This window comes from Streptomyces yongxingensis, assembly GCF_055597465.1.
This window is the reverse complement of the sequence record NZ_CM145717.1, coordinates 2,444,211-2,551,943: the sequence shown is the minus strand read 5'-3', so window position 1 is coordinate 2,551,943 and position 107,733 is coordinate 2,444,211. Positions and strand designations below refer to the sequence as shown.

The 107,733-nt window shown below is 70.7% G+C and carries 138 protein-coding genes and 1 riboswitch (2 of these 139 running past the window's edge); of the genes, 117 read left to right on the top strand and 21 right to left on the bottom strand.

Going from position 1 to position 107,733, the window contains the following annotated elements:
* The 9 genes from mltG to nusB form a co-directional block, all read left to right on the top strand.
* Positions 1-518, top strand: partial view of an endolytic transglycosylase MltG gene (gene mltG / locus ACZ6TD_RS10595; RefSeq protein ID WP_471352901.1) — the 3' portion only. The gene continues 1,243 nt to the left of window position 1, outside the view; only the last 518 of its 1,761 coding nucleotides appear in the window; its start codon lies off the left edge, out of view; it ends in the stop codon at positions 516-518.
* A gap of 6 nt (positions 519-524) precedes the next feature.
* Positions 525-1,352: a shikimate dehydrogenase gene (locus tag ACZ6TD_RS10590; RefSeq protein ID WP_471352899.1), complete on the top strand. Its 828-nt coding sequence runs from the start codon at positions 525-527 to the stop codon at positions 1,350-1,352.
* Between the two features lie 193 nt (positions 1,353-1,545).
* Positions 1,546-2,730 carry a chorismate synthase gene (gene aroC, locus ACZ6TD_RS10585; protein ID WP_471352897.1) on the top strand — a complete coding sequence of 395 codons (1,185 nt, stop codon included), beginning with the start codon at positions 1,546-1,548 and terminating at the stop codon, positions 2,728-2,730.
* 44 nt (positions 2,731-2,774) lie between these two features.
* Entirely contained in the window at positions 2,775-3,257 is a 483-nt protein-coding gene (locus ACZ6TD_RS10580) for a shikimate kinase (RefSeq protein WP_471357612.1), read from the top strand.
* Positions 3,254-4,357, top strand: coding sequence for a 3-dehydroquinate synthase (gene aroB / locus ACZ6TD_RS10575; protein ID WP_471352895.1), 1,104 nt, complete (start codon positions 3,254-3,256; stop codon positions 4,355-4,357). The genes ACZ6TD_RS10580 and aroB overlap by 4 nt, the downstream gene beginning before the upstream one ends.
* Positions 4,358-4,638: 281 nt before the next feature.
* On the top strand, positions 4,639-5,520 hold the full coding sequence (locus ACZ6TD_RS10570) for a Pro-rich N-terminal domain-containing protein (protein WP_471352893.1): 882 nt from the start codon (positions 4,639-4,641) through the stop codon (positions 5,518-5,520).
* Between the two features lie 247 nt (positions 5,521-5,767).
* Positions 5,768-6,880, top strand: coding sequence for an aminopeptidase P family protein (locus ACZ6TD_RS10565; protein WP_471352891.1), 1,113 nt, complete (start codon positions 5,768-5,770; stop codon positions 6,878-6,880).
* Between the two features lie 64 nt (positions 6,881-6,944).
* On the top strand, positions 6,945-7,511 hold the full coding sequence (gene efp / locus ACZ6TD_RS10560; protein WP_037951647.1) for an elongation factor P: 567 nt from the start codon (positions 6,945-6,947) through the stop codon (positions 7,509-7,511).
* A gap of 2 nt (positions 7,512-7,513) precedes the next feature.
* Complete coding sequence (gene nusB, locus ACZ6TD_RS10555) at positions 7,514-7,966, top strand: transcription antitermination factor NusB (protein WP_471352889.1); 453 nt, start codon at positions 7,514-7,516, stop codon at positions 7,964-7,966.
* A 113-nt stretch (positions 7,967-8,079) separates the two neighbouring features.
* On the opposite strand, the gene bldD is transcribed toward nusB, so the two are convergent.
* The gene (gene bldD / locus ACZ6TD_RS10550) at positions 8,080-8,580 is read right to left on the bottom strand and encodes a transcriptional regulator BldD (protein ID WP_014056259.1); all 501 of its coding nucleotides are present in this window, start codon (positions 8,578-8,580) and stop codon (positions 8,080-8,082) included.
* 222 nt (positions 8,581-8,802) lie between these two features.
* Between bldD and pyrR the strand changes: the two genes are divergently transcribed.
* From pyrR to ACZ6TD_RS10480, 14 genes are all read left to right on the top strand, one after another.
* A complete protein-coding gene (gene pyrR, locus ACZ6TD_RS10545; RefSeq protein ID WP_137980357.1) occupies positions 8,803-9,384 on the top strand; it encodes a bifunctional pyr operon transcriptional regulator/uracil phosphoribosyltransferase PyrR in 582 nt (193 codons plus the stop codon).
* A 138-nt stretch (positions 9,385-9,522) separates the two neighbouring features.
* Positions 9,523-10,503 carry an aspartate carbamoyltransferase catalytic subunit gene (locus tag ACZ6TD_RS10540; RefSeq protein WP_385204510.1) on the top strand — a complete coding sequence of 327 codons (981 nt, stop codon included), beginning with the start codon at positions 9,523-9,525 and terminating at the stop codon, positions 10,501-10,503.
* Positions 10,504-10,505: 2 nt separating this feature from the next.
* Positions 10,506-11,801: a dihydroorotase gene (locus ACZ6TD_RS10535; protein WP_471352886.1), complete on the top strand. Its 1,296-nt coding sequence runs from the start codon at positions 10,506-10,508 to the stop codon at positions 11,799-11,801.
* Positions 11,798-12,418, top strand: a complete 621-nt coding sequence (locus tag ACZ6TD_RS10530; RefSeq protein ID WP_471352884.1) for a PH-like domain-containing protein — start codon at positions 11,798-11,800, stop codon at positions 12,416-12,418. Before ACZ6TD_RS10535 ends, ACZ6TD_RS10530 begins: the two co-directional genes overlap by 4 nt.
* Complete coding sequence (gene carA, locus ACZ6TD_RS10525; protein ID WP_471352882.1) at positions 12,415-13,554, top strand: glutamine-hydrolyzing carbamoyl-phosphate synthase small subunit; 1,140 nt, start codon at positions 12,415-12,417, stop codon at positions 13,552-13,554. The genes ACZ6TD_RS10530 and carA overlap by 4 nt, the downstream gene beginning before the upstream one ends.
* Positions 13,547-16,858, top strand: coding sequence for a carbamoyl-phosphate synthase large subunit (carB, locus tag ACZ6TD_RS10520; RefSeq protein WP_471352880.1), 3,312 nt, complete (start codon positions 13,547-13,549; stop codon positions 16,856-16,858). Before carA ends, carB begins: the two co-directional genes overlap by 8 nt.
* Before the next feature lie 86 nt (positions 16,859-16,944).
* Positions 16,945-18,054 carry a quinone-dependent dihydroorotate dehydrogenase gene (locus ACZ6TD_RS10515; RefSeq protein ID WP_471352878.1) on the top strand — a complete coding sequence of 370 codons (1,110 nt, stop codon included), beginning with the start codon at positions 16,945-16,947 and terminating at the stop codon, positions 18,052-18,054.
* Complete coding sequence (pyrF, locus tag ACZ6TD_RS10510; RefSeq protein ID WP_471352876.1) at positions 18,051-18,902, top strand: orotidine-5'-phosphate decarboxylase; 852 nt, start codon at positions 18,051-18,053, stop codon at positions 18,900-18,902. Before ACZ6TD_RS10515 ends, pyrF begins: the two co-directional genes overlap by 4 nt.
* Before the next feature lie 203 nt (positions 18,903-19,105).
* A complete protein-coding gene (locus ACZ6TD_RS10505; RefSeq protein ID WP_009713618.1) occupies positions 19,106-19,429 on the top strand; it encodes an integration host factor in 324 nt (107 codons plus the stop codon).
* Positions 19,430-19,477: 48 nt separating this feature from the next.
* Positions 19,478-20,044 carry a guanylate kinase gene (gene gmk, locus ACZ6TD_RS10500; protein WP_471352874.1) on the top strand — a complete coding sequence of 189 codons (567 nt, stop codon included), beginning with the start codon at positions 19,478-19,480 and terminating at the stop codon, positions 20,042-20,044.
* A 58-nt stretch (positions 20,045-20,102) separates the two neighbouring features.
* Complete coding sequence (gene rpoZ / locus ACZ6TD_RS10495; protein ID WP_020867048.1) at positions 20,103-20,363, top strand: DNA-directed RNA polymerase subunit omega; 261 nt, start codon at positions 20,103-20,105, stop codon at positions 20,361-20,363.
* 138 nt (positions 20,364-20,501) lie between these two features.
* Positions 20,502-21,710, top strand: coding sequence for a bifunctional phosphopantothenoylcysteine decarboxylase/phosphopantothenate--cysteine ligase CoaBC (coaBC, locus tag ACZ6TD_RS10490; protein WP_471352872.1), 1,209 nt, complete (start codon positions 20,502-20,504; stop codon positions 21,708-21,710).
* 277 nt (positions 21,711-21,987) lie between these two features.
* On the top strand, positions 21,988-23,196 hold the full coding sequence (gene metK / locus ACZ6TD_RS10485; protein ID WP_470007609.1) for a methionine adenosyltransferase: 1,209 nt from the start codon (positions 21,988-21,990) through the stop codon (positions 23,194-23,196).
* Between the two features lie 103 nt (positions 23,197-23,299).
* Complete coding sequence (locus ACZ6TD_RS10480; RefSeq protein ID WP_471352870.1) at positions 23,300-25,465, top strand: primosomal protein N'; 2,166 nt, start codon at positions 23,300-23,302, stop codon at positions 25,463-25,465.
* Positions 25,466-25,512: 47 nt separating this feature from the next.
* On the opposite strand, the gene ACZ6TD_RS10475 is transcribed toward ACZ6TD_RS10480, so the two are convergent.
* Complete coding sequence (locus ACZ6TD_RS10475; protein WP_471352868.1) at positions 25,513-26,028, bottom strand: hypothetical protein; 516 nt, start codon at positions 26,026-26,028, stop codon at positions 25,513-25,515.
* 304 nt (positions 26,029-26,332) lie between these two features.
* On the opposite strand from ACZ6TD_RS10475, the gene fmt reads away from it, so the two are divergent.
* From fmt to ACZ6TD_RS10460, 3 genes are all read left to right on the top strand, one after another.
* Positions 26,333-27,265: a methionyl-tRNA formyltransferase gene (fmt, locus tag ACZ6TD_RS10470; RefSeq protein ID WP_471352866.1), complete on the top strand. Its 933-nt coding sequence runs from the start codon at positions 26,333-26,335 to the stop codon at positions 27,263-27,265.
* A gap of 104 nt (positions 27,266-27,369) precedes the next feature.
* The gene (locus tag ACZ6TD_RS10465; RefSeq protein ID WP_471352864.1) at positions 27,370-29,415 is read left to right on the top strand and encodes an ABC transporter ATP-binding protein; all 2,046 of its coding nucleotides are present in this window, start codon (positions 27,370-27,372) and stop codon (positions 29,413-29,415) included.
* 43 nt (positions 29,416-29,458) lie between these two features.
* Positions 29,459-30,931, top strand: a complete 1,473-nt coding sequence (locus ACZ6TD_RS10460) for an RsmB/NOP family class I SAM-dependent RNA methyltransferase (RefSeq protein WP_471352862.1) — start codon at positions 29,459-29,461, stop codon at positions 30,929-30,931.
* Positions 30,932-30,975: 44 nt separating this feature from the next.
* Here ACZ6TD_RS10460 and ACZ6TD_RS10455 read toward each other — a convergent pair whose 3' ends face one another.
* Entirely contained in the window at positions 30,976-31,908 is a 933-nt protein-coding gene (locus ACZ6TD_RS10455; protein ID WP_471352860.1) for a serine hydrolase, read from the bottom strand.
* A 220-nt stretch (positions 31,909-32,128) separates the two neighbouring features.
* Between ACZ6TD_RS10455 and rpe the strand changes: the two genes are divergently transcribed.
* The 3 genes from rpe to ACZ6TD_RS10440 all read left to right on the top strand — a co-directional run bounded on the left by rpe (position 32,129) and on the right by ACZ6TD_RS10440 (position 35,536).
* Complete coding sequence (gene rpe / locus ACZ6TD_RS10450; RefSeq protein ID WP_471352859.1) at positions 32,129-32,803, top strand: ribulose-phosphate 3-epimerase; 675 nt, start codon at positions 32,129-32,131, stop codon at positions 32,801-32,803.
* Positions 32,804-32,938: 135 nt separating this feature from the next.
* The gene (locus ACZ6TD_RS10445) at positions 32,939-33,928 is read left to right on the top strand and encodes a sugar-binding transcriptional regulator (RefSeq protein WP_191066348.1); all 990 of its coding nucleotides are present in this window, start codon (positions 32,939-32,941) and stop codon (positions 33,926-33,928) included.
* Positions 33,929-34,096: 168 nt separating this feature from the next.
* Positions 34,097-35,536, top strand: coding sequence for a GuaB1 family IMP dehydrogenase-related protein (locus tag ACZ6TD_RS10440; RefSeq protein ID WP_471352857.1), 1,440 nt, complete (start codon positions 34,097-34,099; stop codon positions 35,534-35,536).
* A 96-nt stretch (positions 35,537-35,632) separates the two neighbouring features.
* On the opposite strand, the gene ACZ6TD_RS10435 is transcribed toward ACZ6TD_RS10440, so the two are convergent.
* Positions 35,633-36,400, bottom strand: a complete 768-nt coding sequence (locus tag ACZ6TD_RS10435; protein WP_471352855.1) for a DUF2637 domain-containing protein — start codon at positions 36,398-36,400, stop codon at positions 35,633-35,635.
* Positions 36,397-36,603 (bottom strand): hypothetical protein, encoded by a 207-nt coding sequence (locus ACZ6TD_RS10430; protein WP_471352853.1) that lies wholly within the window; start codon positions 36,601-36,603, stop codon positions 36,397-36,399. Before ACZ6TD_RS10430 ends, ACZ6TD_RS10435 begins: the two co-directional genes overlap by 4 nt.
* 300 nt (positions 36,604-36,903) lie before the next feature.
* On the opposite strand from ACZ6TD_RS10430, the gene ACZ6TD_RS10425 reads away from it, so the two are divergent.
* The 4 genes from ACZ6TD_RS10425 to ACZ6TD_RS10410 all read left to right on the top strand — a co-directional run bounded on the left by ACZ6TD_RS10425 (position 36,904) and on the right by ACZ6TD_RS10410 (position 41,654).
* A complete protein-coding gene (locus ACZ6TD_RS10425; RefSeq protein WP_471352851.1) occupies positions 36,904-38,376 on the top strand; it encodes an amino acid permease in 1,473 nt (490 codons plus the stop codon).
* A gap of 10 nt (positions 38,377-38,386) precedes the next feature.
* Positions 38,387-38,842 carry an Lrp/AsnC family transcriptional regulator gene (locus ACZ6TD_RS10420; protein WP_086882116.1) on the top strand — a complete coding sequence of 152 codons (456 nt, stop codon included), beginning with the start codon at positions 38,387-38,389 and terminating at the stop codon, positions 38,840-38,842.
* Between the two features lie 238 nt (positions 38,843-39,080).
* A complete protein-coding gene (locus tag ACZ6TD_RS10415) occupies positions 39,081-39,878 on the top strand; it encodes a carbon-nitrogen hydrolase family protein (protein WP_471352849.1) in 798 nt (265 codons plus the stop codon).
* 66 nt (positions 39,879-39,944) lie between these two features.
* Positions 39,945-41,654 (top strand): flavin monoamine oxidase family protein, encoded by a 1,710-nt coding sequence (locus tag ACZ6TD_RS10410; RefSeq protein ID WP_471352847.1) that lies wholly within the window; start codon positions 39,945-39,947, stop codon positions 41,652-41,654.
* 40 nt (positions 41,655-41,694) lie between these two features.
* Here ACZ6TD_RS10410 and ACZ6TD_RS10405 read toward each other — a convergent pair whose 3' ends face one another.
* Both ACZ6TD_RS10405 and ACZ6TD_RS10400 read right to left on the bottom strand, forming a co-directional pair.
* Positions 41,695-42,396: a DUF5995 family protein gene (locus ACZ6TD_RS10405; protein WP_471357610.1), complete on the bottom strand. Its 702-nt coding sequence runs from the start codon at positions 42,394-42,396 to the stop codon at positions 41,695-41,697.
* A 94-nt stretch (positions 42,397-42,490) separates the two neighbouring features.
* Positions 42,491-43,375: an NAD-dependent epimerase/dehydratase family protein gene (locus ACZ6TD_RS10400; RefSeq protein ID WP_471352845.1), complete on the bottom strand. Its 885-nt coding sequence runs from the start codon at positions 43,373-43,375 to the stop codon at positions 42,491-42,493.
* 128 nt (positions 43,376-43,503) lie between these two features.
* On the opposite strand from ACZ6TD_RS10400, the gene ACZ6TD_RS10395 reads away from it, so the two are divergent.
* On the top strand, positions 43,504-44,364 hold the full coding sequence (locus ACZ6TD_RS10395; RefSeq protein WP_471352843.1) for a helix-turn-helix transcriptional regulator: 861 nt from the start codon (positions 43,504-43,506) through the stop codon (positions 44,362-44,364).
* Between the two features lie 13 nt (positions 44,365-44,377).
* Here the strand turns inward: ACZ6TD_RS10395 and ACZ6TD_RS10390 are convergent, their stop codons facing one another.
* The 3 genes from ACZ6TD_RS10390 to ACZ6TD_RS10380 all read right to left on the bottom strand — a co-directional run bounded on the left by ACZ6TD_RS10390 (position 44,378) and on the right by ACZ6TD_RS10380 (position 48,042).
* On the bottom strand, positions 44,378-45,766 hold the full coding sequence (locus tag ACZ6TD_RS10390; protein ID WP_471352841.1) for a uracil-xanthine permease family protein: 1,389 nt from the start codon (positions 45,764-45,766) through the stop codon (positions 44,378-44,380).
* Between the two features lie 69 nt (positions 45,767-45,835).
* Complete coding sequence (locus ACZ6TD_RS10385; RefSeq protein ID WP_471352839.1) at positions 45,836-46,699, bottom strand: isocitrate lyase/PEP mutase family protein; 864 nt, start codon at positions 46,697-46,699, stop codon at positions 45,836-45,838.
* Between the two features lie 110 nt (positions 46,700-46,809).
* Positions 46,810-48,042 (bottom strand): MFS transporter, encoded by a 1,233-nt coding sequence (locus ACZ6TD_RS10380; protein WP_471352837.1) that lies wholly within the window; start codon positions 48,040-48,042, stop codon positions 46,810-46,812.
* A 183-nt stretch (positions 48,043-48,225) separates the two neighbouring features.
* Between ACZ6TD_RS10380 and ACZ6TD_RS10375 the strand changes: the two genes are divergently transcribed.
* The 11 genes from ACZ6TD_RS10375 to ACZ6TD_RS10325 all read left to right on the top strand — a co-directional run bounded on the left by ACZ6TD_RS10375 (position 48,226) and on the right by ACZ6TD_RS10325 (position 60,196).
* Positions 48,226-49,452: an ROK family transcriptional regulator gene (locus tag ACZ6TD_RS10375; RefSeq protein ID WP_471352835.1), complete on the top strand. Its 1,227-nt coding sequence runs from the start codon at positions 48,226-48,228 to the stop codon at positions 49,450-49,452.
* A 129-nt stretch (positions 49,453-49,581) separates the two neighbouring features.
* Positions 49,582-50,886 (top strand): alginate lyase family protein, encoded by a 1,305-nt coding sequence (locus ACZ6TD_RS10370; RefSeq protein ID WP_471352833.1) that lies wholly within the window; start codon positions 49,582-49,584, stop codon positions 50,884-50,886.
* Positions 50,887-51,678: 792 nt separating this feature from the next.
* Positions 51,679-51,809, top strand: a riboswitch (FMN riboswitch).
* Positions 51,810-51,964: 155 nt separating this feature from the next.
* Positions 51,965-53,110: a bifunctional diaminohydroxyphosphoribosylaminopyrimidine deaminase/5-amino-6-(5-phosphoribosylamino)uracil reductase RibD gene (gene ribD, locus ACZ6TD_RS10365; protein WP_471352831.1), complete on the top strand. Its 1,146-nt coding sequence runs from the start codon at positions 51,965-51,967 to the stop codon at positions 53,108-53,110.
* Position 53,111: 1 nt separating this feature from the next.
* Entirely contained in the window at positions 53,112-53,744 is a 633-nt protein-coding gene (locus tag ACZ6TD_RS10360) for a riboflavin synthase (protein ID WP_471352829.1), read from the top strand.
* Between the two features lie 14 nt (positions 53,745-53,758).
* Positions 53,759-55,072 (top strand): bifunctional 3,4-dihydroxy-2-butanone-4-phosphate synthase/GTP cyclohydrolase II, encoded by a 1,314-nt coding sequence (locus ACZ6TD_RS10355; protein WP_471357608.1) that lies wholly within the window; start codon positions 53,759-53,761, stop codon positions 55,070-55,072.
* An 83-nt stretch (positions 55,073-55,155) separates the two neighbouring features.
* Positions 55,156-55,641, top strand: coding sequence for a 6,7-dimethyl-8-ribityllumazine synthase (ribH, locus tag ACZ6TD_RS10350; protein WP_471352827.1), 486 nt, complete (start codon positions 55,156-55,158; stop codon positions 55,639-55,641).
* A gap of 36 nt (positions 55,642-55,677) precedes the next feature.
* Complete coding sequence (locus tag ACZ6TD_RS10345; protein WP_044568481.1) at positions 55,678-55,950, top strand: phosphoribosyl-ATP diphosphatase; 273 nt, start codon at positions 55,678-55,680, stop codon at positions 55,948-55,950.
* Between the two features lie 73 nt (positions 55,951-56,023).
* The gene (gene hisG / locus ACZ6TD_RS10340) at positions 56,024-56,872 is read left to right on the top strand and encodes an ATP phosphoribosyltransferase (RefSeq protein WP_137980388.1); all 849 of its coding nucleotides are present in this window, start codon (positions 56,024-56,026) and stop codon (positions 56,870-56,872) included.
* Between the two features lie 50 nt (positions 56,873-56,922).
* Entirely contained in the window at positions 56,923-57,378 is a 456-nt protein-coding gene (locus tag ACZ6TD_RS10335) for a PH domain-containing protein (RefSeq protein ID WP_470007639.1), read from the top strand.
* Between the two features lie 341 nt (positions 57,379-57,719).
* Entirely contained in the window at positions 57,720-59,090 is a 1,371-nt protein-coding gene (locus ACZ6TD_RS10330; protein ID WP_471357604.1) for a hemolysin family protein, read from the top strand.
* Positions 59,087-60,196, top strand: a complete 1,110-nt coding sequence (locus ACZ6TD_RS10325; protein WP_471352825.1) for a hemolysin family protein — start codon at positions 59,087-59,089, stop codon at positions 60,194-60,196. Before ACZ6TD_RS10330 ends, ACZ6TD_RS10325 begins: the two co-directional genes overlap by 4 nt.
* A 237-nt stretch (positions 60,197-60,433) precedes the next feature.
* On the opposite strand, the gene ACZ6TD_RS10320 is transcribed toward ACZ6TD_RS10325, so the two are convergent.
* Both ACZ6TD_RS10320 and ACZ6TD_RS10315 read right to left on the bottom strand, forming a co-directional pair.
* Entirely contained in the window at positions 60,434-62,323 is a 1,890-nt protein-coding gene (locus ACZ6TD_RS10320; RefSeq protein WP_137980391.1) for an AAA family ATPase, read from the bottom strand.
* A gap of 399 nt (positions 62,324-62,722) precedes the next feature.
* Complete coding sequence (locus ACZ6TD_RS10315) at positions 62,723-63,352, bottom strand: uridine kinase family protein (protein WP_471352822.1); 630 nt, start codon at positions 63,350-63,352, stop codon at positions 62,723-62,725.
* 172 nt (positions 63,353-63,524) lie between these two features.
* Here ACZ6TD_RS10315 and ACZ6TD_RS10310 point away from each other — a divergent pair, with 172 nt between their 5' ends.
* Positions 63,525-64,940, top strand: coding sequence for a peptidase C39 family protein (locus ACZ6TD_RS10310; protein ID WP_471352820.1), 1,416 nt, complete (start codon positions 63,525-63,527; stop codon positions 64,938-64,940).
* 86 nt (positions 64,941-65,026) lie between these two features.
* Here the strand turns inward: ACZ6TD_RS10310 and ACZ6TD_RS10305 are convergent, their stop codons facing one another.
* A complete protein-coding gene (locus ACZ6TD_RS10305) occupies positions 65,027-66,307 on the bottom strand; it encodes a tyrosine-type recombinase/integrase (RefSeq protein ID WP_471352818.1) in 1,281 nt (426 codons plus the stop codon).
* A gap of 360 nt (positions 66,308-66,667) precedes the next feature.
* Positions 66,668-67,141, bottom strand: coding sequence for a hypothetical protein (locus ACZ6TD_RS10300; protein ID WP_471352816.1), 474 nt, complete (start codon positions 67,139-67,141; stop codon positions 66,668-66,670).
* Between the two features lie 509 nt (positions 67,142-67,650).
* Between ACZ6TD_RS10300 and ACZ6TD_RS10295 the strand changes: the two genes are divergently transcribed.
* The 28 genes from ACZ6TD_RS10295 (at position 67,651) to ACZ6TD_RS10160 (ending at position 81,283) form a co-directional block, all read left to right on the top strand.
* Complete coding sequence (locus tag ACZ6TD_RS10295) at positions 67,651-67,917, top strand: helix-turn-helix transcriptional regulator (RefSeq protein WP_471352814.1); 267 nt, start codon at positions 67,651-67,653, stop codon at positions 67,915-67,917.
* A gap of 84 nt (positions 67,918-68,001) precedes the next feature.
* The gene (locus ACZ6TD_RS10290; RefSeq protein ID WP_471352812.1) at positions 68,002-68,196 is read left to right on the top strand and encodes a hypothetical protein; all 195 of its coding nucleotides are present in this window, start codon (positions 68,002-68,004) and stop codon (positions 68,194-68,196) included.
* Positions 68,193-68,957, top strand: coding sequence for a hypothetical protein (locus ACZ6TD_RS10285; RefSeq protein ID WP_471352810.1), 765 nt, complete (start codon positions 68,193-68,195; stop codon positions 68,955-68,957). Before ACZ6TD_RS10290 ends, ACZ6TD_RS10285 begins: the two co-directional genes overlap by 4 nt.
* Complete coding sequence (locus ACZ6TD_RS10280) at positions 68,957-69,175, top strand: hypothetical protein (protein ID WP_471352808.1); 219 nt, start codon at positions 68,957-68,959, stop codon at positions 69,173-69,175. The genes ACZ6TD_RS10285 and ACZ6TD_RS10280 overlap by 1 nt, the downstream gene beginning before the upstream one ends.
* A complete protein-coding gene (locus tag ACZ6TD_RS10275; protein ID WP_471352806.1) occupies positions 69,172-69,756 on the top strand; it encodes a hypothetical protein in 585 nt (194 codons plus the stop codon). The genes ACZ6TD_RS10280 and ACZ6TD_RS10275 overlap by 4 nt, the downstream gene beginning before the upstream one ends.
* A complete protein-coding gene (locus tag ACZ6TD_RS10270) occupies positions 69,753-70,133 on the top strand; it encodes a hypothetical protein (protein ID WP_471352804.1) in 381 nt (126 codons plus the stop codon). The genes ACZ6TD_RS10275 and ACZ6TD_RS10270 overlap by 4 nt, the downstream gene beginning before the upstream one ends.
* The gene (locus ACZ6TD_RS10265; RefSeq protein ID WP_471352802.1) at positions 70,130-70,522 is read left to right on the top strand and encodes a DUF6197 family protein; all 393 of its coding nucleotides are present in this window, start codon (positions 70,130-70,132) and stop codon (positions 70,520-70,522) included. The genes ACZ6TD_RS10270 and ACZ6TD_RS10265 overlap by 4 nt, the downstream gene beginning before the upstream one ends.
* Positions 70,519-70,881, top strand: coding sequence for a hypothetical protein (locus ACZ6TD_RS10260; RefSeq protein ID WP_471352799.1), 363 nt, complete (start codon positions 70,519-70,521; stop codon positions 70,879-70,881). The genes ACZ6TD_RS10265 and ACZ6TD_RS10260 overlap by 4 nt, the downstream gene beginning before the upstream one ends.
* Positions 70,878-71,177: a hypothetical protein gene (locus ACZ6TD_RS10255; RefSeq protein WP_471352798.1), complete on the top strand. Its 300-nt coding sequence runs from the start codon at positions 70,878-70,880 to the stop codon at positions 71,175-71,177. The genes ACZ6TD_RS10260 and ACZ6TD_RS10255 overlap by 4 nt, the downstream gene beginning before the upstream one ends.
* A complete protein-coding gene (locus ACZ6TD_RS10250) occupies positions 71,174-71,344 on the top strand; it encodes a hypothetical protein (RefSeq protein ID WP_471352796.1) in 171 nt (56 codons plus the stop codon). Before ACZ6TD_RS10255 ends, ACZ6TD_RS10250 begins: the two co-directional genes overlap by 4 nt.
* Entirely contained in the window at positions 71,341-71,511 is a 171-nt protein-coding gene (locus ACZ6TD_RS10245) for a hypothetical protein (RefSeq protein WP_471352794.1), read from the top strand. Before ACZ6TD_RS10250 ends, ACZ6TD_RS10245 begins: the two co-directional genes overlap by 4 nt.
* Before the next feature lie 103 nt (positions 71,512-71,614).
* Positions 71,615-72,088: a hypothetical protein gene (locus tag ACZ6TD_RS10240; protein WP_471352792.1), complete on the top strand. Its 474-nt coding sequence runs from the start codon at positions 71,615-71,617 to the stop codon at positions 72,086-72,088.
* Positions 72,088-72,435: a hypothetical protein gene (locus ACZ6TD_RS10235; protein ID WP_471352790.1), complete on the top strand. Its 348-nt coding sequence runs from the start codon at positions 72,088-72,090 to the stop codon at positions 72,433-72,435. The genes ACZ6TD_RS10240 and ACZ6TD_RS10235 overlap by 1 nt, the downstream gene beginning before the upstream one ends.
* Positions 72,435-73,043, top strand: a complete 609-nt coding sequence (locus tag ACZ6TD_RS10230) for a hypothetical protein (protein WP_471352788.1) — start codon at positions 72,435-72,437, stop codon at positions 73,041-73,043. The genes ACZ6TD_RS10235 and ACZ6TD_RS10230 overlap by 1 nt, the downstream gene beginning before the upstream one ends.
* Positions 73,040-73,393 carry a hypothetical protein gene (locus ACZ6TD_RS10225; RefSeq protein ID WP_471352786.1) on the top strand — a complete coding sequence of 118 codons (354 nt, stop codon included), beginning with the start codon at positions 73,040-73,042 and terminating at the stop codon, positions 73,391-73,393. The genes ACZ6TD_RS10230 and ACZ6TD_RS10225 overlap by 4 nt, the downstream gene beginning before the upstream one ends.
* Positions 73,394-73,464: 71 nt before the next feature.
* Complete coding sequence (locus ACZ6TD_RS10220) at positions 73,465-73,635, top strand: hypothetical protein (RefSeq protein ID WP_471352784.1); 171 nt, start codon at positions 73,465-73,467, stop codon at positions 73,633-73,635.
* On the top strand, positions 73,632-74,750 hold the full coding sequence (dnaN, locus tag ACZ6TD_RS10215; RefSeq protein WP_471352782.1) for a DNA polymerase III subunit beta: 1,119 nt from the start codon (positions 73,632-73,634) through the stop codon (positions 74,748-74,750). The genes ACZ6TD_RS10220 and dnaN overlap by 4 nt, the downstream gene beginning before the upstream one ends.
* Before the next feature lie 61 nt (positions 74,751-74,811).
* A complete protein-coding gene (locus ACZ6TD_RS10210) occupies positions 74,812-75,045 on the top strand; it encodes a hypothetical protein (RefSeq protein WP_471352780.1) in 234 nt (77 codons plus the stop codon).
* A gap of 106 nt (positions 75,046-75,151) precedes the next feature.
* Positions 75,152-75,988, top strand: a complete 837-nt coding sequence (locus ACZ6TD_RS10205; RefSeq protein WP_471352778.1) for a PD-(D/E)XK nuclease family protein — start codon at positions 75,152-75,154, stop codon at positions 75,986-75,988.
* Positions 75,989-75,998: 10 nt separating this feature from the next.
* Positions 75,999-76,967, top strand: a complete 969-nt coding sequence (locus ACZ6TD_RS10200) for an ATP-binding protein (RefSeq protein WP_471352776.1) — start codon at positions 75,999-76,001, stop codon at positions 76,965-76,967.
* A 76-nt stretch (positions 76,968-77,043) separates the two neighbouring features.
* A complete protein-coding gene (locus ACZ6TD_RS10195; protein ID WP_471352774.1) occupies positions 77,044-77,328 on the top strand; it encodes a hypothetical protein in 285 nt (94 codons plus the stop codon).
* Positions 77,329-77,537: 209 nt separating this feature from the next.
* A complete protein-coding gene (locus tag ACZ6TD_RS10190; protein WP_471352772.1) occupies positions 77,538-77,885 on the top strand; it encodes a hypothetical protein in 348 nt (115 codons plus the stop codon).
* A complete protein-coding gene (locus tag ACZ6TD_RS10185) occupies positions 77,882-78,364 on the top strand; it encodes a hypothetical protein (RefSeq protein ID WP_471352770.1) in 483 nt (160 codons plus the stop codon). Before ACZ6TD_RS10190 ends, ACZ6TD_RS10185 begins: the two co-directional genes overlap by 4 nt.
* Positions 78,361-78,603, top strand: coding sequence for a hypothetical protein (locus tag ACZ6TD_RS10180; RefSeq protein ID WP_471352769.1), 243 nt, complete (start codon positions 78,361-78,363; stop codon positions 78,601-78,603). Before ACZ6TD_RS10185 ends, ACZ6TD_RS10180 begins: the two co-directional genes overlap by 4 nt.
* Positions 78,600-78,812: a hypothetical protein gene (locus ACZ6TD_RS10175; protein ID WP_471352767.1), complete on the top strand. Its 213-nt coding sequence runs from the start codon at positions 78,600-78,602 to the stop codon at positions 78,810-78,812. Before ACZ6TD_RS10180 ends, ACZ6TD_RS10175 begins: the two co-directional genes overlap by 4 nt.
* Positions 78,809-79,660, top strand: a complete 852-nt coding sequence (locus ACZ6TD_RS10170) for a hypothetical protein (RefSeq protein WP_471352765.1) — start codon at positions 78,809-78,811, stop codon at positions 79,658-79,660. Before ACZ6TD_RS10175 ends, ACZ6TD_RS10170 begins: the two co-directional genes overlap by 4 nt.
* A 34-nt stretch (positions 79,661-79,694) precedes the next feature.
* Positions 79,695-80,438, top strand: a complete 744-nt coding sequence (locus tag ACZ6TD_RS10165) for a hypothetical protein (RefSeq protein ID WP_471352764.1) — start codon at positions 79,695-79,697, stop codon at positions 80,436-80,438.
* On the top strand, positions 80,438-81,283 hold the full coding sequence (locus ACZ6TD_RS10160) for a hypothetical protein (protein ID WP_445520508.1): 846 nt from the start codon (positions 80,438-80,440) through the stop codon (positions 81,281-81,283). Before ACZ6TD_RS10165 ends, ACZ6TD_RS10160 begins: the two co-directional genes overlap by 1 nt.
* A 94-nt stretch (positions 81,284-81,377) precedes the next feature.
* On the opposite strand, the gene ACZ6TD_RS10155 is transcribed toward ACZ6TD_RS10160, so the two are convergent.
* On the bottom strand, positions 81,378-81,554 hold the full coding sequence (locus ACZ6TD_RS10155) for a hypothetical protein (protein ID WP_257632711.1): 177 nt from the start codon (positions 81,552-81,554) through the stop codon (positions 81,378-81,380).
* Between the two features lie 202 nt (positions 81,555-81,756).
* Between ACZ6TD_RS10155 and ACZ6TD_RS10150 the strand changes: the two genes are divergently transcribed.
* From ACZ6TD_RS10150 to ACZ6TD_RS10085, 14 genes are all read left to right on the top strand, one after another.
* A complete protein-coding gene (locus ACZ6TD_RS10150; RefSeq protein ID WP_471352761.1) occupies positions 81,757-82,725 on the top strand; it encodes a helix-turn-helix domain-containing protein in 969 nt (322 codons plus the stop codon).
* 8 nt (positions 82,726-82,733) lie between these two features.
* A complete protein-coding gene (locus ACZ6TD_RS10145) occupies positions 82,734-83,447 on the top strand; it encodes an ATP-binding protein (protein ID WP_211832803.1) in 714 nt (237 codons plus the stop codon).
* Between the two features lie 20 nt (positions 83,448-83,467).
* Complete coding sequence (gene dnaB / locus ACZ6TD_RS10140; RefSeq protein ID WP_471357601.1) at positions 83,468-84,862, top strand: replicative DNA helicase; 1,395 nt, start codon at positions 83,468-83,470, stop codon at positions 84,860-84,862.
* Positions 84,859-85,041: a hypothetical protein gene (locus ACZ6TD_RS10135; protein WP_471352759.1), complete on the top strand. Its 183-nt coding sequence runs from the start codon at positions 84,859-84,861 to the stop codon at positions 85,039-85,041. The genes dnaB and ACZ6TD_RS10135 overlap by 4 nt, the downstream gene beginning before the upstream one ends.
* The gene (locus tag ACZ6TD_RS10130) at positions 85,041-85,787 is read left to right on the top strand and encodes a DNA cytosine methyltransferase (RefSeq protein WP_471352757.1); all 747 of its coding nucleotides are present in this window, start codon (positions 85,041-85,043) and stop codon (positions 85,785-85,787) included. The genes ACZ6TD_RS10135 and ACZ6TD_RS10130 overlap by 1 nt, the downstream gene beginning before the upstream one ends.
* Positions 85,788-85,878: 91 nt before the next feature.
* Positions 85,879-86,259 (top strand): hypothetical protein, encoded by a 381-nt coding sequence (locus ACZ6TD_RS10125; RefSeq protein ID WP_471352755.1) that lies wholly within the window; start codon positions 85,879-85,881, stop codon positions 86,257-86,259.
* The gene (locus ACZ6TD_RS10120) at positions 86,256-86,618 is read left to right on the top strand and encodes a hypothetical protein (protein ID WP_471352753.1); all 363 of its coding nucleotides are present in this window, start codon (positions 86,256-86,258) and stop codon (positions 86,616-86,618) included. Before ACZ6TD_RS10125 ends, ACZ6TD_RS10120 begins: the two co-directional genes overlap by 4 nt.
* Positions 86,615-86,989 (top strand): response regulator transcription factor, encoded by a 375-nt coding sequence (locus tag ACZ6TD_RS10115; RefSeq protein ID WP_471352751.1) that lies wholly within the window; start codon positions 86,615-86,617, stop codon positions 86,987-86,989. The genes ACZ6TD_RS10120 and ACZ6TD_RS10115 overlap by 4 nt, the downstream gene beginning before the upstream one ends.
* 167 nt (positions 86,990-87,156) lie before the next feature.
* Complete coding sequence (locus ACZ6TD_RS10110; RefSeq protein ID WP_471352749.1) at positions 87,157-87,489, top strand: hypothetical protein; 333 nt, start codon at positions 87,157-87,159, stop codon at positions 87,487-87,489.
* A 34-nt stretch (positions 87,490-87,523) separates the two neighbouring features.
* Positions 87,524-87,658 carry a hypothetical protein gene (locus ACZ6TD_RS10105; RefSeq protein WP_471352747.1) on the top strand — a complete coding sequence of 45 codons (135 nt, stop codon included), beginning with the start codon at positions 87,524-87,526 and terminating at the stop codon, positions 87,656-87,658.
* Positions 87,658-88,038, top strand: coding sequence for a hypothetical protein (locus tag ACZ6TD_RS10100; RefSeq protein ID WP_471352746.1), 381 nt, complete (start codon positions 87,658-87,660; stop codon positions 88,036-88,038). Before ACZ6TD_RS10105 ends, ACZ6TD_RS10100 begins: the two co-directional genes overlap by 1 nt.
* 59 nt (positions 88,039-88,097) lie before the next feature.
* On the top strand, positions 88,098-88,496 hold the full coding sequence (locus ACZ6TD_RS10095) for a hypothetical protein (protein ID WP_471352744.1): 399 nt from the start codon (positions 88,098-88,100) through the stop codon (positions 88,494-88,496).
* Positions 88,496-88,783, top strand: coding sequence for a hypothetical protein (locus ACZ6TD_RS10090; RefSeq protein WP_471352742.1), 288 nt, complete (start codon positions 88,496-88,498; stop codon positions 88,781-88,783). Before ACZ6TD_RS10095 ends, ACZ6TD_RS10090 begins: the two co-directional genes overlap by 1 nt.
* Positions 88,780-89,268: a hypothetical protein gene (locus ACZ6TD_RS10085; RefSeq protein WP_471352740.1), complete on the top strand. Its 489-nt coding sequence runs from the start codon at positions 88,780-88,782 to the stop codon at positions 89,266-89,268. Before ACZ6TD_RS10090 ends, ACZ6TD_RS10085 begins: the two co-directional genes overlap by 4 nt.
* A 52-nt stretch (positions 89,269-89,320) precedes the next feature.
* On the opposite strand, the gene ACZ6TD_RS10080 is transcribed toward ACZ6TD_RS10085, so the two are convergent.
* Positions 89,321-89,629, bottom strand: a complete 309-nt coding sequence (locus ACZ6TD_RS10080) for a hypothetical protein (protein WP_471352738.1) — start codon at positions 89,627-89,629, stop codon at positions 89,321-89,323.
* 157 nt (positions 89,630-89,786) lie between these two features.
* Here ACZ6TD_RS10080 and ACZ6TD_RS10075 point away from each other — a divergent pair, with 157 nt between their 5' ends.
* The 10 genes from ACZ6TD_RS10075 to ACZ6TD_RS10030 all read left to right on the top strand — a co-directional run bounded on the left by ACZ6TD_RS10075 (position 89,787) and on the right by ACZ6TD_RS10030 (position 94,119).
* Positions 89,787-90,053, top strand: coding sequence for a hypothetical protein (locus tag ACZ6TD_RS10075; protein WP_471352736.1), 267 nt, complete (start codon positions 89,787-89,789; stop codon positions 90,051-90,053).
* A gap of 74 nt (positions 90,054-90,127) precedes the next feature.
* Positions 90,128-90,469, top strand: coding sequence for a hypothetical protein (locus ACZ6TD_RS10070; RefSeq protein WP_471352734.1), 342 nt, complete (start codon positions 90,128-90,130; stop codon positions 90,467-90,469).
* A gap of 40 nt (positions 90,470-90,509) precedes the next feature.
* Positions 90,510-90,740 carry a hypothetical protein gene (locus ACZ6TD_RS10065; RefSeq protein ID WP_471352732.1) on the top strand — a complete coding sequence of 77 codons (231 nt, stop codon included), beginning with the start codon at positions 90,510-90,512 and terminating at the stop codon, positions 90,738-90,740.
* A gap of 32 nt (positions 90,741-90,772) precedes the next feature.
* A complete protein-coding gene (locus tag ACZ6TD_RS10060) occupies positions 90,773-91,024 on the top strand; it encodes a hypothetical protein (RefSeq protein ID WP_471352730.1) in 252 nt (83 codons plus the stop codon).
* Between the two features lie 253 nt (positions 91,025-91,277).
* Entirely contained in the window at positions 91,278-91,487 is a 210-nt protein-coding gene (locus ACZ6TD_RS10055) for a hypothetical protein (protein ID WP_471352728.1), read from the top strand.
* 171 nt (positions 91,488-91,658) lie between these two features.
* Positions 91,659-91,952, top strand: coding sequence for a hypothetical protein (locus ACZ6TD_RS10050; protein WP_471352726.1), 294 nt, complete (start codon positions 91,659-91,661; stop codon positions 91,950-91,952).
* A complete protein-coding gene (locus ACZ6TD_RS10045; protein ID WP_471352724.1) occupies positions 91,949-92,191 on the top strand; it encodes a hypothetical protein in 243 nt (80 codons plus the stop codon). The genes ACZ6TD_RS10050 and ACZ6TD_RS10045 overlap by 4 nt, the downstream gene beginning before the upstream one ends.
* Positions 92,192-92,421: 230 nt before the next feature.
* Positions 92,422-92,907: a DUF6083 domain-containing protein gene (locus tag ACZ6TD_RS10040; RefSeq protein ID WP_471352722.1), complete on the top strand. Its 486-nt coding sequence runs from the start codon at positions 92,422-92,424 to the stop codon at positions 92,905-92,907.
* 70 nt (positions 92,908-92,977) lie between these two features.
* Positions 92,978-93,553: a hypothetical protein gene (locus ACZ6TD_RS10035; RefSeq protein ID WP_471352720.1), complete on the top strand. Its 576-nt coding sequence runs from the start codon at positions 92,978-92,980 to the stop codon at positions 93,551-93,553.
* A 98-nt stretch (positions 93,554-93,651) separates the two neighbouring features.
* On the top strand, positions 93,652-94,119 hold the full coding sequence (locus ACZ6TD_RS10030; protein WP_471352718.1) for a hypothetical protein: 468 nt from the start codon (positions 93,652-93,654) through the stop codon (positions 94,117-94,119).
* A gap of 46 nt (positions 94,120-94,165) precedes the next feature.
* Here ACZ6TD_RS10030 and ACZ6TD_RS10025 read toward each other — a convergent pair whose 3' ends face one another.
* From ACZ6TD_RS10025 to ACZ6TD_RS10005, 5 genes are all read right to left on the bottom strand, one after another.
* Entirely contained in the window at positions 94,166-94,933 is a 768-nt protein-coding gene (locus ACZ6TD_RS10025) for a hypothetical protein (RefSeq protein WP_471352716.1), read from the bottom strand.
* A gap of 185 nt (positions 94,934-95,118) precedes the next feature.
* Positions 95,119-95,445, bottom strand: a complete 327-nt coding sequence (locus ACZ6TD_RS10020; RefSeq protein ID WP_471352714.1) for a DUF6907 domain-containing protein — start codon at positions 95,443-95,445, stop codon at positions 95,119-95,121.
* 247 nt (positions 95,446-95,692) lie between these two features.
* Positions 95,693-95,836 carry a hypothetical protein gene (locus ACZ6TD_RS10015; RefSeq protein ID WP_471352712.1) on the bottom strand — a complete coding sequence of 48 codons (144 nt, stop codon included), beginning with the start codon at positions 95,834-95,836 and terminating at the stop codon, positions 95,693-95,695.
* 146 nt (positions 95,837-95,982) lie between these two features.
* Positions 95,983-96,432 carry an NUDIX hydrolase gene (locus ACZ6TD_RS10010; protein WP_471352710.1) on the bottom strand — a complete coding sequence of 150 codons (450 nt, stop codon included), beginning with the start codon at positions 96,430-96,432 and terminating at the stop codon, positions 95,983-95,985.
* The gene (locus ACZ6TD_RS10005) at positions 96,429-97,067 is read right to left on the bottom strand and encodes an NUDIX domain-containing protein (protein ID WP_471352708.1); all 639 of its coding nucleotides are present in this window, start codon (positions 97,065-97,067) and stop codon (positions 96,429-96,431) included. Before ACZ6TD_RS10005 ends, ACZ6TD_RS10010 begins: the two co-directional genes overlap by 4 nt.
* A 543-nt stretch (positions 97,068-97,610) precedes the next feature.
* On the opposite strand from ACZ6TD_RS10005, the gene ACZ6TD_RS10000 reads away from it, so the two are divergent.
* From ACZ6TD_RS10000 to ACZ6TD_RS09910, 19 genes are all read left to right on the top strand, one after another.
* Positions 97,611-97,946, top strand: coding sequence for a hypothetical protein (locus ACZ6TD_RS10000; RefSeq protein ID WP_471352706.1), 336 nt, complete (start codon positions 97,611-97,613; stop codon positions 97,944-97,946).
* Between the two features lie 11 nt (positions 97,947-97,957).
* A complete protein-coding gene (locus tag ACZ6TD_RS09995; RefSeq protein WP_471352704.1) occupies positions 97,958-98,539 on the top strand; it encodes a hypothetical protein in 582 nt (193 codons plus the stop codon).
* On the top strand, positions 98,539-98,706 hold the full coding sequence (locus ACZ6TD_RS09990; protein ID WP_471352702.1) for a hypothetical protein: 168 nt from the start codon (positions 98,539-98,541) through the stop codon (positions 98,704-98,706). The genes ACZ6TD_RS09995 and ACZ6TD_RS09990 overlap by 1 nt, the downstream gene beginning before the upstream one ends.
* Positions 98,707-98,717: 11 nt before the next feature.
* Positions 98,718-98,852, top strand: a complete 135-nt coding sequence (locus tag ACZ6TD_RS09985; RefSeq protein WP_471352700.1) for a hypothetical protein — start codon at positions 98,718-98,720, stop codon at positions 98,850-98,852.
* Between the two features lie 334 nt (positions 98,853-99,186).
* Positions 99,187-99,453 (top strand): hypothetical protein, encoded by a 267-nt coding sequence (locus ACZ6TD_RS09980; protein ID WP_471352698.1) that lies wholly within the window; start codon positions 99,187-99,189, stop codon positions 99,451-99,453.
* Positions 99,454-99,548: 95 nt separating this feature from the next.
* Entirely contained in the window at positions 99,549-99,740 is a 192-nt protein-coding gene (locus ACZ6TD_RS09975) for a hypothetical protein (protein ID WP_471352696.1), read from the top strand.
* 46 nt (positions 99,741-99,786) lie between these two features.
* The gene (locus tag ACZ6TD_RS09970; protein ID WP_471352694.1) at positions 99,787-99,993 is read left to right on the top strand and encodes a hypothetical protein; all 207 of its coding nucleotides are present in this window, start codon (positions 99,787-99,789) and stop codon (positions 99,991-99,993) included.
* A 115-nt stretch (positions 99,994-100,108) separates the two neighbouring features.
* Positions 100,109-100,408 (top strand): hypothetical protein, encoded by a 300-nt coding sequence (locus tag ACZ6TD_RS09965; protein ID WP_471352692.1) that lies wholly within the window; start codon positions 100,109-100,111, stop codon positions 100,406-100,408.
* A 21-nt stretch (positions 100,409-100,429) separates the two neighbouring features.
* Positions 100,430-101,752, top strand: a complete 1,323-nt coding sequence (locus tag ACZ6TD_RS09960) for a hypothetical protein (protein ID WP_471352691.1) — start codon at positions 100,430-100,432, stop codon at positions 101,750-101,752.
* On the top strand, positions 101,749-103,848 hold the full coding sequence (locus ACZ6TD_RS09955) for a hypothetical protein (RefSeq protein WP_471352689.1): 2,100 nt from the start codon (positions 101,749-101,751) through the stop codon (positions 103,846-103,848). Before ACZ6TD_RS09960 ends, ACZ6TD_RS09955 begins: the two co-directional genes overlap by 4 nt.
* A 139-nt stretch (positions 103,849-103,987) precedes the next feature.
* Positions 103,988-104,599: a hypothetical protein gene (locus ACZ6TD_RS09950; RefSeq protein WP_471352687.1), complete on the top strand. Its 612-nt coding sequence runs from the start codon at positions 103,988-103,990 to the stop codon at positions 104,597-104,599.
* A gap of 27 nt (positions 104,600-104,626) precedes the next feature.
* Complete coding sequence (locus ACZ6TD_RS09945; protein WP_471352685.1) at positions 104,627-105,031, top strand: hypothetical protein; 405 nt, start codon at positions 104,627-104,629, stop codon at positions 105,029-105,031.
* Positions 105,022-105,192, top strand: coding sequence for a hypothetical protein (locus ACZ6TD_RS09940; RefSeq protein ID WP_471352683.1), 171 nt, complete (start codon positions 105,022-105,024; stop codon positions 105,190-105,192). The genes ACZ6TD_RS09945 and ACZ6TD_RS09940 overlap by 10 nt, the downstream gene beginning before the upstream one ends.
* A 17-nt stretch (positions 105,193-105,209) precedes the next feature.
* On the top strand, positions 105,210-105,401 hold the full coding sequence (locus ACZ6TD_RS09935) for a hypothetical protein (protein ID WP_471352681.1): 192 nt from the start codon (positions 105,210-105,212) through the stop codon (positions 105,399-105,401).
* Positions 105,402-105,487: 86 nt separating this feature from the next.
* Positions 105,488-106,102 (top strand): DUF6197 family protein, encoded by a 615-nt coding sequence (locus ACZ6TD_RS09930; protein ID WP_471352679.1) that lies wholly within the window; start codon positions 105,488-105,490, stop codon positions 106,100-106,102.
* A complete protein-coding gene (locus ACZ6TD_RS09925; RefSeq protein WP_471352678.1) occupies positions 106,099-106,647 on the top strand; it encodes a hypothetical protein in 549 nt (182 codons plus the stop codon). Before ACZ6TD_RS09930 ends, ACZ6TD_RS09925 begins: the two co-directional genes overlap by 4 nt.
* Positions 106,648-106,649: 2 nt before the next feature.
* The gene (locus tag ACZ6TD_RS09920) at positions 106,650-106,967 is read left to right on the top strand and encodes a DUF7739 domain-containing protein (RefSeq protein ID WP_471352676.1); all 318 of its coding nucleotides are present in this window, start codon (positions 106,650-106,652) and stop codon (positions 106,965-106,967) included.
* Entirely contained in the window at positions 106,967-107,206 is a 240-nt protein-coding gene (locus tag ACZ6TD_RS09915; protein WP_471352674.1) for a hypothetical protein, read from the top strand. The genes ACZ6TD_RS09920 and ACZ6TD_RS09915 overlap by 1 nt, the downstream gene beginning before the upstream one ends.
* A protein-coding gene (locus ACZ6TD_RS09910) for a DUF6919 domain-containing protein (protein WP_471352672.1) crosses the window boundary here: on the top strand, positions 107,206-107,733 show its 5' portion. It continues 36 nt past the right edge of the window; the window shows 528 of its 564 coding nt (coding positions 1-528); the start codon lies at positions 107,206-107,208; its stop codon lies beyond the right edge, outside the window. The genes ACZ6TD_RS09915 and ACZ6TD_RS09910 overlap by 1 nt, the downstream gene beginning before the upstream one ends.

Below are 107,733 nucleotides of genomic sequence, written 5' to 3'. Positions count from 1 at the left end.
AGCCCGCGGACGTGCTGCGGAAGATGGTCGCCGAGGCCAATCGGAACTACTCCGGTCTGGACCTGGAGGGCAAGGCCAAGGAATTGGGCCTGAAGTCCCCGCTCCAGCTCATCAGCGTGGCCAGCCTGGTCCAGGCGGAGGGCGTCACCCACGACGACTTCCGGAAGATGGCCGAGGTCGTCTACAACCGGCTCAAGCCCGCGAACCCCGAGACCTACGGCAAGGTGGAATTCGACTCCACCTACAACTACATCAAGAACCAGAGCAAGATCGATATTCCGATCAGCGAGATCAAGCAGTACGACAACCCGTACAACACGTACTTCTACAAGGGACTTCCGCCCGGCCCGATCGGGAATCCGGGACATGACGCGCTGAAAGCGGCGATGAACCCGACCAGCGACGGCTGGTATTACTTCATCTCGCTCGACGGCAAGACCAGCGAGTTCTCCAAGACCTACGCGGATCACCAGAAGTGGGTCAACAAGTTCAATAAGCAGCGCAAGAGCAACGGCTGAGGAAAGATGTTGGAAAACCGCAGGGCAGCGGTGCTCGGTTCGCCGATCGCCCACTCCCTGTCACCGGTGCTGCACCGCGCCGCCTACCGCGAGCTGGGCCTGACCGGCTGGACGTACGACCGGTTCGAGGTGGACGAGACCGGGCTGCCGGACTTCTTCAAGCGGCTCGGCGAGGACGCGGGACCGGCCTGGGCCGGGCTGTCCCTGACCATGCCGCTCAAGCGCGCCGTCATCCCGCTGCTGGACGAGGTCAGCGACACCGCGGCCTCGGTGGAGGCCGTCAACACGGTCGTCTTCGGTGACGACGGCCGCAGGCGCGGCGACAACACCGACATCCCCGGCATGCTGGCGGCGCTGCGGGAGCGCGGCGTCGGGCGCGTGCCGCGCGCGGCCGTACTGGGCGCCGGCGCCACGGCCTCCTCCGCGCTGGCCGCGCTCTCCCGGATCTGCGACGGCGAGGTCACCGCGTACGTCCGCAGCGAGGCCCGCGCCGCCGAGATGCGGCAGTGGGGCGAGCGGCTGGGCGTCGCGGTCCGCACGGCGGACTGGGGCGACGCGGCCGAGGCGCTCGGCGCGCCGCTGGTGATCGCCACCACCCCCGCGGGCACCACCGACGCGCTCGCCACGTCCGTACCGGACCGCCCCGGCGCGCTCTTCGACGTCCTCTACGAGCCCTGGCCCACCCCGCTGGCCGCCGCCTGGACGGCGCGCGGCGGCTCGGTGGTCGGCGGCCTGGACCTCCTGGTGCACCAGGCGGTGCTCCAGGTCGAGCAGATGACGGGCCGCGCCCCGGCGCCGCTGGCCGCGATGCGTGAGGCGCTCGCGGCCCGCTGAGCCGCCCCTCGGGCCCCTCGTCGGCCCCGCCCGGCCCGTCCCCGGCCTCTCCCCGGGGCGCCGTGAGCGTCCACCCCATGGACCACGAACCGAGCGGACGCCCCGGTCGTGGGAGGATCGAAAGGTGCGGGCCGGAGTCGCGCGGACCGGGCCGCGCCGCACGACGTCGAGGCACGCGCATGAGGGAGCACCGTTGAGCAGGTTGCGCTGGCTGACCGCGGGGGAGTCGCACGGCCCCGCACTCGTGGCGACGCTGGAGGGGCTGCCCGCCGGGGTGCCGATCACCACCGACATGGTGGCGGACGCCCTGGCCCGACGGCGGCTCGGCTACGGCCGCGGTGCCCGGATGAAGTTCGAGCGCGACGAGGTCACCTTCATCGGCGGCGTACGCCACGGGCTGACCCTCGGCTCCCCGGTCGCGATCATGGTCGGCAACACGGAGTGGCCCAAGTGGGAGCAGGTCATGGCCGCCGACCCGGTGGACCCCGAGATCCTCGAGGGAGTCGCCCGTAACGCCCCGCTCACCCGCCCCCGCCCCGGCCACGCCGACCTGGCCGGGATGCAGAAGTACGGCTTCGACGAGGCCCGGCCGATCCTGGAGCGCGCCAGCGCCCGCGAGACCGCCGCCCGGGTGGCGCTGGGCACCGTGGCCCGCTCCTACCTCAAGGAGACGGCCGGGATCGAGATCGTCTCGCATGTCGTGGAGCTGGCCGCGGCGAAGGCGCCGTACGGCGTCCACCCCAAGCCCTCCGACGTCGAGAAGCTGGACGCCGACCCGGTGCGCTGCCTGGACGCCGACGCGAGCAAGGCGATGGTGGCCGAGATCGACCAGGCCCACAAGGACGGCGACACGCTCGGCGGCGTCGTCGAGGTGCTCGCGTACGGCGTGCCGGTGGGCCTCGGTTCCCATGTGCACTGGGACCGCCGGCTCGACGCGCGGCTGGCCGCCGCGCTGATGGGCATCCAGGCCATCAAGGGCGTCGAGGTCGGCGACGGCTTCGACCTCGCGCGGGTGCCCGGCTCCAAGGCCCATGACGAGATCGTCTCCACGGACGAGGGCATCCGGCGCTCCTCGGGCCGCTCGGGCGGCACCGAGGGCGGGCTGAGCACCGGCGAGCTGCTGCGCGTCCGGGCCGCGATGAAGCCGATCGCGACCGTGCCGCGGGCGCTGGCCACGGTCGATGTGACCACCGGCGAGGCCACCAAGGCCCACCACCAGCGCTCCGACGTCTGCGCCGTCCCGGCGGCCGGGATCGTCGCCGAGGCGATGGTCGCGCTGGTCCTGGCGGACGCGGTCGCGGAGAAGTTCGCCGGCGACTCGGTCACCGAGACCCGCCGCAATGTGCGGGGCTTCCTCGAGAACCTGGCCATCCGGTGAGCGGGCAGGTCAGCGAGGGTCCGGCCGTCGTGCTGGTCGGGCCCATGGGGGTCGGTAAGACCACCGTCGGGCAGGTGCTCGCGGAGCGGCTCGGCACCACCTTCCGCGACACCGACACCGACATCGTCGCGACGGCGGGCAAGGAGATCTCGGAGATCTTCATCGACGAGGGCGAACCGCACTTCCGCGAGCTGGAGCGGCAGGCGGTGCGGACCGCCGTCGCCGAGCACCGGGGCGTGCTCGCGCTGGGCGGCGGCGCCGTCCTCGACGAGGGCACCCGGGCGCTGCTCGCCGGCCTCCCCGTCGTGTTCCTGGAGATGGGCGTCGCCGAGGCCGTCAAGCGCACCGGTCTGGACGCCCCGCGCCCGCTGCTCGCGGTCAATCCGCGCCAGCGCTGGCGTGAGCTGATGGAGCAGCGCCGTCCGCTGTACACCGAGGTCGCCCGCGCCGTGGTGTCGACCGAGGACCGCCCCCCCGAGGCCGTCGCCGAGGCCGTATTGGACGTACTGGAGCTGAAGAACGCATGACACCCCCTGTGGCCGATACCCCTACGCGCATCCAGGTCGGAGGCACCGCGGGCACCGCACCGTACGAGGTGCTGATCGGCCGGCAGCTGCTCGGCGAGCTTGCCGGGCTGATCGGCACGTTCGCCAAGCGCGTCGCCGTCCTGCACCCCGAGGCGCTGGCCGAGACCGGTGAGGCCATCCGCCAGGACCTCGCCGAGCAGGGGTACGACGCCATCGCGATCCAGTTGCCCAACGCGGAGGAGGCCAAGACCGCCGAGGTCGCCGCGTACTGCTGGAAAGCGCTCGGCCAGACCGGCTTCACCCGCACCGATGTGATCGTCGGCGTCGGCGGCGGCGCGACCACCGACCTCGCCGGATTCGTCGCCGCGACCTGGCTGCGGGGTGTGCGCTGGATCGCCGTCCCCACCACCGTGCTCGGCATGGTCGACGCCGCCGTCGGCGGCAAGACCGGGATCAACACCGCCGAGGGCAAGAACCTCGTCGGCGCCTTCCACCCCCCGGCCGGGGTGCTGTGCGATCTGGCCGCGCTGGACTCGCTGCCGGTCAACGACTACGTCAGCGGGCTCGCCGAGGTCATCAAGGCGGGCTTCATCGCCGACCCGGAGATCCTGGAGCTGATCGAGCGGGACCCGGTCGCCGCCCGTACGCCCGCCGGTCCGCACACCGCCGAACTCATCGAGCGCTCCGTCCGGGTCAAGGCCGAGGTCGTCTCCAGCGACCTCAAGGAGTCCGGGCTGCGGGAGATCCTCAACTACGGGCACACGCTCGCCCACGCCATCGAGAAGAACGAGCGCTACAACTGGCGCCATGGCGCGGCCGTCTCCGTGGGCATGGTCTTCGCCGCCGAGCTGGGCCGGCTGGCGGGCCGTCTGGACGACGCCACGGCCGACCGGCACCGCACCGTCCTGGAGGCCGTGGGCCTGCCGCTCACCTACCGCGGCGACCAGTGGCCCAAGCTGCTGGAGACCATGAAGGTCGACAAGAAGTCCCGCGGTGACCTGCTGCGCTTCATCGTCCTGGACGGTCTCGCCAAGCCCACCGTGCTGGAGGGTCCGGACCCGGCGGTGCTGCTCGCGGCGTACGCCGAGATCTCCGGCTGACCCGGGCCGTAACCGCCTTCCCGCGTCACAGCTCTGTCATCGCCTTCGAAAGCCCGCGGCCTCGCCGCGGGCTTTCGAACAGCCCCCGAGCCCTCGCAGTTGCGGCCTTTGAAGGACGAAATGCCTGGCTGACGAGGGGCGGCGGGGACACAGCGGGTTCGCGGTCCGTTCACACAGCGGAGCTTTGGGCAGGTACCGTTCGGTAGGAGCGGCCTCACCGCCGTATCAGCACCTGACAGTTGTCGGACGAGAACTGCCTGTACGAGACGGAGTGCCACCGGATGCAGCATGCAGTGGGAGCTCCGCTGCCACCGCCCCATCAGCCGGGGCCGGTTCCCGGGCCGCAGGGCGCGGGCTGGGCCCAGGGCGCGAGTGCGAGCCATCACCCGGGACCTCACCCCAATCCCCCCGCCCCGCACGCGCCTCCCGTGCCCGGACACGTGGCACCGCCCGCGCCGCATCCGGTGTCCCCTCCGCCGGCCCCGCCCGCGCCCCCCGGGGCGCCGCTGGAGACGGTGAACACCACCGGCCACGTCCAGTTGCCGCCCGGCGGCCCGGTGCCGCTGCCGAACCCCCCGGCGGACCCGTCGCTCGCCGATGTCTCGCAGGCGACGGTGGCGGTGCTGCTGATCGGACCGGCCGGGGCGGGCAAGACGACGGTCGCGCGCTACTGGGCCGACCGCCGCCGGGTGCCGACCGCGCACATCAGCCTGGACGATGTGCGGGAGTGGGTCCGGTCCGGCTTCGCCAACCCCCAGTCCGGGTGGAACGAGAACTCCGAGGCGCAGTATCGTCTCGCCCGCCGCACCTGCGGCTTCGCCGCCCGCAACTTCCTGGCCAACGGGATCTCCTGCATCCTCGACGACGCCGTCTTCCCCGACCGCCCGGTCGTCGGCCTCGGCGGCTGGAAGCGCCATGTGGGCCCCGGGCTGCTGCCGGTGGTGGTCCTTCCGGGCCTGGAGATCGTCCTGGAGCGGAACGCGGCCCGCACCGGGAACCGCCGCCTCAGCGACGAGGAGGTGGCGCGGATCCACGGCCGGATGGCGGGGTGGTACGGCTCCGGCCTGCCGATCATCGACAACTCCACGTACGACGTGGAGACCACGGCCCGCATGCTCGACGAGGTCGTCACCCGCTCCATCGCAAGCCCACCGAGCTGGTAGGACCCCCCGTCCCCCTTTTTCAAGGCTCGGTTCGCCTCCGGGGCGCAAAAGTCTCCCCCAGCTACCGCTGGGAGGTGCCCCCTGTCGACGGTCGACGTGCTCGGTCGCTCGTTCCTCGCTCCCTGCGCGCGACTCCCTTTCGACAGCGACGCGCCCCTTCGGCTCGCCCCCAGCTACCGCTGGGAGGTACCCCCGACCGGAGCCACTGGAGAAGCCGTATCCGCCAGGCGTGCGTACGCTCGGGGACATGTCCGAGGTGTATGCGGCCCGACGTGCCCGTCTGCACGATCAGTGCACCGCGGCCGGGAGCGCGGCGGCGCTGGTGTCCCGGCCCGCGAATGTGCGCTATCTGTGCGGCGCCGCGCCGCCCGGGGCCGTGCTGCTGCTCGGCCCCGTCCAGGACGTTCTGGTGGCCACCGAAGTCCCGTCCGCGCCCCCGCTCTCCTCGGGCCCGCCGCGTTCCGACGAGCCGCGGCTGCTGGTCATGCCCGGCGCGGACGGCGATCCGGCCGTGGCCGCCGCCGATCTGGCCGCGGCGGACGGCGCCGAGTCGCTGGCCGTCGAGGAGCACGATCTGACCGTCGCCCGCCATCGGGCGCTCGGCGCCGCCGCCCCCCGCGTCCGCCTCGCCGATCTGGGGCGCGCCGTCGAGCAGTTGCGGCTCATCAAGGACGACGAGGAGATCTCCTGTATGCGGATCGCCGGGGAGCTCGCCGACCAGGCGCTCGGCGAGCTGCTGGAGTCGATCCTGGTGGGCCGCACCGAGCGGCATCTGGCGCTGGAGCTGGAGCGCCGGCTGGTGGACCACGGCGCGGACGGCCCGGCCTTCCCCACCGTGGTCGCGGCGGGGCCCAACGCGGGGCGCCCCGGCCATCCGCCCACCGACCGGAGGGTCGAGGAGGGCGATTTCCTCACCATCTGTCTCGGCGCCGACTACCGCGGCTACCGCTGCCAGGTGGGCCGTACCTTCGTCATCGGGCCCTCGCCCGCGGACTGGCAGGTCGAGCTGTACGATGCCGTCTTCGCCGCTCAGCGGGCCGGGCGGGAGGCGCTGTTGCCGGGCCGGGCGTACCGGGACGTGGACCGGGTGACCCGTCAGGTGCTGGCCGCCGCGGGCTTCGGAGACGCGCTGGAACCGTGCACCGGACACGGTGTGGGCCTGGAAATCGACGAGGACCCTCGGCTCACACCGTCCGCCATGGGTAAACTGGACGCTTGTGTGCCGGTCACCGTCGAGCCGGGGGTCCACCTCCCGGGCCGGGGCGGTGTCCGGATCGATGACACGCTCGTCGTCCGCCCCGAGGCGGACGGCGGACCCGAGCTACTCACCATCACGACCAAAGAGCTGCTCGCGCTCTAGCGGAACCGGGCGCGCCGGCGGCTCTCTGGTCTCCGCCAGCTGCAGTCCAGGAGATCCCGCAACCGTGGCATCCACGAACGACCTCAAGAACGGCATGGTGCTCAAGCTCGACGGCGGCCAGCTGTGGTCCGTCGTCGAGTTCCAGCACGTCAAGCCCGGCAAGGGCCCTGCTTTCGTGCGCACCAAGCTCAAGAACGTGCTGTCCGGCAAGGTGGTCGACAAGACCTTCAACGCCGGTGTGAAGGTCGAGACGGCCAATGTCGACAAGCGCGGCATGCAGTTCTCGTACAAGGACGGCGAGAGCTTTGTGTTCATGGACATGGACACCTTCGACCAGATCTACATCACCCCCGAGGTCGTCGGCGACAACGCCCGCTACCTGCTCGAGGGCTTCGAGGCCGTCGTGGCGATGTACGAGGGCAACCCGCTGTACGTCGAGCTTCCCGCCGCCGTCGAGCTGGTGATCGAGTACACCGAGCCCGGCGTCCAGGGCGACCGCTCCACCGGTGGCACCAAGCCCGCCAAGCTGGAGACCGGCTACGAGATCGGCGTGCCGCTGTTCATCACCACCGGTGAGAAGATCAAGGTCGACACCCGCTCCGGTGAATACCTCGGTCGGGTGAACAACTAACCGTGGCTGCCCGCAACAAGGCCCGTAAGCGTGCCTTCCAGATCCTCTTCGAGGCCGATCAGCGCGGCAGCGCCGTGCAGACCGTGCTCGCGGACTGGATCCGGCTCGCCCGGACCGACGACCGGCAGCCCCCGGTCAGCGAATACACGATGCAGCTCGTCGAGGGATATGCCCAGCACATCGAGCGGATCGACGAGCTGATCGCCACCTACGCGGTGGGCTGGACGCTGGACCGGATGCCGGTCGTCGACCGGAACATCCTGCGGCTGGGCGCGTATGAGCTGGTGTGGGAGGACGCGACCCCGGACGCGGTGGTGATCGACGAGGCGGTGCAGCTCGCCAAGGAGTTCTCCACCGATGACTCGCCGGCCTTCGTCAACGGCCTGCTGGGCCGTATCAAGGAGCTGAAGCCGAGTCTGCGTCGCGAGCAGGAGCCCCGGGAACACCAGGCATAGCCGCGTTCATCACATGACGAAGCCGCCGGGGGCGGTGGAGGACCCAGAAGGGCTCCACCGCCCCCGGCGGCACGTTTCTGCAGGTGAACTGCTGTGAACAGGGAAAGAGGGACTCAGACGTCTTCGTGCTGGACCGCGCGGCGGGCGTCGGCGCCCAGCACGCCCCAGCTGATCAGCTGTTCGGTCAGCACGGACGGCGACTGGTCGTAGATGACGGCGAGGGTGCGCAGATCGTCCTGGCGGATCGAGAGCACCTTGCCGTTGTAGTCGCCACGCTGGCTCTGGATCGTCGCGGCGTACCGCTGCAGCGGGCCCGCCTTCTCGACCGGCACATGGGCCAGTCGCTCCAGGTCCAGTACCAGCTTCGGCGGCGGTTCGGCGGCTCCGGCCGGGCTCGTGCCCGGAAGCAGCTCCTGCACCGGGACGCCGTAGAAGTCGGCCAGCTCGGCGAGACGCTGCACGGTCACGGCGCGGTCGCCGCGCTCGTACGATCCCACCACCACGGCCTTCCAGCGGCCCTGGGACTTCTCCTCGACACCGTGGAGGGAGAGGCCCTGCTGGGTGCGGATGGCGCGGAGCTTGGCCCCGAGCTGTTTGGCGTATTCGCTGGACATAAAGCTCCCCGGACGCTGTATCGACGTGCGGCTGTGCCGCGCGGCTGGTCACTCACTGTGAGGTTACGCAGCGTAATTTCCATTCGTCAAGCCGAATGGGGCGGAGGGGCTCCGGCCAGGGGCGTTGACGGGGGCACTCGATACTCCTGCTAGTGTGAATGGCGCAAATCCGACCGTCCTTTAAGGTCCGTCCCGTGAGGCGGAGAAGGAGGTCCGTTTCGTATGGACGCCCACACCTCGGACGCCGCGCGTTCCGTGCTGGAAGCACCGGATATCGCGCGCGTTCTCACCCGCATCGCCCACGAGATCGTCGAGCGCGCCAAAGGCGCCGATGACGTGGTGCTGCTCGGCATTCCCACCCGTGGTGTCTTTCTCGCCCGGCGGCTGGCCGCCCGGCTCGAAGAGATCACCGGCAAGCCCGGCCGGATCCCGGTCGGCTCGCTCGACATCACGATGTACCGCGACGACCTGAGGCTGCGCCCGGCCCGCGCGCTCGCCCGCACCGAGATCCCCGACGACGGCATCGACGGCCGCCTCGTGGTCCTGGTCGACGATGTGCTCTTCTCCGGCCGCACCATCCGCGCCGCCCTCGACGCCCTCGGTGACATCGGGCGGCCGCGCGCGGTCCAGCTCGCGGTCCTCGTCGACCGCGGCCACCGGGAACTGCCGATCCGCGCCGACTACGTCGGCAAGAACCTCCCCACGTCGCTGCGGGAGACGGTCAAGGTCCAGCTCACCGAGGAGGACGGCCGCGACAGCGTGCTCCTCGGGCTGCGCGGGACCACCCCCGCGGACGGGAAGTAGCGCCCCTCACCGACGGCGGGTGCCGCCCCGGCGACCGAAGAGAACCCGCCCGACGGACCACCGGTGCCACCAGGTCACCGGTCCCCGCGCCTGCCCGCCCGCACGCCCGCACACCTCCTTCACCCACGGAGCAACCGGATGAAGCGCCACCTCATCTCGGCCGCCGATCTCTCTCGCGACGACGCCGTCCTGATCCTCGACACCGCCGAGGAACTGGCCCGGCTCGCCGACCGGCCGATCAAGAAACTGCCGACCCTGCGCGGCCGTACCGTCGTCAACCTCTTCTTCGAGGACTCCACCCGCACCCGCATCTCGTTCGAGGCGGCCGCCAAGCGGCTGTCCGCCGACGTGATCAACTTCTCCGCCAAGGGGTCCTCGGTCTCCAAGGGCGAGTCCCTGAAGGACACCGCGCTCACCCTGGAGGCGATGGGCGCCGACGCCGTGGTGATCCGCCACCACGCCTCCGGCGCCCCGCACCGGCTGGCCACCTCCGGCTGGATCAACGGCGCCGTGGTGAACGCGGGCGACGGCACCCATGAGCACCCCACCCAGGCGCTGCTCGACGCGTTCACCATGCGCCGCCGGCTGGCCTCCGGGGCGTCCGGCGTGGGCCAGGACCTGGCCGGGCGCCGGATCACCATCGTCGGCGACGTCCTGCACAGCCGGGTGGCCCGCTCCAACGTCCATCTGCTGTCCACCCTGGGCGCCGAGGTCACCCTGGTCGCCCCGCCGACGCTGGTCCCCTTCGGCGTGGAGAGCTGGCCCTGCGAGGTCTCCTACGACCTCGACGCGGTGGTCGGCAAGACCGACGCCGTGATGATGCTGCGCGTCCAGCGCGAGCGCATGAACGCCGCGTTCTTCCCCACCGAGCGGGAGTACGCCCGCCGCTACGGCCTGGACGGCGACCGTATGGCGCGGATGCCGGAGCACGCCATCGTGATGCACCCCGGCCCCATGAACCGCGGCATGGAGATCACCGCGGAGGTCGCGGACTCCGACCGCTGCACCGCCGTCGAACAGGTCGCCAACGGCGTCTCGATCCGCATGGCCGTCCTGTATCTGCTGCTCGGCGGGAACGAGTCCGCCGTCGCCGCCGCCCGCACCGAGGAGAGCAAGTGACCATGAGCGACACCCACAAGACGCTGCTGCGCGGGGCGAAGCCGCTCGGCGGTGAGCCGCGCGACGTGCTCATCGAGGGCGAGCGCGTCGCCGCGGTCGGCACCGGCCTCGACGCGGACGGCGCCACCGTGATCGACGCCGCCGGGCAGATCCTGCTGCCGGGCCTGGTCGACCTCCACACCCATCTGCGCGAGCCCGGCCGGGAGGACTCCGAGACGGTCCTCACCGGCACCCGGGCCGCCGCGATCGGCGGTTTCACCGCGGTCCACGCCATGGCCAACACCTTCCCGGTGGCCGACACCGCGGGCGTCGTCGAGCAGGTGTGGCGGCTGGGCAAGGAGTCCGGCTACTGCGACGTCCAGCCCATCGGGGCGGTGACCGTGGGCCTGGAGGGCAAGAAGCTCGCCGAGCTGGGCGCGATGCACGACTCCGCCGCCGGGGTACGGGTCTTCTCCGACGACGGCAAGTGCGTGGACGACGCGGTGATCATGCGCCGCGCGCTGGAGTACGTGAAGGCGTTCGACGGCGTGATCGCCCAGCACGCCCAGGAGCCCCGCCTCACCGAGGGCGCCCAGATGAACGAGGGCGTCGTCTCCGCCGAGCTGGGCCTGGGCGGCTGGCCGGCCGTCGCCGAGGAGTCGATCATCGCCCGCGATGTGCTGCTCGCCGCCCACGTCGGTTCCCGGGTGCACATCTGCCATCTGTCCACCGCGGGCTCGGTCGAGATCGTCCGCTGGGCCAAGTCCAAGGGCTGGAACGTCACCGCCGAGGTCACCCCGCACCACCTGCTGCTGACCGACGAGCTCGTGCGCTCCTACGACCCCGTCTACAAGGTGAACCCGCCGCTGCGCACCGAGGCCGATGTGATGGCGCTGCGTGAGGCGCTCGCCGACGGCACCATCGACTGCGTGGCCACCGACCACGCCCCGCATCCGCACGAGGACAAGGACTGCGAGTGGGGCGCGGCGGCCATGGGCATGGTGGGTCTGGAGACGGCCCTGTCCGTGGTCCAGCACACCATGGTGGACACCGGGCTGCTGGACTGGACGGGGGTCGCCGACCGGATGTCGGTGCGGCCCTCGGCCATCGGCCGTCTGACCGGCCACGGCCGCCCCATCGCCGCCGGGGAGCCCGCCAACCTCACCCTGCTCGACTCCGCTTACCGTGGTGTGGTGAACCCCGCGGGCTTCGCCTCCCGCAGCCGCAACACCCCCTACGAGGGCCGCGAACTGCCGGGCCGCGTGACGCACACGTTCCTGCGGGGCCGGGCGACGGTTGTGGACGGGAAGCTGGCGTGACAACTCCGAGTCATCCGGTGGCGGGCCTCGCGGGATTCGCGGGCCTCGCCGCCGAGCAGAAATCGCAGGACGTAACGGACTGGGTCGCCAGGATCGGCTGGGTCGTCGGGCTGCTGCTGGTCATCGCGCTGGTCTACTGGCTGATGCGCGAGGGCTGGAAGTGGCGCGGCACCCTCCAGGGCGACCTCCCCGAGCTGCCCCAGGCCCCGGCCGAGCCCGGCGCCCCCACCCTGACGATGAGCGGCCGCTACCACGGCTCCACCACCGCCGGGCAGTGGCTGGACCGGATCGTCGCCCAGGGCCTGGGCACCCGCAGCCGGGTCGAGCTCACCCTCACCGACCAGGGTGTGAGCGTCGTACGGCCGGGCGCGCGGGACTTCTTCATCCCCGCCGCCGAGCTGCGCGGCGCCCGGCTCGACAAGGGCATCGCGGGCAAGGTCCTCGCCGAGGGCGGGCTGCTGGTGATCACTTGGAGCCACGGGGACCGGCTGATCGACTCCGGCTTCCGCTCCGACCACGCCGCGGAGCACACCGCGTGGGTGGACGCCCTCACCGAACTCTCCGGCGGCCCCAGCGAAGCGGCCGTCCCCTCGCACGACACGGAAGGTGCACGATGACCACCTCCAACAGGGGGGCCACGAGCCCCGCAGTCCTCGTCCTGGAGGACGGCCGCACCTTCCGCGGCCGGGCCTACGGAGCCGTGGGGGAGACCTTCGGCGAGGCCGTGTTCTCCACCGGGATGACCGGCTACCAGGAGACCCTGACCGACCCCTCCTACCACCGCCAGGTCGTCGTGATGACCGCCCCGCACATCGGGAACACCGGCGTCAACGACGAGGACCCGGAGTCGAAGCGGATCTGGGTCTCCGGCTACGTGGTGCGCGACCCGGCCCGTACGCCCTCCAACTGGCGCTCCCGCCGCTCGCTCGACGAGGAGCTCAGCGCCCAGGGCGTCGTCGGCATCAGCGGGATCGACACCCGCGCCCTCACCCGCCATCTGCGCGAGCGCGGCGCCATGCGCGTGGGCATCTTCTCCGGCGCGGCGCTCGCCGACGAGGCCGCGCTGCTGGCCAAGGTGAGGGAGGCCCCCCAGATGAAGGGCGCCGACCTCAGCGGCGAGGTGGCCACCGAGGAGGCTTACGTCGTCCCGGCGATCGGCACCAAGAAGTTCACCGTCGCCGCGATCGACCTGGGCATCAAGGGCATGACCCCGCACCGGATGGCCGAGCGCGGCATCGAGGTGCACGTCCTGCCCGCGACCGCCACCGCCGAGGACGTCTACGCGGTGAACCCGGACGGGGTCTTCTTCTCCAACGGCCCCGGCGACCCGGCCACCGCCGACCACCCCGTCTCCCTGATGCGGGCCGTGCTGGAGCGCTCCACGCCGCTGTTCGGCATCTGCTTCGGCAACCAGATCCTCGGCCGCGCGCTCGGCTTCGGCACCTTCAAGCTGAAGTACGGCCACCGCGGGATCAACCAGCCGGTGCAGGACCGCACCACCGGCAAGGTGGAGGTCACCGCCCACAACCACGGCTTCGCCGTGGACGCCCCGCTCGACGCGCCGTCCGACACCCCCTACGGCCGCGCCGAGGTCTCCCACGTCTGCCTCAACGACAACGTGGTCGAGGGGCTGCGGCTGCTCGACCGCCCCGCGTTCAGCGTCCAGTACCACCCCGAAGCCGCCGCCGGTCCGCATGACGCCGCGTACCTTTTCGACCGCTTCGTGTCCCTGATGGAGGGCCAGCGTGCCTAAGCGCACCGACATCCAGTCCGTTCTGGTCATCGGCTCCGGCCCGATCGTCATCGGCCAGGCCGCCGAGTTCGACTACTCCGGCACCCAGGCGTGCCGGGTGCTGAAGGCCGAGGGCCTGCGGGTCATCCTGGTCAACTCCAACCCGGCCACGATCATGACCGACCCGGAGATCGCCGACGCCACCTATGTCGAGCCGATCACCCCGGAGTACGTCGAGAAGATCATCGCCAAGGAGCGCCCCGACGCGCTGCTGCCCACCCTCGGCGGCCAGACCGCGCTCAACACCGCCATCTCGCTGCACGAGGCGGGCACCCTCGAGGAGTACGGCGTCGAGCTGATCGGCGCCAATGTCCAGGCCATCCACAAGGGCGAGGACCGCGACCAGTTCAAGGAGGTCGTCGAGGCCGTCCGCGCCAAGATCGGCCACGGTGAGTCCGCCCGCTCGGTCATCTGTCACTCCATGGACGACGTCCTCGCGGGCGTCGAGCAGCTCGGCGGCTACCCCGTCGTGGTCCGCCCCTCCTTCACCATGGGCGGCGCGGGCTCCGGCTTCGCCCACGACGAGGACGAGCTGCGCCGTATCGCGGGTCAGGGCCTGGCCCTCTCGCCGACCACCGAGGTGCTCCTGGAGGAGTCCATCCTCGGCTGGAAGGAGTACGAGCTGGAGCTGATGCGCGACCGCAACGACAACGTCGTGGTCGTCTGCTCCATCGAGAACTTCGACCCCATGGGCGTGCACACCGGTGACTCGATCACCGTCGCCCCGGCGATGACGCTCACCGACCGCGAGTACCAGACGCTGCGGGACATCGGCATCGCCGTCATCCGCGAGGTCGGCGTCGACACCGGCGGCTGCAACATCCAGTTCGCGGTCAACCCCGAGGACGGCCGGGTCATCGTCATCGAGATGAACCCGCGCGTCTCCCGCTCCTCGGCGCTCGCCTCCAAGGCCACCGGCTTCCCCATCGCCAAGATCGCCGCGAAGCTGGCCGTCGGCTACACCCTGGACGAGATCCCCAACGACATCACCCAGGAGACCCCGGCGTCCTTCGAGCCCACGCTCGACTACGTCGTGGTCAAGGTGCCGCGCTTCGCCTTCGAGAAGTTCCCGGCCGCCGACGCCCGGCTCACCACCACCATGAAGTCGGTCGGCGAGGCCATGGCCATCGGCCGCAACTTCACCGAGGCGCTCCAGAAGGCGCTGCGCTCGCTGGAGAAGAAGGGCAGCCAGTTCGACTTCACCGGGGAGCCCGGGAGCAAGTCCGAGCTGCTCCGGGCGGCGGTCGTCCCCACCGACGGCCGGATCAACACCGTGATGCGGGCCATCCGCGCCGGCGCCACCCCCGAGGAGGTCTTCGACGCGACGAAGATCGACCCGTGGTTCGTGGACCAGCTCTTCCTCATCAAGGAGATCGCGGACGAGCTCGCCGCCGCCGACAAGCTCGGCCCCGAGCTGCTCGCCGAGGCCAAGCGGCACGGCTTCTCCGACGCCCAGATCGCCGGGATCCGCTCGCTGCGCGAGGACGTGGTCCGCGAGGTGCGGCACGCGCTGGGCATCCGGCCCGTCTACAAGACGGTCGACACCTGCGCCGCCGAGTTCGCCGCCAGGACCCCGTACTTCTACTCCTCCTACGACGAGGAGTCCGAGGTCGCCCCGCGCGAGACCCCCGCGGTGATCATCCTCGGCTCGGGCCCCAACCGCATCGGCCAGGGCATCGAGTTCGACTACTCCTGCGTCCACGCCTCCTTCGCGCTGCATGACGCGGGCTATGAGACCGTCATGGTCAACTGCAACCCGGAGACCGTCTCCACCGACTACGACACCTCCGACCGGCTCTACTTCGAGCCGCTCACCCTGGAGGACGTGCTGGAGATCGTCCACGCGGAAGCGCAGGCGGGCCCGGTCGCCGGGGTGATCGTCCAGCTCGGCGGCCAGACCCCGCTGGGCCTGGCCCAGGCGCTCAAGGACAACGGCGTGCCGATCGTCGGCACCTCGCCCGAGGCGATCAACCTCGCCGAGGAGCGCGGCGCCTTCGGCCGGGTGCTCACCGAGGCCGGGCTGCCCGCGCCCAAGTACGGCACCGCCTTCTCCTTCGAGCAGGCCAAGGGCATCGCCGCCGAGATCGGCTACCCGGTCATGGTCCGCCCCTCCTACGTGCTCGGCGGCCGCGGCATGGAGATCGTCTACGACGAGCCCTCGCTCGCCGCGTACCTGGAGCGGCACGCCGGGCTGATCTCCGAACACCCCGTGCTCATCGACCGCTTCCTCGACGACGCCATCGAAATCGACGTGGACGCGCTCTACGACGGCGAGGAGCTCTACCTCGGCGGCGTCATGGAGCACATCGAGGAGGCCGGGATCCACTCCGGCGACTCCGCCTGCGCCCTGCCCCCGATCACCCTCGGCGGCTTCGACATCAAGCGGCTGCGCGCCTCGACCGAGGCCATCGCGCGCGGGGTCGGCGTCCGCGGGCTGATCAACATCCAGTTCGCGATGGCCGGGGACATCCTCTACGTGCTGGAGGCCAACCCGCGCGCCTCCCGTACCGTCCCCTTCACCTCCAAGGCCACCGCCGTGCCACTGGCCAAGGCCGCCGCCCGGATCTCGCTGGGCGCCACCATCGCCGAGCTGCGCGCCGAGGGGCTGCTGCCCTCCAGCGGCGACGGCGGCACGCTGCCGATGGACGCTCCGATCTCGGTCAAGGAGGCCGTGATGCCGTGGAGTCGGTTCCGGGACGCCTCCGGGCGCGGGGTGGACACCGTCCTCGGCCCGGAGATGCGCTCCACCGGCGAGGTCATGGGCATCGACTCGGTCTTCGGCGCGGCCTACGCCAAGTCGCAGGCCGGGGCGTACGGCGCGCTGCCGACCAAGGGGCGCGCGTTCGTCTCCGTCGCCAACCGGGACAAGCGCTCGATGATCTTCCCGGCCCGGGAGCTGGTCGGCCTCGGCTTCGAGCTGCTGGCCACCTCGGGCACGGCGGAGGTGCTCAAGCGCAACGGGATCAACGCGACCGTGGTGCGCAAGCACAGCGAGGGCGAGGGCCCGAACGGCGAGAAGACCATCGTCCAGCTCATCCACGAGGGCGAGGTCGATCTGATCGTCAACACCCCGTACGGCACCGGCGGCCGGCTCGACGGCTATGACATCCGTACGGCGTCCGTCGCCCGCGGCGTCCCGTGCCTGACCACCGTCCAGGCGCTCGCGGCCGCCGTCCAGGGCATCGAGGCGCTGGGCCGGGGCGCGGTCGGCGTCCGATCGCTCCAGGAACACGCGGAACATCTGACCGCCGCCCGCGAGGAGTGAGGCGAGGGAGGGGGACACCGGCCGGTGTCCCCCTCTTCGCGAGCCGCCACTCTTCCCCCGCTTCCGCCGCGCGCAGAAAGCCCCTCATGTACTCGCTGCTCTTCAACCTGCTCTTCCGGCGCATGGACCCGGAAAAGGCCCACCACCTGGCCTTCGGCTGGATCCGGCTGGCCGCCCGCGTCCCCGTCCTGCGCACCTTCGTCGCGGCCCTCCTCGCCCCCCGCGACAAGGCGCTGCGCACCGAGGCGCTGGGCCTGCGGATGCACGGGCCGTTCGGGCTCGCCGCCGGATTCGACAAGAACGCCGCCGGGATCGACGGCATGGCCATGCTGGGCTTCGACCATGTCGAGATCGGCACGGTCACCGCCCAGCCGCAGCCCGGCAACCCCAAGCGGCGGCTCTTCCGGCTGGTCGCCGACGGCGCCCTGATCAACCGGATGGGCTTCAACAACGAGGGCTCGGCGGCGGTCGCGGCCCGCCTCGCGGCCCGGCGCCCGGCCTTCCGCACGACGGTCGGCGTCAACATCGGCAAGACCAAGGTCGTCCCGGAGGAGGAGGCCGTCGCCGACTATGTGACGTCCACCGAGCGGCTCGCCGCCCACGCCGACTACCTCGTCGTCAACGTCTCCTCGCCCAATACCCCCGGACTGCGGAATCTCCAGGCCGTGGACCAGCTGCGGCCGCTGCTGACCGCGGTCCGCGAGGCCGCGGACCGCACGGTCACCGACCGCAAGGTGCCACTTCTGGTCAAAATCGCGCCGGATCTCGCCGACGAGGACGTGGACGCGGTCGCCGATCTGGCGGTCGAGCTCGGCCTGGACGGCATCATCGCCACGAACACCACCATCGCGCGCGACGGCCTCGGCCTCACCTCCCCCGCCCGGCTCACCGCCGAGACCGGCGGCCTGTCCGGCGCGCCCCTGAAGGCGCGCTCCCTGGAGGTGCTGCGCCGCCTGTACGCCCGGGTGGGGGACCGGCTCACGCTGGTGGGCGTGGGCGGGATCGAGACGGCCGACGACGCGTGGGAGCGGATCCTCGCGGGGGCGACGCTGGTGCAGGGCTACAGCGCGTTCATCTACCGCGGGCCGTTCTGGTGCCGTGAGATCCACCGCGGCCTCGCGGCCCGTCTGGCCGCGAGCCCGTACGCCACCCTCGCCGAGGCCGTCGGCGCGGCCGTCCACAAGGAGAACGCATGACGACCCCCTTCGGCACCCGGCTGCGTGCCGCCATGGACGCCCGCGGCCCGCTGTGCGTCGGCATCGACCCGCACGCCTCCCTGCTCGCCGACTGGGGGCTCGGGGACGATGTCGCGGGTCTTGAGCGGTTCACGCGGACCGTCGTGGACGCGCTCGCCGGGCGCGTCGCCGTACTCAAGCCGCAGTCGGCCTTCTTCGAGCGCTTCGGCTCGCGCGGCATCGCCGTCCTGGAGCGGGCCGTGGCCGACGCCCGGGACGCCGGGGCGCTGGTGCTGATGGACGCCAAGCGCGGCGACATCGGGTCCACGATGGCCGCGTACGCCGCCGCCTACCTCGACCCCGGCAGCCCGCTGTTCTCGGACGCGGTCACCGTCAGCCCCTACCTGGGCTTCGGCTCGCTGCGCCCGGCGCTGGACGCGGCGTGGGCGGCGGGGGCGGGCGTCTTCGCGCTGGCGCTGACGTCCAACCCGGAGGGCGCCGAGGTGCAGCACGCGGTACGGCCCGACGGGACGACCGTCGCGGCCACCGTGCTGACCGCGCTCAAGGCCGAGAACGCCGCCGAGGCCGCCGAGGGCCGCCTCGGCTCGTACGGGGCCGTCGTCGGGGCGACCCTCGGCGGCACCGCGCACCGGCTGGGCGCCGATCTGGCGATCGACGGGCCACTGCTGGCCCCGGGTATCGGGGCCCAGGGCGCGACCCCCGCCGATCTTCCGGCGGTCTTCGGCGCGGCGGTGCGAAATGTCGTTCCGAGCGTCAGCCGGGGGGTGCTCCGGCACGGTCCGGACGCCGCGTCGCTGGTCGCGGCGGCCTCCCGAATGGCTGATGAAGTGCGTGCCGTGGCCGAATAACCCGGTTACTTTGTCCGTAAATGTCTGAGTCGAGCGAGTCTGACCAGGACTTTTCGTCTGTTCTCGCTGACTGGAGCGGGATCGGCCGCTAGTCTCCGACGAGAGCGAACGCGTGCTGCGTTGCGCGTTGCTCCCCAGGTGAGGGGCGACTAGGTTCCTCACCGGTCCATATCCGACAGTTCGACATCCGAGGTGACGTAGGCGTGGCTCTTCCGCCCCTTACCCCTGAACAGCGCGCAGCCGCGCTAGAAAAGGCCGCCGCGGCTCGCCGGGAGCGCGCCGAGGTCAAGAATCGACTCAAGCACTCCGGCGCCTCCCTGCACGAGGTCATCAAGCAGGGCCAGGAGAACGACGTCATCGGCAAGATGAAGGTGTCCGCTCTCCTCGAGTCCCTGCCCGGCGTCGGCAAGGTCCGCGCCAAGCAGATCATGGAGCGGCTCGGCATCTCCGAGAGCCGTCGTGTGCGGGGTCTGGGCTCCAACCAGATCGCGTCGCTCGAGCGTGAGTTCGGCGGCGCCGCCGGCTGACCCGGCCCGGCGTTTCCAGGCACTCCCGGGAACCTGGATAATCGCTCCATGGCAGCACACTCCGCACGACCGCGACTGACCGTGCTCTCCGGCCCCTCCGGGGTCGGCAAGAGCACGGTCGTCGCCCATATGCGCAAGGAACACCCCGAGGTCTGGCTCTCGGTCTCCGCCACGACGCGGCGCCCGCGCCCCGGTGAGCGGGACGGCGTCCACTACTTCTTCGTGGACGACGGGGAGTTCGACAAGCTCATAGCCAATGGTGAGCTGCTGGAGTGGGCCGAATTCGCGGGCAACCGCTACGGCACTCCGCGCGAGGCGGTCATGGACCGCCTCGACGCGGGGGAGCCGGTGCTGCTGGAGATCGATCTGCAGGGCGCACGGCAGATCCGCGAGTCCATGCCGGAGGCGCGGCTGGTCTTCCTCGCGCCGCCGAGCTGGGAGGAGCTGGTGCGCCGGCTCACCGGCCGGGGCACCGAGGCGCCCGAGGTGATCGAGCGGCGGCTGGAGGCCGCGCGGACCGAGCTGGCCGCCGAGTCAGAGTTCGATATGACCTTGGTCAATACCTCCGTCGAGGACGTGGCGGGCGAGCTGCTAGCCTTGATGCGAGTGGCTTGATCTTCGATTCACTCTTGCCATGTGGCGAAATAAGGAAGGCTAGAGAGTGTCCTCTCCCATGACCGCGCCCGAGGGGATCATCAACCCTCCGATTGATGAGCTGCTCGAGGCCACCGACTCCAAGTACAGCCTGGTGATCTACGCGGCCAAGCGCGCGCGTCAGATCAACGCGTACTACTCCCAGCTCGGTGAGGGCCTGCTCGAGTACGTCGGTCCCCTCGTGGACACCCACGTCCACGAGAAGCCCCTCTCGATCGCGCTCCGCGAGATCAACGCGGGCCTGCTGACCTCCGAGGCCATCGAGGGCCCCGCCCAGTAGGTTTCGAATCGCTTGAGCCACCGGCCCGGCAGTCATGCCGGGCCCGTGGTGTGTCATGGGTACGTGAGAACCGGCGTACCGTGACTGGGCGTACGGCCCGACGCGGCATACGACGTACCCGGTGGGGAGAGCCGAGCGATGGACAAGCCCGAGGTGGTCCTGGGCGTCAGTGGCGGGATCGCCGCCTACAAGGCGTGTGAGCTGCTGCGCCGCCTCACCGAGTCCGGCCATGACGTACGCGTCGTGCCGACCGCCTCGGCGCTGCACTTCGTCGGCGAGGCGACCTGGTCGGCGCTGTCCGGACATCCGGCGACGACCGAGGTCTGGGAGTCCGTCCACCAGGTGCCCCACGTCCGCATCGGCCAGTCCGCCGATCTGGTCGTGATCGCCCCCGCCACCGCCGATCTGCTCGCCAAGGCCGCCCATGGCCTGGCGGACGACCTGCTCACCAATACGCTGCTCACCGCGCGCTGTCCGGTCGTCTTCGCGCCCGCGATGCACACCGAGATGTGGGAGCACCCGGCCACCCGGGAGAACGTGGCGACCCTGCGCCGCCGCGGCGCCATCGTCATCGAGCCCGCCGTGGGGCGGCTCACCGGCGTGGACACCGGCAAGGGGCGGCTGCCGGACCCCGGGGAGATCTTCGAGGTCTGCCGCCGGGTGCTGGCCCGCGGCACCGAGGCGCTCACCGCCGATCTGGCCGGCCGCCATGTCGTGGTCAGCGCCGGAGGCACCCGCGAGCCGCTGGACCCGGTGCGCTTCCTCGGCAACCGCTCCACCGGCCGCCAGGGGTACGCCCTGGCCCGTGCCGCCGTCGCCCGGGGCGCGCGGGTGACGCTCGTCTCGGCCAACAGCGAGCTGCCCGACCCGGCCGGCGCCGATGTGGTGCGCGCGGGCACCGCGGCACAACTGCGGGAGGCCGTCCTCAAGGCCGCCGCGGACGCCGACGCCGTGGTGATGGCCGCCGCCGTCGCCGATTTCCGCCCCGCGCGGTACGCCGAGGGGAAGATCAAGAAGCGCGAAGGCCAGGAGCCCGAGCCGCTCGCCCTGGTACGGAATCCGGACATCCTCGCCGAGATCTCCGCGGAGCGCGCCCGCCCCGGCCAGATCGTGGTCGGCTTCGCCGCCGAGACCGACGATGTGCTCGCGAACGGCCGGGCGAAGCTGGCGCGCAAGGGCTGCGATCTGCTCGTGGTGAACGAGGTCGGCGAGCACAAGACCTTCGGCGCCGAGACCAACGAGGCCGTGGTGCTCGGCGCTGACGGCACCGAGACGCCCGTGCCGTACGGCCCCAAGGGCGCGCTCGCCGACACCGTCTGGGACCTGGTGGCCCGCCGCCTGGGCTGAGCCAGGACCCGAGGCTCGCCGGGACTTCCGCCACGGGCTCGACGGGGGCAGGACACGGCCGATCGGGCTCATGACACATTCCCGCCACGGCGGGGTGGGGCTGTATTTCGGCTTGAGGCAAGGTATGTTCCCGGTCACGGGCCTGCCCGTTCTGTGGGACGGGGATGCTTGACCGGTGGACGTGCCGGATAAACTGGCCCAGGAACCGCATCGGGCGCAGCCCCCGGGCGGTCCCGACCATGATCAGCCAGCAGCCGCTGCAACCCCAGGGAGCGATGTGTCCCGCCGCCTGTTCACCTCGGAATCCGTGACCGAGGGTCACCCCGACAAGATCGCTGACCAGATCAGCGACACCATCCTCGACGCCCTTCTGCGGGAGGACCCGACCTCCCGGGTCGCCGTCGAAACCTTGATCACCACCGGCCTGGTGCACGTGGCCGGCGAGGTGACGACCAAGGCGTACGCCGATATCGCGACGCTCGTGCGGAACAAGGTCCTCGAGATCGGCTACGACTCGTCGAAGAAGGGCTTCGACGGCGCCTCCTGCGGCGTCTCGGTGTCGATCGGCTCTCAGTCCCCGGACATCGCCCAGGGTGTGGACTCCGCCTACGAGCTCCGGGTCGAGGGCGACGAGGACGAACTGGACAAGCAGGGCGCGGGCGACCAGGGCCTGATGTTCGGGTACGCCTGCGACGAGACGCCCGAGCTGATGCCGCTGCCGATCAACCTGGCGCACCGGCTCTCCCGCCGGCTGTCCGACGTCCGCAAGAACGGGACCATCCCCTACCTGCGCCCGGACGGCAAGACCCAGGTCACCATCGAGTACGACGGTCACAAGGCGGTCCGCCTGGACACCGTCGTCGTCTCCTCGCAGCACGCCTCCGACATCGACCTGGACTCGCTGCTGGCGCCCGACATCCGGGAATTCGTCGTCGAGCACGTGCTGAACGAGCTGGTCGAGGACGGCATCAAGCTCGACACCGAGGGCTACCGCCTGCTGGTGAACCCCACCGGCCGCTTCGAGATCGGCGGCCCGATGGGCGACGCCGGCCTCACCGGCCGCAAGATCATCATCGACACCTACGGAGGCATGTCCCGCCACGGCGGCGGCGCCTTCTCCGGCAAGGACCCCTCCAAGGTCGACCGCTCCGCCGCCTACGCCATGCGCTGGGTCGCCAAGAACGTGGTGGCCGCCGGCCTCGCCCAGCGCTGCGAGGTGCAGGTCGCGTACGCCATCGGCAAGGCCGAGCCGGTCGGCCTCTTCGTCGAGACCTTCGGCACGGCGGCGGTCGACGCCGAGAAGATCGAGAAGGCCATCTCCGAGGTCTTCGACCTCCGCCCGGCCGCGATCATCCGCGACCTCGACCTGCTCCGCCCGATCTACGCCCAGACCGCGGCGTACGGCCACTTCGGCCGTGAGCACTCCGACTTCACCTGGGAGCGCACCGACCGCGTCGACGCCCTCCGGGCGGCGGCGGGTCTGTAGGACCCCGGCTCGATCACGACTCCCGACGAAGGCCCGGACGCCCCCGCGGCGTCCGGGCCTTCGCATGCGTCCGGTGTCTGTACGGTCTGCTAAGACTTGATCTGTGAGCAGGGACAACGAGCGGCCGAGGGATCCGGCGGAGGCGTCGGAGGGGGAGCAGCTCGCGCTCATCCGGGAGACGGTGCGCAAGGCCAAGGTGCCCAAGGCCAAACCGCGGACCTGGCGGGGGGCGGCGCTGGCCGCGGAGCGGCCGGTGGCGCGGGTGCTGGTCGACAAGGGGCCGGTCCACCTCGACAAGCTGTGGGACTACGCGGTGCCGGCCGAGATGGACGCCGAGGCCCGGCCCGGGGTGCGGGTGCGGGTGCGGTTCGGAGCCGGTACGGGGAAGGTGCGCGAGGGGCGGCGTGAGGGGGGCGGGCTGCTCGACGGGTACATCATCGAGCGCGTCGCCGAGTCCGACTACCGGGGCCCGCTGGCCGCCCTCGCGCAGGTGGTCTCCACGGAGCAGGTGCTGGGGCCGGGCCTGCTGGCGCTGTGCCGGGCGGTCGCCGACCGGTACGCCGGATCGCTCGCCGATGTGCTCCAGCTGGCCCTGCCCAAGCGCAATGCCCGTGCCGAGGGCGAGCCGTCGCCGCCGCCGCTGCCCCCGCCGGGGCCGCCCGCGCCGGGGAGCTGGGCGCGTTATCCGGCCGGGCCCGGGTTCCTGGAGGCGCTGGTGGGTGGGGACCGGCCGCGTGCCGTATGGACCGCGCTGCCCGGGCCGCACTGGCCCCGGGAGTGGGCCACCGCCGTGGCCGCCACGCTCGCGTCCGGGCGCGGGGCGCTCGTCGTCGTGCCCGACGGGCGGACCGCCGAGCGGGTGGACGCCGCGCTCACGGAGGTGCTCGGCGGCCCGGGGCGGCATGTGCTGCTCACCGCCGACCTCGGGCCCGAGGAGCGCTACCGCCGCTGGCTGGCGGTCAGCCGGGGCTCGGTCCGGGCGGTGGTGGGCACCCGGGCGGCGATGTTCGCACCGGTCCGGGACCTCGGGCTGGTGGGGATCTGGGACGACGGGGACCGCAGCCACAGCGACGACCGGCTGCCGCAGCCGCATGCCCGCGATGTGCTGCTGCTGCGCGCCGTCCATGAGAAGGCCGGCTTCCTGCTGGGCGACCTCGGCCGCACCGTCGAGGCCGCCCAACTGGTGGAGAACGGCTGGGCCCGGCCGCTCGAGGCCGACCGCGAGCGGGTCAGGGCGGCCGCCCCGCTGATCCGTACGGTCGACGAGGGCGAGGTGGCCCGGGACGCGGAGGCCCGTGCCGCCCGGCTCCCCACGCTCGCCTGGCAGACCGTACGGGACGCGCTGACCCGGGGCCCGGTGCTGGTACAGGTGCCGCGCCGGGGCTATGTGCCCAAGCTGGCCTGTGAGCGCTGCCGGGAGCCCGCGCGCTGTGCGCACTGCTCGGGCCCGCTGGAGGCGCGGGACGCGGACCACCTGGTGTGTGGTTGGTGCGGGCGGGACGAGCCCGCCTGGCACTGCCGCGAATGCGGGGGCGTCCGGCTGCGGGCGTCCGTCGTCGGCGCCCGGCGCACCGCCGAGGAGCTGGGCCGCGCCTTTCCGTCCGTGCCCGTCCGCACCTCCGGCCGTGACCATGTGCTGACGTCCGTCCCCGACCGCCCGGCGCTCGTCGTGAGCACACCGGGCGCCGAGCCGGTCGCGGAGGGCGGCTACGCCGCGGCGCTGCTGCTCGACGGCTGGGCCCTGCTCGGCCGCCCCGATCTGCGCGCCGGTGAGGACGCGCTGCGCCACTGGCTGGAGGCGGCCTCGCTGGTCCGCGGCCATGGGGAGGAGGGGGACGACAGCGGGGGCGGCACGGTGGTGATCATGGCCGAGCCGACGCTGCGGCCCGTCCAGGCGCTGGTGCGCTGGGACCCGGCCGGTTTCGCGGCGCGCGAGCTGGCCGAGCGGTCCGATCTGGGCTTCCCGCCGATCTCCCGGATGGCGGCGGTGACCGGCCCCGCGGAGGCGGTGGCCGAGCTGATCGCCTCCACCCGGCTCCCCGAGGGAGCCGAGACCCTGGGCCCGGTCCCGCTGCCCCCGCCACCCCCCGGCCGCCCGCGCCGCCCCGGAGACCCGCCCGCGGGCGAGGTCTGGGAGCGCGCCCTGCTACGGGTCCGCCCCGGCCAGGGCAGCGCCCTCGCGGCAGCCCTCAAGGAGGCGAAGGCCCGCCGCCTGGCCCGGGGGGACAGGGACCCCGCGGTGCGGGTGGATCCCCTGGACATCGGGTGATCCCGGCGGGGGCACCTCCCAGCGGTGGCTGGGGGAGAACCGAGCCTCTAGAGGGACGGCCGGGGACTCGGGAAAGCGCTGGGGCGGGGGTCCTCGCGGAGGGACGGGGTCGACTGCGGGGGGACCGTGCGGGCGGCGGGCACCGAGGGCAGGGGGGCGGGCTCGGCCGGGCGGGCCGTGGACGGTTCGCCGCCCTCGGTCGCGTTCTGCGCGGCGGCCCGGCGGGCGCCGTAACGGCGGTGCACCGCCTGCTTGGTGACGCCGAGCGCGGAGCCCACCGCGTCCCAGGAGAAGCCGAGCGAGCGGTCGAAGTCGACCGCGGCCGTGACCAGCGTCTCGACGCTGTCCCGCAGTTCCTGGGCGAGCCGCACGGTGGGGGCCGGGGCGCGTCCGTAGACCACGAAACCGGCGGACGGGCCGGTGCGACGGGGGCGGTAGACGTTGCCGAGCTGGGCGGTGAGCGTGCGCAGCGCGTCCACCTGGCGGCGGACCCGCTCGATGTCCCGGACCAGGAGGTGCAGGCTGGCCCGTGCCTGGGCGTCATGAGTTGCGTGGTCGGCCATGAACAAGCCTCTCGAACCGGCGTTGACGGGGGATGAAGGGATAAGGGAATGGGATATGGGGAGTTGGGGAGGAGGGGCTGGGGCTGGATCGGGGGAGTCGGACGGACGGCGGGAAATGGATCGGGCCGCGACAGCGGCCCGATGCGGTCAATCTGCCTTGACCAACGCGGCACCCGCCCGTCGGTCACGGTCCGGGGCGTGCGGCAGTCCGCTCGTACGCCCCCTCGGACGGCGGACCATAGACTTCAGACGCTGTTTGCGACGTTCCCGCCGTATCCGCTGTGTGAGAGGTAGTTCGCCACCCATGAGGCTCGTCTTCGCCGGTACCCCCGAGGTCGCCCTGCCCGCTCTGGACGCGCTGATCGCGTCCGAGAAGCACGAGGTGGTGGCCGTGGTGACCCGTCCCGACGCGCCCGCCGGGCGCGGCCGCCGGCTGGTGGCCAGCCCGGTCGCCGAGCGGGCCGAGGAGGCGGGTATCGAGGTGCTCAGGCCCGCCAAGCCGCGCGATCCGGAGTTCCTGGCCCGGCTCACCGAGATCGCGCCGGACTGCTGCCCGGTGGTGGCCTACGGCGCGCTGCTGCCCAAGGCCGCGCTGGAGATCCCCGCACACGGCTGGGTCAATCTGCACTTCTCGCTGCTCCCGGCCTGGCGGGGCGCGGCCCCCGTGCAGCACTCCCTGCTGGCGGGCGACGAGATGACCGGCGCCTCGACCTTCCAGATCGAGGAAGGGCTGGACTCCGGGCCGGTGTTCGGGGTGGTGACGGAGCAGGTGCGGGCCACTGACACCAGCGGCGATCTGCTGACCCGGCTCGCGTTCGCCGGTGCGGGGCTGCTCGAGGCGACGATGGACGGCATCGAGAACGGCACCCTGCGCCCGGTGCCGCAGTCGGCCGAGGGCATCTCGCTCGCCCCGAAGATCACCGTCGAGGACGCGGAGATCGACTGGACGGCGCCCGCGCTGCGCGTCGACCGGCTGGTGCGGGCGTGCACCCCCGCCCCGGGCGCGTGGACCACCTTCCGGGGGGAGCGGCTGAAGGTCGTCTCGGCGCGGCCGGTGGCGGACCGTACGGAACTGGAGCCCGGTCTGCTGGCCGCCACCAAGAAGGCCGTGTACGTGGGCACCGGCAGCCATGCCGTCGAGCTGACCTGGGTGCGGCCGCAGGGCAAGAAGCCGATGCTCGCGGCGGACTGGGCGCGTGGGGTGCGGATCGCGGAGGGCGAGCGGCTCGGGGCCTGAGCGGGCCGCCGCGCCACACGCGCTGTGGACGCGCCGAGGAGGCGGACATTGACTTCAACCTCGGTTGAAGTCTTACGTTCCTCACGAGACCTCGGAGGTGCGTGATGGACATGCAATCGACCGCCTGGCACTCCCTGTACCAGGCGGCCAATGCTCAAGACGACCGGCGGCCCTTCTCCCGCGAGACGCTGCGCCGCATCGGTGCCTTCGCCCGTCCGCATCGCCGCCAGTTGCTGCTGTTCCTGGTGCTGAGCACGGTCACGGCGGTGCTCGCGGTGGCGACGCCGCTGCTGGCCGGCCGGGTGGTGGACGCGATCGTCCACCGTTCGGGACAGGGCACGGTGCTCTGGCTGGCCGGGCTCATCGCCGCGATCGCCGTGGCGGAGGCGGCGCTCGGGCTGGTGACCCGCTGGCTGTCGGCGAACATCGGCGAGGGGCTGATCCTCGATCTGCGCACCGCCGTCTTCGACCACGTCCAGCGGATGCCGGTGGCGTTCTTCACCCGGACCCGCACCGGTGCGCTGGTCAGCAGGCTCAACAACGACGTCATCGGCGCACAGCGGGCGTTCAGCGACACCCTCTCCGGGGTGGTCGGCAATGTGGTGACGCTGCTGCTCACCTTCGTCGTCATGATCGGGATCTCCTGGCAGATCACCCTGCTGACGCTGCTGCTCCTGCCCGTCTTCCTGCTGCCCGCGCGCCGGGTGGGCGGACGGCTGGCGAAGCTGCGGCGCGAGGCGGCCGCGCACAACGCCGCGATGAGCACGCAGATGACCGAGCGCTTCTCCGCGCCCGGGGCGACCCTGGTCAAGCTCTTCGGGCGGCCCGCCGACGAGTCCGCCGAGTTCGCCGCGCGGACCCGGCGGGTGCGGGACATCGGGGTGCGGACCGCGATGGTGCAGGTCTCCTTCGTGACCGCCCTGACCCTGGTCTCCGCCCTGGCCCTCGCCCTGGTCTACGGCCTCGGCGGCTGGTTCGCGCTGCACGGGCGGCTCGACCCCGGCGCCGTCGTCGCCCTCGCCCTGCTCCTCACCCGGCTGTACGCGCCGCTGACCGCGCTGGCCGGGGCGCGGGTCGAGGTGATGAGCGCGCTCGTCAGCTTCGAGCGGGTCTTCGAGGTGCTCGACCTCGAGCCGCTGATCAAGGAGAAGCCGGACGCCCGGGAGGTCCCGGAGGGGCCCGTGTCCGTCGAGTTCGACCGCGTGGACTTCGGCTACCCGGCCGCGGACAAGGTCTCCCTCGCCTCCCTGGAGGAGGTCGCCACCCTGGACACCCGCGGTGGCGTCCCGGTCCTGCACCAGGTGTCCTTCCGCGCCGAACCGGGCCAGATGGTCGCGCTGGTGGGCTCCTCCGGCGCCGGCAAGTCGACCATCGCACAGCTGCTGCCGAGGCTCTACGACGCCGACCACGGCGCCGTACGGCTCGCCGGGGTGGACGTCCGCGACCTGACCGCCGAATCGATCCGCGGCACCCTCGGCATGGTCACGCAGGACGGCCATCTCTTCCACGACTCGATCCGCGCCAATCTGCTGCTGGCCCGGCCGGAGGCCACCGACGAGGAGCTGTGGGAGGTGCTGCGCCGGGCGCGTCTCGAGGGGCTGATCGCGGCCCTGCCGGACGGCCTCGGCACCGTCGTCGGCGAGCGCGGCTACCGGCTCTCCGGTGGTGAGCGCCAGCGGCTGACCATCGCCCGGCTGCTGCTGGCCCGGCCCCGCGTGGTGATCCTCGACGAGGCCACCGCGCATCTGGACTCCACCTCTGAGGCGGATGTGCAGGAGGCGCTCGGCGAGGCGCTGGACGGGCGCACCGCGGTGGTGATCGCCCACCGGCTGTCCACGGTCCGGGCCGCGGATCTCATTCTGGTCGTGGAGGACGGACGGATCGTGGAGCGCGGTACGCACACCGCGCTGCTGGCCGCCGGAGGCCGCTACGAGGAGCTGTACCGCACCCAGTTCGAGCAGCCGACGGCGGTGGGCGACGGGTTCGCCGTGGACGGAGCGAGCGTGTCCGGCGCGGCCGTCGCCCCCACGGCCCTGGACGGAACGACCGTGGACGGGACCGTCGTGGACGGCACGACCGTGGGCGGAACCATCGTGGACGGAACGGCCCTGGACGGCGGCCCCACGACCGCCGACGCCCCGGCGACGTAGGCTGGTTCCTTCAGCCCGATCCGTCCCCCGGAGCACATTTCCCGTGACCGACCAGCCCCGTCGTCGCCGTCCCCACGCCCCGAACCGGCCTGGCAAGCCCTACCGCCGCCCGCAGAAGGACCCCGTGCGGATCCTCGCCTTCGAGGCGCTGCGGGCGGTCGACGAACGGGACGCGTACGCCAACCTCGTTCTCCCGCCCCTGCTGCGCAAGGCGCGGGAGAGCGCGGAGGCCGGCAGCGGGCCGCGGTTCGACTCCCGGGACGCGGCGCTCGCCACCGAGCTGGTCTACGGCACCCTGCGCCACCAGGGCACCTACGACGCGATCATCGCCGCATGCGTGGACCGCCCGCTGCGCGAGGTGGATCCGCCCGTGCTCGATGTACTGAGCCTCGGCGCCCACCAGTTGCTCGGGACCCGCATCCCCACGCACGCCGCCGTCTCGGCGAGCGTGGAGCTGGCCCGGGTGGTGCTCGGCGACGGCCGGGCCAAGTTCGTCAACGCCGTGCTGCGCAAGATCGCCGGCCATGATCTCGACGGCTGGCTGGAGCGGGTCGCCCCGCCGTACGACGAGGACCCCGAGGAGCATCTGGGCGTCCGCCACTCCCATCCGCGCTGGGTCGTCTCCGCCCTGTGGGACGCGCTCGGCGGCGGCAGCGCCGGTATGGAGCAACTGCTGGCCGCCGACAACGAACGGCCCGAGGTCACCCTCGTCGCCCGGCCCGGCCGGTCCACCCCCGCGGAGCTGCTGGACGCGGTCGGCGAGCAGGCCGCGGAGCCGGGCCGCTGGTCGCCGTACGCGGTGCGGCTCACCGAGGGCGGCGAGCCCGGGGCGCTGGAGGCGGTGCGCGACGGGCGGGCCGGAGTGCAGGACGAGGGCAGCCAGTTGGTGGCCCTCGCGCTGGCGAACGCCCCGCTGGAGGGGGACGACCGGCGCTGGCTGGACGGCTGCGCGGGCCCCGGAGGCAAGGCCGCGCTGCTCGGCGCGCTCGCCGCGGAGCGCGGCGCCTCGCTGCTGGCCGCCGAGAAGCAGCCGCACCGGGCCCGGCTGGTGGCCAGGGCCCTGGCGGGCAACCCCGGGCCGTACCAGGTGATCGCCGCGGACGGCACCCGGCCGCCGTGGCGCCCGGCGTCCTTCGACCGGGTGCTGGTGGACGTCCCCTGCACCGGCCTCGGCGCCCTGCGCCGCCGCCCCGAGGCGCGCTGGCGGCGCCGCCCCGAGGACCTCGAGGGCTTCGCCCCGCTCCAGCGCGGGCTGCTGCGGGAGGCGCTGGCCGCGGCGCGCATCGGCGGGGTGGTCGGCTACGCCACCTGCTCCCCGCATCCGGCCGAGACCCGGGCCGTGGTCGAGGACGTCCTCAAGGGGCGGGGCGGCGAGGCCGTCTCCGCGGAGTGGATCGACGCCCGGCCGCTGCTGCCCGGGGTGCCCGAGCTGGGCGACGGCCCCGACGTCCAGTTGTGGCCGCACCGGCACGGCACGGACGCCATGTATCTGGCCCTGCTGCGCCGCACCGGCTGACCGCGCTCATTTCCGGGCCGTTTCCGGGGCTGTCCGTTGCGGGGTCAGTCCTCCGGAACCGCCGGAAGCGCTTCCTCGGGCCGGTCGGTCGGGGCGTAGAGCGTATCGGCGTGGGCGGTGGGGTTGAGGTCCTTGTGCACCGCGCGCGCCACCGCCTCGATGGTGGCCACGCCCGCCTCCATGGTGCGGTTGCCCTGGGTGAGCACGGTGAGGGTGTAGTCGTGGCCGCCGCCGGTGAAGGCGCCGATGCTGTGCACCCGCCAGCCGTGCGAGGACCGCTCCAGCCAGCCGTTCTTCACATGGATCTTCGTACCGCCCGGGGCGCCGGCCGGGGTGCCCCAGCGCTGCTCGGGGATGACCTTGCCCATCAGCGTGAGGACGTAGGCGCGGGACGCGTCGGTCAGCACCGTGTTCGCGTGCGTGATCAGGTCCAGGAGCCGCTCCTGGTCGTTCGCCGTGATCCGGGTGAGACCCCAGTAGCCGTCCTTGCCGGGCACGGTGGCGTCCATTCCGGCCGCCCGCAGGAACGCCTTGACCCCGGACGGCTTGAGCCGCTTCCACAGCTTGCTGGTCGATGCGTTGTCCGACTTGGTGATCATGGCCTTGGCGAGGGTCTTCTCGCGCTTGGTCAGCCCCCGGTGGTGCCGCTGCGCGTCCCACAGCAGCGTCCCCAGGACCGTCACCTTCACCACGCTCGCGGAGTCGAACCTCTGGTTCGCGCGCAGGGTGCAGCGGGTGTGGGTGGCGTGATCGCGGAGGCTGATCGCGACGGTTCCGGACCGGCCGCGCAGCGCGCCGACGATGTCCTTGGACATCGTTCCGGCCAGCCCGGACTGGTGCGAGACGCAGACCGGCCGCGGTGCCGTGGCCGCCGCGGAGGCGGGCCCGGCCCCGGCGACCGGCGCCGCGATGAGGGCCGCCGTGAGCGCCGCGCACACCGCGGTGCGCGGGTGCGGGGGTATTCGATCGCTCGTCATAGTGGGTTGCCTGTTTCCCTTGCCTTGTCGCTTGTCACACGAGCCACTTACGTCACAAGAGCCACTTCTGCGCTCTCGACTCACATGACCTGGCGCGACGGCCAGGGGTTGCTCGACCACCTTCATGATCTCGTCTCCCTCGGCGTCCGTCGATCCGAGCGGGACTGATGATCAGATCCCGGCTCCATGGACGGGCGCCGATCGTGGGAGGCTTGGAGCCATGGCCCCGCAGATCAATCCCAGCATCCTGTCCGCAGACTTCTCCCGCCTGGCGGATGAGGCGAAGGCGGTCGAAGGCGCCGACTGGCTCCACGTCGACGTCATGGACAACCACTTCGTCCCCAACCTCACCCTCGGCGTGCCGGTGGTCGAATCGCTGGGCAAGGCCACCGAGACCCCGCTGGACTGCCATCTCATGATCGAGGACCCGGACCGCTGGGCGCCGCAGTACATCGAGGCGGGCGCCGGCTCCGTCACCTTCCACGTGGAGGCCGCGGCCGCGCCGGTGCGGCTGGCGCGCGAGATCCGGGCCAAGGGCGCGCGGGCCTCGATGGCGCTCAAGCCCGCCACGCCCATCGAGCCGTACGAGGACCTGCTGCCCGAGCTGGACATGCTGCTGGTGATGACCGTGGAGCCCGGCTTCGGCGGCCAGGCGTTCCTCGACATCATGCTGCCGAAGATCCGCCGCACCCGGCAGCTCATCGACAAGCACGGCCTTCAGATGTGGTTGCAGGTGGACGGCGGGGTCTCGGCCGAGACCATCGAGCGGTGCGCCGAGGCGGGCGCCGATGTATTCGTCGCGGGCTCGGCCGTCTACGGCGCCGACGACCCCGCCAAGACCGTACGGGAGCTGCGCCACCTCGCCGAAAAGGCGACCGGCACCCCCGGTTCATGAGGCGACGTAGCCACCGGTCGATGAACTCAAGGGTGAAGGCCAAACCAACTCCGCCGTTTCTGACAGGATGAACGGTGAGTCCGGACAGTGAATAGTGAGGAGACCGCGGTGTCGACGGGCCGTTCAGCCACGCGGATGGGACCCGCCGAACTGGTGCAGGCGGCCGCCATGGCGCGCCGCTTCTACCTCGAGGGCAAGTCCAAGATCCAGATCGCCGAGGAGTTCGGCGTCAGCCGCTTCAAGGTCGCGCGGGTGCTGGAGACGGCGCTCGAGCGCGATCTGGTGCGCATCGAAATCCGGGTTCCCGCCGAGCTCGACGCGGAGCGCTCCGACGCGCTGCGCGCCCGCTACGGGCTGCGCCACGCGGTCGTCGTGGAGTCCCCGGCCGACGCCGAGGCGGACACCCCGGACCCGGAGAACCTCGGCGAGGTCGCCGCGGACCTGCTGGGCGAGCTGGTGACCGAGGGGGATGTGCTGGGGCTGGCCTGGGGACGGTCCACGATCCACATGGCGGCCGCGCTGCACCGGCTGCCCCCGTGCACCGTCGTCCAGCTCACGGGCGTGTACGACGCGGGCACGGCCGAGCGCGGCTCGGTCGAGGCGGTGCGCCGCGCCGCCGCCGTCTCCGGCGGTGAGGCGCATCCCATCTACGCGCCGATGCTGCTGCCGGACACGGCCACCGCGGACGCCCTGCGCGGCCAGACCGGTATCGCCCGCGCCTTCGAGTACTTCGACAAGGTCACCGTGGCCTGCGTCTCCATCGGCTCCTGGGAGGCCGGGATCTCCACGGTCTACGACATGCTGACGGAGGAGGAGCGGGCCCACTACGAGAGCCTGGGCGCCGCCGCCGAGATGTCGGCCCACCTCTTCGACGCCGAGGGCCGCCGCATCGGCCGCGACCTGGGCGAGCGCTGTATCACCGTGGAGGCCGACCGGCTGCGCCGGATCCCCGAGGTGGTGGCCATCGCCGGTGGCCGCCGCAAGGCCGAGGCGATCGGGGCGGTGCTGAGGTCCGGCCTGGTCACCAGCCTGGTGACGGACACCGCCGCCGCGGACTACCTGCTGGCCGAGACCACCCCCGCCGCCCACCCCGCCCTCGACCGCGCCGACCCGGACGGGCCGTAAGCCCCTCGGGGCGCTCAGCAGGTCCTCAGGGGCCCCCGGAAGCCCCCGGGACGCGCCCCCGGACCGGCTCCGGCCCGGGGCGGCCGCATCCGCCCTGGTCGGAGCCGCCGGACGGGCCTTGATGCGGTCCGACGTTCGTTCCCGTACGCGCATGTGACAATGAAGTACGTGCGTTTCCTCAACGATCAGAAGCCGCCGTACGACCTGACGTACGACGATGTGTTCATGGTGCCGAGCCGCTCCGCGGTCGGCTCCCGCCAGGGGGTGGACCTCTCGTCCCCCGACGGCAGCGGCACCACCATCCCGCTCGTCGTCGCCAACATGACCGCGATCGCCGGCCGCCGCATGGCCGAGACGGTCGCCCGGCGCGGTGGCCTCGTCGTCATCCCGCAGGACATCCCGATCGACGTCGTCACCGACGTGGTCCGCTGGGTCAAGAGCCGCCATCTGGTGCTGGACACCCCGATCGTCCTCGCCCCGACCGGCACCGTCGCCGACGCACTGTCACTGCTGCCCAAGCGGGCACACGGCGCGGGCGTGGTGGTCGAGGACGGGCGCCCGGTGGGCGTGGTGACCGAGTCCGACCTGACCGGGGTGGACCGGTTCACCCAACTGTCCGAGGTGATGTCGCGGGAGCTGATGGTGCTCGACGCCGACATCGACCCCCAGGAGGCGTTCAGCCGCCTCGACGCGGCCCACCGCAAGCTGGCGCCCGCCGTGGACGCGGACGGGAAGCTGGCGGGCATCCTGACCCGCAAGGGAGCGCTGCGCGCGACGCTCTACACGCCCGCGGTGGACGCGGCGGGCCGGCTGCGGATCGCGGCGGCCGTCGGGGTCAACGGCGATGTGGAGGGCCGTACGCAGGCGCTCCTCGACGCCGGGGTGGACACCCTCGTCGTGGACACCGCCCACGGCCACCAGGAGTCGATGATCAGCGCGCTCAAGGCGGTCCGGGGGCTGGGCCCGCGGGTGCCGGTGGTGGCGGGCAACGTGGTCGCCGCCGAGGGGGTGCGCGATCTCATCGAGGCCGGTGCCGACATCGTCAAGGTCGGCGTCGGGCCGGGCGCCATGTGCACCACCCGCATGATGACCGGCGTGGGCCGGCCGCAGTTCTCCGCGGTCATGGAATGCGCCGCCGAGGCGCGGAAGTTCGGCAAGCACATCTGGGCGGACGGCGGTGTCCGGCACCCCCGCGACGTCGCCATGGCGCTGGCCGCCGGGGCGTCCAACGTCATGATCGGCTCCTGGTTCGCGGGCACGTACGAGTCGCCCGGCGACCTCCAGCACACCGCCGACGGCCGTCCCTACAAGGAGAGTTTCGGCATGGCGTCGGCGCGCGCGGTGCGCAACCGCACCAGCGAGGAGTCGGCGTACGAGCGGGCCCGCAAGGGGCTGTTCGAGGAGGGCATCTCCACCTCGCGGATGTTCCTGGACCCGGCCCGGCCGGGCGTCGAGGACCTGATCGACTCGATCGTCGCGGGGGTGCGCAGCTCCTGCACCTACGCGGGCGCGGGGTCGCTGGAGGAGTTCCACGAGCGGGCCGTCGTCGGCGTCCAGAGCGCCGCGGGCTACGCGGAGGGCCAGCCCCTCCACGCCTCCTGGGACTGACGGTTCAGGGGTTCGGCCGACGTCGGGTCCCACGCGGCACCACAGCCCCACTCGGCTCGGGTGAGTGGGGCTGTGGCGCTGTGGTGCGACGGTGTCTCATCTCGCCATTCCACGCTGCTCGCCCCGGGTCCGGGGCAGCGCGTGGCGTGGCGGGCTGGTGAGCGTGATCTGCCGTACCAACTGGTGGAACGAGACCAGCGCGGCGACCGGGGGAAGACCGGCCACGGCCATGCTGGGCGCGTTCCTCGGGGCGTGGGCCACGCACAGGAACACCGCGATGGTGGAGAAGAGCACCACCACGGCCCATGAGTGCGCCGCGCCCCGCCGGTGCAGGGCGGCCCGCAGCACCGACAGCGAGGCGACCAGCCAGGGTCCGTAGACCAGCAGGGGCCACCACGCCGCCATGGACTCCGAGGTGCTCGGAGAGGCCAGATAGCGCAGCGGGCGGTAGGAGATCATTCCGCCGAGCACGCTCAGCATGGCGACGATGACCGTGGTGACCGCCGCGAAGATCAGGCTGATCACATGCAGCCACGGCATCGTCGGCAGCCGGAAGCGGACCCGGCGGCGCTTGCCGCGCCCCCGCACATGCGCGGGGGAGGGGGCTCGCAGGGGGGTGACCGGTGGTCCGATGGGGCCGGTGGTGTGCACCGCCTCCTCGGCGGAGGACGTCTGGAGCAGCCGGGCCAGGTCCCCCTCCAGGTCCCAGCGGCCCTCGATGGTCTCCGGGTCGGGCAGGGGGAAAGGATTCATCTCATAATCGGCGGCCGCCTCGAACCGCTCCCCGGGAGGGGGCGCGGGGGCGGGCCGGTGGCCGGTGGGAGGGGGCCCGTAGCCGCCCGGCCTCGGCTCGGTGTACGTCATGCCTTGACGCCCGGTTCCGTGGTACCGGAGCGCTGGAGGAAGTCCGCCTCGATCCGGCCCAGCGTCCGGATGAAGTCCTCCCACACTCTCGCGCAGTATTCGAGCGGGTGGCGCTCGCTGTCACCCCCCTGGTCACGAGGCCGGAACACCGGCTCGGCACCGAGGCGGGAGTGATCGGGTGGTTGCAGACTGTCAGTGGTCACGTCCCCACCAACGACCGCTAAAATGGTGCAGTATCGCGGCATTCGGGTGAAACGCGCGCTGACGAGCTCAGTGTTTCGCAACGATTCACCGTCGGGCGCCCCCGCGCGCAACGTTGCGACACGTATGCGCAACCATGGTCCATTACGGCCGTCGGCGGACGGCTCATAGGGTCTTGCGCTGACGTGGAGTGGCGGAGACCGGCTGCTCGGCGATTCCCACCTGCGGGTCTCCCTCCCGGGTACCCGTATGTCCGCAGTCGGTCGCCACCACCTGATGGCAGCGATTAAGGAGCCACCCAAGTGTTGGAGCACGGCGCAGCACCGCCCGCCACCCAGCAACCGGAACCAGACCCTCCGGTCGGCGGGCTGGGCGCCCGGCTGATGCGGCGCAAGCCGGTGGAGCGGCTGGTCGCCGAGGGCGGCCAGGGCGAGGGCGGAAGCCTCCGGCGCTCGATGGGCGTATGGCAGCTCACCATGATCAGCATCGGCGCCACCCTGGGCACCGGCATCTTCGTGGTGCTCGGCGAGGCGGTGCCGGACGCGGGCCCCGCGGTCATCGTGTCCTTCGTCATAGCCGGGCTCACCGCGCTGTTCTCCGCGCTGTCGTACGCCGAGCTGGCGGGCACCATCCCGGTCTCCGGCTCCTCCTACTCATACGCCTACGCCACGATGGGCGAGCTGATCGCCTGGGTCTGCGGCTGGTGTCTGATCCTGGAGTACGGCGTCTCGGTGGCGGCTGTCGCCGTCGGCTGGGGCGAGTACCTCAACGAACTGCTCGACGGCACCCTCGGGATCACCATCCCCGACGCCCTGGCCGCCCCGCCCGGGGACGGCGGGATCTTCAATCTGCCCGCGCTGCTCGTGGTGCTGCTGGCCATGGCGTTCCTGCTGGGCGGCGCCAAGGAGAGCGCCCGCGCCAACGCCATCATGGTCGGGGTGAAGATCGCGGCGCTGATCCTCTTCTGCGCCGTCGCCTTCACCGGCATCCGGGCCGGCAACTACACCCCGTTCATGCCGTTGGGCATGGCGGGCGTCAGCGCCGCCGGCGCCACCCTCTTCTTCTCCTACATCGGCTTCGACGCCGCCTCCACGGCCGGTGAGGAGGCCAAGAATCCCCAGCGCGACCTGCCCCGCGCGATCATGCTCTCGCTGATCATCGTCACCGCGCTGTACTGCCTGGTGGCCGCCGTGGCGGTGGGCGCGCTGCCGTGGAAGAAGTTCTCCGGCTCCGAGGCCGCGCTCGCCTCGATCATGAAGAATGTCACCGGACAGAACTTCTGGGCCGTGCTGCTGGCGGCCGGGGCGGTCGTCGCGATCGCCTCCGTGGTGCTGACCGTGCTCTACGGGCAGACCCGCATCCTCTTCGCGATGTCCCGGGACGGGCTGGTGCCCAAGGTCTTCTCCACGGTCCATGCCAGGACCGGGGTACCCCGCGCCAACACCGTCATCGTCTCGCTCTTCTGCGGTGTCCTCGCCGCCGCGATCCCGCTCGGCCAGCTCGCCGACGCCACCAGCATCGGCACGCTCTTCGCCTTCGCTCTGGTCAACATCGCCGTGATCGTGCTGCGCCGGACCCGGCCCGAGATGCCCCGGACCTTCCGGGTGCCGCTGTCCCCGCTCTTCCCGGTGATCGGCTTCGCGCTGTGTCTGTGGATGATGGGCAGCCTGCAGTTCGTGACCTGGGTGGTCTTCGGCGTGTGGATGGCCGTCGGCCTTGTGCTGTACTTCGGATACGGCATGCGCCGATCCCGACTGGCCACAGCAGAGAAGTGATTGCCCCCCAGTGCGACTGAACGATCTCGACGAACGCATCGTCCACGCCCTCGCCGAGGACGCCCGCCGCTCCTACGCCGACATCGGCGAAATCGTCGGGCTGTCCGCGCCCGCCGTCAAACGACGGGTGGACCGGCTGCGCGCGGAGGGAGCCATCACCGGCTTCACGGTGCGGGTCGACCCGGTGGCGCTGGGCTGGGAGACCGAGGGCTTCATCGAGCTCTTCTGCCGCCACAACACCTCGCCGGAGGACATCCGCCGGGGCCTGTCGCGCTACCCCGAGGTGGTGTCCGCGTCCACCGTCACCGGTGACGCGGACGCCGTCGTCCAGGTCTTCGCCGCCGACATGCGCCACTTCGAGCGGGTGCTGGAGCGGATCGCGGGGGAGCCGTTCGTGGAGCGCACCAAGTCCGTGCTGGTGCTGTCGCCCCTGCTGCGGAGGTTTAGTTCGGGCGCCCCTACGTAGGCGCTCCGCTGGGTGCGCGGTTCGGGGCGTCTGCCATGTCCTGCTGTCGGTCGGCTGCGGCTCCGTTGTGGCTGGGCGCGCAGTTCCCCGCGCCCCTTCGGGGCGCCTGCAACAAATCGCCGTGCACGGATCCCCATACGTCATGAATCGACACCGGACGCAATGAAGTCGTCTTGTTGGGCGATCCGGAGGCAACGTACTGTTTTTATGCCCGTACTCCTCGCCTCAAGGTCTGCCCATGCCGCCGTTGCGCACCGCTCTGCTCCAGAACTCCGGTCACCCCGGCGACCCCGCCGGTAACCTCAAGGTCCTCGACGAGGCCGCCGCCCGCGCGGCCGCCGACGGCGCCGGGCTGCTGGTCACCGCGGAGATGTTCCTCACGGGCTACGCCATCGGCGGCGGCGTGCGGGAGCTGGCCGAGCCCGCCGACGGGCCGAGCGGCCGGGCCGTGGCCGAGATCGCCGCGACGCACGGCCTCGCCATCCTCTACGGCTACCCCGAGCGCCACGCGGGCGCGGTCCACAACTCCGCGCGGCTGGTGGGCGCGGACGGCACCGAGCTGGCCAACTACCGCAAGACCCATCTCTACGGCTGCTTCGAGCGGGAGTCGTTCACCCCCGGGGAGACCCCCGTCGTCCAGGCCACCATCGGCGAGCTGACCGTCGGCATCCTGGTCTGCTACGACGTGGAGTTCCCCGAGAACGTACGGGCCCACGCCCTGGCCGGGACCGATCTGCTGGTGGTGCCCACCGCGCAGATGCACCCCTTCGAGTTCGTCGCCGAATCCCTGATTCCGGTGCGGGCCTTCGAGAGCCAGATGTACATCGCGTACGTCAACCGCAGCGGCCGCGAGGGCGAGTTCGACTTCGTCGGGCTGAGCTGTCTGGCCGGGCCCGACGGCGCCACCTGTCTGCGCGCCGGCCGCGGCGAGGAGCTCCTCCTCGGCGACGTCGACCCCAAACTGCTGACGACCTCGCGCCGGATCAACCCGTATCTGCGCGACCGCCGCCCCGGTCTCTACACCTCCCTCGGCTGATCCGTCCGGCCCCTGCCGCACCCGAACCACCCTTTTGAGCACCAAGCAGCAAGGAGTCCGTACCCCATGACGTCCACGGTGCCCACCGCCGTCCATGACGAGCAGGAAACGCGGGCCCAAGAGGCCCTTCCGCCCATCACCATGTTCGGCCCGGACTTCCCCTACGCCTACGACGACTACCTCGCCCACCCCGCGGGCCTGGGCCAGATACCGGCGACCGAGCACGGCGCCGAGGTCGCGGTCGTCGGCGGCGGTCTCTCCGGTGTCGTCGCCGCGTACGAGCTGATGAAGATGGGCCTGCGGCCCGTGGTCTACGAGGCCGACCGGATCGGCGGACGGCTGCGCACCGTCGGCTTCGACGGCTGTGACGACGCGCTGACCGCCGAGATGGGCGCGATGCGCTTCCCGCCGTCCTCCACCGCCCTCCAGCACTACATCGACCTGGTGGGCCTGGAGACCCGGCCGTTCCCCAACCCGCTGGCCCCCGAGACCCCCTCGACCGTGGTCGACCTCAAGGGCGAGTCCCACTACGCCCGCACCATCGACGACCTGCCGCCGGTCTACCGCGAGGTGGCCGACGCCTGGAACGCCTGCCTGGAGGAGGGCGCGGACTTCTCCGACATGAACCGCGCCATCCGCGAGCGGGACGTGCCCCGGATCCGGGAGATCTGGTCGCGGCTGGTCGAGAAGCTGGACAACCAGACCTTCTACGGCTTCCTCTGCGACTCCTCGGCCTTCACCTCCTTCCGCCACCGGGAGATCTTCGGCCAGGTCGGCTTCGGCACCGGCGGCTGGGACACCGACTTCCCCAACTCCATCCTGGAGATCCTGCGCGTCGTCTACACCGAGGCCGACGACCACCACCGCGGCATCGTCGGCGGCAGCCAGCAGCTCCCCCTGCGGCTGTGGGAGCGCGAGCCCGAGAAGATCGTCCACTGGCCCCAGGGCACCTCGCTGGCCTCGCTGCACGAGGGTGCGCCCCGCCCGGCCGTGACCCGGCTGCACCGGGCCGCGGGCGACCGCGTCGTGGTGACGGACGCGGGCGGTGACATCCGCTCGTACCGCGCGGTGGTCTTCACCGCGCAGTCCTGGATGCTGCTCTCCCAGATCGACTGCGATGACTCGCTCTTCCCGATCGACCACTGGACGGCGATCGAGCGCACCCACTACATGGAGTCCAGCAAGCTCTTCGTGCCGGTGGACCGGCCGTTCTGGCTGGACAAGGACGAGGTCACCGGCCGGGACACGATGAGCATGACGCTCACCGACCGGATGACCCGCGGCACCTATCTGCTGGACAACGGCCCGGACCGGCCCGCCGTCATCTGCCTCTCCTACACCTGGTGCGACGACAGCCTCAAGTGGCTGCCGCTGTCGGCGAACGAGCGGATGGAGGTCATGCTGAAGTCGCTGTCGGAGATCTATCCACGCGTCGACATCCGCAAGCACATCATCGGCAGCCCGGTCACCGTGTCCTGGGAGAACGAGCCGTACTTCATGGGCGCGTTCAAGGCCAATCTGCCCGGCCACTACCGCTACCAGCGCCGGCTGTTCACCCACTTCATGCAGGACCGGCTGCCCGCCGACAAGCGCGGCGTCTTCCTCGCGGGCGACGACATCTCCTGGACGGCGGGCTGGGCCGAGGGCGCCGTCCAGACCGCGCTCAACGCGGTGTGGGGCGTCATGCACCAGTTCGGCGGCGGCACCGACCCGAAGAACCCCGGGCCGGGCGATCTGTACGACGAGATCGCGCCCGTCGAGCTCCCCGAGGACTGAGCCGGCCCGGGGCCGCTCGGCACCCGGCCCGGGGGGCCGCTCAGCACGCGGACGGCAGAGGGGTGAGCAGACAGCGCCCGACCAGACCCACGGTGGCGTCGACGCGCTCCGCGAACTCCTCCGCCAACTCCGGCACCGCGCGCAGCCCCCACAGCGCGCGGAACGCCGCCCATGCGGCGTCCCGCGCCTTCTCCAGGCTCCAGGAGCCCACGAGATGGGTGAGCGGATCGGCCACGTCCAGCAGGTCGGGGCCGGGCATCAGCTCCTCCCGGATCCGCTCCTCCATCCCCGTGAGCAGCGCGCCGATCCGGTCGAAGTCGCCCTCCAGGGCGTCCGGTTCGAGGTCCCGGGCGCGGCAGGTGTCCAGCAGCGCGAGCGCCAGGTCATGGCCGATATGGGCGTTGATCCCGGCCAGCGCGAACTGCACCGGGCGGACCCCGGGGTGGCACCGCAGCTGGAACAGCGGCCGCCAGCAGGCGGGCGGCCGCCCGCCCGTGGCCACCGCGTCGACCGCCGCCAGATAGCGCTCGGCGAACCGCACGTCCAGCTCCTCGGTGGCGGACGGGTCGTGGAAGTACCCGTCCGCGAGCCGTCGGCCGACCTCCTCGGTGACCGACAGATACACCCCGTTGAAGACCGCCACCCCGTCCCCGGGCGGCAGCGCCGCGCCGAGCGCGCTCATGCGCGCCACGACGCTTCTCACGGTGCGCGGGGTGAGCCGCGCGGGCGTGGGCATGGGCATCGTCATGGACGCCAGGGTGGCAGGCCGGACGGGCGCGGTCCCGCCGTACGCCGCCGCTTCCCCTGGACGGTCTAACGCCCCGTCAACCGCCGTATCACAGCACACCCGCGTCGCGCGCCGTCCACATCGACGGATACAGCGGCCGCCAGCCCAGCTCGTCGCGCAGCCGGAGGTTGGAGGTGATCCCGAACCAGGGGTCCTCGTCGGTCCGCTCGGTCATGCCCTCGGGCAGCGGTACTCCGCTGATCTGGTAGAGCTCGACCGTGGTCGCCGGGGCGTCGTCCACGATGTTGTACTTGCGGCCCGACACCGAGCCGCCGGCCGTGCCGCCCGGGGCGCGCAGCAGCCGCAGCAGCGCCTGCGTCGCGTCCGCGTGGTGGACCATGGCGAGCCGCTGGTTCCCGGCCCATGCCGCCGCGTGCGGCAGGACGTTCGTCAGATGCGGATCGCCGTCCCCGTAGACGAAGGCCAGGCTGCCGATCCGCAGATCGAGGCCGTGCTCGCGGTGGAGCGCCAGCAGCTCCCGCTCCGCCTCGGCCTTGGAGGCCGGGTACGCGCCCCACAGCAGACCGCCGGGCCTGCTCTCGTCGTCCTCCGTCAGCGGCCGCCCGCGCGGGACGCCGTACGCCAGATTGGTGCTGACCTGGAGGAACCGGCTCGTCCCGGCCTCGACCGCGGCCCGCCCGAGCGCGACCGCCGCGTCCCGGTTGACCGCCCACGCCTCCTCGTCCGGCACCCCGCGGAAGGCCGCCGCGATGTTGACCACCGCGTGCACCCCCTCCATGGCCCTCCGCAGGTCCTTCTCCTCGCGCAGATCGCCGACCATGAGCCGCGCGCCCTGGGCCGCGAAGGGCGCGCCGCGCTCCTCGTCGCGCACCAGCACCCGCACCTCGGTACCGGCCGCGGGCCGCTCCAGCAGCCGCTTGGTGAACCGCCGTCCCACCTGACCGGTCGCACCCGTCACCAGAATCAAGGGCATGAGCATCCGCCTTTCGTCTCGTCGCTCGGCCTCAGCCTGCGGCGGGCGGGGCGGGGCCGGGAGAGACCTCCTCATCCAGGGATCCGCAGACCCTGGATACGGGACGCGGGCGCGGCGACGATGGGAGCGTGCATCGAACGGAACTCGCCGACTTCCTGCGCCGCTGCCGCGCCCGCCTCGGTCCCGCCGACGTGGGGCTGACGCCCGGCTCCCGGCGCCGTACGCCCGGGCTGCGCCGGGAGGAGGTGGCCCAGCTCGCGGGCATGTCCCCGGACTACTACACCCGGCTGGAGCAGGCCCGCGGCCCGCGCCCGTCCCGCCAGATGCTGACCGCGCTGGCCCGGGCGCTGCGGCTCACCGACGACGAACGGGACTACCTCTTCCATCTGGTGGGGGAGGAGCCGCCGCGCGACCGCAGCACCTCGGAGCATGTGCGGCCCGGTCTGCTCAGGGTGCTGGACCGGCTGTACGACACCCCGGCCCAGGTGATCACCGACTGGGGCGAGGTACTGGCGCAGAACGCGATGGCGGCGGCGCTGGTCGGCGACATCATGGCGCGGCCGCCCGGCGACCGCAACATCGTCCGGAGCTTCTTCACCCGGCGCGACGACGCCGACACCCCCGGGATCTTCCCGAGCGAGGAGATCAAAGAGCACGCCCGGCTGCATGTGGCCACCCTCCGGGCCGTGTTCGCCGCCCGCCCCGACGATCCCGGCCCGGCGGGGCTCGTGGCCGAACTGCTCTCGGTGAGCGCGGAGTTCGCGGCGCTGTGGGAGGCCCATGAGGTGGCCGTACGGCACTCCACGGTCAAGCGGTTCACCCACCCGGTGGTGGGGACGATGGAGCTGGACTGCGAGGTCCTGCTGAGCTCGGAACACGCCCAGCGGCTGATCGTCCACACCGCCCGTCCGGGCAGCGAGTCCGCCGAGCGGCTGGAGCTGCTGCGGGTGGTGGGCCTGCAGGACCTCGCCCCGCGAGAGGCGCTTTAGGGCTGCGCCGGCTTCAGGGCTGCGCCGGCCGCTCGTTGTCGTATCCGCTGGTGCCCGCGTCCAGCAGGGGCTCCTGCCGCTTCAGGTGTGCCGGGGCCAGGGCGCGCAGCACGTGGTAGCCGAGCAGCACCACGATCGTGCCCAGCGCGATCCCACCCAGCTCGAAGTTGTGGCCGATCTTCAGGCTGACACCGCCGACGCCGATGATGACGCCCGCCGCGACCGGCACCAGATTGAGCGGATTGCGCAGGTCCACCTTGTTGTGCACCCAGATCTGCGCACCGAGCAGCCCGATCATGCCGTAGAGGATGACGGTGATCCCGCCCAGCACCCCGCCCGGCACCGCCGCCACCACCGCGCCGAACTTCGGGCACAGCCCGAAGAGCAGCGCGAAGCCCGCGGCGGCCCAGTACGCGGCGGTGGAGTACACCCGGGTGGCCGCCATGACCCCGATGTTCTCGGAGTACGTCGTATTGGCCGGGCCGCCGACCGAAGTGGAGATCATGGTCGCCGCGCCGTCCGCGGCGATCGCCGTGCCCAACTGGTCGTCGAGCGGATCGCCGATCATCTCGCCGACCGCCTTCACATGCCCGGCGTTCTCGGCGATCAGCGCGATCACCACCGGCAGCGCCACCAGCACCGCCGACCAGTGGAAGGTGGGCCCGTGCAGGGACGGCAGACCGATCCAGTCCGCCTTGGCCACCCCGGAGAGGTCCAGCCGCCAGTGGTCGGTGACCCGTCCGCTGCCGTCGATGGAGTGGATCTTGCCGAAGACGCGGTCGAAGACCCAGGAGACCGCATAGCCGAAGACCAACCCCAGGAAGATCGCGACACGCGACCAGAAGCCCCGCAGACAGACCACCGCCGCCCCGGTGAGCAGCATCGTCAGCAGCGCGGTCCACTGATCGGCGGGCCAGTACGTACCGGCGGTCACCGGGGCGAGGTTGAACCCGATCAGCATGACCACCGCGCCGGTCACCACCGGCGGCATCGCCGCGTGGATGATCCGGGCGCCGAACGTCCGTACCGCCAGACCGCTCAGCAGCAGCACACCGCCGACCACCAGGATCGCCCCGGTGACGGCGGCGCTGCCGCCGCCCTGCGCCCTGATGGCGGCGGCCACGCCGACGAAGGACAGGCTGCACCCCAGATAGCTGGGGATCCGGCCGCGGGTCGCGAGCAGGAAGAGGACGGTCGCGACCCCGGACATCATGATCGCGAGGTTGGGGTCGAGCCCCATCAGCACCGGGGCGACGAAGCTGGCCCCGAACATGGCCACGACGTGCTGCGCGCCGAGCCCCACCGTCCTCGGCCACGACAGCCGCTCATCCGGCTTGACGACGGCACCGGGGGCGGGGGTGCGCCCATCGCCGTGCAGGGTCCAGCCCACGCCGAGGCCCATGACTGCTCCACTTCATCGCTGCGGGGGATTCGCAGCAATGTTAGTTGGCCGAAAATATGCCTCTTGCAGCTATGTGGGATCGGCTCCCGTGAAGTCATCGGCCAGTGACCGCGCCTCGGCGTAGCTGGGCAGGTCGGCAGCCTGATCGGCTTGGGCGGGGGCGTCGGGGTGGCCGATCGACCAGGCCAGCTCGACGGCATGGTCCAGGGCGGCCCGGAAGAGCAGCGAACCGCAGCTGATCCGCCGCACCCCGAGCTCCGCCAGCCGCTCATAGGTGTGGCGGCCGGGCGTGAAGAGGATGTTCAGCGGGGTCTCGCCGAGGTCCCCGGCCAGCGCGCCGATGTCCTGCTCATCGGTGAGCGCGGGCACGAAGATCCCGTCCGCGCCCGCCCGCACATACGCCTCGATGCGCTCGGCGGTGGTGGCCGGTGAGGGCGGGGTGCCGCCGCCGATCGCGGCGAGCCAGTGGGTGTCGGTCCGGGCGTTCACGAACAGCCGCGGCACCCGCTCCTTGATGGCCTCGATCACCGCGCACTGCCGGGCCAGCGGCGCGAGGGTGCCGTCGGGGCGTCCGTCCTCGATGTTCACGCCGACCACCCCGGCCCGGTCCAGCTCGGCCGCGACCGCGGCGACCTCCTCGGGCCGTTCGCCGAACCCGCCCTCGATGTCGACGGTCACCAGGGCCGGGAGCCGGGCGATGCCCCGGGCGAGGCCGAGGGTTCCGTCGCGGGCGGCGCCGGTCGCGTCGGGCAGCCCGGCCGCCGCGGCCACGCCGAGGCTGGTGGTGCCGATGGCGGGGAAGCCGCGCCGGACGAGGGCGGCGGCGGAGGCGTGGTCCCACGCGTTGGGCAGCAGCAGGGGCCGGTCGCCGTGGTGAAGCCGGCGGAAGGCGGTGTGGCGGTCGGGGGCCGGGCCATCGCTCGTGTCGCTCATATCACCGACCGTACGGCCGGATCCTTTCGGCGCTCGCCGAACGATGGCGGTGTCGAAGCCGGACGATGGCGGTGTCGGAGCCGGCGCCCCGCCCCGGCGGCCCCGCCTCCTCAGGAGAGCGTGGCCCGGGACGTCGACGGGTCGGGGTGCGGGGCGGAACCCGTGGCGTCCGTCCCCGCCGGGGTCCGCAGCACCCCGGCCCCCGCCACCAGCCCCAGCGCCAACGTCGTGACCAGGCAGAACGAGATCGTCAGCGAGGTCAGATCCGCGATCGAGCCCATCGCCGCCGGAGCGATCAGCCCCGAGGTGTAGGTGATCGTGGCGACGCCCGCGATGGCCTGGCTCGGGGCCGGGCCGCTGCGCCCGGCGGCGGCGAAGGCCAGCGGCACCACGATCGCGATGCCCAGGCCGATCAGGCCGAATCCGGTGATGGCGAGAGCGGGCCCGGAGGCGGTGACCACGAGGACGCCCCCGGCGGTGGCGAGGACGCCGCCCGTGCGTACGGTCCGCACCGGCCCGAAGCGGCCCACCACCGCGTCCCCGACGAGCCGGGCGCCGGCCATCGTGCAGGAGAAGGCGGTGGTGCAGGCGGCGGCGACACCGGGGGAGGAATCCAGGACGTCCCGCAGATAGACCGCCGACCAGTCCAGGCTCGCCCCCTCCGCGAAGACCGCGCAGAATCCGACCGCGCCGATGATCAGCGCGGAGCGGGGCGGCAGGGCGAAGCGGGGCGGCGGGTGCTCCTCGGGGGCGCTGCGCAGGTCCAGGACCCAGTGGCAGGCCACCGCGCCGAGCACCGTGAGGACCCCGGCGGCGATGGCGAGATGGAGCCGGGCGTCGGCCTCGGCGTGCGCGGCCACCGTGCCCGCCGCCGAGCCGGTGAGCGCGCCGACGCTCCACATGCCGTGCAGCCCGGACATGATCGAACGGCCGAGGCGGTTCTCGATCTCCACGCCGAGGGCGTTCATCGCGACGTCGGACATCCCGGCGGTCGCGCCGAAGATGAGCAGCGCACCGCACAGCCAGACCAGCCCGGGCGCGAGCGGGGGCATCACCAGCCAGGCGGTCCACAGGGCGAGCAGTCCGCGCAGTGCCGCGCGGGCGCCGAAGCGATGGGTGATCCGCCCGGCCAGGGGCATCGCGATCGAGGCCCCGATGGCGGGGAAGGCGAGCGCGAGGCCGAGTTGACCCGCACTCAGGTCCAGCCGCTCCTGGATCCAGGGGATGCGGGTGGCGAAGTTGCCGGTCACCGCGCCGTGCACGGCGAACACCGCCGCCACGGCGATCCGCGCCCGCCGTACCGGGCGCATCTCGGACGCCCCGGACTCCTTGAGCCTGCCCATACTTGTCGCACCCTCCCCGTAGCGCCGACCCGTGCCCGTACCCGTACCCGTACCCGTACCCGTACCCGTGCTTGTGCCCGTGCTCGTGCTTGCGCCCGGCCTGTGCCCTGGCCCACCGGAAACTATCAGGAAGGCTCCCTGATAGATAGAACTTTTCCCACGGCCTTCTGGAAGGATCCCGGCATGACCTCGACGAGCGTGTCCGTGGCGGGCCGCACCGCCTCTCCGAGTACGGCGCGGGCCATCAACGACCGCCTCGCCCTGCACCTGCTCAAGGACAAGGGGCCGTTGACCGCGGGGGAGCTCAAGTCGCTGACCGGGCTGTCCCGTCCCACCATCGCGGACCTGGTCGAGCGGCTGCGGCAGACCGGTCTTGTGGCGGTCGTGGGGGAGTCGGGGGCGGAGCGCCGGGGGCCCAACGCCCGGGTGTACGGGATCGTCGCCGACAGCGCGCATGTGGCCGGGGTCGACGTCCGTACGGATGCCGTCGCCGTCTGCGTGGCCGATCTGCTGGGCCGGACCGTGGCCGAGGAGTCGCTTCCGGTGGCCCCGGACGTCGATCCGGCGAGCACGGTGGCGGCCGTGGTGGCCCTGGTGGAGCGGGCCGCCGGGCGGGCGGGGGCGGCGCGGCTGCACCACATCGGCATCGGGATGCCCGGTCTCATCGACCCCGCCACCGGGGAGCTCAACTCGCTGGGTGGGCTGCCCTCCTGGCACCGCGAGCTGGCCACCGCGTTGCACGGGGGGCTCGCGGCGCCGGTGCTGCTGGAGAACGAGGTCAATCTCGCGGCCGTCGCCGAACAGCGGCTGGGCGCGGTGCGCGACCGCGACACCTTCGTACTGCTGTGGCTCGGTCACGGCATCGGCGCGGCGGTGGTGCTCGACCGGGTGTTGCGGCGCGGTGCGTCCGGCGGTACCGGGGAGATCGGCTTCCTGCCGGTGCCGGGCACCGCGGGGCTGCCCTCCGCCACCGGCTGCGACGGCGGGTTCCACTCCCTGGTGTGCAGCGCCGCGGTCTGTGAACTCGCCGAGGAACACGGTCTGGAGGCCGTGGCGGGTGGCGCGTGCGGGAAGGGAGCGGAGGGCTCCGGCGCGGCGGAGGCGGTGATCCGCGTGGCCCTGGAGGCGGGGGAGCGGGGCGAGACGTTCCTGGACGCGCTGGCGGCCCGTATCGCGCTGGGTGTCGCCGCGATCTGCGCGGTGCTCGACCCGGGGTGCGCGGTGCTCGGCGGTGAGGTCGGCCGCGCCGGGGGCGAGGGGCTCGCCCGGCGGGTGGAGGAGCATGTGGCCCGGCTGTCGCCGCTGCGGACGCGGGTGCGCGCGGGGATGGTGGGCGGCGGCGGGGTGTTGCGGGGTGCCGTGCTGACGGCGCTGGACGCGACGCAGAACGAGCTGTTCGGCGCTCCGTAGCCCTTCGGGCCGCCGCGTCCGTGGGGTGAGGGCATTCCTGTGCGATCTCTTGTCGTGCCCATGGAGCCGCCTTACCCTGAGCCCGATCTCAATTCTGAATAGCGTTCAGCTATCTGATTGGAGTGCTCAATGGGTGCACCTCCAGCGGGACGCGGGCGGATCGCCCGGGCGATCGTCGCCGCCTCCGCCCTCCTGGCCGTCCTGGCGATCCCCGCAGCCCCCTCCGCGCAGGGCGCCGAGCGCGTCCGGCATTCCGGCCCGGTGCCCCGTACGGTGGTGCTCGACGGGCCCCGACTGTCCCTCACCAAGCTGAAACTGCAGCTCGGAGACCGGAATCTGCGGCGGACCGTACGCGATCTGACCACCCAGGCCGACCAGTGGATGAAGCAGGGTCCCTGGACGGTCACCGACAAGGACCAGGTGCCGCCCAGCGGCGACAAACACGACTACTTCAGCCAGGCCCCCTACTGGTGGCCCAGCCGGCCCAAGACCGAGGACAATCCGTACGGCTGCCCCTACGTTCAGAAGGATGGCCAACGGAACCCCGACGTGGACAAGATGACGGACCGTCCCGAAGTGGGGAAGGTCTTCGAGTCCGCCTACGAGCTCTCGCTGGCCTGGTACTACACCGGTAAGCGGGCCTACGCCGAGCATGCCGCGGACATCCTGCGCACCTGGTTCGTCACCCCGGCGACCCGGATGAACCCGAACCTGAACCACGCGCAGTTCATCCCCTGCAAGTACGACGGCCGCTCGATCGGGATCATCGACTTCTCCCAGGGCTTCACCAGCCTCCTCGACGCCGCCGCGCTCCTGGACACCGGCGCCCCCGGCTGGTCCAAGAGCGATCACGCGGGCTTCCGCACCTGGAACGAGCAGTTCCTGGACTGGCTGGTGAACAGCGACTTCGGCAAGGAGGAGGGCGCCGCCGAGAACAACCACGGCACCTTCTACGACATGCAGGTCGCCGCCATCGCCACCGCCGTGGGGGACCGGGACCGCGCCCGCCAGGTGCTCCGCGACGCCCGCACCAAGCGCATCGACACGCAGATCGCGGCCGACGGCACACAGCCGCAGGAGCTGGAGCGGACCCGGAGCTTCCACTACTCGACCTTCAACCTGGTCGCGTACGCCCGGATGGCCGCCATCGGGAAGCACGTCGGGGTGGACCTGTGGCACTACACCGGGCCCGGTGGCGCGAACCTCTTCAAGGCGGTGGACGTCCTGCTCCCGGCGGCCACCGGCGCCGCGCCCTGGCCGTACCCGGAGCTCGACTTCCGCGCCTACGCGGCGAGCGACATCGTCCACGCGGCGGCCGACGCGGGTGACCGTAAGGCTCGCGCGGCGCTGCCCAAGCTCCAGCCCCCGCCCGGTGGCGACCTGTGGGCCCTGCGGCCGGCGGTGGAACAACTGGACAGCATCGCCCAGGGCTAACGGGCATTTCTCCCCTCCCCGCCCCTTTCCGAACCGGGGGCGGGGCCCCGGGCCCCGCCCGGGAGCGGTCCTCGTGCCGCGGCGCGTGGCCGGGGTCCGGGTGCCGTGCGGGTGGTAGGGGGCCGGGGCGGGCCTGCGGTTGGTGGTTGCGGCGGTCCCCGGCCTGCCGGTGGCGGGAGCGTCTTTCTCCCCGCCCCGCCCCTTCCCGAATCGGGGGCAGGCCCCCGAGCCCCGCTCGAGAGCGGCCTTCATGACGTGGAGCTCCGCCGGGGACCGCGGCGCCCCGTAGGCGGCGGGTGGCGGGAGGTGGGCGTTCACCGGGGCTGGGGGCCTATGAGCCTGGGCCCGGTCGCGTAGCGCTGTCCGGCGCTGTCGCGTCGCTGGAGCAGTAGCAAGGCGAGCTGTCCCGGCCCCCACCGCCTGTTGGGTACCGGGGCCTCGGCCGGGCCCCGCGGGGCGGAGGCCACTCCCGGGCCCGGGCCGGGGGGCTGTTGCGAAAGTGGATCTGCGGACGCGGCCCCGGGGCCGCCGGGGGCCGGGGGCTGGGCCCCCGGTTCGGGAAGGGGCGGGGTGGGGAATCTGCTCCCGGGCCCGGGTGGGGAAACCGCTCCGGACCGGGGTGAGGGATCCGACCTGGACCGGGGTGGGGGATCCGGCCTGGACCGGGGTGGGGGATCCGGCCTGGACCGGGGCGGGGTCTCCTTCGGGGGCGGGTGGGTGAGGGAGGCCACATGGGGGTTGCCTCCCACCTGGGCTGATGGCCATGGCACACTGGGCCCGTACCAGTGACGTCAGCGCACTCCGGGGTCGGTGAAAATCCGAACCGGCGGTTACAGTCCGCGACCCGTCCGCCGCCAGCGGCCGGTTGACCAGGTGAAATTCCTGGACCGACGGTGAAAGTCCGGATGGGAGGCAGTGCGCGGCGGTAGCGACATCACCGGTGCGCCGCCTCGGCGGTCCGCCCTCGCGTACGCGGGACGCGGACTGTTCGCCGAACCGGCGTGCTGGCGGCGGCGTTCCCGCTTCCATGTCATCTCGACAGCCCCGGAGTCCGTGCCCGAAGAGGCAGGAGGACCCGGTGGCCACCGCAGCCGAAGCCCAAGCGATGCGCCATGCCGTCGCGCTCGCCGCCCGCGGCCTCGGCCACACCAGCCCCAACCCCGTCGTCGGCTGCGTCGTCCTCGACGCCGGCGGCCGCGTCGTCGGCGAGGGCTGGCACCAGCGGGCCGGCGGCCCGCACGCCGAGGTCCACGCGCTGCGCGCGGCGGGGGAGCGGGCCCGTGGCGGCACCGCCGTCGTCACCCTCGAACCCTGCGACCACACCGGCCGCACCGGCCCCTGCTCGCAGGCCCTGATCGCCGCCGGGATCGCCCGCGTCCACTACGCCGTCGCCGACCCCACCGCCCAGGCCACGGGCGGCGCCGCGACCCTGGCCGCCGCCGGGGTCGAGGTCGAGGCCGGGCTGCTGGCCGCGGAGGCCGAGGCGGTCAACGAGCCCTGGCTGACCGCGATGCGCCGCGGCCGCCCCTTCGTGCTGTGGAAGTTCGCCGCGACCCTGGACGGCCGCAGCGCCGCCGCCGACGGCACCAGCCGCTGGATCACCTCCGCCGAGTCCCGCGCCGATGTGCACCGGCTGCGCGCGGAGGCCGACGCCGTCGTCGTCGGCTCCGGCACCCTGCGCGCCGACGACCCCCACCTGGCCGTACGGGACCGGGAGGGCGCCACCCAGCCGCTGCGGGTCGTCGTGGACACGGGCGCCACCATCAAATCCGGCGCCCGGGTCCTGGACGACGCCGCGCCCACGCTGATCGCCGTCGCCGAGGACGCGGGCATCGCGCATCTGCCGCGGCGGCCGGGCGTGGAGACCGTAAGGCTGCCGCGCGCGGAAACCGGCCTCCGGATCCCCGCGCTCCTGGCCGAGCTGCACGCCCGCGGGGTGCGCTCCGTCCTGCTGGAGGGCGGGCCCACCCTCGCCGGGGCGTTCCTCGCCGCGGGCGCCGTCGACAAGGTCGTCGGCTATCTCGCCCCCGTCCTGCTCGGCGCGGGCCCCGCCGCCCTCGCCGACGCCGGAATCACCACCATCGCGCAGGCGTTGCGCCTCGAGACGGCCGATGTGACCCGGCTCGGTCCCGATCTGCGGGTCACCGCCGTCCCCGCCGTCCCCGTCCCCGCGGCCCCCGTTCCTGTTCCCGCCGTCCCCACCCCCCTCGCCGAGGAGAACTGAAGTGTTCACCGGAATTGTCGAAGAACTGGGTGAGATCGTCGCCATCGAGCACCTGGGCGACGCGTCCCGCTTCCAGGTGCGCGGCCCCGTCGTCACCGAAGGGGCGAAGCACGGCGACTCCATCGCCGTCAACGGCGTCTGTCTCACCGTCGTCGACATCATCGAGGACGCGGAGGGCACCCGGTTCAGCGCCGACGTCATGGCCGAGACCCTGAACCGCTCCAGTCTCGGCGCGCTCGACATCGGCTCCCGGGTCAACCTGGAGCGCCCGATGGCGCTGGGCGGACGGCTCGGCGGCCACATCGTGCAGGGCCATGTGGACGGCACCGGCGCCATCGTGGAACGCAAGCTCTCCGAGCACTGGGAGATCGTGAAGATCTCACTGCCCGCCGAACTCAGCCGCTATGTCGTCGAGAAGGGCTCCATCACGGTGGACGGCATCAGCCTCACCGTCGTGGACGCGGGCCCCGACTACTTCACCGTCAGCCTCATCCCGACGACCCTCGCGCTCACCACGCTCGGGGTCAAGCAGGCCGGGGACCCGGTCAACCTCGAGGTGGACGTACTCGCCAAATACGTCGAGCGGCTGCTCGGACGGGACAACGGCACGCAGGACAAGGAGGCCACGGCATGAGTGAGGCATACGCGATGACCGACCCGCATCCGAGCGGCCAGGCCGCCTCCCTGCGAGCCGCGCACTGGCCCGACGAACTGGCGCTGGACCCCATCGAGCGCGCCATCGCCGACATCGCCGCGGGCCGCCCCGTGGTCGTCGTGGACGACGAGGACCGGGAGAACGAGGGCGACCTCGTCGCCGCCGCCGAGACGATCAGCCCCGAGACCGTCGCCTTCATGATGAACGAGTGCCGGGGGCTCATCTGCGCGCCCATGGAGGCCGCCGACCTCGACCGGCTGCGGCTTCCGCAGATGGTCGAGGAGAACACCGAGTCCATGCGGACCGCCTTCACCGTCTCGGTCGACGCCACCGCCGAACACGGCGTCAGCACCGGTATCTCCGCCGCCGACCGGGCCACCACCCTGCGGCTGCTGGCCGACCCGGAGACCACCCCCGGCGACCTCGTCCGCCCCGGCCACATCTTCCCGTTGCGCGCCCGCCCGGGCGGGGTGCTCGAGCGCGACGGCCACACCGAGGCCGGAGTCGACCTCGCCCGGCTGGCCGGACTGCGCCCGGCGGCCGTGATCTGCGAGATCGCGGGGGAGGACGGTGCCATGCTGCGCCTGCCCGACCTGGTCGCCTTCGCCCACAAGCACGACCTGGCGATCGTCTCCATCGCCGATCTGATCGCCTACCGCAAGCCCGCCGAGCCGCCCGTGCGGCGCGAGGCCGAGACCCGGCTGCCCACCGCCTTCGGCGACTTCCGGGCGTACGGCTACCGCGCGGCCGACGGCGTCGAGCACATCGCGCTGGTCCAGGGCGACATCCGGGACGGCGAGGACGTGCTGGTCCGCGTCCACTCCGAATGCCTCACCGGCGATGTCTTCCACTCGCTGCGCTGCGACTGCGGCCCCCAGTTGCACGCCGCGCTGGAGCGGGTCACCGCCGAGGGCCGGGGCATCGTCCTGTACCTGCGCGGCCACGAGGGGCGCGGGATCGGTCTGCTGTCCAAGCTGCGCGCGTACGAGCTCCAGGAGCTGGGCCGGGACACCCTGGACGCCAATCTGGAGCTCGGCCTGCCCGCCGACGCGCGGGACTACGCCGCCGGCGCGGAGATCCTCGCCGACCTCGGCGTGCGCTCGCTGCGGCTGATGACCAACAACCCCGAGAAGACCACGGCGCTGGTCCGGCACGGGCTGCGGGTCACCGGCCGGGAGCCGATGCCCGTCCAGGCCGGGGAGCACAACCTCCGCTACCTCCGCACCAAGCGGGACCGGATGGGGCATGACCTGCCCTGGCTGGACGGCGACCGCGCCGAGCCCATATCGGCCTGCGGCAACCAGTAGCCACACAGATCCAGTAGCCGCACAGAACCAATAGCCACACCAACGCACATCCACGCACCACCACAGAAACACCGAGGAGAGACGTGAGCGGTAAGGGCGCCCCCGAACTGTCCGTGAAGAACTGCGGGGACCTGCGCGTCGCCGTCATCGCCGCACAGTGGCACGAGAAGGTGATGGACGGGCTGCTCGACGGCGCCCTGCGCGCGCTGGGCGAGCTCGGCATCGACGAGCCCACCGTGCTGCGGGTGCCGGGCAGCTTCGAACTGCCGGTCGTCGCCAAGGTGCTCGCGGGCCGCGGCTATGACGCGATCGTCGCCCTGGGCGTCGTCATCCGCGGCGGCACTCCGCACTTCGACTACGTGTGCCAGGGTGTCACCCAGGGGCTGACCCAGGTCAGCGTGGACACCGGCGTGCCCATCGGCTTCGGCGTGCTGACCTGCGATACCGAGGAGCAGGCCCTGGACCGGGCCGGGCTCGCGGGCTCCAGCGAGGACAAGGGCCACGAGGCGGTCACCACGGCCGTCGCCACCGCCACCACCCTGCGCTCGGTCGCCGAACCCTGGCGCTGAAGGGCGTCGCACGACCCAAGTAGGATGACGGACACGATGCCCAAGAAGACGTTCGAGGAGCTCTTCGCCGAGCTCCAGCAGAAGGCCGCCACGGCCGACCCCGCCACGTCCCGCACCGCCGAGCTGGTCCACTCCGGTGTGCACGCCATCGGCAAGAAGGTCGTGGAGGAGGCCGCCGAGGTGTGGATGGCCGCCGAGTACGAAAGCGACGAGGCGACCGCCGAGGAGATCTCCCAGCTCCTGTACCACCTTCAGGTGATGATGGTCGCCAAGGGGCTGACCCTCGACGACGTCTACGCCCACCTCTGAACACCCCCGCCAACACCCTCACCCTCGCTACCGAGCCGGCCGAGCTACCGAGCTACCGAAGGAAAGAGCACTCATGCTGCGCATCGCCGTCCCCAACAAGGGTTCACTGTCCGAGCCTGCGTCGGCGATGCTCCATGAGGCGGGCTACCGGCAGCGCAAGGACCGCAAGGAGCTGGTCCTGGTCGACGCGGAGAACGAGGTGGAGTTCTTCTTCCTCCGCCCCCGCGACATCGCCGTCTACGTGGGCTCCGGCCGGCTCGACATCGGCATCACCGGCCGCGATCTGCTGCTGGACTCCGGCTCCCAGGCCGAGGAGATCATGCAGCTCGGCTTCGCCGGGTCGACCTTCCGCTACGCCACCCGTCCCGGCACGGCCAAGGACGTCAGCGAGTTCGGCGGGATGACCGTGGCCACCTCCTTCGCCGGACTGGTCACCAAGCACCTCGCCGACAACGGCGTGGACGCCGCCGTGGTCCACCTCGACGGCGCCGTCGAGACCGCCATCCAGCTCGGTGTCGCCGAGGTCATCGCGGATGTGGTCGAGACCGGCACCACCCTGCGCAACGCCGGGCTGGAGATCATCGGCGAGCCCATCCTGGAGTCCGAGGCGGTCGTCATCCGCCGCACCGGCGACCCCAGCGACGACCCCAAGGTCCAGCAGTTCCTCCGCCGGATGCAGGGCGTCCTGGTGGCCCGGCGCTACGTGATGATGGACTACGACATCCGGGTGGAGCAGGTGGAGCGCGCCGTGGCGCTCACCCCGGGCCTGGAGTCGCCCACCGTCTCCCCGCTGCACCACGAGGGCTGGGTCGCGGTCCGCTCGATGGTCCCCGCCAAGGACGCCCAGCGGATCATGGACGAGCTCTACGACCTGGGGGCACGGGCCATCCTCACCACCGGCATCCACGCCTGCCGCCTCTGACGGCCCGCCCCGCCCCCGCCCCGTTCCCTCCCATCCGAGAGGCCGACCACGTGTCCGCCGCCGCGCCCACCCCCGCCCTGCCCGTCACCTTCCGGCCGACCAGGACCCGGGCCGTCCTGATGACCGTCGGCGTGGCCGTGCTGGTCGTCCTCACGGCCGTCGCCCTGCTGCTCGAGCGGCTGGGGCCGGGGGAGCGGGCCAGCTTCATCCTCACCGGACTGCTCTTCTTCGGGGGGCTGATGCTGCTCAGCCGCCCCAAGGTGGTGGCCGAGGAGGGCGGTGTGACGGTGGTCAACCTCACCACCAAACGCCGGCTGGAGTGGGCGGAGGTGCTCCGGGTCAATCTGCGCCCCGGTGACCCCTGGGTCTATCTGGACCTCGCCGACGGCACCAGCCTGCCCGCGATGGGCATCCAGCCGGGCATCGCCAAGGCGCACGCCATCAGCGACGCGCGGGCCCTGCGCGCCCTCGCCGAGCGGCACGGGACGGGCCGTGCCGCGGACTGAGCCATCCGGCAGGACCGCCCGGCCCTGGGGCCCTTCTGACGGATCTCCGCGGCGTTGAGCAGCCCCTTCACGTCCGCTTCCGCCCTCTGCCGGGCGGGCCCCGCGAACCGGCCGACGAGCGGATCGGCACTCCAACGGCGTGAGGGACCTGCCCGTCATGCCCCATCCTTGATTACTCTGTTGCCGGGGCCGAACGGTGCCCCGCCCCGCCTCTCCAGCGCGCACGCCCGCGTGCGCCCCCGGCGGGCTCCCCTGCGACCCGAGGAGTGACTCCCTCAGCAGATGGACGGATCGTCCTGTAGTACCTGCGCCGCCGCCGGCCACGAGGCGGCGGCATGAGCATCACCCTGTCCCTCCTGCTGCTGTCCGCGGCACTCGTCCTGATCCTCGCCAACGGCTTCTTCGTGGCCGCCGAATTCGGCCTGGTCACCGTCGAGCGGCCGGACGCCGAGCGAGCCGCCGACGAGGGCGACAAGCGCGCCCGTACCGTCGTCGAGGCGCTGCGCGAGCTGTCCTTCCAGCTCTCCGGCACCCAACTCGGCATCACCATCACCTCGCTGATCGTCGGCATGCTCGCCGAGCCCGCGCTCGGCCACCTGCTGACCGCGCCGCTGGAGGCGGTCGGACTGCCGCACGGCGCCGTCTCCGGTGTCGCCATCGTGCTCGGCATGCTGCTGGCCTCCGCGGTCCAGATGGTCATCGGCGAGCTGGTGCCCAAGAACTGGGCGGTCTCCCGGCCGCTGCAGGTCGCCCGCTTCGTCGCGGGCCCGCAGTACGCCTTCGCCCGCTTCTTCCGGCCCGTCATCGCCCTGCTCAACACCGTGGCCAACCGGCTGGTGCGGGCGCTGGGCGTGGAGCCCACCGAGGAGCTGGCCTCCGCCCGCACCCCCGGTGAGCTGGTCTCGCTCGCCCGCCACTCGGCGCGGGCCGGCGCGATCGAGCAGGACACGGCCGATCTGTTCGTCCGCACCCTCTCGCTGGGCGAGCTGACCGCTCAGCACGTGATGACCCCGCGGGTGCGGGTCAGCGCACTGCACTCCACGGCGACCGCCGTGGATGTGCTCAATCTCACCCGGGCCACCGGGCTGTCCCGCTTCCCCGTCTACCGCGACCGGCTGGACGAGGTCATCGGGATGGTGCACCTCAAGGACGCCCTCGCGGTGCCGTCCGACGACCGGCTGCGCACACCCGTCAGCCGGATCGCCCAGCCCCCGCTGCTGGTCCCCGAGACGCTGCCGGTCCAGCCGCTGCTGGAGCGGCTGCGCAGTGAGCAGCCGATAGCCGTGGTCGTCGACGAGTACGGCGGCACGGCCGGTGTGGTCACCCTCGAGGACATCGTCGAGGAGCTGGTCGGCGAGGTGCGCGACGAGCACGACGACGAGGCCGCGGAGACCCCCGACCTGGTGCAGACCCTCACCGAGGACGGCCGCACCGTATGGGACGCCGACGGCGGCTGCCGCGTCGACACCCTGCGCCGGATCGGCCTCGACGCGCCCGACGGCCCGTACGAGACCGTGGCCGGGCTGGTGGCCGATCTGCTGGCGCGGATCCCCGCCCCCGGCGACATCGCCGAGCTGCCCGGCTGGAAGCTGGCCGTCCGGCAGGTCGGCCACCACCGGGCGGAACTGGTGCGCATCGTCCGCACGAAGCCGGGTACGCCGCCTGTGCAGATGACCGCCCATGCCGCGGCCGGGGAGGGGAACGGACGATGAGCCTGGTACAGCTTCTCTTCGCCGCCCTGCTGGTCCTGGCCAACGGCTTCTTCGTGGGCGCCGAGTTCGCCCTGGTCTCGGTGCGCCGCAGCCAGATCGAGCCGCGCGCGGCCGAGGGCTCCGGACGCGCCCGTACGGTGCTGACGGGCCTGGAGAACCTGCCGCAGATGATGGCGGCCGCGCAGTTCGGCATCACCGTCTGCTCGCTGACCCTCGGCGCGGTCGCCGAGCCGACCGTCGCCCAGCTGCTGGAGCCGGTCTTCCACGCCGTCCACCTGCCCGAGCAACTGATCCACCCGCTCGGCTACGCCATCGCGCTCGCCCTGGTGGTCTTCCTCCATCTGGTCATCGGCGAGATGGTGCCGAAGAACCTGGCCATGGCGGCGCCGGACAAGACCGCGCTGTGGCTCGGCCCCGGGCTGGTCGCCTTCGCGCGGCTGTGCCGGCCGGTCACCGCGCTGCTGGGGGCGTGCGCCCGGCTGGTGCTGCGGCTGTTCCGGGTGGAGCCCAAGGACGAGATCGAGGCCGTCTTCACCAGCGAGCAGCTGACCCATCTGGTGGAGGACTCCCGGCAGGCCGGGCTGCTCGACCCCGGGGAGCAGGAGCGGCTCGCGGACGCCCTGGAGCTGGGCAGCCGCCCGGTCACCGATGTCCTCCTGGACCCGGCGGGCCTGGTCACCGTGGATCCCTCGGTCACCCCCCGGCAGATCGAGGAGCTGACCGTGCGCACCGGCTACTCGCGCTTTCCGGTGCGCGGCCCCGGCGGCGCCTTCATGGGCTATCTGCATGTGAAGGACGTCCTGGAGCTGGAGTTCCCGGAGCGGGCCGTGCCGCAGCGGGTCTGGCACCCGATCGAGACGCTCCGGGCGGAGCTGCCGCTGGACGACGCCCTCACCGCGATGCGCCGGGCCGCCTCCCATCTGGCGGCCGTCGCCGACGCGTCGGGCGCGGTGCTGGGGCTGGTCGCCCTGGAGGACGTCCTGGAGAAGCTGGTCGGCGAGGTCCACGACCCCGCCCACCGGGGCGGGAGCCGGGACCGGGTGGCCGAGCCCAGGGGCGAGGCGGCGCCCTCGCTCTCCGAGGAGGAGCGGGCGATGGTCGGCTGACCGGCGGTTGCGCCTGCGGCGGGCCTTCCCCTACCCGCCCCTTCCCACAACCGGGGCTCCGCCCCGGACCCCGCTCCTCAATCTCCCCCAGCTACCGCTGGGAGGTGCCCCCTGGAGGGGCTGCTTTTCAGCCCGTCCGGCGATTGAGGACACGCCCGAAGGGCGTCCGGGGTCCAGGGGCAGAGGCCCATGGTTCGGGAAGGGGCGGGTAGGGGAAAGGCCCGCCGCAGGCGCGCGCTATCCCAGGGGCGGGTCCTGCGGGTCGCGGTACATGGGACCGCGGCCCGACAGGACCTCCCCGTACGCCTGCATCAGATCCGGCAGCCGCAGCGTGGCGAGGTCATCGCGGGTCGGGGTCCCGCTCCAGCCGGAGAGCCGCAGATCCCGGTAGGCGCAGCTCTTCTCGTACAGCGTGCGCAGGAACCGGCCGTTCCCCAGCTCGTCGATCCAGCCCTGGTCCACCACGTGGCCGCTGATGCTGCGCAGCTCCTCCACCGCCTCCTCGTCCCACACGTCCCCGTTCTCCGCCGCCAGCACCTCACCGATCCGGGTGAGCTCCAGCGGGCGGTAGCTGGGGAAGTCGACCCGGGTGGTGAAGCGCGAGCCGAGACCGGGGTTGGCGGCCAGCAGCCGGTCCATGCCCTCGGGGTAGCCGGCGAGGATCACCACCAGCCGGTCGCGGTTGTCCTCGGCCCGCTTGAGCAGCACCTGAAGCGCCTCGTCGCCGTACGCGTCGCCCTTGCTGTAGCCCGAGTTGGACAGGCTGTACGCCTCGTCGACGAAGAGCACCCCGCCGAGCGCCGAGTCGATCAGCTCATTGGCCTTCACCGCCGTCTGGCCCAGATACTCGCCGACCAGGTCGGCGCGTCCGGCCTCCACCAGATGGTCGCCGCCGAGCAGCCCGAGGGCGTAGAAGACCCGGCCGAGGATGCGGGCCACGGTGGTCTTGCCGGTGCCGGAGGGCCCGGAGAAGACGAAGTGCCGCTTGGGCGGCTGGACCGGCAGCCCCTGCCCGGCGCGCAGCCGCGCCATGTGGAGCTGCGCCGACAGCGCCCGGACCTGCCGCTTGACCGGCTCCAGGCCGACCATGCGCTCCAGTTCCTGGAGTGCGCTCTCCAGCAGCACCGGATCGGAGGGGCCGGGCTGGGAGGGCAGTCCGGCCCGGTCGCGCGTGCCGCCCGCGCCCATCACGGCGGGGCCCATCAGCGGCGGACCCTCGGGGCCCTCGCCCGCGGCGCGTGGATCGCGGCCGTCGGACAGCGTGTCGGCGGGGTCGGTGGCGGTGGCGTCCCGGCCGTCCGTGGCGTCCTGGCCACCGGCCCCGGCCAGCGAGACGGCGGCCAGGTCCGCGGGCTCGTCCAGCCCGTCGGACTCGGCTATCGCCGCCAGCCGCGCCGAGGTGTCCATGAAGGTGGAGTCGATGCGGTGCACCGCGCGGTAGAGGGGGAGCGCGGCGGCGCTGCGCCCGGTGCCCTCATGGGCGCGGGCGAGCCAGTAGCGCAGCTCCTTGCGCTGGGGCTGTTCGCTGCGACAGCGCATTAAGGCGGCGGCGAGCAGCGGTTCGGCCTGGCTGTACATCTCCAGCCGGACCCGCGCCATCCCCGCGAACAGACCGGCCTCGATGCCCAGGAACGGATCGTCCAGCAGCGGCTCGGTGTGGCGCACCAGCTGCTCCCAGTCCTTGACCAGATAGGCGCGGCAGGCGTGCAGGAAGCGGGCCTGCGGATCGGCCTCCACCGGAGGGCAGCCGGCCAGCGCCCGGTCCAGCTCGGGCACATGGCGGCCGTCGAGCCAGTGGGAGGCGTGGGCGAGCAGCAGGTCCCGGCTGGTCTCCAGCACCGGCTGGACCCACCAGCCGAGCCAGTACCAGGAGTTGAGGGTGCGGCGGTGCCGGGCGCGCTGCTCGCCGAAGCGGTCGCGGTGCCGGTACATCCGCAGCAGCGCCGCCGCCGTGTCGGCCCGCAGCGCGTGCAGTCCGAGCCAGGCGTCGGCCATTCCCGGATCGAGCCGGGTGGCGGCCCGGAACTCCTCCTCGGCCTGTGCGTACGCGCCCATCGTGTAGGCATCGACGGCTCGCAGCCAGGCGAGGTCGGCCGGGGCGTGCGAACCCTGCGTGCCGAAATCCATCACGTCCCCCACAACCCCTGCCCCCGTGGATGCCGCAGGGGCGACTGCCCCTTTCGCATCGTACCTGCGCAACTCGCATGGGCCGAGGGTGCCGCACTGTTGTTCGTCGCAATCACACAAGGCCGGGCGGGTGTGCGCGGGGGCGTGTAAGGGGCGCACGAAGTCCGGGGCGGGTCGTCACCCAGAGTGAGGAAGCGGCCGCGCAAAGCAGCGGAAAACCGGCGCCAGACAGGACGAAGCCCCCGATCACGGGGGAACAACCGGGGGCTTCGCGTTGTGGGACGACTCGTACGAGTCGCACATTGAGAACGTAAGACCTGTATGGGCCCCAGGTCAAGCCGAGTTGGAGTACGCGTCATGCCTCGGGCGGCGGCGTCCGGTCCGGTCGGGGGAACCGGCTCACGCTGTGTGAGGCCAGGGGGTGTTTCCGTCGGTCGTCGCAGGTCCCGGTAGCACCTCATACCCCTCCTTCCGCTGCTGTACCAAGGCTCCCGCGTACGGACGGGACGGGTCGGCGGCGAAATGCGCACGCTCGGCGAGCAGCCACCCGTCCCAGAATGCGGACATCCCCGGACCGTCCCGTAGCTGTCCGCGCAGCCAGGAGTCCCGCTCCGGCAGATCCATCCACAACAGCTGCGCCAGTCGCGGGCGCATCGCGCGGCGGCCGCTGCCCACCCCCTCCAGCAGCACGACCGGCGCGGGGTCGAGCCGCCGCCGGGCGGTGGCGAAGCGGCGCTCCACCCAGTCGTACGGGGCGTAAGCCGCGGCCGCGCCCCGGGCGAGCGGGGCGAGGACGTGGGTGTGCAGCCGCCCGGCCCAGCCGAAGAGCTCCTCATGGGTGGCGAAGTCGTCCGTGTGCAGTACGGGCGCACCGCCGAGCGCATCGGCCAGATGCCCGGCGAAAGTGGTCTTCCCCGAGCCCGCGTGGCCGTCCACCGCGACCAGCCGGACCGGCCCGCAGGACGGCGGCAGCGCGCGCAGGCGCCGCGCCAGCGCGTCCAGGCTGCCAACCGGTCGGTAAGTTCGCATCGGGGACCACCATACGGCCCTTCGGGCTCGTTCACTCCATTGGTTCACACCAATATTGATGGTGCGGGTGCTGGGGGAATCACTGGCCTGAGACCACTCGCAGCGGCCATAGTTGTGCGACTGTCGCGCACCCGCCGCCCATTGGACAGCACGACGACTGGGGGAACCCCGCATGACCAGATCTGGATCCACGCCCCGCCGCTCCGTGCTCGCCGCCGCCCTCGGCGTCGCGGGCGCCGCCGCCGTCACCACGACAGCCGCCGCGGCCGCCGGAACGGCCCGCCCCTCCGCGACAGGGACCTCGGGGACCCCCGGGGCCGCGGCCCCGGCGGGCTCGAAGGCCAAGCGGATCGCGGAGTACCACGGCTGGACCAGCCACGCCGACTGGCTGGCCGGTGCCGCCAAGGGCGTCCGGGCCGAGGCCGGCGCCCGCCCCGGCATCGTCATCTCCCGCCCGCTCGGCAGCGTGGACTACACCGATCCGCACACCGGCACCAAGGCCGCCTGGGAGTACGCCACCTGGACCTCCCCGGTGCGCACCCTCTCCGTGCCCGCGACCGAGGCCATCGTCTCCTGGAACGCCCACACCCCGGCCGGCACCTGGATCCAGATCGAGCTCAAGGGCACGTACACCGACGGCTCCGCGACCCCCTGGTACGTGATGGGCCGCTGGGCCTCCGACGACGGCGCCTCCTCCATCCGGCGCACCTCGGTGGACGACCAGAGCGACGACAAGAGCTCGGTGTGGACCGACACCTTCTCCATCGACGACCCGGCGAGCGGGCTGCGGCTCGCGACGTACCAGGTGCGGCTCACCCTCCACCGCAAGCCCGGCACCACGCTCACCCCCACGGTGTGGCGGGTCGGCGCGATGGGCTCGGACGTCCCCGACCGGTTCGAGGTGCCCGCCTCCACGCCGAGCCTGCCCAAGGGGCGCGAACTCGTCGTACCGCGCTACTCGCAGGAGATCCACAAGGGCCAGTACCCGGAGTACGACAACGGCGGCGAGGCGTGGTGCAGCCCCACCTCCTCGCAGATGATCATCGAGTACTGGGGCCGCAAGCCCTCCGCGAAGGACCTGGCCTGGGTCAACCCGGACTACGCCGATCCGCAGGTCTGCCACGCCGCCCGGTCCACCTTCGACTACCAGTACGAGGGCTGCGGCAACTGGCCGTTCAACGCCGCCTACGCCGCCACCTACCGCGATCTCCAGGGCGTGGTCACCCGGCTCGGCTCGCTCACCGACGCCGAGAAGCTGATCGAGGTCGGCATTCCGCTGATCACCTCGCAGTCCTTCCTCACGACGGAGCTGGACGGCGCGGGGTACGGCACCTCGGGCCATCTGATGACCGTCATCGGCTTCACGGCGGACGGCGACGTCATCGCCAACGACCCGGCCTCGCCCAGCAACGAGGCGGTCCGCCACGTCTACAAGCGGCGGCAGTGGGAGAACATCTGGCTGCGGACGAAGCGGTACAACGCCGACGGCAAGGTGGTCTCGGGCACCGGCGGCGTCTGCTACCTCTACTTCCCGGCCGAGCTTTCTGCAGCTCAGAGGGCTGCATTGGCTAGTGTGGGAGTCCGCTGACGCACATCGAGGGCCCCGGCCGCAAAGCGACTGGGGCCCTCGAACCTTCTTGATCCGTATCTCTGGGGAGCAACTGGGGAGATCTTTTAGGAAGTCGCCTTCAACCAGGCGTCCATAGCGTCCCGGCCACGACCATCCGCTTCCGGCATCATGTGGGCGTAGATCCGAAGCGTGATCGACGCGTCCTCATGGCCCAGCCAGTTCGAGACTGACACGATCGACTCCCGGGCGTCCAGCCACACCGACGCCGCTGTATGGCGCAGGGCATGGAAGCCCTCCTCCCGGGCCTCCGTGTACTTCCACGCGGCCCGCTGATCCTTCCCCTGGCGGACCTGGACTGGCGGCGGGATGACCCCTGCAGCAGCCAGTGCAGGCTTCCAGTCGCGAAGGTTGAACGAGTCTCGGCGCAGAGCTCCGCCCTGCGACCCGGTCACGATCAACTCGAATGTCTGCGGTGCCCGCTCCTTCTCCTCCCGCTCCGTCTCCGGGGGCCGCGGGTCCTTCCACGGCAGAGTGACCTTCTTGGCGGGAAACTCATCCAGGTGCGCCCGTAGCCGGGCCAGCAACTCAGGCGGAGCCGGCGCGGTGCGGGTCTTGCCACCTTTGGGTAGAGCAAAGACCAGCTTCGCCCCCACCTTCTTCACCTGTCGCCGCACATGGATGATCTGCTTGGCCTCGTCGATGTCCTCAACGGCCAGCCCAAACACCTCGGACTGGCGCAAGCCCGCGCTGACCCCGATGTCGACCATGATGCGAAAGCGAGGCTTCAGTCCCTCGCGCACGGCGGCAACACGCTCACGGTCCCAGGCGCGGGCTTTCCTCGGGGGCCGCGTCGGAAGTTTGATGCTCTTCGATGTCCTGCAGTAGTTCTTCGTGATCCGCTCGTCGTCAACGGCTGACTGCAGGATCGATGAAAGGTAGCCCCACGCCTCGTGGATGGTGCCAGGCCCGATAGTGGACTCAAGCTGCTTCAACAGGGCGCGGAGCTGCGGGGTTTTGATGTTGTTGAGCGGCAGTCCCCCCAGGTGCGGCAGCAGATGAGTCCAGACCCGGCCCTTGATGGTGTTGAGGGTCGCCGGGTCGCCGCTCTTGCTCGGCCACCACTCGTCTTCGACGTAGGCGCGGAAGAGGATCAAGCCGCGCCGCGAGTCGATGAACTCGCCAGTCTTCGACTCGTGCTCGGCCTTGGCCTTCCAGGCGTCCGCATCGGCCTTGCGGTCGAATGATCGGGCGCGGACGCCTGGGATGCCGGTGACCTTGTATCGCTTGCCCTGGCCGTGCCGGGCGGTCTTCTCGCGGGTGGGCTTCCTCGTGACCGGGTCGACGGGGCCTTTACGGAACCAGCGGTCCTCGATGTATCCGGGCATCGAACTCCCTCAACTCCGGCGAGTGCATCGACACGATCTCGCCCCTCCATAGCTGGAACCACTGTCCCCCAGCCAGGAGCTGCTGAACAGCAGAGTTGAGCCCCGCCACACCTTGAGGCTGGAAGAGTCCCCTGCAGAGTTTGAAGCGGATGCTCCCGCGTCGTTCCTCGGCCTCGACTGGCTGCTCCCATGTGCAGTCGTCGCTGTAGATGTACCGGACGTCGATCATCTGCACCCCCTTGAAGCGCAGGGGTATGGGGGTCCCCCTGAGACAGATGTGCTTGGGTCCGGAAACTTACCCCTGACGTGTGGCGTGCGACAACACTCTGTAGACGATTCGTCGTAGATGGTAAACGGGGGCTACTCTTCGTCGGCTTGATCGGCGGCCTCGAGCATCCTTCGCCACCGCTTCCTCTCGCGGGGATCCATGCCCGCCAGGTGGGCGACGATTACGCGCACGTCGTCGTCATAGCCGCTGAGCTCGGTTGCCTGGTAGTTGAGGAATTGGATGGCGGCGGCGCGCTGGATGACGGCCACGGGCTTCCGTAGGGCAGCGGCGATTCCCTCTAGCCGGTCGGGTGACGGGGCGGTTGCGACGGCGTTCGTGGCCAGCTTCTGCAGGTATGGCTTGGAGACCAGGTAGCCGGCGGCTGCGGAGCGGTCGGCCATCTCTTGGTAGGAGAGACCCATGTAGTTGGCGTCGCGGATGAGGCGGCTGAGGTTGTCGCGGTCCATGTCGCGTGCGGCCTCGGGAAGTGGGTCGTGGCCGGTGTTGCCGTGGCCGAGGTCGGGGGCCGGAGCCTCCATGGGGGGTGTCCCTTCCGTCTCTTCCATATCAGTCGTCTCTCGTTTGGTTCGACCTGGTGCAAGGAAATCGCAGGCCAGGCCGTACAACCATTCCCCGTCGCAGACGAATCGTCTACAGATCGAGACTAGTAGGCAAGCTACTTCGCGGAAACTTCACATCCAGCCGTTCGGATCCATAGACGAATCGTCTCCAGTCTGCTTCACTGTTCTCAAGCGAAGACAGAACGTCCCAATGGAGATCCATTGAGTGCCCGCTACAAGCTGCGAAGCAAGGGGGTGCTGCAGCACTGCATGCAGCACCCGGGTCGCGGCACCCCGTTCACCGTCAGATCCCTCGCTGCCGCCATAGGTCTGACCCACCACTCGCTGGTGGGCCACCTGCACAGCGGCGAGCGGGATGAGTGTGATCGGGATGTCGCCCACGCCATCGCGGGGGCCGTCGGTGTCGCGGTGCTCGTGCTTTTCGCGCCTCCGGCGTCTCCAGATCCGACCGAACCGTCTACAGAACGGCAACCCCCATCCAAGGAAGGGTCCCTGTGACTATCACGCCGAAGAAGGCTCCGCCCGGATGCCTCTGGCTCGCTGACGCCGCCGAATACCTCGGTTACGACATCACCACCCTGCGTAAGTGGCGACTCAAGAAGAAGGGGCCGGCCAGCTTCAAGGCTGGCGGAAAGGTGGCCTACCGCATCGCGGTCCTGGATGCCTGGCTTGCCGAGCAGGAGGCGTCGGACCCTCACAGCAACCCGGCTCTGGACCCGGCGAATGCCCCGGTCGAGCCGCGCCTCGTCACCGCCGCCTAGCGGCTTTGCGGCCGACGCCGGGGGCCTAGACCCGACGCCGGCCTAGATCCACCTCACCACCATCCCTGGAGAGAGAGGCTTCACATGCCTTCCATCATCCCATCCGCATCACGCCGCAAGCGGCGCCCCACCCCCGTGGTTCAGACCCGGGCCTTCAAGGAGCTTGTCGAGGCGATCGACACACGCATCCCGTCCGAGGTAGCGGTCGAGCTGCTCGCGAACTTTCGCGATGTCATCCGTGCCGAGCTCCTGGACGAGCTCAAGGGCGGTGCGTCATGAGCGACGTCTTCGAGGAGCTGACCACCAGTCTCCGCCGTGTCTCCCCTCTGGCCGCCATGTTCGATGCGGCGGAGGACACGCTGCTGACGGACCGCCCGGAGGGTTTCACCCCGGAGGACATCGGCCAGTTGGCGTGGGACTCGCTGCCGGAGTGCGAGCGCGGCGACGCGTGGAACGAGTTCAAGTACACGTACTGGGCTGCCCGGCAGAACGACCGTGATGCCCGGCTCCGCTATGAGCGGGAGCAGAAGGCTCGCACCGCACTGGCGACGGCTCTGGATGAGCGTGAGATGGCGCTGGTGCTGGGCAACGAGGTGCCGCCGTCGCTGGAGGCGGCGATCGCCCGCCTCACCCGCCTTCTGGGCGAGCGTGACGCCGAGCTGGAGCTGATGCGTGGCCGGGCTGAGGCGGCAGGCGAGTACTACCGTCGCGCCGCCGAGGCCGAGAAGCGCGTCGCCAAGCTGGAGGCTGCCGCTTCTGCCGGATTGAAGTCGTTGTCGTCGTTCATCTTCGACACCACTGACCCCGGCGTGGAGGCCCTCGGCGCCCAGTGGCTGCTTCAGCAGACCATGCCGCAGGTGGACGATCCGTTCGCCGAGCCGAACCGGTACCGCGACGAGATTCTGCGGCAGGCGGCGAAGCAGCAGCGCGACTTCATCCTCTCGGACGACTACGCGTGCGAGCACTGGGAGTCGGCGATGGACGTCGCCGACCTGATCGACCCGGACGAGCAGACCGCCACTTCCGAGGGCGGTGCGTGATGGCCACGACGACGCCCCGCCCGATTGCCGCCCTGGATGCGCCTGCCGACCTGGTGGCGGCTGAGGTGCCGCTGCGGAAGGCGATCGCCCGCGAGACCGAGCTGCACAACGACTACGAGGTGTCGGCCCTGTCGCTGGCCCTCTACCTGGCTGGGCACCCCGAGTGCTGCGCCACAGCCGCCGACTATCCCGGATGGACCCCCGGAGGTGCCCGATGAAGTGCAGCGAACCGTACCCCGACGGCTCCTACGAGGAGTGTCAGCGCGACCTCGGCCACGCCGGTCAGCACGAGTACTTCGGCACGAAGTGGGCCCGCCCGGAACTGACTCCTCTGCCCCTGGACGTGGAGAGCGTGTTGGAAGAGACGCTGCCTGCGAACGCCTGGGGTGTGGACGAGCGCAGCTACCCGGTCGTGGTGGTGGAAACCATCACCCGCATCGTCTGGGTGGATGCCGAGTCCGAGGACGAAGCGATCGCCTACTGGGCGGACGACTTCGCCGACCTCGATCTGAAGAGCAGCGACGTCATTGACGGCTACCTGGAGTTCCAGCGGCCGGACGAGTTCCAGCGACAGGAAGCGGCGGAGCACCGTCGCCGTGGCCGGGAGATCGGGCCGGAGATCCAGTGCCCGGACTGCGGGCGCTTGTCGCTCAAGCGCGAGTGGTTCCACGACCCGTACCGGAAGTGCCACGGCCCCATCGAGTGGCGGAAGCACCCCCGCGCGGTCCGCGCCTACCGCGAGTTCAAGGCGACTCCGGTGTTCGACGCCGCCCGCCAGCCCGAGGCGGTGGCGTCGTGACCAGCACGATGGAGTGGATCCGCAAGCAGTACGACGTCCCCGCCCGCCACCGGATGCGCATCGAGTACGACGGCAAGCCCGCCACCATCGTCGGCACACGCGGCCCCTGGCTCGCATTCCGCATCGATGGGGATCGCCGCATCACGACGAGCCATCCCTGCTACCGGATCGTCTACCCGGCGGTGGCCGAGCCCGCCCGGCCGCGCGGCTGGTGCAAGCACTGCGGTAAAGACCGCGCCATGAAGGACGGCGTCATGGGGCCGCACAAGTGGCGCCACCGTGACTGGTCCGAGTCCTGCCCCGGAGTTGGCCAGCCTCCGTGGAAGCCCGTCCGCAACCAGACCCACCCCGGCGAGCAGCGGGAGGTGGCGTCGTGACCGCCCTGATCACGGACTATGCGCCGATCTACCGCCTGGCCGCCAACATCATCCGCACGAACGGCCACAACAAGGGCTACTGGTACCGCATCCCGGAAACCGGTGTCGGCATAGAGCTCGCCCCGGCCGAGTGCCCGGTGTGTGCCGTCGGGGCCATCAGCATCGCCCTCACCGGGGTGCCGAAGCCCGACCGGTGGGACGTCCCGCTCGTGGAGGCCGCCGTCCGGCGGTTCCTGGAGCACCTGATCCCCGGCTACAAGCGGGCGTTGGCGATCTGGGATTTGGGCGTCCTGTGGAACGACGTGGAGGAGCGGACCGCCGCCGACGTGATCGCCGCGTTCGAGGACGCAGCCCGCGCCGAGGAGATGGCGGGGGTGAGGGCGGCGTGATCACCGACTACACCACGATCCGCCCCCGCCGCTGCTCGGCCGGAACCCGCAGGCACCACCACAAGACCCTGCCATACAAGCTGCGGCTGATCGTCCCGACCGTGGCCCGCATCCGGGTCACCCCCGTGTGGTGGTCGGAGAGCGACAAGTCGCCGATGGAGGGCGTATTCAAGGTCGTCGTCATCGACGGCAACGGCCAGGCCATGCACCCCACCGCCGAGGACACAGCCCACATCATCGCCCTCCTCCAAGGCGCGTTCACGGCGGACTGGACCCTGCCCCAGACGTGGGACGCCGCCACCAACACGCTCACCACCGACCGGCCCGAGCAGACCAACGAACTGAGGAGGGCCGCGTGACCCCGATCGAATGCGCAGAGGCGCGTGCCGCCACCTCCACCGCCCCGGTCATGTTCCTCGCAGCCTTCCACGCGGGACGGCAGACCGGGCCGGGCGAGGACAGCGATGGCTACGTGCGGGCCCTCATCCAGCAAGGCGACCACGCTGCGGCCGCCGGATACCTGGAGGGGGTGGCCGCAAGCCGTCGAGTCCCGGACGGTGAGCACCCGTGGACGTGTGAATGCGTGCCGTGCCAGGTCCGGCGAGGCGAGCAGGAGCGCATGGCCCGGCGGCTTCGCGTGAAGGCCGCCGCGTGAGCGCCCCGCTGATCGCCGTGGATGTGGCGCTGCTGGTGATCCTGCTTCGGATCGTCGCCGACCTCACCGACTCCCTGGAGTCGTGCCGGGCGAACGTGGTGGCCCAGCAGGACGAGCACGCCGCCTACCGGCTCCACCACCCGCCCCGGAAGGGGGTGGCGCCGTGACCTTCGACGTGGTCGCCGCCCCCCGCAACCCGGAGATCACCATCGCCGACCTCGAACGCATGCGGGACGAGCACCGTGAGCGGCGCCCCTACACGGGACTGATCGACAAGGCCATCGCCGAAGCCGTGCAAGCCGAGATCGACCGCCGCCAGGCCGCCGTCGAGTGACCCGCTTCACCGCCCAATGCCTCACTGCCCTGGCTATCTGCTGGGGCACCGCCGCCGGGCTCATCGCCCTCGGCCACCGACTCCAACACCCCAAGGGGGGACAGTGACTCTTCCGCACGATCCGTACATCACCGCCGTCACCGACGCGCTCACCGCCGCCGGGCTGGAGCCCGCCGACGGCTGGACATCCGACGCCGAAACCCGCGGCGTCTACTGCTACCTCGACGCCGTCATCACCCTCGACCCCGACACCTCCGGCATCGACCCACAGCGCTGGCCGCATGGCCTGATCCTCATCTGGGAGTGGCACACCGGCACCGAGGCCGCCGACGGCGAACCCGAGCGCGGCTCGTCCTGGGAGTGGGCCCGGCTGGTCGACTCCCACGGCCAGAGCGGTGAGCGCGAGGCGCTCACGGCGGTGGGCTACGCCTCGCCGGCCTACGTGGTGGAGAGCGTCCGTGCACTCATCGAGCGCCGCAACCAGTCGACGCCCGCCGAGCGGTGGGAGCGCGCCGACGAGCTGGACGAGGCGTGCGAGGCGTGGGGCACTGCTGAGGTCCGGAAGGCGGGCGAGTGATGAGGATCAAGGTCCGAACCACCAAGGGCACGCAGATCGACGTAGAGGCGACACCCACCGACACACCCGGCCTCGTGGCACACCGACGCCTCTACCAGGAGTCCACACCCGAGAAGTGGATCGTCACCCACGTCCAGAGCGGTACGCATCTCGGCTGGGACTTCTGGAGCGAACTGGAGGCCCTGAACTTCGCCCGAGACGTCGGCTCCCTCGCCGACTGGCAGCAGGACGTCATCGAACTGCCCAAGTACGCGGCGCTTTCCCGGATCGCCCGTCGACACGTCGGCAGGGACACCCCCGGGAGCGCATACCGCCGCCGCGCGGCCGAGTGGAAGGCGGGCGAGTGATGAGCGAGCGCAAGCACCTCGCCGTGCGCGGCTACACCAACGGCCGCCTGATCATCGCCTGCAAGTGCGGCGGCTACCAGCCCATAAAGGGCACCGCCCGCGAGCAGGAAGACGCACACCGAGCCCACCGCGTTGAGATGGGGGAGACCGTCAAGCCCCGCGTTCCCACCATGCGGGAGCGGCTGGAGATGGCCATCAGCCGAGCCGTCGAGCTGGAGAACGAGAATGCCCAGCTGACAGACGAGCTCGCCGAGACGAGGGCCAGTCAGGATCCGCGTCTCCGCTGCCTGATCCTCAAGGCCGCTCCCGACCGGGATCTGTACATCGGCTGGTCCAACACGTGCGACATGCCCGCCGGGGCATGGACCCGCACCGAGGCCATCGAGTACGGCTTCCCGCCCTCCCGGCTGAACCGGGCCGACGAGACCGGCACCTCTTCGGAGCTCGGCGATGGCGCGTGGGACGACTCGGGGTTCGTGGCGGAACAGCGCGGCTGGCTCAAGCGGGACCGCGTCGGCGACTACGCGGTGGAGTGGCTCTCCGGTCGCACGGACAAGGCGTTCGACCTGCTGGAGCCGTTCGAGGGTGAGAGCGAGGTTCGCCGATGACCCTCCACCTGCCCCGCTCGCACGGACGCCACCGCGCCGCCGACCGGGTCGCCCAGCTCGAAGCCGAGAACCACGAACTCGCCTGCAAGACCGTCGCCCTCGCCCGCGAGAACGACACCCTCCAGCGGCACCTCGACCAGGCCGGAATCGAACTCTCCGGGACGCGGCTCGACTACGAGGCCGCCGTCGCCGAGGTCCGCCGGCTCCAGCAGCAGCACATCGACGACACGGTCCGCGTCGACCGTCTCCGGCGGGAACTTCGTCAGGCCCGGCCCCGCATCACCGCGGTGCCCGCCACCGCCGCTCGGCCGTTCGCGCCCGACAGCGTGCCCCAGCCGCACGCCGCATAGACCGCCCGCGCCCCGCCGTGGCAACAACCGGCCGGGCGCGGGCCACCAGCCACAACCACCTTGGAGCATCCATGAACACCCAACTCGAACTGTTCCCCCTCACCGCCGTCCTCGGCACCGGACGGCCCCGCCCCTGGCCCATCCCGGCCGCCACCGACCAGACCGACGACACCGACACCCCGCCCGTCCAGGACGACGAACTGCCCCTCGACCTCGACGAGCAGCAGGGGCGGGCGGCATGAAGATTCACGTCGACCAGCGCGCTCTCGCCGACGCCACTCGGTGGGCCAGCCGCTACATCGCCGACAAGCCGACTGTGCCCGTCCTCAGCGGCCTCCTCCTCGACGCCTACGACGACGCGCTCACGATCAGCGGCTTCGACTACGACACCAGCGGCCGAGCCACCCTCGCCGCCGACACGGCCAGCAGCGGCAGCATCGTCGTCCCCGGCCGACTGCTGGCCGACGTCACCAACACTCTGCCCGACAGCATGGTCGAGTTGACAGCAGACGACGACACCCTGACGGTCACCGCCCCCGGCAACCAGTTCACGCTGCCGCTGCTGCCTGCCCGCGAATACCCGGCACTCCCCAAGGCGCCGGCCGCCACAGGCGCCGCCGACGCGACCGAGTTCGCAGCCGCCGTCAGGGACGTTGCCACCGCCGCCATGGCCACCAAGGACGCCGTGGGTCAGGTCGAGGGCCTGGGCGGCATCCGGATCCGCGCCCAGGGCGAACGCCTCGAGCTGACGGCCACCGACCGGTACCGGATCGCGTGGCGCACCCTGCCGTGGCAGCCGGCTGGTCCGGCCGACGACACCATGCTCATCACCGCCCCGATCCTTGCCGACATCGCCAAGTCGCTCACCAGCGGCGAGGTGAGCGTCAGTTTCCCCGGGCCCGGTGACGGAATGGCGGGCTTCGCCACCACCGACCGCACCGTGGCGGTGCGCACCCGGGTGGGGGGCTTCCCGCCCGTCGAAAAGCATGCGCCCAAGACCGAGGCGGCCACCGGCTACGCCGAGTTCGATCCAACCGAACTGGCTGCCGCCGCCCGTCGCGTGGCCATCGTGCGGGAGAAGAACAAGCTCGTGCAGATCTCGCTGCGCGGCGACCACGCCGAGATCGCAGCCAGCGGCGACGGTCCGGCCGCCAGCACCAGCATCGAGGCCACCACCGACGGCATCGAGGACGGATTCGCCATCGCCTTCGACCCCGACTACCTCACCACCCTGCTCGCCCCGCTCGCCGACCGGATCCGCATCTGGCTGTACACACCCACACGACCGGTGTTGATCGAGCCACTGGACGACACCCCGTACCGGGCCGTCCTCATGCCCATCCGCATCAAGCAGTAGCCAGCCGAAGGGCGTCCCGCGCGTCCACAGCAGGCGGGACGCCCGGCATCTAGGAGACCACATGCCCATCCGTATCGGCCGCTGGCAGATCGAACTCCACCAGCGCGCCATCTACATCCAACGCCAAGCCGACCCCAACTGCACCCACTGCAAGGGCACCGGAGAGCTCCAGTACGGCCCCGGCATCGGCCCCGACGGCGAAGACCCCGACATCGCCCCCTGCCACTGCTGGAACCCCTACCGCAGCCTCCGCATCCCCCTCGGCCCCCGGCCCATCGAAAGGTACCCCTTCTGATGCCCACCGAAATCACCTGCACCGGGTGCGGCGACACCGACGGGCCCTTCGAGAAGCAGGACGACAACACCTACCGCTGCGAAGGCTGCATCAACGGCGGTGCCCAGTGACCGCCACGTCCGAGGCGCCGGCCGAGGTACAGCCCGGGGTCTACGACATACCCGCCGAGCTGTACCACAGCGACCCCATACCCGGCGGCAGCCTCTCCTCCACCGGCGCCCGCACGCTCGCCAACAAGTGCCCGGCTGTCTTCAAGTACCAGCTCGACAACCCCGAGCCGTACAAGCAGGTCTTCGAGTTCGGCACCGCGGCTCACAAGCTCGTCCTCGATGACGGCCCCGAGCTGGTGCTCGTCGACGCCGCCCGCTGGGACACCAAGGCCGTCAAAGCCGAGGTCGAGGCGATAAGGGCCGAGGGGAACATCCCGCTGAAGCGGGCCGCCCTCGAGCAGGTCCACGCCATGGCCGCGGCCCTCCGGGACCACCCCGAAGCAGCCGAGCTCCTCGAGCCCGGATCCGGTGTCGCCGAGCAGTCCGCGTTCTGGTCCAGCAACGGCATCTGGCGGCGAGCCCGTTTCGACTGGCTCCGCCACGACGGCCAGATCGTCGACTACAAGACGACCCGGTCCGCCAACCCGATCGATCTACCGAAGGTCTTCCACGACCACGGCTACCACCAGCAGCAGGAGTGGTACCTCGACGCTGGCCTCGCCCTCGGTTTGATCGACCCGGAGAAGCCGTTCCAGTTCGTGCTGCAGGAGAAGGCCCCGCCCTACCTGGTCACGGTCACCACCTGCGACCCGGCCGCCCGCGGTATCGGCCGCCACCTCAACGACCGGGCCCTCTACGCCTACGCCCACTGCATAGAGACCGGCGAATGGCCCGGCTACATCGAAATGCCTCTCATCTCGCTCCCCGCCTGGGTCGAGCGCCAGTACGCCTAGGAGTACCAGCATGAACCAGCTTCCCAAGCCCGTCCGCGTCGGCCGCCAGCAGCAGAACACCGACGAGTACGACGACGGCGCGTTCGTCTTCCGCCCCGCCACCAAGGACAAGGCCAAGGCCCGGGTGGCCGTTCAGGGCGTGTCCGGCTCCGGCAAGACCTGGACCGGCCTGTCTATCGCCCACGGCCTCGCCGAGGGCCAGCGGTTCGCTGTCATCGACACCGAGCGGGGCGCCGCGTCCCTGTACGTCGGCATCAACGGCATCCAGTTCGACGTGCTGCAGATGCACCGCTACGACCCCCGCGACCTTGTCAAGGCGCTTGCCGCGGCAGCGCAGGCTGGATACCCGGTCGTGAAGATCGATTCCCTGTCGCACTTCTGGAAGGGCACCGACGGCACCCTCGAGCAGGTCGACAAGGCCAAGTCCCGCTACGGCGGCAACTCCTTCGCAGGCTGGAAGGAGGGCACCCCCATGCAGAACGAGATGATCGACGCCCTCCTGTCGTACCCCGGGCACGTCGTCGTCACCATGCGCTCCCACACCGAATGGGTCTTGCAGGAGAACGAGCGCGGCAAGAAAGAGCCCGTCGCCATGGGCATGCGCGCCGAACAGCGCAAGGGCGTCGAGTACGAGTTCGGCCTCGTCTGCTCCATGAACATCGACAACACGCTCACCGTCGTCAAGTCCCGCTGCCCCGCCCTCCACAAGAAGGTCATCAAGGAGCCGAACGGCGCGATCGACATCGCCAAGCCGCTCCTCGACTGGCTCAACGACGGCGCCGAGACCATCGACACCACGGTCTGGATCGACGCTGCGACGGCCGACGACGCCACCCCGGAGAGCCTCCTCGCCACGTACCGCGAGGTCGAGTCCCACGGTGCCCTGGCCACCCCGTTCCTGCACCCGGATACGGGCCAGCCGACCAGCCTCGGCGCCTACATCAAGGAACGCGGCACCGCACTGAAGAACGCCGCCTGACCGGCACTGGGGCCGCCTCGCCGGAATCGGGGCGGCCCCACCCCTCCACGGAACCACACCCGGAAGGACACCCGCCATGTCAGATCCGATCCAGCTCACCGCCGGAACCGTCACCGAGGTTACCTACCTCGACCCGGGCCGCCCGCACACCGGGCCCGACGAGCGCGGCTGCCCCGACTGCGGCCAGCCCGCTTACGACTCCGGCTGCGAGTCGCCCGGCTGCAACGGATGGGGCTGCCCCGACTGCGGCACCGGCTGCGACCTCGACTTCGTCAGCGCCGAAGACGGCGGCCAGTGCTCCGCCTACCGGGACCAGGAAGACGACGTCGACGAGTACCTCGACCAGGACGACGAGGACTAACCCCGCCCCGGGCTGCCGCCGACCGAACCGGCGGCAGCCCACCACCCAGAGAAGCACACCGGGTACCGCCTCGAGATCGAGATTGACACCTTCTCGCATCGGCGACCGAGGCGCCTGACCAGGAGGAACCCGCCATGACGAAGATCGTGAAACATCCCGGAGATCGTGAAACATCCGACTGTGTCGGTGCCGTGGTGCCAATGGGGGACATGGACCACATCCAGCCCGCACTCGACGGCATGCCAGAACCCGACCCCACACCCGCCTCCCGCCCGCGGTCCGAGGACTACGAGACCTGGCTCGACATCGTCTGGCCCAAGTACGTCGCCGCCGCCGAATCCGGCCGCACCTTCACCTGCTACGAGATAGCCGACGCCCACCAACTGCCCGACCCGCCCAACCCCCAAGCCCACTGGGGCCGACTCATGACCCTCCTCAAAGACGAGGGCTACGTGCGCACCGCCGGATGGGCCTGCACCAACCGGCCCACCGCCCACCACAGCGGAGTCCGCACCTGGAAAGGCACCCGCGCCGCACAGCGAGGAGAGGCAGCATGAACGCCCCGCTGATCATCCTGCTGGGTGGCGGCCGGAACCTGCCCGAGCCGGGCATCGTCCCCGGAACCCTCGCCGACATCGCCCTCAACATCGCCGACGGCCCCATCATCGTCCGCCACGGCGCCTGCCCCGGCCCCAACTCCGCCGACCAGGCAGCATCCGACTGGATCCAGGACTGCGGCGGACGCCTCGACGTCACCGAAGACCCCATGCCCGCCGACTGGGACAACTGCGGACCCAACTGCCCGACGACCCCGCACCGGCGCCGCAAGAAGCCCGGCGACATCTTCCACCCCGGCCTCCTCGACGACTACTGCCCCGGAGCCGGACCCCGCCGCAACGCAGACATGGCCGCCAAGCTTCCGCACCCCGAATGGATGCTCGCCTTCCCCGACCCGACCGGGCCTTCCTACGGCACCCGCAACTGCATGCGCCTCGCCAAGCAGGCAGGCATCCCCGTACACGAGGTGACCGCATGAGCCAGACCCCGACCCCCGAAGAGCTGGAGACCCTGCACGACGCCCTCACCGGCACCCGGCCGGCCATCGTCTGCTACGCCACCTGCTGGTTCTGCAAGTTCGGGCAGTGCTACGAGCCCCCGGCGCCGCACCCCTGGTGGGACAGCGAAGACGTCGAACACGCCGAAGCAGTCGGCCAGCCCGCACCCGCAGGCAACTGCACCTGCCCCTGCGCTCGACCCCAGGACGGTGCCGCATGAGCCCCGCCGTGGCCTTCGCCCTCCACGTGGCCGCGTTCCTCCTCACCGCCTGGACCGCCACCCGCATCATCCGACGCCGCCACCGCCGCGCCAAAGCCCGCGCCCGACTCGGCCGCGAACTCTTCCTCATCCGCCACCGCAGCTGGGCCCGAACCCTCAACGACATCCACGCCCTCCCCACCACCACCCGCGAACGGGGGACACAGTGACCACCACAAACCGCGCCCGCCCCATCCCCGCACACGGAACCGCCTCCCGATACCGCGGCGACCCCCGCAAAGGCCGATGGACACCCTGCCGGTGCGAACCCTGCCGCCGCGCCTACCGCCGCCAGAACAAGACCAACGAACTACGCATCGCCCGCGGCCAAGGCGGACGACACCCCATCGCCCCCGTCGCTGCCCACATCGAACTCCTCCTCAAAACCGGCTGGACCCTCCACGACATCGAGAAGACAGCCGCCGTCGACCGGCGCGGCATGTACAACATCCGCCACGGCCTCCAGAAAGCCGTCAACCACAGCACCGCAGCTAAAATCCTCGCCCTCAACCCACAGGACCGCAGCCCCCAGACGGTAGACGCAACCGGTACCGCCCGCCGCATCCAGGCACTCGCCTCCATCGGCTGGTCCATCAAGTGGATGGCCGACCAGACAGGCGTCTCCCACGGGACCCTCGAAGACGTCGCCAGGGGCGACAGGCGACAGGTCACCACCGTCACCCGCCAGGCAGTCAGCGCCCTGTACCGCCAGTACGCGCGACGCCCCGGCCCCTCCGGATGGGTACGCGCCTTCGCCGCCCGCAACGGCTGGGTCTCACCCATGGCCTGGGACGACATCGACGACCCCCACGCCCAGCCCGAGCCGGACGTGCACCACAAGCCCGACCAGACAGAGAACGCGCGCCACATTGCCGCCGAGATCCGACACCTGGCCGCCTTCAACCTCAGCGAAGACGAGATCGCCACCCGTGTCGGCCGCTCCCGCTCCTACGTCCACGAACAACTCGCCGGCCGCCGCGGACCCGGATGGCGACAGCAGCTCGACACCGCCGCATAGCCAGTAGCCGCACACGACAACGAAAGGGGAGCACATGACCACAGACCTTGACCTGCCGACACACGAGCAGGCGCGAGCCCTCACCGACCGCATCAAGGTCGCCGTCGAAGGCACCTGGCAGCTCATCCGCGAGGCATACACCTCCCGCACCTGGGCCGTCCTCGGCTACGACACCTGGGACGCCTACTGCGCCGCCGAGTTCGGCGAGACCCGACTCCGTCTCCCGCGCGAGGAGCGGCAGGAGGTCGTTGCTTCGCTTCGCGAAAGCGGCCTCAGCGTGCGAGCTATCGCCTCGGCAACAGGGGTTGGAGTCGGCACCGTCCACCGCGAACTCTCGACAGCGAGCAACGTTCCAAATGGAACGATGCCCCGCCGGGTGACCACGACGGACGGCCGCACCTATCCGGCGTCCATCTCCACGGCGGACGAAATCGTCGACGCCGAGCTGGTCGACGAGCCCGCGCCCACCGAGACGCCGAAGCAGAAGCGGCGCCCGCTGCCGGAGGCGTTCACCGACGCCGGCCGGGACCTCACCCGAGCCGCCGAGCGCCTGTCCCGGCTCACCGAAGACGACCGGTTCAACAAGAACCGGACCCACACCCACCAGCAGGTGCCCGAACTCCTCGGCGCCCTGGAGCACACCGTGCGGCTCGTGCAGGCCATGAACCTGCCCACCGCCACAGCAAGCGAAGAGGCCCGCCGCTGGTGGGCGACGAGCCTCCACAAGATCAGCGACGCCCTGACCGGCATCGCCAACTCCATCGAACAGGAGAAGTGATGAACCACTCCAGCGTAACCGCCCTCCCCTTGCACGACCTCTCCAGCAACAACGAGCCCACAGTCGAGGTCGTCACCGTCACCCCCGCCCTCGCCAAAAGCTGGCTCCAGCGCAACACCCACAACCGCAACCTCCGCCCCCGAGCCGTCTCCGACTACGCCCGCGACATGGCGGCAGGCAAATGGCAGCAGAACGGCGAAGCCGTCAAGTTCGCCAGCAACGGTGCCCTCCTCGACGGACAGCACAGGCTCACCGCCGTCACCGTCGCCGGCGTCCCCGTCCCCATGCTCATCGTCTCCGGACTCGACCCTGCCACTCAGGAAACGATGGACGCCGGCCGCAAGCGGTCCACCTCCGACGCGCTCGGCCTCCGAGGCGAAACCAACTTCACCATCCTCGCCTCCGTCCTGAAGCGCGTCTGGCTGTGGGAGCAGGGCGACTGCAAGTTCAACGGCAACGCAACTCCCACCACCGCCGAATGCACCGCGCTCCTCAACGAGAGGCCCGAGCTGCGCCGCTCGGCCGAGATCGCCGCCCGCGTCCACCAGACGTTCAAGTATCTGCCGCAGTCGGTCGTCGGCACAGCCCACCACGTGTTCTCTCGCATCGCAGCCGAGGAAGCGACTTGGTTCTTCCAGCGGCTCGCCGACGGCGCTGAGCTGCCCGTCGGCCACCCGATCCTCACCCTCCGCACCAGGGCTATGGCCGAGGCCGCCGACAGGCGGAAATCACCGGCCGACCGCCACATGGCCTACCTGGTCCGCTCCTGGAACGCAGTCCGCGATGGCCGTGAGCTGGGCCGCATCCAGTACGGCCCCAACGACGCCATGCCCATGCCCAAGTAGTCACGCCGCGGGGCCGTCCATCGCGACGGCCCCGCCCTAGCCGCACACGACAAAGCCCCGCCGATGGCGGGGCAAGGAGGGGATGGGGATGAGGTCAGGACTCGGAGGCTTCGGCCTTCTGCCGGCGCCGGAACGCGGCGACCTCGCGCTTGATGTAGACGCGCAGGTCAGCGGCGCGCGACAGGCCCTTGGCCTCGCACACCTCGCCGTAAGCCGCCCACGTCTCTTCATCCACGCGGATCACGCGGCCCGGGGTTCCCTTCGTCGTCATGGCACAACCATAACTGACCTGACATGCGAGGGGCACCATCGCTATGCAAAGTGCCCCTCTAATGACTCTCGGGTGCACGGGCACCTTGGGGTAAGATTGCAGCAGCCGGAGGGCAAGGACCGTGCCCTGCTGAAGCCTCCATGAGCGCTGCCCGCACGCAGCCGAAACCAGCAGCGAACCCCCTCCCCGAGAAGAGATTCACGTGAGTAAAGAGGCCATGGACTGGGCGATGGAGTACGCCCCGCCGATGCCGTCTCAGCTCGTCGCCACGCTGAGCGGACTCGCACGGCATGCCGACAAGCATGGCCGCGGAGCCTTCCCCTCTGTCGCGCGCCTGGCCGCCTATGCGTGCAAGGACAAGCGGTCCGTGCAGCGAGACCTGCGCAAGCTCGTCGAGCTCGGACTGATCCGACTTGGCGACCAGACGAAGGCGCAGCACCTGCCGGAGGGCAAGCGGCCAGACGTCTATGACCTCGCCCTCGAATGCGTCGTGCCAGGCGGTCGCGCGAGCTCGGATGAGGTGACGCAGGCGTCACGGGTGACGCTGGCGTCATCCCGCCGCAGGGGTGGCAAGAAAAAGCCCAGTTCAGACGACTTCTCGGAGCCGGGAACGGATGACGTGGGCGTCAGGGGTGACGCCGACGTCACCGGTGACGCCGACGTCGCCGATGGGGTGACGTCCACGTCGCAGGAGGGGCGACGCCCACGTCACCCAAACCAAAAGACTGAACCCACTACTGAACCTAAGAACACTCCTACGCCTCCGGCTTCGGAGAGCGAGTCACAAGGCTCCGCGCTCTTCGACTCGCCAGCTTCGTTTCCCGACGCCACAGACAGCCAGCAGCAGGAAGACGCCGCCTTCGTTGCCTTCTACTCCCGCTACCCGCGGAAGGTCAGCAAGGGCAACGCACGCAAAGCCTTCGCGGCCGCAGTGAAGCGTGGGGTGAAGCCGGAGACGCTCATCGCTGCCGCCGAGGCACACCGCGACTACTGGCGCCGCGTTCGAACCGAGACCCGGTTCATCCCGCACCCGGCGACCTGGCTCAACAGCGAGCGGTACGACGACGAGCTTCCTGCCGCAAGCCCGCCGGGCCCCTACGCCAAAGCCAGCGGCGACTACGAGCCCTGGCGCAACCCCACCAACCAAGACGAATACGACGAACCCTTCTAGGAGACCCCGTGGACTACGTCCAGCCGATCAACCCCAGGCATCACGACCTCGAGCCGCTGCTCGCCGCCCAGGGCCGCACCGTCGACTGGTTCAACTCTGGCGACTGCGACCCGTACACCGAGGCGAACATCGCCCGCCACTCGTTCCTCGAAGCCGCCAAGGTGGTGCCGTTCCACTACCGCAGCACCATCGCCACCCTGCCCGAGCTCCGCACCTGGATCGCCACGCTCGTCGCCGAGGCCCGCAAGGTGCAGGCGGCGCACGGCCGGAGCTTCGCCACAGTCGCTCACGGCCCGTCGCTGATGCTTCTCGGCGTCACTGGTGTCGGCAAAACCCACCAGGCATACGGTGCGATCCGGTCCCTGGCGGTCACCGGTGTCGCCTCCCGCTGGGTCGTGACCACCGCCGCCGACATGTACGGGGCACTCCGGCCCCGGCACAACATCGACTCGGAGACCGAGTTCCGCAAGTACCGGGACGCCCGGCTGCTGCTGGTCGACGACCTTGGCGCGGAACGGAAAGCGACCGAGTTCACCGAAGAGATCAACTTCCGGCTCGTGAACCACCGGTACGAGCGGCACCTGCCGACCCTGTTCACGTCGAACGTGCTGCCGAAGGAACTCGCCGCCCGCCTCGGGGACCGGGTCACGTCGCGGCTCGCCGAGATGTGCCAGCGGATCACCATCAAGGGCGACGACCGCCGCCGGGGTGAGGCCGCGTGACCACCGACATCGACCCCGAGATGTGGACCGATCCCGTCGACGCCCCCGATTTCACTCGCGTCCCCCCGCAAGACATCGACGCCGAACAGTGCGGGCTCGGCGCCCAGCTGCTCTCCAAGAACGCCATCGCCGACGTTCTCGACAGTCCGCTCCAGCAGCGCGACTACTACCGGCCCGCCCACCAGACCATTCAGCAGGCCATCCACGACCTGTACGCAAAGGGCGAGCCGGTCGACCCGATCACGGTTACCGCCGAGCTCACCAAGCGCGGCGAGATCACGCGCGTCGGCGGTCCCGACTACCTGCACCACCTCGTCCAGCAGACCCCCACCGCCGCCAACGCCGAGTACTACGCCCACATCGTCCACGAACAGGCGGTGCTGCGGCGTCTCGTCGAAGCAGGCAACCGCATCACCCAACTCGGCTATGCGGGCGGCGACGCCAACGAAACCGCCGACGCGGCCATGGCCGAACTCAACGACGCCGTGCAGGTTCGCGAAGACGCCGACTCGGCCCTCATCGGCGACGACGCCGAAGACATGGTCGCCGAACTCGAGGAGCTACAGCGCAACGGCCGCGCCATGGGCGTACCCACCGGCTTCTCCGATCTCGACGACCTCCTCCACGGGCTCCACCCCGGACAGATGATCATCATTGCGGGGCGGCCCGCCATGGGAAAGTCCACCCTCGGCGTCGACATGCTCCGCGCCTGCTCCATCAAGCACCAGCGGCCAGCCGTGCTGTTCAACCTCGAAATGTCCAGGCGCGACGTCCAGCACCGCATCATGTCAGCCGAAGCCCGCATCGGCCTGCACCACATCCGCGGCGGCGCCATGACCGACTCCGACTGGGCCCGCTACGCCGAAGCCCTCCCGCGTTTCACCGCCGCGCCACTGACGATCGACAGCACCACCAACCAGACCGTCATGCAGATCAAAGCCCGATGCCGCAAGCTCAAGCAGACCACCGGCCTCGACCTCGTCGTCATCGACTACCTCCAGCTCCTCGAATCCGGATCCTCCCGCCGCCAGGAGAACCGGCAGCAAGAGGTCTCCGACATGAGCCGCAACGTCAAGTTGATGGCCATGGAGCTCGAGGTGCCCGTCATCGTCCTCTGCCAGCTCAACCGCGGACCAGAGCAGCGGCAGGACAAGCGGCCCACCAAATCCGATCTGCGCGAGTCCGGATCCCTTGAGCAGGACGCCGACATCGTCATCCTCGTCCACCGCGACGACGCCTACGAGCGCGAATCGCCGCGGGCCGGCGAAGTCGACCTGATCGTCGACAAGCACCGCAACGGCTCCCTGGCCACGATCACCGTCGCCAACCAGCTCCACTACAGCCGTTTCGTGGACATGGCCGCCGACTTCAGCGCGCCCCTTGCCGCGGTGCCGGACGCGGGGGAGGCGGCGTGATCCTCACCGACTCGTGCCCGTCGTGCTGCCGCCGCGGCATAGCCCCCACCGGCTCCCGCCGCGACGGCCAGCAGCTCGTCCACTCCTACCGCTGCCGGTGCGGCCACCGCTGGACGACCTCCCGCCTCACGCCCGCCTACCGCCACCTTCACGCCGTCGACACCCGAAAGGCCGCCTGATGACCCCACTCCGCATCCCCAACGGACTTCGCGTCCTCGACACCTACAGCTGCGCCGGCGGCATGGCGTGGGGTTTCCACCTTGCCGGCTTCGAGGTGGTCGGTGTCGATATCGACCCGCAGCCCAACTATCCGTTCGAGTTCCACCAGGCTGACGCGGTCGAGTTCATCAAGGAGCACGGCCACGAGTTCGACTTGATCCACGGGTCGCCGCCCTGCCAGGACTATTCGAACCTGAACGCCTACAACCAGAAGGATTATCCGCGGCTGATCGAGCCGACCCGCGAGGCGATGCTCGCGACTGGCAAGCCGTATGTGATCGAGAACGTGGAGGTCGCCGGCGTCGAGCTGATCGACCCGATCACGCTGTGCGGCCCGATGTTCGGATTGAAGGTCTACCGGCATCGCGTCTTCGAAACGAACTGGGGTCTCACCGCGCCCGAGCATCCGAGGCATGTGGCCCGCTGCATCCGGAACGGCTACCTGCCCACACCGGAGAAGCCGTTCATGTCGATCCACGGCGGCAAGCACTCGCGGGCTTGGCAGCGTGCTGCGGCCGACGCCATGGGCATGGCGTGGATCAAGGTGCCGGAGGACGCCCGCATGGAGCGCATTCAGCTCGGCATCCGCGAGGTGTGCGAGGCGATACCTCCGGCCTACGCCCAATGGATCGGCCAGCAGTTCACCGCCCGGCGTGCAGCCACAGCCGGTCAGCCCATGCCCCTGCCCGCAGCTGAAGCCGCCTGACAGGCACGGTCGCCCCCGGGGATAGCAGGGGCGACCGCCCACAGATCACACCACATCCCATCGCACGCTGAATGACGGACGGAGAACCTTGATGTACCCGACCCTGTTCACCACTCCCGGCCTCAAGCAGTTCGCCGAGGCCATCGATGCCGAACGCCAAGCCCAGCTCGCCAAGTGGGGCGACCAGCGGCACCCCGACGGCACCGGCGCCGAGTACTACGCCGCCATGGCCGACGAGGCCCGCGACATCTGCCAGCAGGCCGCCAAGTACCGCGAGGCTGGTGCACCCTGGGCGCTGATCCTGCTGGAGGAGGTCTACGAAGCACTCGCCGAGAAGGACCCGGACAAGCTGCGCACCGAGCTGGTGCAGTGCGCGGCTGTGATCCAGGCGTGGGTGAGCGACATCGACCGCCGGGCCGTGGCCGAGTTCGAGACGGACCTTGCCGAGCGATGCCAGCGGGAGGCGTCGTGACCGGCCAGACCCCGGCCGCCCTGCTGCGGGCCGCCGCCGAGAAGCTGCGCGCTGATGCCGCTGCCGCTCACCGTGCGTCTCCGCCACCTTGGCGCATCACCGACGAGCACGTGATCCGCTGCGCCGACGGGATGATCGTCGCCGACCGCAGTGGGACCGACCATCCTGCCGAACGCGCAGACCTGCCGTACATCGCGGCCATGCACCCCGGCGTCGGTACGGCGCTGGCCGATTGGCTGGAGGCTGCGGCTGAGACCGGCGGCTTCGGTCACGAGCACTACCCGAACTGCACGCCGCACACCTGCCTGGGCATGGCTGCCCTCGCGGTGGCCCACCAGATCCTCGGGGGCGACTCGTGACGGCTTTGACCGCCCGCCAACTTGAGCTGTTGCAGCGGGTTGCCCACGGCGCCACGTACCGGCAGGTGGCGTCCGACTGGGGCGTCAACGAGATCACGGTGCGCGGCTACGGCCACCGGCTGATGCGGGCGCTGGGTGCCAGCACGATCGCCCACGCCGTGCACATCGCCCACAGCCGGGGGCTGATCGGGCCGAAGCCGGATTGCGGGACACGGGCCGCGTATCGGCGGCATGTGGTGGCCGGTGAGCCGACCGACATGGCATGCCGGGTGGCGCATCAGCGCTACTGGGCGGAGTGCCGGGAGGTTCTGGCCCCGATCCTCGCGGCGAAGAAGGCGGCCACGAGAGCTTCTCGCCGTACCGCCGCCTAGCGTCGCCGTCGCATCACCCCCGAGAAGGCCCCTGACGGCCCCTCTCGCGGCCTCGCAGCCATTCCGGGTCCCTGGCATCCAACCCACCCACGAACGCCCCTGTGGCGCCCCACGCTCCGCCGCACGGAACAAACAGCCCATAACCGCATCAACCGAAAGCAGGAACCATGACCCGCAGACCCATCACCCTCACCGTCTTGGCCGCCCTCGCCACCGCCACGCTCACCGCATGCGGCAGCAGCCAAATCCCCGTCGCCACCCCCATGCCCGCCACCACCGCGCCGGTGGTCGACGTCACCGCCGACAGCGACACCACCGCGGCCATCGTCGACATCGTGTGGGCCGACACCAGCGAGACCGAGCGCGACTCCCTGTGCGACGGCATAGCACTGTTCGGCGTCGACTGGGCCGCCCAGCAGTTCGCCGACGGCGCCGGCGACGACAGCCTCGACTGGGACCTGGCCGCCCAGTTGGTGGAAGTGAAGTGCGATGAACGCTGAACCCCCGCCGACTGAGCCCCGGGAGGCGACCCCCGTGCAGCTGACCCTCCCGCCCGAGCTCCTCGCCGCCATGCTCCTGCCCGCCCCAATCCCGTCCGCACGACGCCGAGGCAGGCGCATCCACTGCCTGCCCGACATCGCCAACTACCAGCCCATGGAGGCCCACTGATGACCGAAGTAACCGACCCCCGTGCTCGGCGCCTCGCGGAGCACCGGCAGCGCATCGCCCACGAGGGCATCAGCTACCTGCCCGCCTGGGACGACCTCACCGCCGAGCAGCGTGAGCAGTCCATCCACGAGGCCGCCAATTGGCTGCGCGCCGCCGTCGAAGCCGGGATCGCCCCGCTCGCCGACCGCCCCACCGACAAGCACGACGCCGTATGGATCGACGACGAGGGCTGGCTGTGGGGCGAGTACCAGACCAGCCCGCCCACCCCTCTGTCCGACGCCGCGATCCTCCGCCTCGTCTGGGCGTCCGAGCAGTGCAGCTCCAAGCGCGAACTCGAAGAGCAGGGCGTCGAGTTCCGCCTCATCGGCTGGAGTCAGTAGCCCCCTCGATCTGCCCGGCCGCCGTCCACGCGGCCGGGCCCCAACCACCGGAGACCATCATGATCCGTGAAGACAAGTTCCTGATCTCCCGCAAACCCTACGCCGTCAACCTCGGAAGCCTCCGCGGTGACCGCACCGAGACCCCGCAGGGGCGCAACGAGTACTACTTCGCCGGGCGAATCGACGCTGTCTGGTTCCGCCGCCGCAAGGGGGTGACTGTCGCCTGCATCGGCGAACTGTGGGACCTTCAGCACCCCGAGCCTGCCGACGCCCGCGAATTCCTGGAGCACCACGACGACGGCCGGTACGGCGGCGACTGCCACGGCCGCTGGGACGGCAAGTCCTACTGGGGCAACGTCACCCTTGAGCGGCAGGAACGCCACCTTGCTGTGCTGCGGCCGATGCTCGCCAACTACCCGAACCTGCCCGACGGCTGGGACGGGTGGTGGAGGTTCTGATGGCGACTACCCCGACCGCCCTGGTCGCGGCCGCCGTGCTGCTCGCCGCCGGGTATGCCCTCGGCCGCTGGCGCCCCGCGGTCAGGCTCCTCGACTGGGCGGAAGACCAACGCCGCGGAACCGTCCGGTTCTGGCTGGCGCAGCCCGTACTGGCGATAGCGATCGCCGCGGTGTGGACGCTCCACCCGCGGCGATCGCTCGAGAACGTCCGCTCTTGGCGTGAGGACCGCCATCTCGCCACCACGCCCGCCTACCGCGGCCTCGTCGACAAGGAGACCGACCGATGACCGACACGAACCCCACCACCCAGCCTCCGTACCGTGTTCTGCTGGCCACCCTGGAGGAGGAGCGGGCCAAGTCTGAGCGCGGCGCCAAGCTCTGCACCCGGGAGGCGGCGATGCGCGCCAACGAGGGCATGGAGGCCGGGCTGCGTATCGCGATCGGCCACGTGCTGAAGACGCTCCACGGGTCGGATGCGGTCGCGGCCTATCTGCGGGACGGGGTGCTGCCGCAGGGCGAGGCTGTGTTCGCCCCGCCGCCTCCGGGCTCGACGGAGGAGCAGTTGCCCGACGACATCCTCGCCCTGATCGATCCGCCGCCGTACCTGTCCACCGCCTGCGAAACCGCCGGGCTCCTCGAGCAGGCGGTGGCCGAGCATCCTGACAGGCAGGCGGGGTTGGGGGAGTGGGCCCGGCGCATGCATGACCGGTGCAGGATCAACAACAAGTACACCGGGAAGCTCTGCACCTGCGCCCACCACGGACCCGGCTGACCCCCGGACGCGCGTGTGCCGCACACCGGGGGAGGGGTGTGCGGCACGGGGGTCAGGCGTCGGGGTGGGCTTCGGTTTCGGTGGCGGGTTTGGAGACGGCGGCGCTCCGGGCGCGGGCCAGCTCGGCGCGACTCTGGTAGCGGGGGTCGACGGGGATGTCGTGGGCGTCGCGGATGCGGCGGAAGACCTCGGCGGATTCCCCGGTGAGCTGGCTGAGCTGGGCGGGCGTGGCGCCCTTGCGTAGCCCCTCTAGCCCGATGGCGCGGATGACGGGCTTGAGTTCCTTCTCCGTCTCCTTGGCCTTTTTGTAGCGGGCAAGGGAGCGGGCCTCGTCCTCGGTGGGGATCCAGTCGCTGCTCATAGCCGCATTGTGGCACGTCATCGAGTACTACGGATAGTCCACTCGGGAGGACTCTTCAATGCCAATCGTCAGTCCTCTATAGAGGACTCTTGACAGTCCTCTGTGTTGGATTGCATGATGAGGTCATCGCCAAGGATGCAACCGCAGAGGAGCCTGCATGAACGCCGAAGTCGCCCGGATCATGGCCAAAGTCTGTGGTTTCCCGGAGGAAGGCCACGAGCACGACCTCGACCCCGAATACGCCGTGTTCGGCCGCGAGAACGAAGTGTTGCAGCGAGGGATCGCCGACGAGTACGCCGCTGACCGCGCCGCGGCGACGTGGCGGACCATCTACTACCGGCCCGACGCCTGGCCCGGCCAGCTTTGCAACGACTACCGCGACCACCCGCGCGAGAGCTGCGGCGAGCGCCACGAACTCACCTGACCCCGCCCCCGCCCGGCCTTCGGGCCGGGCCCTCACCCACCACCGCCGCATCACCGACTCGTGAGGAGGCCGTCATGGCCGCCGTAACCCCCGCCCCCGGCAAGCTGCCCGTCGAGTACGACAACGGCCTCGGCCCGATCAGCAAACCCCTCGACCAGTTGCCCGCAGGCACCGACATCGAGGTGACCGCCCGAATCACCAACTGCAATCCGCTGGCCGGTGGACGGATCGCGCTCGTCATCGCCGACAACAACGGTGACACCGCCATGGTCAGCATCGACAGCGGCGTGTTCATGGCCGCCAGTCGTGCGGCCGGGGGTGTCCTCACGCTCGGGCGCGTCTTCCTGCGGGGCACGGTGGCCCGCCGCCACCTGTCGATGGTCACCATCGACGCCCGGTCGATCCGGGCCATCTGAACAGCCTCCCCAGCCGCCACCGACTCGCGAGGAGCCCGTCATGCAGTCATCGCCGACCCTGCCCGTCACCCTCTACGACATCGAACAGCAGCGCGCCTGGAGCGTCATGAGCCGCCAGGACGCCGAACGGGACCTCGCCGTATGCCGACGGCTCGGCGACACCCTCCAGGACTACGACACCACCGACCGCGCCGGGCAGCCCCTCCGCGTCGTCCTACAGATCTGCGAGGGCCGCCATGACATGGGCGGCGTGTACGAGTTCACCCGCTGACCCGCTCGTCCGTACACCCCAAGGAGGCCCCGATGGACAGCTCCCTCACCCCGGCAGGCCAGGCCATCTACCTGTCCACGCTGCCCACCGGGTCCCTCGTCACCCCGCACGACGCCCAGACCATCCGGGCTGCTGCGGTTGCCGAGATGGGCTGGGAGGGCTTGCGCCGAGCCCAACTGATCGCAGCTTTCCGCAACGCCGCCCTCATGCCTCAGGCGCACCTCGACCGACACCAGTGGGCGCACGCCGTGGCCCTCTTCGCCAGCCCGGAGGGAATCCTGTGAACGACCGCGAAAAGTGCCGGGACTGCGGCCACAGCTGGGGCGTCACCACCACCCCACGCCCCAGCGTGCTCTGTGGGCCGTGCGCCCGCCCCGCACCCTCCCGCTGGCCTGTCCGCTACTGGTGGCTCCGAGCCTGTACTGGGCACCCCGACGTCCGCTACCGGTCTCCGGAGTGGTGGGATCAGCAGACCAGCATCGCCGACCTTCGGCACGCCGCCGAATACGCCGCCCAGCAATGGCCCGAGGAGTCCTAATGGACCGCCCGACCGTCATCCACAGCACCCCGACCGAGCTCCGCGAGCAGCGCGCCAGGCTCCTCGCCGAGGCTGGTCTCCCCTACGAGGAGCTCCGTGACCGGGCCGCCACCTGGATGCTCAGCCTCGAGCAGCAGGACATCTGGGCGACCGTCCAGGGTGTCGACTACCTCCTCGGCGGGACAGTGTCGGCAGAGCAGGAGGAGTAGCACCCTTGCACGTGACACTGTGCCCCGCAGCCCGGTCGTACCCGTTCCGGTCGCGGGGCGCAATCTTGCTAGCCAGATCTGCCTGGCCGCCCGCCCGCCCGCCCGGCCGGGCGCTACCCTCAGGGTGGACTGGTTATGGGAATCGTGATTTCAGGGGTCGAGGTCGAGGCTATGAGCAGCGAGAACTGGACGATCGACAGCATCGCTCACGCGCTCCCGCACCCCGAACTGCGGGCCGCGTTCATGCAGGAAGCGTCGTTTACCGATGTCGCCAAGCTTCCCGCAATCCTCCAAAGGTGGGTCGGTTTCATCGAGCGCTTCGAGGCGGAACAGCCCCGCGTCGAGTGGGTGCGGGACTACTATCGCGAGCACGGACAGCTACCGGCCGAATACGAGATCGAGTCGGCCGACGGTGCAGCCCTCTACGCGCAGTGGAAGGGCCGGCAGCAACAAGGAGCGGCGTGACCTGGCACGTACACATCACCGAGCACGTCTACAACCTGCTCCTCGGCCTCACGCCGGACACCCGCGGTGACGTCTTCGCGCTCTTCCGCCGCCTCGAAGACGACCCGTATGCGGTCGCCCAGCCGGTCGGCATACCTGACGGCGTCAACTACCAGGCGGCCTCCTCGAACGTCATCATCGCCCTGATGCTCAACGAGAAGACGGGGCGCATCACGCCCCTCACGATCACCGCGCTCTGACCTGAAGGCAACAGACAAAGCCCCCGACCCTCGCGGTCGGGGGCTTGTTGCTGTCCCGCACCGTCAACCGGCCTCCTGACAAGACCGCACCCCCGGCCGCAACAGCTGAACCTGGTGAGCCCGGCCGCACCCACCGAGCCGCCCACAGTCCCACCGGTCAGCCCTGCCACCAGCAGAATCGGCTAGGCAGCCCCCTCGTCGAACCACCCAAACCCGCGCACTCTCCCCACATGGGGGGAATTCACGAGCCATACGTATGCCGGAGCTGTCCCGCGATCGGCGGCAGCGTAACCCACCGCGGTCATCCCTATGGCCCCTTATGTGACCGCTGCTGGACCGACACGCAAACCCTCGCCGACCACGATCAAGCCCTCACCGAAGGCGCCGACGCCCCACCGCCACCCGCCCCGCCCCTTTGCCGCGACTGCGGCCGGCCACAGGACCGGTTCGTCACCGGCTACGGGCACTGGGTACTCCTCGAACCCCGCATCCCCTTACCTGTGAAGATCGTGCCCAATGGTGAACGCTGGTTCATCGCCTCAGATGGGTGCGCCATCAACTCGGGCACCGGTCTGCCGCCCGACCCGAACTGCCGGATCCGGCACGCCCTCGTCTGCCCCGTCCAGGAGCGCCCCGACCATTTGGCGGCCGTCATCGGCGTCATCTGGGACGAGAACCAGCGGCGTCACCAGCCACCCTTACCTGACGCGGGTTGAACCGGGGCCCTGGCGTGGGCGCGCATTGATGGGGCATAGACGACTCCAAATCGGCCCATAGGATCACAGTATGGATGGGGGACTTGCGGCGCTCTATGCGGGCGCCATCGGATTCGCAGGGGCTGTTATCGGTGCGGCGGTAGGCGGACTCGCTAGCTACCGCGGAGCCCGTCGCAGCGCAGAAGTGGCAGCTCGCGCACTCGCCGACCAGGTGGCGGAGCAGGCGCTCAACGAAGAAGCCCACTGGTTACGACAAGAGCGACGACAAGCATACGGGCGAGTGCTCTCGGCACATGCCTCCTTTGAGGCGGCCCTTGCGGTGCTACTCAAACAAGATATTCCTACGGAGTCAGGGGCCATCGCCGAGGCCATGGCCGCGTTTCGAAGACTGTGGGAAGCGTGTGCGGAGGTTCCTCTTTTCGGGCCGAACAGAGTAGCCCACGACGCCCTGGCGCTGCCCGTCGCGTCACAGAGACTACTTGAGTCGACTGTCGCCCGAATCATGATCGCGATCGGCGATGGAGACGACAAACGCGAAGCCGAGGCCGCCAGGTTTGACGAGTGGGCAGACGCCTCTGTGACGGCGTTTGCGCTCTTCGTCAGGTCTGCACGCGCTGTGTTCCTCGGTACTTCGCGCGAAGCCTGACGGGGGCGCACTGCGGCACGCAGGCATGGGCAGTCCTCGACGAGCCGAGAATCCCTCGATGCTCTGCACCAGGCGGAGCCGACGAGAGGACACCCAACGTGTGGCCGTTCAGCCGCAGAGCACGGGAAGAACGCAAAGAAGAGAAGCGGGAATGGCGACTCGCCGACCGTCGGGAGCGCGACGCACACGAGGCACTGCTCATCAAGGCCGCAGGCATCGGCGAGGCAACCCTGATCTGCCACACGGACACCTGGTGGTTCATCGTCCAGCGATGCAGCACCGGCGATCGCATGGAGCACTTCAGCCCGCCGGGCGGCGACGTGACCGTCGCGGATGAGGACGGCAAGGTGACCGTGCCCTTATCGGGTAGGACGCTCGCTGCGGTCCTTGACCAGATGAGCGACGACGCCGAGCCGGGGACCATTCCGACTGTCGAGCAAGCGGTAGCGACGACAGTGCGCGACGCCATCGTCAAGGCTCTCGAGGTCGACGACGATCGAATGCCGGTCATCATCATCGATTCGCGTCCGCGGCCTGCGGCGGACGAAGAGGAGCAGCAGGAGTAGCGGCTAACCGGGCTGGCTGGTCGACGGCTGGCCCGGCACTCTCCGATCACCGTGGGAACCTACGTAGCCAGTCCGGAATGCCCGGGTCGACATAGTGCAGCAGCGCGTACTTGAAGCTCAGCAGGTCCACGGCGCGCACCGACTGCGGGCCCCGCAGGACAGCCGGGCTCTCCTGCTCCAGCTGGTTCAGGGCTGACTGCCGCTGTTCCCGGTAGATCCGTGGCCGCTTCTTCTCGAACTGGAGGAGGAGCCGGCGAAGCCGGTCGTCGTCGAGGTCGTTCGCGGCGGCGTACAGCCGGTCGAGTTCCGCCTGCCGTCGATCTTGCTCGCGCGCGTGCTGCCCCGCGCAAGCGTCAGCGAGTGCGGAGGAGTATTCCAAGCCTTCCTCTTCTGCGCCCGTCTTCTTGTCCATCTTCTCGTCCGTCTTATGAGTACTTAGGGACTGGCTGACCGAGTGCTGGTCGACCGACGACTGGTCCGCCGAAGACTGGTTGACCGAACGCGGCAAAGCCGTACTCGGTGCGACCTGGGGCAACGCATCCGGCACCGCAGACACGTAAGTCGTCGTCTCCCACCGCCCGCGATCACCCCTTCGCCGGATATGCACCACGTAACCCTCCCTCTCCAGCTCCCGCATCGCCATCTGTAGGGCCTCCCGACCCTCAGCCGTGAAGCCGCTGTCCCGGGACCCCTTCGCCCATCCGGCGAGCTTGGCGATCGTAATGTCGTTGTTCGGCGGGTAGCTCAACAGCTCCAGCAGCAGGCCCTTCGCCCGCCAACTGATCCGGCGGCTCCTGGCCACCGCGTTGTCCACGCCAGTCCAGCCGGACTCCGGTAGAACTCGTATGACTCTCATCGCACCGCCGCCCACTGGCAGACGCGGGCACGCTTCTGTACCTTCAAGACCGAACTCCTGGATCGCGGGCCGCATACCCGTGGATCTGAAGACGGCCGGGTGGACGCCACATCCACCCGGCCGTTGCTGTTTGCCTACGCCCGTCAGCCCGCGGTCTGCTGCTCGGCCACCCTTCGTGCTTCGGCCAGCTGCCGGACCTGGTGGCGCATCTTCTCGAAGTGCGCGATCGCCTGGTCGATGAACGCCAGCGCGGCAGTCGGCTGAAGGTTGGCGACGTCGCCGGCGCCCGTCGCATCGAACCCCAGGTAGGGCAGCCCCCGGTCCTCGTCGTTCACGAACGGCCACTGCCGGATCGAGGCGACCAGTACCTCGGTGACCCCGCCGAACTCGGGCGCCGCGAGTGCGATCTCCTCACTCTCGTGGGAGAGATCCTCCAGGAACGCCAGATCCTCGTTTGAGTGGTCGCGCACGCACCAGGTGGGGCAGGGCGCGGTGATCCGCTGGCCACGAACCACGGCGGCTACCAAGCGCGGCGATGGGGGATGGGTGACCGGTGACGCAGGCGCCGGGGTGCGCTCGTCCAGTAGGCTCATGGTGGAGCTCCAATCTCGACAGGGTTGGGTTTCTTGATCAGCGGGCCGCGAACCCGCTGGTTCTTACGGCGGCCGGGTGTTGGTAGCACCCGGCCGTTGTGCTGTTGGATCAAGCCTGCTGCGGCTACACGACGAGCAGGGCTGGCCACGAGGCTTCGCATTGGGTGCCTTGCAAGCCGACGATCAGAACCGTATCCGAGCGGCGAGAACCGGCATCGTCGTTCTGGCCGCTGAGGCGGCGGTGACAGGTTTGCAGACTGATCGGCATGTCACTGTCCTCGCAGGTCACTGGCCTGCTCGATTGCGTATAGGCAACCCTGGAAGTCTGATCGACGGGGCCGTCCGGACGTCCAAACAGGCCACTGGAAGTGACCGAAATAGATACCCAGTGGGGTCACGTGTCGCCCCACAGTGTCACGTGCTAGGGAGCTGCTCCTGCGTCGAGGTGCTGTCGTGCGGCAGTACCTCGTCGAGGTACTCCTGCACCCGCTCGTACAGCCCATACGGCACATACTCCGGGATCTCACCGTGCGCTACCCATGCGACCGCGTCCAGCTCTTCCTCGTCCGCAACGTGCGCCTCGCCCTCCACGACCTCGCATGCCGTGTAGAACATCTCTCGGCCGGACTTCGGATGCGATGCCAGGTAGCCGATCTGGCGGATCGCCTTCACGGTGAGGCCAGTCTCCTCGAACGCCTCCCGCACTGCCGCGTCCTCGGCCGGCTCACCGGCCTCGATGGCGCCGGCCGGGAACTGCCAGGACAGTGCACCCTCCTTGACAGCGCGGCGCACCATAAGGACTTTGCCGCCCTGGGTGATGATCGCGGCCGAGATGCCCGGCTGCTCGGTGGTGGTGTCGGTCATGCGGTCGCCTCCAAGGCGGTGAGGATCGGCGGGTAGATGCGGTCAGCGGGAATGAAGCGGGGGAGTGCGGCGATGGGCACCCACTGGACGTCGGCGTTTTCGAGAGAGTCGCGGTTCTCCGCTTCGCCCATCAGGTGATCGCAGAGGTAGTAGTCGGCGAGCACTCCGGTCTGTGGGTGCAGTCGGCCGCCGAGGTGCTGACGCACCGAGCAGTGCACTCCGGTCTCAGAGTGAGTCTCCTGTACGGCTACCGCCTCGGCCGCTGCGCCCGGCTTCACGACCCCGGCCGGGAACTGCCACGTGAGAGCTTCACTCCCGCGGCGGCAGACGAGCAGAACCTCGGCCCCACGGATGACGACGGATATGGCGACGCGCAATGCCTGGGCCTGCGCCACCTCTGCGGGGGGATGCGCTAGGAGTGCGAACCGTCTGCGCACCGCCTCACCTGCCCTCTCGTATGCCGTGTCGAGGATCTGCTGCACCTCGATCCTGTGGGTCATCTCGGGGGCCGAGTGCCACCGAGAGATCGTGCGGACCGATATGCCGAGATGCTCGGCGAACGCCTCGTTCGTCATCCGCATGGCCTCTTGGAGCAGGCAGGCGGTGCGGCCGGTCCATGTGTCAACGACGTCCACTATGGGGCTCCCGTGCTCTGGGTGCTCGGGTCTGTCTTGGCGGTGACAGGGCCGTGTCCCCGCGATGTCAGGGCCGCCCGTTTCGCGTCCTGGCGGTGACTGTTCCACGTCGTTCTACCGCGCCTGCGGGGGCCGTTGACTTGGGGCATGGCGAAGATTCCCTATCCGTCGTCTTCGGCGGCGGCTTCTGTGGGGCGCGGTGGGCGGGGTGGTAGCTCGTCTGTGTCGTGGACGAGCCAGCTGATGAATGCACAGATGTGCGAGTTCATGTCGGAGCCCAATGACGCCACGGCGGCTTGCGCCCGCGCGTATTGCTCCGGGTCTGGCCGGTATGTCCGGGCTGAATGTCTGTGGACTCCATGGGGCATGGCGAAATCTTCGCACGGTGGATTGCCACCAGTCCATAGATGCGTCTATGTTGGTGGAGTGCCACCACGGAGGTGTCTTCCACCACCTCCTGGCATGAACGCAGAACGGCCCCGTCTCGGGCTTCCACACACCGAGACAGGGCCTAACCAACAGGTCCTGACTAGGGAGACCCTGATGGCTGACGCCAATCGTATCCGCACGTCCGAGCGCACCGATCACCTCACCCCGCCTCCGCCGTTCGCCCGCCTTTTCGATGCCGATGCGGCGTCCGATTCCCCGAAGATCACGCGGCTGCGTGCCCTGACGCTCGTCCCCGACTTGGATGCGGAGGATCGGGCCCGCGCCGGCATCGTGACCGCCTTCGTGACGGCTCGTGCCCGCGGCGACGTGGACGCGATGGCGACCGCGTATCTGGCGGCGGCCGACATGGATGCGGCCCGTCCGGGCGAGCCGTCCCTCGTGGCCGAGCTGGACGCTGCCGGTGTCGGTGACCTGGCCGAGGTGGCGTGATGGGAGACCTCATGCCGACTGTCGCCGTGAAGGGCGTGCTGGGGCACGCGGAGGTCCTGGAGGCGGCGGGTGGTTTGCTCGCCGAGAAGGCGCGGTTCAGCGGCTCGCCGAACAGGTTCTGGTTCGGCATGTCGGGAACGCTGTTCGCGGGTGAGGAGGTCGCCCGGGTTCTGGATGCGGCCCGTGAGCGCCTGGAGGTGGAGGGTTGGCGCCGGGACCGGGCGCAGACCACCTACGAGTGGGTTGGCGAGGAGACGGAGGCTCCGGAGGAGCCGGACGAGTCGGCGTCGACCGGTTCGCTGCTGCGGTATCTGGTTCGCCTGGTGTCGTGGGCGGTGAAGGACTCCGACCGGGAGCTGGTGGCCAAGACGGATCCGGGTCTGACGCTGGGGCAGGCGTTCGACGACATGGATCGCGACAGTCGGCGTAAGGCGCTCGACTGCATGGAGCTGGTCCTGTGCGCCCAGTCTGGGGCTTCCTACGCCTGCACCGATGTGTGGGCGGGGAAGCGCGGCCGGACCTTCGATGAGGTGCGCGGGCTGCTGCTGGTGACGGCCGAGTTCGCCCGCCGCTACGGTCCGGAGGTGGCGTGATGACCGCCGCCGAGATGCTGCGTGAGCTGCCTGCCGGTGATGACCGGTCGCTGCCGGCGCTGGACCGGATCGCCGACGCCCTGCGGGCCGGGGGCGAGGACGTTGAGGTCGTGTACAACGCCCGCCGGGACAGCTTCCGCATCGTGCCCCGAGAGCAGGTGGCGTGATGCTGCGGCCCGTGACGCGTCAGACGGACGAAGAGTTCCGTAACGAGCAGACGCTGACGAACATGCAGTCCGCGAACGAGGCGGCGAAGCTCGCCGAGGAAGCCAAGCGGCAGGCCGAGGAACTCCGGAAGAAGCGGGGTAAGTGATGCCCGCCGATCCGGAGCCGGAGCACGGCCGGGACCGCGACACCATCACCCGCCTGCCGGACCGCCGCCCCGGCGGATCCCACTAGCAGCCGGGCCCGGTGGCACATCCCCCAGCCCCGGGCCCGGCACCCCTCCCGACCTACTGGAAGGAGGTGCGCATGGGTCGCCGCGACAGCCACACCCCCTAGCCGCCCCACGGCGGGGCATGTCGAGCCAGCAGGCAGGCCCTGCCACCCCGGCCCGGTCCGACCCGGGACTCTCCAGCCCCCGGCTGGCGGGTGCCGAGCACGACCAGACCATCCAAGCCCAACACCTACAACCACCTGGAGGATTCATGGCCACCACCTACCAGCCCGGCAACTACGTGATCAGCGTCACCGCGACGATGCCCGCCAAGGTCGCCCGCAAGCTGCACGCCCCGGACAGGTTCCAGTACGACGGCGACACGGCGACCGTCAAGTTCGGGCCGGTGCCGATCCGTGCCGTGAAGAAGGAGACCGACAAGAGCCTCGCCGCCGGGTTCCTCCGCTTCTGCATGGAGGAGCAGCCCGGCGCCAAGTACAAGATCCAGAGCATCGACATCAAGCCCGACGCCAGCTGACCACCCCGCTGCCTGACGGCAGCCCAACCCGCAGGTCTCGCACCTGCGGGTTGGTAAGCCCGCCAGACACTAACCAGCTAGCCGAGAGGACTGAGATGAGCAGCACCTGGAAGTGGGAGATCACCGTCGACAACGGTCGGCGCTCGGGCACCGCCCGAGGCGAAACCATCGCCGCCGACTCCGCAACAGCCGAGAGCATCCTGCCGGGCATCGCCAACGACGTCACGCAGCGCCTCCAGGTCACCGGAGGCCGGGTCACCCGGTTCAAGGCCCAGCGCACCAACTGACGGCTGCCCGATCCGCCCAACAACTCGACCACGAAAGGAGATCGCCATGCAGTTCCGCCAGGGAGACAAGGTCAAGATCGTCAGCTCGGTGGACTACCCGCAGTACCGCAAGTACATCGGCCGCACCGCGACCGTTCACACCGACGGCCCCGACAGCTCCGGCCTCGTGGCCGTGAAGGGCCTCGAATCCAAGGTCAAGGAGCGGGTGCTCGGCTACGTCGGGTTCGCCCCCGAAGACCTGAAGAAGGTCTGAGCGTCGCCCGCTGACCGCTGCCTGACGGCAGCCCATCGCGCCCGACCTTGCACTCCGGGCGGCGGTGGAAAGCCCGCCAGACACCACCACCCATCTGCCTTAGAGGAGTAGTTCCGTGCACGCCTATGTGATCACCGCGAAGCCTGGTAGGTGGCTGCGGTTTGCCCGCGGGCTGCGGGTGTGCACGGTCCGCATCCTCGCCCTGCTCGTCATGGCCGCCCTCGCCGCGATCGTGTTCCCGCTCCGCTGCCTCCGGCCGGTCGTCGTCTACCTGGCCACGCGGGCCGCGTGGCTGGAGTTGTGGGCCTCCTCCGTGACCGGCATCGGCCCCGTCGGAGCCGCACTGGGCTCCGGGCTCACCGACGAGTTCGTCAAGGAATTCCACCGCGCCCGCACCAGCGCAACCACCAACTGACCCGAGAAAGGACTGAGCACCGTGACCACCTCCGTCGAGAAGCAGGTCAACGGGACGCCCGTGCCCGCTGCCGAGCCGCGGTTCGACCCGCGCGCCCTGGCCGAGGCGGAGGCGATCCGGAAGCGCGCCAACGCCGAGGCTGAAGCCCTGCGTATCGAAGCTGAGGGCAAGGCCGAGGCCGAGAAGATCAGGGCCGTCGAGGATGCCCGCAAGCAGAAGATCGCCAACGACCGGGCCGAAGCCCGCTTCGCCGAGGAGCAGGCCCAGCGCGAGGCCCGCATCGCCAAGCAGGAGGCGGAGGTCGCCAAGGCCAGGACTGCTGCGGAGAAGGCAGAGAAGTCCGCCGAGGAGGAGGCCAATCGGGAAGCCGAGCGGGAAGCTGAGAAGGAGCGCACCCAGAAGATCTGGAAGTGGGGCGCCTACGGCATCTACGCGGTTTGCCTGATCATTGCGGCGCCCGTGCAGTTCCTCGACTTCTGGGACCCGGCCCGCAAGTTCCTCGTTGCCGCCCCCGCCATGCTCGAAGGAATCGCCCTCGTCCTCGCCTGCGGCGCGGCCTGGGCCGTCGCACACCGCCGGGACGTTCTCCCGTATCGGATCGGCATCATGCTCGGTGCTGCCATCGCCGCAACGATCAACATGCGGGGCGGCATGACGAACCCGGCGATCGGCTTCAACGCTGGTCTGGTCGGTGCCATCGCCTCCCTCGTCGGCCCGATCGTTCTCATGGCCTACGAGCACGGCATCGCCCAGAAGGCCGACGGGATCCCGTCGTACCGGGAGAAGCGCGCTGCCAGGAAGGAGAAGGAAGCCGAGGAGGCTGCACGGGCCGAGGCCAAGGCTGAGAAGCAGGCCGCTGAGGCGAAGGCCAAGGCCGAGAAGGCGGCCCAGCAGTTGCAGGCGGAGGCCGAGCAGAAGCGGCGCGACGAGGATCGCCAGAAGCACCACCCCGAGGTGTGGAAGGTGGCCGAGGCGCTGCGCTCCGCTCGCGGATCGCAGTACGTCACCGAGCAAATCTGGGGCGACGCGTGGCACCTCGTGAACGGCACTCGGAAGGTCGGCATCACGGCCGAAATCGAAGCCGGGGCGCGCACGGCCGAGGCCCGCATGAAGACCGTCACCGAGATGCCGATACTGGGCGACTTGTCGCAGGTCGAATCCCAAAGGGGGCGTCGAGCCAAGCGTGACCCGGAGTCCCCCGACGGGCGCCGCAATAACGGGGGCACCCCGCCCCTTCGGCGCCCCGGTGACAGCCAGCCGAACAGTCCGATCGCAAAGAAGCAGGCCGCCCTCGAACAGGCCGCCAGCGCCGCCAGGAAGCCCGCCCGTGAGGAGCAGTCGTGAGCATCGAGACGACCCCTAGCACCCAGCCCGATGAGGCGTGGGACAAGCTCATCAAGGGTGAGCTCGTTACCCCGGACGAGGACGAGGACATCGCGCCCGGCGTCATCGAGGTCGTGCCCGACCGGGCCCCGGCCGTGTACCGGGCCGGCTCGGCGGCGATGGTCGTCGCGGCGAAGACGGGGCGGGCCGTGGGGCTCGTCGCCCGCCCCCTGTGCGTCGGGCTCCAGTGGTTCGGGACCGGCGTCAAGGCTACTGCCGTCCTCGGTTGGCGGTATGTGCGGGCCTACGACCACCAAGAGGTGCTGGGCGGCATGTCGTCCGGCAGCGACTGGAACAACGTCGAGCGCACCCGGGTGAAGCGGTGGAAGATCCTCGGCTGGACCACGCTTGCCGCGGCGGCGCTCAACATGGCCGGCTGGACGGCCCTCGTGACAGCCGCCGACATGGACGCACTGGAGGCGCTGGCTATCGCGCCGGGGTCCGAGGTGGCGACTGCTGCCGCGGTGCTGGCCCTGTACGGGAGGTATCGGGCCAACCACCCCGGCATGCCCGCCGGGCAGATCCTCGCCGACGAGGACCGCGACGAGGACGATCCCGACGAGCCGTTCCCTCTCGCCTGGTGCAAGGACGGCAGCCAGGTCGAGGAGTGCGTGTCCCGAGCCCTGTATGCGGAGGGCATCGAGACCCGCAGCATCCGACTCCTCGGCTCCCACCCGTGGGTCAGGGAGATCGACATCATGCTCAAGGGGGCGACGCCGGGCAAGGTAGCCGCCGCAGCCGATCAGCTCGACGTGCACTTCAACATCAAGCACGGCGGCACGCTGATCGAACCGGACGTACAGGAGTCCGCGCACATCACGCTCAGGCTGGTCACCGCGAACCCGTTCGCGGACATGCCCAAGCCGACCGTGCACGCCCCGAACTCGCTGGACATCGCCGACGCCCACAACCTCGGCCGCTGTATGGACAGCAGCCACTTGAACGTCGTCCTCCAGGGGCTTCGCATCCTCGTCATCGGCGTCTCCGGCTCCGCTAAGACCACCGGTGTCCTGCGGGACCTTGCCGAGATCATCACCGCCTGCCATAACGCCATCGCCCTCGACCTGGACCCGGTCAAGGACGGGCTGCGCGAGTTCGAAGACGTCATGGCGGTGCCCCCGATCCGAGGCAATGAGGCATGCGAGGAATGGCTCGGCTACCTCGTCCGCATGGCCGAGGCCCGCAACGTCGTGCGCAACCGGCTCAAGATGGGCGACACCTGGCAGGCCACCTGGGAGCACCCCGACATCTTCCCGTGTGTCGACGAGTTCATCTACCTCAGCCAGAAGGCCAAGGAACTGTTCATCAGGCTGTGCCGCCTTGGCAAGCAGGTCGGTATTTATCCCATCGCGGCAGGCCAGGACGCCACCAGCGACGCCATGGGTGACGCGATCGCCGACAGCTTCACCTTCCGGGTCATGCTCGCATCGCGCTGGGATGACATCCGCATCGTGTTCGGGAAGGGCGCCGCGGCGGAGGGATACCGCCCCGACCGGCTCGTGCCTGCCCAGAACAAGGACATCAAGAACGACGCGGGCCAGTCGTACATCAAGGGTGCGGGCATCACCCGGCCGCTGCTGTACGGATGGAACGAACACAGCCGGGCCGCGATCGAGCGTGCAGTCGAGGAGCGGAAGGCGGCCGGACGACCCTGGTTCGATCACGACACGCTCGCCGAGGCTGGCCTGCTGCACCTGGCCAGCGAGTACGGGCCGGCAGGCCAGATGACGCTGGCCGAGCGGGTTGCCCAGATGGATCACCCGGATGCCGAGCTCGTGGCGGTGCTGCTGCGGACGTTCGAGTCGAAGCGGCGGGACTTCCTGCCCACGACCGAGGTGCTGTTGCCCGTTCTTGAAGCCGCCGGAATCGAGGGCCTCGACAGCACGACGCTTGCCAAGCGGCTTCGCGCCCACGCGCCGGGCGCCACGGCCGACCGCACGGACTGCCCAGAGGGGAAGCATCTCCGCGGCTGGCGCCGGTCGGTAGTGGAGAGGGCCGCCGGAGGCTTGTTGGACCCGGCGAAGACCCGGCAGGACCCCGGCGTGCAGGCGGCGTAGGCCCGGCAGAGACCCGGCAGGGGCTCTAAGCATCGGTGCAGGTCGCCGGGTGCTTGCCGGGCTTCTGCCGGGGTCTCGCCGACCTTCTGCCGCCCCATTGATCCGCATTTGTGAAGTTCGTCAGAGGAGTTGGACGATCATGGCTGCGAAGCGGTCGACGGCACGCAAGCGGGCCAGCAAGCGTCGCCAGACGATGGCGCCGCGCCGCCCCGTCGGCCGCAAACCGTCCCGCAAGGGCTGGCGCCGCAAGATGGTGATCAAAGCCGCCAAATGGGCCGACCAGCAGGCCAGCGCCCACTTCGACACCCGGCGGGCCAAGCGCGACGCCGCGATCATGCGCAAGACCCACAAGGACTGCCCGACTTGTCGCGGCAACGGTCAGATCTACACCCGGAAGAAGGACGGCACGCTGTCCGGCTCCAAGCCCTGCCCCGCCAAGCCGACCGAGACCAAGGTCAGCAAGTGGCAGATCCAGAAGGCCGCACGGTTCGGGGCCGACCAACGCTCCGGGCTCATCGGCTGGAAGTGCCCGTGCGGCAAGCGGGAGAAGCCCCGCTACCGGGACGCCAAAGCCGCCACCAAAGCCCTCCGCACCCACGAACGCAAGAAGCACGGCGGGATCACCGTCGGCGGCGCCTGGTACGCCCAAGTCCCCGAAGGCGTCCCCATACCCACCGTCGAAGCCAAGCCCACCAAGAAGAAGACCACTCGCAAGGCACCACCGACCCGCACCCGGGTCAAGACCGCCTGATCATTCCCCGACTCGAAGGAGATCGCTTTGTCCACCGTCTACCGCAACAACCGCCGCGACATGAAGAAGATCCAGTCCGTTCCCGAGGGCACCACGCTGTACGTGATCGAGGAAGTGTCGCGTCGCGTAGCCCCCTACGAGGATTCGAAGCTCTGCGCCCGCTACGAGGTCACCAGCACGCACCTGCTCGGTGGCGCCATGTGCGGCTCCAAGAGCGTCGAGCAACTGCTGGCCGAGCACGGCACCGTCTACACCGAGCAGCCCCGTGGCGTGCGCGGCATCTGGGAGGCCAGCCCCCAGGTTGCCGGGCCCCTCGGTAACGAGGAGGCGTTCGACCGGCCCCTCGACAAGGACGAGATTCAGGGGCTGCGGAAGCGGGTGCGGGACAACCTCGCCGACCAGAAGAAGGCCAAGCGCGGCCGGTGGCTCTGATGCCCGCCACCGCCACCCGAGACGAGCTGCTCGCCGAGGCGCGCCGCGCCTGGCGTGCATACGTGACCTCCGGCACCGACGACAACTACGTCGCAGCCCGCGCCGCCACCACAGCCGCACAGAAAGCCGGGATCTCCCTCGAAGAGATCCGCAACCAGTAACGACCAAGGAGACCCCAATGCCCGACTTGGAGATCACGCATCAGTCGGTGCGCGACTACATCGCCGCCAAGAAGCGCGGCGACGAGAAGACCACCCAGCGAATCATCGACGAGGCCAAGGCTCGCTTCGCCACACGGAAGACGGACGGCAGCGAGCTTGCCCAGCTCGTCCACGCCAGCATGCACGTCCGCCTCGGCGAAGACCTGTAGCTAAGCCGGGGCGCCCCACCCGCGTGGCAGCAACCGGGGCGCCCCACCCCTCCCCGACACCTCGAAAGGCCGTAGGAGGCCACTAGATGACCACAGCCATGCTCGATGCGGCAAGCCTGGATCAGGCCGCCGCCCGCCTCTACCGCACGAAACCGCTCAGCCCGAGCGAGCAGCGACAGTTCGCAGACATCGCCGCCGGATATCAGCGCACAGCACCCGCCAACCACGCCACCCGCCAACTCACCAGCAAGACCGTGCAGGAACTCGTCGACGAAGCCCTCGGCAACATCAACCTGCACGGCACCCGCCCCCCGGTCGACGTCCGCCTGCCTGGCCGGCTCGCCGGTGCGCTCCCTGATTGGGCGCACCGCGGGCGCCGCCGGGACTTCACCCACCCGCCATCCACCCAGTTGTACGTGGCGGCCACAATCCTCCGCGAGTGGGGCTGGCAGGCCAAGCCACACAAGATGCGAAACAAGCGCGGCCAGCGCTGCATCTGCGGGGCGCTGGTCACCACCGTGGCCCTCGGTGTCGGCACCATGTCCGGCGCCGAAACCGCCGCCTGGCACGTGCTCAGTGTGCTCCGCGACCAGGGCTGGCCCCGGCTCATCGGGGACTGGAACCGGGAATGCGGCAGTGCCCAGAAGGCCATCGACGTCACCTTCACTGCCTACCAGCGGGCAGCGGCGGCGGGGCAGTGAACATCACCGTCCACAGTCAGGCCCGCAGCTATCGGCAGATGGCCGCCCGCCTGGAGCAGATCGCGGTGCCCGCCGCGAAACTCGTCGCGGCCCGGCTCGGCGGCCGGGCCCCGCACACCGAATTCGTCATCACCGACGCTAACGGCGTCGCCCAGGGCATGCGCCGGGCCGACTCCGAACCAGCCGGCCCGCCACGCGGCTACAAACGGATCACCAGCGGGTTCATGGCCCACTGGACAGCGCGGCATTCTCTCGGCGCCACCACCCTCACCCGTCGTGGCGTTGTCGTCTTCATCAACGGGCCCAGCCACCGAGGCGACCTCGACCTGTTCGACCAGACCGTTGTGCACGAACTGGCCCACAGCGTGCAACTCGGCACGTCGGAAGCCCGGCGCCGACACCTCGAATACCTCGCCACCTTCACGGCCCGCACGCCTGATGTGGCAGTGCAGCGCGACTACGAGCGGCTGATGGACGTCCGCGAGCAGCAAGCCGAAAACCTTGAAGCCCTCGCCCAGCAACTCCCTCCATCGAAAGGAGCCTGATCATGTCCGTCACCATCTCCCACGGCACCAACCAGTATGGCGAGGAAGCCTTCTCCGCCACGACCATCGCCAACCTCGGCCAGCATCTCGCGCACGTCCTGTCGGCCCGCGACTGGCGCACCATCGCTTTCCTGTTCAACGGCAAGCTTCGCGGCCCTGTCACAGTGCCGCCCCGCAAGGCCGGGCAGGTTTCCGCGATCATCGGCCGGGCCATCGGGCATCCGTTGATGCCCCGCGGCCTGTGGACCGAGTACGCACAGTCCTTCGCCGACGCCGCCCATCGTGCGGCCACCGCCCGCCAGCCGTGGGAGTGGAGCTGATGGTGGTCACCGTGGATCAGATCACCGAGGCCCTCGTCGATGAGGTGGCGGCCAGCTACGGCGTCGACCCAGTTGACGCTGCACCCCTGGTCGCCAGGTCGATTGAGGCGATCACATCCTTCCGCCGGATGCCATCAGACCCTGCCGCCCTCTACCTCCGGCTCGCAACCGAGGCCGCGCTCGCCGGGGAGCAGTGGGCGCGACGGATCCTCCCGTCCATCAGGAAGAAGGTGCTGTGATGGGCAACCCGTGGAAGAGCGCCCAGTCCTTCGCCGACCTCGGCGAGTTCACCGCGCAATGGCTCGAAGGCCGCATCCGCCGCCACCCCGGCACCGTAGGGCGGGGAGGACCCGACAAAGAGACACGGCACCTCGTGCGCACCTTGGCGACCCTCAACCGCGCCGGATTCGTCACCGACTGCTCCCAGCCCGGCCTGCCCCCGCAGCGCGGCTACAAGAAGCGGATGTTCCAGCAGCGCGCGGGCGTCGAAGGCTACATCACTGACCAGGCACTACTTCATCGCCTCACTGCCGCAGCCAAGTCCACCGGACTAACGGTCATCGCCTATCCGCCGGGCACCACGCAGCGGTGGGGTGTGCCGGTGACCGAAGTGGAAGGCGAGCCCTTTACGTGGTTCGGCAACTGGTTTGGCATCCAGGACCACATAGCGACGAGCTGGCAAGGCGTGGGAGAAGGGGCGCTGCGGGAACTCCGCCGCTCTACATACCTCACCCTCATCGATCCGGTGTGGGGCCGCGACAACGTG

What these genes read in the sequence shown, in the direction of transcription:
- ACZ6TD_RS09970 (WP_471352694.1), top strand. Translation starts at nt 99,787, where the DNA reads ATGCAGTTCCGCCAGGGAGACAAGGTCAAGATCGTCAGCTCGGTGGAC.
- ACZ6TD_RS10285 (WP_471352810.1), top strand. Translation starts at nt 68,193, where the DNA reads ATGAGCGACGTCTTCGAGGAGCTGACCACCAGTCTCCGCCGTGTCTCC.
- ACZ6TD_RS10080 (WP_471352738.1), bottom strand. Translation starts at nt 89,629, where the DNA reads ATGAGCAGCGACTGGATCCCCACCGAGGACGAGGCCCGCTCCCTTGCC.
- ACZ6TD_RS10455 (WP_471352860.1), bottom strand. Translation starts at nt 31,908, where the DNA reads ATGACGAGCGATCGAATACCCCCGCACCCGCGCACCGCGGTGTGCGCG.
- ACZ6TD_RS10085 (WP_471352740.1), top strand. Translation starts at nt 88,780, where the DNA reads ATGACCGACACGAACCCCACCACCCAGCCTCCGTACCGTGTTCTGCTG.
- ACZ6TD_RS10355 (WP_471357608.1), top strand. Translation starts at nt 53,759, where the DNA reads ATGACCGACCCGCATCCGAGCGGCCAGGCCGCCTCCCTGCGAGCCGCG.
- ACZ6TD_RS09930 (WP_471352679.1), top strand. Translation starts at nt 105,488, where the DNA reads ATGACCACAGCCATGCTCGATGCGGCAAGCCTGGATCAGGCCGCCGCC.
- ACZ6TD_RS10385 (WP_471352839.1), bottom strand. Translation starts at nt 46,699, where the DNA reads ATGAGCGACACGAGCGATGGCCCGGCCCCCGACCGCCACACCGCCTTC.
- ACZ6TD_RS10410 (WP_471352847.1), top strand. Translation starts at nt 39,945, where the DNA reads ATGACGTCCACGGTGCCCACCGCCGTCCATGACGAGCAGGAAACGCGG.
- ACZ6TD_RS10125 (WP_471352755.1), top strand. Translation starts at nt 85,879, where the DNA reads ATGTACCCGACCCTGTTCACCACTCCCGGCCTCAAGCAGTTCGCCGAG.
- ACZ6TD_RS10580 (WP_471357612.1), top strand. Translation starts at nt 2,775, where the DNA reads ATGGGGGTCGGTAAGACCACCGTCGGGCAGGTGCTCGCGGAGCGGCTC.
- ACZ6TD_RS09995 (WP_471352704.1), top strand. Translation starts at nt 97,958, where the DNA reads ATGCCGACTGTCGCCGTGAAGGGCGTGCTGGGGCACGCGGAGGTCCTG.
- ACZ6TD_RS10315 (WP_471352822.1), bottom strand. Translation starts at nt 63,352, where the DNA reads ATGCGAACTTACCGACCGGTTGGCAGCCTGGACGCGCTGGCGCGGCGC.
- hisG (WP_137980388.1), top strand. Translation starts at nt 56,024, where the DNA reads ATGCTGCGCATCGCCGTCCCCAACAAGGGTTCACTGTCCGAGCCTGCG.
- ACZ6TD_RS10055 (WP_471352728.1), top strand. Translation starts at nt 91,278, where the DNA reads ATGGACCGCCCGACCGTCATCCACAGCACCCCGACCGAGCTCCGCGAG.
- ACZ6TD_RS10065 (WP_471352732.1), top strand. Translation starts at nt 90,510, where the DNA reads ATGCAGTCATCGCCGACCCTGCCCGTCACCCTCTACGACATCGAACAG.
- ACZ6TD_RS10155 (WP_257632711.1), bottom strand. Translation starts at nt 81,554, where the DNA reads ATGACGACGAAGGGAACCCCGGGCCGCGTGATCCGCGTGGATGAAGAG.
- ACZ6TD_RS10035 (WP_471352720.1), top strand. Translation starts at nt 92,978, where the DNA reads ATGGATGGGGGACTTGCGGCGCTCTATGCGGGCGCCATCGGATTCGCA.
- ACZ6TD_RS10400 (WP_471352845.1), bottom strand. Translation starts at nt 43,375, where the DNA reads ATGCCCTTGATTCTGGTGACGGGTGCGACCGGTCAGGTGGGACGGCGG.
- ACZ6TD_RS09920 (WP_471352676.1), top strand. Translation starts at nt 106,650, where the DNA reads ATGTCCGTCACCATCTCCCACGGCACCAACCAGTATGGCGAGGAAGCC.
- ACZ6TD_RS10380 (WP_471352837.1), bottom strand. Translation starts at nt 48,042, where the DNA reads ATGGGCAGGCTCAAGGAGTCCGGGGCGTCCGAGATGCGCCCGGTACGG.
- ACZ6TD_RS09980 (WP_471352698.1), top strand. Translation starts at nt 99,187, where the DNA reads ATGGCCACCACCTACCAGCCCGGCAACTACGTGATCAGCGTCACCGCG.
- ACZ6TD_RS10070 (WP_471352734.1), top strand. Translation starts at nt 90,128, where the DNA reads ATGGCCGCCGTAACCCCCGCCCCCGGCAAGCTGCCCGTCGAGTACGAC.
- ACZ6TD_RS09990 (WP_471352702.1), top strand. Translation starts at nt 98,539, where the DNA reads ATGACCGCCGCCGAGATGCTGCGTGAGCTGCCTGCCGGTGATGACCGG.
- ACZ6TD_RS10465 (WP_471352864.1), top strand. Translation starts at nt 27,370, where the DNA reads ATGGACATGCAATCGACCGCCTGGCACTCCCTGTACCAGGCGGCCAAT.
- ACZ6TD_RS10110 (WP_471352749.1), top strand. Translation starts at nt 87,157, where the DNA reads ATGACCCGCAGACCCATCACCCTCACCGTCTTGGCCGCCCTCGCCACC.
- ACZ6TD_RS10565 (WP_471352891.1), top strand. Translation starts at nt 5,768, where the DNA reads ATGTCCGAGGTGTATGCGGCCCGACGTGCCCGTCTGCACGATCAGTGC.
- ACZ6TD_RS10090 (WP_471352742.1), top strand. Translation starts at nt 88,496, where the DNA reads ATGGCGACTACCCCGACCGCCCTGGTCGCGGCCGCCGTGCTGCTCGCC.
- ACZ6TD_RS10570 (WP_471352893.1), top strand. Translation starts at nt 4,639, where the DNA reads ATGCAGCATGCAGTGGGAGCTCCGCTGCCACCGCCCCATCAGCCGGGG.
- ACZ6TD_RS10185 (WP_471352770.1), top strand. Translation starts at nt 77,882, where the DNA reads ATGAACGCCCCGCTGATCATCCTGCTGGGTGGCGGCCGGAACCTGCCC.
- ACZ6TD_RS10540 (WP_385204510.1), top strand. Translation starts at nt 9,523, where the DNA reads ATGAAGCGCCACCTCATCTCGGCCGCCGATCTCTCTCGCGACGACGCC.
- ACZ6TD_RS10095 (WP_471352744.1), top strand. Translation starts at nt 88,098, where the DNA reads ATGATCCGTGAAGACAAGTTCCTGATCTCCCGCAAACCCTACGCCGTC.
- ACZ6TD_RS10445 (WP_191066348.1), top strand. Translation starts at nt 32,939, where the DNA reads ATGGGACCCGCCGAACTGGTGCAGGCGGCCGCCATGGCGCGCCGCTTC.
- ACZ6TD_RS10590 (WP_471352899.1), top strand. Translation starts at nt 525, where the DNA reads ATGTTGGAAAACCGCAGGGCAGCGGTGCTCGGTTCGCCGATCGCCCAC.
- ACZ6TD_RS10435 (WP_471352855.1), bottom strand. Translation starts at nt 36,400, where the DNA reads ATGACGTACACCGAGCCGAGGCCGGGCGGCTACGGGCCCCCTCCCACC.
- ACZ6TD_RS10290 (WP_471352812.1), top strand. Translation starts at nt 68,002, where the DNA reads ATGCCTTCCATCATCCCATCCGCATCACGCCGCAAGCGGCGCCCCACC.
- ACZ6TD_RS10535 (WP_471352886.1), top strand. Translation starts at nt 10,506, where the DNA reads ATGAGCGACACCCACAAGACGCTGCTGCGCGGGGCGAAGCCGCTCGGC.
- pyrF (WP_471352876.1), top strand. Translation starts at nt 18,051, where the DNA reads ATGACGACCCCCTTCGGCACCCGGCTGCGTGCCGCCATGGACGCCCGC.
- gmk (WP_471352874.1), top strand. Translation starts at nt 19,478, where the DNA reads ATGGCAGCACACTCCGCACGACCGCGACTGACCGTGCTCTCCGGCCCC.
- ACZ6TD_RS10275 (WP_471352806.1), top strand. Translation starts at nt 69,172, where the DNA reads ATGAAGTGCAGCGAACCGTACCCCGACGGCTCCTACGAGGAGTGTCAG.
- ACZ6TD_RS10375 (WP_471352835.1), top strand. Translation starts at nt 48,226, where the DNA reads ATGACCTCGACGAGCGTGTCCGTGGCGGGCCGCACCGCCTCTCCGAGT.
- ACZ6TD_RS10010 (WP_471352710.1), bottom strand. Translation starts at nt 96,432, where the DNA reads ATGACCGACACCACCACCGAGCAGCCGGGCATCTCGGCCGCGATCATC.
- coaBC (WP_471352872.1), top strand. Translation starts at nt 20,502, where the DNA reads ATGGACAAGCCCGAGGTGGTCCTGGGCGTCAGTGGCGGGATCGCCGCC.
- ACZ6TD_RS10300 (WP_471352816.1), bottom strand. Translation starts at nt 67,141, where the DNA reads ATGGAAGAGACGGAAGGGACACCCCCCATGGAGGCTCCGGCCCCCGAC.
- ACZ6TD_RS10060 (WP_471352730.1), top strand. Translation starts at nt 90,773, where the DNA reads ATGGACAGCTCCCTCACCCCGGCAGGCCAGGCCATCTACCTGTCCACG.
- ACZ6TD_RS10405 (WP_471357610.1), bottom strand. Translation starts at nt 42,396, where the DNA reads ATGCCCATGCCCACGCCCGCGCGGCTCACCCCGCGCACCGTGAGAAGC.
- ACZ6TD_RS10415 (WP_471352849.1), top strand. Translation starts at nt 39,081, where the DNA reads ATGCCGCCGTTGCGCACCGCTCTGCTCCAGAACTCCGGTCACCCCGGC.
- ACZ6TD_RS10190 (WP_471352772.1), top strand. Translation starts at nt 77,538, where the DNA reads ATGGACCACATCCAGCCCGCACTCGACGGCATGCCAGAACCCGACCCC.
- ACZ6TD_RS10320 (WP_137980391.1), bottom strand. Translation starts at nt 62,323, where the DNA reads ATGGATTTCGGCACGCAGGGTTCGCACGCCCCGGCCGACCTCGCCTGG.
- ACZ6TD_RS09950 (WP_471352687.1), top strand. Translation starts at nt 103,988, where the DNA reads ATGGCTGCGAAGCGGTCGACGGCACGCAAGCGGGCCAGCAAGCGTCGC.
- bldD (WP_014056259.1), bottom strand. Translation starts at nt 8,580, where the DNA reads ATGTCCAGCGAATACGCCAAACAGCTCGGGGCCAAGCTCCGCGCCATC.
- ACZ6TD_RS10075 (WP_471352736.1), top strand. Translation starts at nt 89,787, where the DNA reads ATGAACGCCGAAGTCGCCCGGATCATGGCCAAAGTCTGTGGTTTCCCG.
- ACZ6TD_RS10310 (WP_471352820.1), top strand. Translation starts at nt 63,525, where the DNA reads ATGACCAGATCTGGATCCACGCCCCGCCGCTCCGTGCTCGCCGCCGCC.
- rpe (WP_471352859.1), top strand. Translation starts at nt 32,129, where the DNA reads ATGGCCCCGCAGATCAATCCCAGCATCCTGTCCGCAGACTTCTCCCGC.
- pyrR (WP_137980357.1), top strand. Translation starts at nt 8,803, where the DNA reads ATGGACGCCCACACCTCGGACGCCGCGCGTTCCGTGCTGGAAGCACCG.
- ACZ6TD_RS10235 (WP_471352790.1), top strand. Translation starts at nt 72,088, where the DNA reads ATGAGGATCAAGGTCCGAACCACCAAGGGCACGCAGATCGACGTAGAG.
- ACZ6TD_RS10160 (WP_445520508.1), top strand. Translation starts at nt 80,438, where the DNA reads ATGAACCACTCCAGCGTAACCGCCCTCCCCTTGCACGACCTCTCCAGC.
- ACZ6TD_RS09975 (WP_471352696.1), top strand. Translation starts at nt 99,549, where the DNA reads ATGAGCAGCACCTGGAAGTGGGAGATCACCGTCGACAACGGTCGGCGC.
- ACZ6TD_RS10280 (WP_471352808.1), top strand. Translation starts at nt 68,957, where the DNA reads ATGGCCACGACGACGCCCCGCCCGATTGCCGCCCTGGATGCGCCTGCC.
- dnaB (WP_471357601.1), top strand. Translation starts at nt 83,468, where the DNA reads ATGTGGACCGATCCCGTCGACGCCCCCGATTTCACTCGCGTCCCCCCG.
- ACZ6TD_RS10175 (WP_471352767.1), top strand. Translation starts at nt 78,600, where the DNA reads ATGAGCCCCGCCGTGGCCTTCGCCCTCCACGTGGCCGCGTTCCTCCTC.
- ACZ6TD_RS10100 (WP_471352746.1), top strand. Translation starts at nt 87,658, where the DNA reads ATGACCGAAGTAACCGACCCCCGTGCTCGGCGCCTCGCGGAGCACCGG.
- aroB (WP_471352895.1), top strand. Translation starts at nt 3,254, where the DNA reads ATGACACCCCCTGTGGCCGATACCCCTACGCGCATCCAGGTCGGAGGC.
- ACZ6TD_RS10000 (WP_471352706.1), top strand. Translation starts at nt 97,611, where the DNA reads ATGGCTGACGCCAATCGTATCCGCACGTCCGAGCGCACCGATCACCTC.
- fmt (WP_471352866.1), top strand. Translation starts at nt 26,333, where the DNA reads ATGAGGCTCGTCTTCGCCGGTACCCCCGAGGTCGCCCTGCCCGCTCTG.
- ACZ6TD_RS10195 (WP_471352774.1), top strand. Translation starts at nt 77,044, where the DNA reads ATGTCAGATCCGATCCAGCTCACCGCCGGAACCGTCACCGAGGTTACC.
- dnaN (WP_471352782.1), top strand. Translation starts at nt 73,632, where the DNA reads ATGAAGATTCACGTCGACCAGCGCGCTCTCGCCGACGCCACTCGGTGG.
- ACZ6TD_RS10220 (WP_471352784.1), top strand. Translation starts at nt 73,465, where the DNA reads ATGAACACCCAACTCGAACTGTTCCCCCTCACCGCCGTCCTCGGCACC.
- ACZ6TD_RS10325 (WP_471352825.1), top strand. Translation starts at nt 59,087, where the DNA reads ATGAGCCTGGTACAGCTTCTCTTCGCCGCCCTGCTGGTCCTGGCCAAC.
- ACZ6TD_RS10225 (WP_471352786.1), top strand. Translation starts at nt 73,040, where the DNA reads ATGACCCTCCACCTGCCCCGCTCGCACGGACGCCACCGCGCCGCCGAC.
- ACZ6TD_RS10015 (WP_471352712.1), bottom strand. Translation starts at nt 95,836, where the DNA reads ATGCCGATCAGTCTGCAAACCTGTCACCGCCGCCTCAGCGGCCAGAAC.
- ACZ6TD_RS09915 (WP_471352674.1), top strand. Translation starts at nt 106,967, where the DNA reads ATGGTGGTCACCGTGGATCAGATCACCGAGGCCCTCGTCGATGAGGTG.
- ACZ6TD_RS10200 (WP_471352776.1), top strand. Translation starts at nt 75,999, where the DNA reads ATGAACCAGCTTCCCAAGCCCGTCCGCGTCGGCCGCCAGCAGCAGAAC.
- ACZ6TD_RS10305 (WP_471352818.1), bottom strand. Translation starts at nt 66,307, where the DNA reads ATGCCCGGATACATCGAGGACCGCTGGTTCCGTAAAGGCCCCGTCGAC.
- ACZ6TD_RS10210 (WP_471352780.1), top strand. Translation starts at nt 74,812, where the DNA reads ATGCCCATCCGTATCGGCCGCTGGCAGATCGAACTCCACCAGCGCGCC.
- ACZ6TD_RS09935 (WP_471352681.1), top strand. Translation starts at nt 105,210, where the DNA reads ATGCCCGACTTGGAGATCACGCATCAGTCGGTGCGCGACTACATCGCC.
- ACZ6TD_RS10370 (WP_471352833.1), top strand. Translation starts at nt 49,582, where the DNA reads ATGGGTGCACCTCCAGCGGGACGCGGGCGGATCGCCCGGGCGATCGTC.
- ACZ6TD_RS10475 (WP_471352868.1), bottom strand. Translation starts at nt 26,028, where the DNA reads ATGGCCGACCACGCAACTCATGACGCCCAGGCACGGGCCAGCCTGCAC.
- carA (WP_471352882.1), top strand. Translation starts at nt 12,415, where the DNA reads ATGACCACCTCCAACAGGGGGGCCACGAGCCCCGCAGTCCTCGTCCTG.
- ACZ6TD_RS10230 (WP_471352788.1), top strand. Translation starts at nt 72,435, where the DNA reads ATGAGCGAGCGCAAGCACCTCGCCGTGCGCGGCTACACCAACGGCCGC.
- ACZ6TD_RS10165 (WP_471352764.1), top strand. Translation starts at nt 79,695, where the DNA reads ATGACCACAGACCTTGACCTGCCGACACACGAGCAGGCGCGAGCCCTC.
- ACZ6TD_RS10050 (WP_471352726.1), top strand. Translation starts at nt 91,659, where the DNA reads ATGAGCAGCGAGAACTGGACGATCGACAGCATCGCTCACGCGCTCCCG.
- ACZ6TD_RS10180 (WP_471352769.1), top strand. Translation starts at nt 78,361, where the DNA reads ATGAGCCAGACCCCGACCCCCGAAGAGCTGGAGACCCTGCACGACGCC.
- ACZ6TD_RS10345 (WP_044568481.1), top strand. Translation starts at nt 55,678, where the DNA reads ATGCCCAAGAAGACGTTCGAGGAGCTCTTCGCCGAGCTCCAGCAGAAG.
- ACZ6TD_RS10515 (WP_471352878.1), top strand. Translation starts at nt 16,945, where the DNA reads ATGTACTCGCTGCTCTTCAACCTGCTCTTCCGGCGCATGGACCCGGAA.
- rpoZ (WP_020867048.1), top strand. Translation starts at nt 20,103, where the DNA reads ATGACCGCGCCCGAGGGGATCATCAACCCTCCGATTGATGAGCTGCTC.
- ACZ6TD_RS10130 (WP_471352757.1), top strand. Translation starts at nt 85,041, where the DNA reads ATGACCCCACTCCGCATCCCCAACGGACTTCGCGTCCTCGACACCTAC.
- ACZ6TD_RS10040 (WP_471352722.1), top strand. Translation starts at nt 92,422, where the DNA reads ATGGGGGGAATTCACGAGCCATACGTATGCCGGAGCTGTCCCGCGATC.
- ACZ6TD_RS10390 (WP_471352841.1), bottom strand. Translation starts at nt 45,766, where the DNA reads ATGGGCCTCGGCGTGGGCTGGACCCTGCACGGCGATGGGCGCACCCCC.